The organism is Billgrantia tianxiuensis, assembly GCF_009834345.1.
In the GTDB taxonomy this organism is placed as follows: domain Bacteria; phylum Pseudomonadota; class Gammaproteobacteria; order Pseudomonadales; family Halomonadaceae; genus Halomonas; species Halomonas tianxiuensis.
This window is the reverse complement of record NZ_CP035042.1, coordinates 737,746-851,752: the sequence shown is the minus strand read 5'-3', so window position 1 is coordinate 851,752 and position 114,007 is coordinate 737,746. Positions and strand designations below refer to the sequence as shown.

100 protein-coding genes and 11 pseudogenes (1 of these 111 cut by a window edge) are annotated in these 114,007 nt (G+C 63.1%); 45 read left to right on the top strand and 66 right to left on the bottom strand.

Translation table 11 applies throughout. The features are described from left to right. From EKK97_RS03925 to EKK97_RS03910, 4 genes are all read right to left on the bottom strand, one after another. A protein-coding gene (locus EKK97_RS03925; protein WP_236551368.1) for a DUF4401 domain-containing protein crosses the window boundary here: on the bottom strand, window positions 1-65 show its start. Its footprint begins 1,237 nt before the window's first position; only the first 65 of its 1,302 coding nucleotides appear in the window; the start codon lies at window positions 63-65; its stop codon lies beyond the left edge, outside the window. After that, on the bottom strand, window positions 62-1,060 hold the full coding sequence (locus tag EKK97_RS03920; protein WP_159549309.1) for a DUF2157 domain-containing protein: 999 nt from the start codon (window positions 1,058-1,060) through the stop codon (window positions 62-64). The genes EKK97_RS03925 and EKK97_RS03920 overlap by 4 nt, the downstream gene beginning before the upstream one ends. 88 nt (window positions 1,061-1,148) lie before the next feature. Next, window positions 1,149-1,634, bottom strand: coding sequence for a 2-thiouracil desulfurase family protein (locus EKK97_RS03915; protein WP_159549306.1), 486 nt, complete (start codon window positions 1,632-1,634; stop codon window positions 1,149-1,151). A gap of 126 nt (window positions 1,635-1,760) precedes the next feature. Beyond that, window positions 1,761-2,372 (bottom strand): NAD(P)-dependent oxidoreductase, encoded by a 612-nt coding sequence (locus tag EKK97_RS03910; RefSeq protein WP_159549303.1) that lies wholly within the window; start codon window positions 2,370-2,372, stop codon window positions 1,761-1,763. A 147-nt stretch (window positions 2,373-2,519) separates the two neighbouring features. On the opposite strand from EKK97_RS03910, the gene EKK97_RS03905 reads away from it, so the two are divergent. Then, complete coding sequence (locus EKK97_RS03905; protein ID WP_159549300.1) at window positions 2,520-2,894, top strand: winged helix-turn-helix transcriptional regulator; 375 nt, start codon at window positions 2,520-2,522, stop codon at window positions 2,892-2,894. A gap of 35 nt (window positions 2,895-2,929) precedes the next feature. Here the strand turns inward: EKK97_RS03905 and luxS are convergent, their stop codons facing one another. Further along, on the bottom strand, window positions 2,930-3,454 hold the full coding sequence (gene luxS, locus EKK97_RS03900; protein ID WP_159555675.1) for an S-ribosylhomocysteine lyase: 525 nt from the start codon (window positions 3,452-3,454) through the stop codon (window positions 2,930-2,932). A 294-nt stretch (window positions 3,455-3,748) separates the two neighbouring features. Here luxS and EKK97_RS03895 point away from each other — a divergent pair, with 294 nt between their 5' ends. From EKK97_RS03895 to EKK97_RS03875, 5 genes are all read left to right on the top strand, one after another. Next, window positions 3,749-4,747 carry a GlxA family transcriptional regulator gene (locus tag EKK97_RS03895; RefSeq protein ID WP_234286585.1) on the top strand — a complete coding sequence of 333 codons (999 nt, stop codon included), beginning with the start codon at window positions 3,749-3,751 and terminating at the stop codon, window positions 4,745-4,747. A 152-nt stretch (window positions 4,748-4,899) separates the two neighbouring features. After that, on the top strand, window positions 4,900-5,883 hold the full coding sequence (locus EKK97_RS03890; RefSeq protein ID WP_159549297.1) for a TRAP transporter substrate-binding protein: 984 nt from the start codon (window positions 4,900-4,902) through the stop codon (window positions 5,881-5,883). 60 nt (window positions 5,884-5,943) lie between these two features. Beyond that, entirely contained in the window at window positions 5,944-6,354 is a 411-nt protein-coding gene (locus EKK97_RS03885) for a TRAP transporter small permease (RefSeq protein WP_236551367.1), read from the top strand. An 82-nt stretch (window positions 6,355-6,436) separates the two neighbouring features. Continuing rightward, window positions 6,437-7,717, top strand: a complete 1,281-nt coding sequence (locus EKK97_RS03880; protein ID WP_159549294.1) for a TRAP transporter large permease — start codon at window positions 6,437-6,439, stop codon at window positions 7,715-7,717. A 49-nt stretch (window positions 7,718-7,766) separates the two neighbouring features. Then, a complete protein-coding gene (locus EKK97_RS03875) occupies window positions 7,767-8,783 on the top strand; it encodes a proline racemase family protein (protein WP_159549292.1) in 1,017 nt (338 codons plus the stop codon). 78 nt (window positions 8,784-8,861) lie between these two features. Here EKK97_RS03875 and otnC read toward each other — a convergent pair whose 3' ends face one another. The 6 genes and pseudogenes from otnC to EKK97_RS03845 all read right to left on the bottom strand — a co-directional run bounded on the left by otnC (window position 8,862) and on the right by EKK97_RS03845 (window position 15,380). After that, window positions 8,862-9,506 carry a 3-oxo-tetronate 4-phosphate decarboxylase gene (otnC, locus tag EKK97_RS03870; RefSeq protein WP_159549290.1) on the bottom strand — a complete coding sequence of 215 codons (645 nt, stop codon included), beginning with the start codon at window positions 9,504-9,506 and terminating at the stop codon, window positions 8,862-8,864. Further along, window positions 9,503-10,782, bottom strand: a pseudogene (gene otnK / locus EKK97_RS03865) (3-oxo-tetronate kinase). The gene otnC and the pseudogene otnK overlap by 4 nt, the downstream one beginning before the upstream one ends. Beyond that, window positions 10,779-12,296, bottom strand: a complete 1,518-nt coding sequence (locus EKK97_RS03860) for a tripartite tricarboxylate transporter permease (RefSeq protein WP_159549288.1) — start codon at window positions 12,294-12,296, stop codon at window positions 10,779-10,781. Before EKK97_RS03860 ends, otnK begins: the two are co-directional and overlap by 4 nt. A 45-nt stretch (window positions 12,297-12,341) precedes the next feature. Continuing rightward, on the bottom strand, window positions 12,342-12,824 hold the full coding sequence (locus EKK97_RS03855) for a tripartite tricarboxylate transporter TctB family protein (RefSeq protein ID WP_159549286.1): 483 nt from the start codon (window positions 12,822-12,824) through the stop codon (window positions 12,342-12,344). A 104-nt stretch (window positions 12,825-12,928) separates the two neighbouring features. After that, window positions 12,929-13,897: a tripartite tricarboxylate transporter substrate binding protein gene (locus EKK97_RS03850; RefSeq protein WP_159549284.1), complete on the bottom strand. Its 969-nt coding sequence runs from the start codon at window positions 13,895-13,897 to the stop codon at window positions 12,929-12,931. Window positions 13,898-13,949: 52 nt separating this feature from the next. Beyond that, window positions 13,950-15,380, bottom strand: coding sequence for a flagellar biosynthesis protein FlgA (locus EKK97_RS03845; protein ID WP_159549282.1), 1,431 nt, complete (start codon window positions 15,378-15,380; stop codon window positions 13,950-13,952). A 320-nt stretch (window positions 15,381-15,700) separates the two neighbouring features. Here EKK97_RS03845 and EKK97_RS03840 point away from each other — a divergent pair, with 320 nt between their 5' ends. From EKK97_RS03840 to EKK97_RS03830, 3 genes are all read left to right on the top strand, one after another. Further along, window positions 15,701-16,363, top strand: coding sequence for a GntR family transcriptional regulator (locus tag EKK97_RS03840; RefSeq protein ID WP_159549280.1), 663 nt, complete (start codon window positions 15,701-15,703; stop codon window positions 16,361-16,363). A 92-nt stretch (window positions 16,364-16,455) separates the two neighbouring features. Then, on the top strand, window positions 16,456-17,676 hold the full coding sequence (locus tag EKK97_RS03835) for a helix-turn-helix domain-containing protein (RefSeq protein WP_159549278.1): 1,221 nt from the start codon (window positions 16,456-16,458) through the stop codon (window positions 17,674-17,676). Window positions 17,677-17,710: 34 nt separating this feature from the next. Continuing rightward, window positions 17,711-18,340, top strand: a complete 630-nt coding sequence (locus EKK97_RS03830; protein ID WP_159549276.1) for a Vgb family protein — start codon at window positions 17,711-17,713, stop codon at window positions 18,338-18,340. 84 nt (window positions 18,341-18,424) lie between these two features. Here the strand turns inward: EKK97_RS03830 and EKK97_RS03825 are convergent, their stop codons facing one another. Next, complete coding sequence (locus tag EKK97_RS03825; protein ID WP_159549274.1) at window positions 18,425-20,122, bottom strand: mechanosensitive ion channel domain-containing protein; 1,698 nt, start codon at window positions 20,120-20,122, stop codon at window positions 18,425-18,427. A gap of 299 nt (window positions 20,123-20,421) precedes the next feature. On the opposite strand from EKK97_RS03825, the gene EKK97_RS03820 reads away from it, so the two are divergent. Next, window positions 20,422-20,628, top strand: a complete 207-nt coding sequence (locus EKK97_RS03820) for a cold-shock protein (protein ID WP_159555673.1) — start codon at window positions 20,422-20,424, stop codon at window positions 20,626-20,628. 85 nt (window positions 20,629-20,713) lie between these two features. On the opposite strand, the gene EKK97_RS03815 is transcribed toward EKK97_RS03820, so the two are convergent. Continuing rightward, window positions 20,714-21,562: a GlxA family transcriptional regulator gene (locus EKK97_RS03815; RefSeq protein WP_201297003.1), complete on the bottom strand. Its 849-nt coding sequence runs from the start codon at window positions 21,560-21,562 to the stop codon at window positions 20,714-20,716. Then, entirely contained in the window at window positions 21,550-21,741 is a 192-nt protein-coding gene (locus EKK97_RS23575) for a type 1 glutamine amidotransferase family protein (protein ID WP_201297002.1), read from the bottom strand. Before EKK97_RS23575 ends, EKK97_RS03815 begins: the two co-directional genes overlap by 13 nt. A 146-nt stretch (window positions 21,742-21,887) precedes the next feature. Between EKK97_RS23575 and EKK97_RS03810 the strand changes: the two genes are divergently transcribed. Next, a complete protein-coding gene (locus EKK97_RS03810) occupies window positions 21,888-22,955 on the top strand; it encodes a class I SAM-dependent methyltransferase (RefSeq protein ID WP_159549271.1) in 1,068 nt (355 codons plus the stop codon). Between the two features lie 236 nt (window positions 22,956-23,191). On the opposite strand, the gene EKK97_RS03805 is transcribed toward EKK97_RS03810, so the two are convergent. The 9 genes and pseudogenes from EKK97_RS03805 to EKK97_RS03765 all read right to left on the bottom strand — a co-directional run bounded on the left by EKK97_RS03805 (window position 23,192) and on the right by EKK97_RS03765 (window position 33,634). Continuing rightward, complete coding sequence (locus tag EKK97_RS03805) at window positions 23,192-24,571, bottom strand: sensor histidine kinase (RefSeq protein WP_159549268.1); 1,380 nt, start codon at window positions 24,569-24,571, stop codon at window positions 23,192-23,194. A 58-nt stretch (window positions 24,572-24,629) separates the two neighbouring features. Continuing rightward, entirely contained in the window at window positions 24,630-25,784 is a 1,155-nt protein-coding gene (locus tag EKK97_RS03800) for an alpha/beta hydrolase (RefSeq protein WP_159549265.1), read from the bottom strand. A 68-nt stretch (window positions 25,785-25,852) separates the two neighbouring features. Further along, window positions 25,853-26,539 (bottom strand): response regulator transcription factor, encoded by a 687-nt coding sequence (locus EKK97_RS03795; RefSeq protein WP_159549262.1) that lies wholly within the window; start codon window positions 26,537-26,539, stop codon window positions 25,853-25,855. Continuing rightward, window positions 26,539-27,363, bottom strand: a complete 825-nt coding sequence (locus EKK97_RS03790) for a MipA/OmpV family protein (RefSeq protein WP_159549259.1) — start codon at window positions 27,361-27,363, stop codon at window positions 26,539-26,541. The genes EKK97_RS03795 and EKK97_RS03790 overlap by 1 nt, the downstream gene beginning before the upstream one ends. Window positions 27,364-27,548: 185 nt before the next feature. Further along, on the bottom strand, window positions 27,549-29,093 hold the full coding sequence (locus tag EKK97_RS03785; RefSeq protein ID WP_159549256.1) for an NTP transferase domain-containing protein: 1,545 nt from the start codon (window positions 29,091-29,093) through the stop codon (window positions 27,549-27,551). 33 nt (window positions 29,094-29,126) lie between these two features. Then, on the bottom strand, window positions 29,127-31,286 hold the full coding sequence (locus tag EKK97_RS03780; RefSeq protein ID WP_159549253.1) for a xanthine dehydrogenase family protein molybdopterin-binding subunit: 2,160 nt from the start codon (window positions 31,284-31,286) through the stop codon (window positions 29,127-29,129). 10 nt (window positions 31,287-31,296) lie between these two features. Next, entirely contained in the window at window positions 31,297-31,746 is a 450-nt protein-coding gene (locus EKK97_RS03775) for a (2Fe-2S)-binding protein (protein WP_159549250.1), read from the bottom strand. 42 nt (window positions 31,747-31,788) lie between these two features. Further along, entirely contained in the window at window positions 31,789-32,532 is a 744-nt protein-coding gene (locus tag EKK97_RS03770) for an SDR family oxidoreductase (RefSeq protein ID WP_159549247.1), read from the bottom strand. Window positions 32,533-32,744: 212 nt separating this feature from the next. Beyond that, a pseudogene (locus EKK97_RS03765) lies at window positions 32,745-33,634 on the bottom strand (LysR family transcriptional regulator). Window positions 33,635-33,711: 77 nt separating this feature from the next. Between EKK97_RS03765 and EKK97_RS03760 the strand changes: the two are divergent. After that, window positions 33,712-34,806 (top strand): MBL fold metallo-hydrolase, encoded by a 1,095-nt coding sequence (locus EKK97_RS03760; RefSeq protein ID WP_234286580.1) that lies wholly within the window; start codon window positions 33,712-33,714, stop codon window positions 34,804-34,806. Between the two features lie 72 nt (window positions 34,807-34,878). After that, a complete protein-coding gene (locus EKK97_RS03755) occupies window positions 34,879-35,844 on the top strand; it encodes an AraC family transcriptional regulator (protein ID WP_159549244.1) in 966 nt (321 codons plus the stop codon). 52 nt (window positions 35,845-35,896) lie between these two features. Here the strand turns inward: EKK97_RS03755 and EKK97_RS03750 are convergent, their stop codons facing one another. The 5 genes from EKK97_RS03750 to EKK97_RS03730 all read right to left on the bottom strand — a co-directional run bounded on the left by EKK97_RS03750 (window position 35,897) and on the right by EKK97_RS03730 (window position 41,420). Beyond that, on the bottom strand, window positions 35,897-36,589 hold the full coding sequence (locus tag EKK97_RS03750; RefSeq protein ID WP_159549241.1) for a type 1 glutamine amidotransferase domain-containing protein: 693 nt from the start codon (window positions 36,587-36,589) through the stop codon (window positions 35,897-35,899). Between the two features lie 105 nt (window positions 36,590-36,694). After that, on the bottom strand, window positions 36,695-37,297 hold the full coding sequence (locus tag EKK97_RS03745; protein ID WP_159549238.1) for a TetR/AcrR family transcriptional regulator: 603 nt from the start codon (window positions 37,295-37,297) through the stop codon (window positions 36,695-36,697). A 165-nt stretch (window positions 37,298-37,462) separates the two neighbouring features. Next, on the bottom strand, window positions 37,463-37,987 hold the full coding sequence (locus EKK97_RS03740) for a helix-turn-helix transcriptional regulator (protein WP_159549235.1): 525 nt from the start codon (window positions 37,985-37,987) through the stop codon (window positions 37,463-37,465). Further along, a complete protein-coding gene (locus tag EKK97_RS03735; RefSeq protein WP_159549232.1) occupies window positions 37,984-38,250 on the bottom strand; it encodes a hypothetical protein in 267 nt (88 codons plus the stop codon). Before EKK97_RS03735 ends, EKK97_RS03740 begins: the two co-directional genes overlap by 4 nt. Before the next feature lie 119 nt (window positions 38,251-38,369). Next, on the bottom strand, window positions 38,370-41,420 hold the full coding sequence (locus EKK97_RS03730; protein WP_159549229.1) for an AAA domain-containing protein: 3,051 nt from the start codon (window positions 41,418-41,420) through the stop codon (window positions 38,370-38,372). Between the two features lie 169 nt (window positions 41,421-41,589). Here EKK97_RS03730 and EKK97_RS25605 point away from each other — a divergent pair. Further along, a pseudogene (locus tag EKK97_RS25605) lies at window positions 41,590-41,910 on the top strand (tetratricopeptide repeat protein); the annotation flags it as partial. A 128-nt stretch (window positions 41,911-42,038) separates the two neighbouring features. On the opposite strand, the gene EKK97_RS03720 reads toward EKK97_RS25605, so the two are convergent. Further along, window positions 42,039-43,166, bottom strand: a complete 1,128-nt coding sequence (locus EKK97_RS03720) for a LysR family transcriptional regulator (RefSeq protein ID WP_340162919.1) — start codon at window positions 43,164-43,166, stop codon at window positions 42,039-42,041. 164 nt (window positions 43,167-43,330) lie between these two features. On the opposite strand from EKK97_RS03720, the gene EKK97_RS03715 reads away from it, so the two are divergent. The 4 genes from EKK97_RS03715 to EKK97_RS03700 all read left to right on the top strand — a co-directional run bounded on the left by EKK97_RS03715 (window position 43,331) and on the right by EKK97_RS03700 (window position 45,091). Next, window positions 43,331-43,945 (top strand): glutathione S-transferase family protein, encoded by a 615-nt coding sequence (locus EKK97_RS03715; protein ID WP_159549223.1) that lies wholly within the window; start codon window positions 43,331-43,333, stop codon window positions 43,943-43,945. Between the two features lie 29 nt (window positions 43,946-43,974). After that, window positions 43,975-44,385, top strand: coding sequence for a VOC family protein (locus EKK97_RS03710; protein ID WP_159549220.1), 411 nt, complete (start codon window positions 43,975-43,977; stop codon window positions 44,383-44,385). 169 nt (window positions 44,386-44,554) lie between these two features. Further along, complete coding sequence (locus tag EKK97_RS03705) at window positions 44,555-44,920, top strand: hypothetical protein (protein ID WP_103969449.1); 366 nt, start codon at window positions 44,555-44,557, stop codon at window positions 44,918-44,920. Next, entirely contained in the window at window positions 44,921-45,091 is a 171-nt protein-coding gene (locus EKK97_RS03700) for a DUF1289 domain-containing protein (RefSeq protein WP_159549217.1), read from the top strand. It begins immediately after the preceding gene. Window positions 45,092-45,181: 90 nt separating this feature from the next. Here EKK97_RS03700 and EKK97_RS03695 read toward each other — a convergent pair whose 3' ends face one another. Further along, window positions 45,182-45,733 carry a hypothetical protein gene (locus EKK97_RS03695; RefSeq protein ID WP_159549214.1) on the bottom strand — a complete coding sequence of 184 codons (552 nt, stop codon included), beginning with the start codon at window positions 45,731-45,733 and terminating at the stop codon, window positions 45,182-45,184. A 284-nt stretch (window positions 45,734-46,017) separates the two neighbouring features. Between EKK97_RS03695 and EKK97_RS03690 the strand changes: the two genes are divergently transcribed. Continuing rightward, complete coding sequence (locus EKK97_RS03690; RefSeq protein WP_234286578.1) at window positions 46,018-46,578, top strand: HD domain-containing protein; 561 nt, start codon at window positions 46,018-46,020, stop codon at window positions 46,576-46,578. Between the two features lie 455 nt (window positions 46,579-47,033). Further along, window positions 47,034-48,274, top strand: a pseudogene (locus EKK97_RS03685) (NAD(P)/FAD-dependent oxidoreductase). 186 nt (window positions 48,275-48,460) lie between these two features. Here the strand turns inward: EKK97_RS03685 and EKK97_RS03680 are convergent. After that, the gene (locus EKK97_RS03680; protein ID WP_159549211.1) at window positions 48,461-49,075 is read right to left on the bottom strand and encodes a LysE family translocator; all 615 of its coding nucleotides are present in this window, start codon (window positions 49,073-49,075) and stop codon (window positions 48,461-48,463) included. 242 nt (window positions 49,076-49,317) lie between these two features. On the opposite strand from EKK97_RS03680, the gene EKK97_RS03675 reads away from it, so the two are divergent. Further along, window positions 49,318-50,211, top strand: coding sequence for an arginase family protein (locus tag EKK97_RS03675; protein WP_159549208.1), 894 nt, complete (start codon window positions 49,318-49,320; stop codon window positions 50,209-50,211). A gap of 99 nt (window positions 50,212-50,310) precedes the next feature. After that, window positions 50,311-50,447: pseudogene (locus EKK97_RS03670) on the top strand (amino acid dehydrogenase); the annotation flags it as partial. 464 nt (window positions 50,448-50,911) lie between these two features. On the opposite strand, the gene EKK97_RS03665 reads toward EKK97_RS03670, so the two are convergent. The 7 genes from EKK97_RS03665 to guaB all read right to left on the bottom strand — a co-directional run bounded on the left by EKK97_RS03665 (window position 50,912) and on the right by guaB (window position 61,188). Further along, window positions 50,912-52,105, bottom strand: coding sequence for a DGQHR domain-containing protein (locus EKK97_RS03665; protein WP_159549205.1), 1,194 nt, complete (start codon window positions 52,103-52,105; stop codon window positions 50,912-50,914). After that, the gene (locus EKK97_RS03660) at window positions 52,092-52,631 is read right to left on the bottom strand and encodes a hypothetical protein (protein ID WP_159549202.1); all 540 of its coding nucleotides are present in this window, start codon (window positions 52,629-52,631) and stop codon (window positions 52,092-52,094) included. The genes EKK97_RS03665 and EKK97_RS03660 overlap by 14 nt, the downstream gene beginning before the upstream one ends. After that, complete coding sequence (locus EKK97_RS03655) at window positions 52,570-53,484, bottom strand: DNA adenine methylase (protein ID WP_236551366.1); 915 nt, start codon at window positions 53,482-53,484, stop codon at window positions 52,570-52,572. The genes EKK97_RS03660 and EKK97_RS03655 overlap by 62 nt, the downstream gene beginning before the upstream one ends. A gap of 301 nt (window positions 53,485-53,785) precedes the next feature. Beyond that, window positions 53,786-55,084 carry a hypothetical protein gene (locus EKK97_RS03650; RefSeq protein ID WP_159549199.1) on the bottom strand — a complete coding sequence of 433 codons (1,299 nt, stop codon included), beginning with the start codon at window positions 55,082-55,084 and terminating at the stop codon, window positions 53,786-53,788. Window positions 55,085-55,094: 10 nt separating this feature from the next. After that, complete coding sequence (locus EKK97_RS03645; RefSeq protein ID WP_159549196.1) at window positions 55,095-57,086, bottom strand: ATP-binding protein; 1,992 nt, start codon at window positions 57,084-57,086, stop codon at window positions 55,095-55,097. Between the two features lie 900 nt (window positions 57,087-57,986). Beyond that, window positions 57,987-59,561, bottom strand: a complete 1,575-nt coding sequence (gene guaA / locus EKK97_RS03640; protein ID WP_159549193.1) for a glutamine-hydrolyzing GMP synthase — start codon at window positions 59,559-59,561, stop codon at window positions 57,987-57,989. Window positions 59,562-59,718: 157 nt separating this feature from the next. Beyond that, the gene (gene guaB / locus EKK97_RS03635; RefSeq protein ID WP_159549190.1) at window positions 59,719-61,188 is read right to left on the bottom strand and encodes an IMP dehydrogenase; all 1,470 of its coding nucleotides are present in this window, start codon (window positions 61,186-61,188) and stop codon (window positions 59,719-59,721) included. Window positions 61,189-61,435: 247 nt separating this feature from the next. Here guaB and EKK97_RS03630 point away from each other — a divergent pair, with 247 nt between their 5' ends. The 3 genes from EKK97_RS03630 (at window position 61,436) to xseA (ending at window position 63,827) form a co-directional block, all read left to right on the top strand. After that, window positions 61,436-61,633 carry a CsbD family protein gene (locus tag EKK97_RS03630; RefSeq protein ID WP_159549187.1) on the top strand — a complete coding sequence of 66 codons (198 nt, stop codon included), beginning with the start codon at window positions 61,436-61,438 and terminating at the stop codon, window positions 61,631-61,633. A 58-nt stretch (window positions 61,634-61,691) separates the two neighbouring features. Next, window positions 61,692-62,315 (top strand): PRC-barrel domain-containing protein, encoded by a 624-nt coding sequence (locus tag EKK97_RS03625; protein ID WP_159549184.1) that lies wholly within the window; start codon window positions 61,692-61,694, stop codon window positions 62,313-62,315. A gap of 171 nt (window positions 62,316-62,486) precedes the next feature. Continuing rightward, complete coding sequence (xseA, locus tag EKK97_RS03620; protein WP_159549181.1) at window positions 62,487-63,827, top strand: exodeoxyribonuclease VII large subunit; 1,341 nt, start codon at window positions 62,487-62,489, stop codon at window positions 63,825-63,827. A 44-nt stretch (window positions 63,828-63,871) separates the two neighbouring features. Here the strand turns inward: xseA and glrR are convergent, their stop codons facing one another. From glrR to EKK97_RS03590, 6 genes are all read right to left on the bottom strand, one after another. Continuing rightward, window positions 63,872-65,152 carry a two-component system response regulator GlrR gene (gene glrR / locus EKK97_RS03615; RefSeq protein WP_234286654.1) on the bottom strand — a complete coding sequence of 427 codons (1,281 nt, stop codon included), beginning with the start codon at window positions 65,150-65,152 and terminating at the stop codon, window positions 63,872-63,874. A gap of 157 nt (window positions 65,153-65,309) precedes the next feature. Then, window positions 65,310-65,786 (bottom strand): hypothetical protein, encoded by a 477-nt coding sequence (locus EKK97_RS03610; protein WP_159549175.1) that lies wholly within the window; start codon window positions 65,784-65,786, stop codon window positions 65,310-65,312. A gap of 134 nt (window positions 65,787-65,920) precedes the next feature. Then, a complete protein-coding gene (locus EKK97_RS03605; RefSeq protein ID WP_159549172.1) occupies window positions 65,921-67,420 on the bottom strand; it encodes a sensor histidine kinase in 1,500 nt (499 codons plus the stop codon). 876 nt (window positions 67,421-68,296) lie between these two features. Further along, window positions 68,297-69,610 carry an amino-acid N-acetyltransferase gene (gene argA, locus EKK97_RS03600; protein ID WP_159549169.1) on the bottom strand — a complete coding sequence of 438 codons (1,314 nt, stop codon included), beginning with the start codon at window positions 69,608-69,610 and terminating at the stop codon, window positions 68,297-68,299. Between the two features lie 179 nt (window positions 69,611-69,789). Further along, window positions 69,790-71,055 (bottom strand): inorganic phosphate transporter, encoded by a 1,266-nt coding sequence (locus EKK97_RS03595; RefSeq protein WP_159549166.1) that lies wholly within the window; start codon window positions 71,053-71,055, stop codon window positions 69,790-69,792. Between the two features lie 67 nt (window positions 71,056-71,122). Further along, window positions 71,123-71,803 carry a TIGR00153 family protein gene (locus EKK97_RS03590; RefSeq protein ID WP_159549163.1) on the bottom strand — a complete coding sequence of 227 codons (681 nt, stop codon included), beginning with the start codon at window positions 71,801-71,803 and terminating at the stop codon, window positions 71,123-71,125. A 158-nt stretch (window positions 71,804-71,961) separates the two neighbouring features. Here EKK97_RS03590 and EKK97_RS03585 point away from each other — a divergent pair, with 158 nt between their 5' ends. Continuing rightward, complete coding sequence (locus EKK97_RS03585) at window positions 71,962-72,807, top strand: CYTH domain-containing protein (RefSeq protein WP_159549160.1); 846 nt, start codon at window positions 71,962-71,964, stop codon at window positions 72,805-72,807. A 63-nt stretch (window positions 72,808-72,870) separates the two neighbouring features. Then, complete coding sequence (locus tag EKK97_RS03580) at window positions 72,871-73,746, top strand: ion transporter (RefSeq protein ID WP_159549157.1); 876 nt, start codon at window positions 72,871-72,873, stop codon at window positions 73,744-73,746. Window positions 73,747-73,752: 6 nt separating this feature from the next. Here the strand turns inward: EKK97_RS03580 and EKK97_RS03575 are convergent, their stop codons facing one another. Together EKK97_RS03575 and EKK97_RS24235 are read right to left on the bottom strand one after the other, a co-directional pair. Then, window positions 73,753-74,376, bottom strand: a complete 624-nt coding sequence (locus EKK97_RS03575) for an L-threonylcarbamoyladenylate synthase (RefSeq protein WP_159549154.1) — start codon at window positions 74,374-74,376, stop codon at window positions 73,753-73,755. Window positions 74,377-74,473: 97 nt separating this feature from the next. Continuing rightward, a pseudogene (locus EKK97_RS24235) lies at window positions 74,474-75,289 on the bottom strand (PHP domain-containing protein); the annotation flags it as partial. A gap of 179 nt (window positions 75,290-75,468) precedes the next feature. On the opposite strand from EKK97_RS24235, the gene EKK97_RS03560 reads away from it, so the two are divergent. Both EKK97_RS03560 and mnmC read left to right on the top strand, forming a co-directional pair. Next, window positions 75,469-75,768 carry a YciI family protein gene (locus EKK97_RS03560; RefSeq protein ID WP_159549145.1) on the top strand — a complete coding sequence of 100 codons (300 nt, stop codon included), beginning with the start codon at window positions 75,469-75,471 and terminating at the stop codon, window positions 75,766-75,768. Window positions 75,769-76,102: 334 nt separating this feature from the next. Beyond that, on the top strand, window positions 76,103-78,118 hold the full coding sequence (gene mnmC / locus EKK97_RS03555) for a bifunctional tRNA (5-methylaminomethyl-2-thiouridine)(34)-methyltransferase MnmC2/FAD-dependent 5-carboxymethylaminomethyl-2-thiouridine(34) oxidoreductase MnmC1 (protein ID WP_234286574.1): 2,016 nt from the start codon (window positions 76,103-76,105) through the stop codon (window positions 78,116-78,118). A gap of 17 nt (window positions 78,119-78,135) precedes the next feature. Here mnmC and EKK97_RS03550 read toward each other — a convergent pair whose 3' ends face one another. The 15 genes and pseudogenes from EKK97_RS03550 to ccmA all read right to left on the bottom strand — a co-directional run bounded on the left by EKK97_RS03550 (window position 78,136) and on the right by ccmA (window position 96,022). Then, entirely contained in the window at window positions 78,136-80,754 is a 2,619-nt protein-coding gene (locus EKK97_RS03550) for a putative bifunctional diguanylate cyclase/phosphodiesterase (RefSeq protein ID WP_159549139.1), read from the bottom strand. Between the two features lie 166 nt (window positions 80,755-80,920). Then, complete coding sequence (locus EKK97_RS03545) at window positions 80,921-81,193, bottom strand: YheU family protein (protein ID WP_159549136.1); 273 nt, start codon at window positions 81,191-81,193, stop codon at window positions 80,921-80,923. Continuing rightward, a complete protein-coding gene (gene ligA, locus EKK97_RS03540; RefSeq protein WP_159549133.1) occupies window positions 81,190-83,253 on the bottom strand; it encodes an NAD-dependent DNA ligase LigA in 2,064 nt (687 codons plus the stop codon). The genes EKK97_RS03545 and ligA overlap by 4 nt, the downstream gene beginning before the upstream one ends. Window positions 83,254-83,400: 147 nt before the next feature. Then, a complete protein-coding gene (gene zipA / locus EKK97_RS03535) occupies window positions 83,401-84,903 on the bottom strand; it encodes a cell division protein ZipA (RefSeq protein WP_340162918.1) in 1,503 nt (500 codons plus the stop codon). Continuing rightward, complete coding sequence (locus tag EKK97_RS25600; protein ID WP_340162917.1) at window positions 84,888-85,187, bottom strand: hypothetical protein; 300 nt, start codon at window positions 85,185-85,187, stop codon at window positions 84,888-84,890. The genes zipA and EKK97_RS25600 overlap by 16 nt, the downstream gene beginning before the upstream one ends. Window positions 85,188-85,413: 226 nt before the next feature. Further along, window positions 85,414-88,907 (bottom strand): annotated as a pseudogene (gene smc / locus EKK97_RS03525) (chromosome segregation protein SMC). A gap of 4 nt (window positions 88,908-88,911) precedes the next feature. Further along, window positions 88,912-90,137 (bottom strand): annotated as a pseudogene (gene ccmI / locus EKK97_RS03520) (c-type cytochrome biogenesis protein CcmI). Then, complete coding sequence (locus EKK97_RS03515) at window positions 90,134-90,604, bottom strand: cytochrome c-type biogenesis protein (protein ID WP_159549130.1); 471 nt, start codon at window positions 90,602-90,604, stop codon at window positions 90,134-90,136. The pseudogene ccmI and the gene EKK97_RS03515 overlap by 4 nt, the downstream one beginning before the upstream one ends. Beyond that, entirely contained in the window at window positions 90,595-91,125 is a 531-nt protein-coding gene (locus EKK97_RS03510) for a DsbE family thiol:disulfide interchange protein (RefSeq protein WP_159549127.1), read from the bottom strand. Before EKK97_RS03510 ends, EKK97_RS03515 begins: the two co-directional genes overlap by 10 nt. Beyond that, entirely contained in the window at window positions 91,122-93,146 is a 2,025-nt protein-coding gene (locus tag EKK97_RS03505; protein ID WP_159549124.1) for a heme lyase CcmF/NrfE family subunit, read from the bottom strand. Before EKK97_RS03505 ends, EKK97_RS03510 begins: the two co-directional genes overlap by 4 nt. 12 nt (window positions 93,147-93,158) lie before the next feature. Beyond that, window positions 93,159-93,671, bottom strand: coding sequence for a cytochrome c maturation protein CcmE (gene ccmE, locus EKK97_RS03500; protein ID WP_159549121.1), 513 nt, complete (start codon window positions 93,669-93,671; stop codon window positions 93,159-93,161). After that, on the bottom strand, window positions 93,661-93,900 hold the full coding sequence (ccmD, locus tag EKK97_RS03495; protein WP_159549118.1) for a heme exporter protein CcmD: 240 nt from the start codon (window positions 93,898-93,900) through the stop codon (window positions 93,661-93,663). The genes ccmE and ccmD overlap by 11 nt, the downstream gene beginning before the upstream one ends. Beyond that, entirely contained in the window at window positions 93,900-94,640 is a 741-nt protein-coding gene (locus EKK97_RS03490) for a heme ABC transporter permease (protein ID WP_159549115.1), read from the bottom strand. Before EKK97_RS03490 ends, ccmD begins: the two co-directional genes overlap by 1 nt. Before the next feature lie 14 nt (window positions 94,641-94,654). Continuing rightward, window positions 94,655-95,391 (bottom strand): annotated as a pseudogene (ccmB, locus tag EKK97_RS03485) (heme exporter protein CcmB). After that, window positions 95,378-96,022 carry a cytochrome c biogenesis heme-transporting ATPase CcmA gene (gene ccmA / locus EKK97_RS03480; RefSeq protein ID WP_159549112.1) on the bottom strand — a complete coding sequence of 215 codons (645 nt, stop codon included), beginning with the start codon at window positions 96,020-96,022 and terminating at the stop codon, window positions 95,378-95,380. Before ccmA ends, ccmB begins: the two are co-directional and overlap by 14 nt. A 198-nt stretch (window positions 96,023-96,220) precedes the next feature. On the opposite strand from ccmA, the gene EKK97_RS03475 reads away from it, so the two are divergent. Both EKK97_RS03475 and EKK97_RS03470 read left to right on the top strand, forming a co-directional pair. Further along, window positions 96,221-96,706 carry a LexA family protein gene (locus EKK97_RS03475; RefSeq protein ID WP_159549109.1) on the top strand — a complete coding sequence of 162 codons (486 nt, stop codon included), beginning with the start codon at window positions 96,221-96,223 and terminating at the stop codon, window positions 96,704-96,706. Next, window positions 96,706-97,325, top strand: a pseudogene (locus EKK97_RS03470) (IMPACT family protein). The gene EKK97_RS03475 and the pseudogene EKK97_RS03470 overlap by 1 nt, the downstream one beginning before the upstream one ends. Here the strand turns inward: EKK97_RS03470 and EKK97_RS03465 are convergent. Continuing rightward, window positions 97,303-97,989, bottom strand: coding sequence for a GntR family transcriptional regulator (locus tag EKK97_RS03465; protein WP_159549106.1), 687 nt, complete (start codon window positions 97,987-97,989; stop codon window positions 97,303-97,305). The pseudogene EKK97_RS03470 and the gene EKK97_RS03465 overlap by 23 nt on opposite strands. Window positions 97,990-98,144: 155 nt before the next feature. Between EKK97_RS03465 and EKK97_RS03460 the strand changes: the two genes are divergently transcribed. From EKK97_RS03460 to nadX, 12 genes and pseudogenes are all read left to right on the top strand, one after another. Next, window positions 98,145-98,717, top strand: a complete 573-nt coding sequence (locus EKK97_RS03460; protein ID WP_159549103.1) for a chromate transporter — start codon at window positions 98,145-98,147, stop codon at window positions 98,715-98,717. Then, window positions 98,714-99,246: pseudogene (locus EKK97_RS03455) on the top strand (chromate transporter). Before EKK97_RS03460 ends, EKK97_RS03455 begins: the two are co-directional and overlap by 4 nt. A gap of 141 nt (window positions 99,247-99,387) precedes the next feature. After that, window positions 99,388-100,362: a Bug family tripartite tricarboxylate transporter substrate binding protein gene (locus EKK97_RS03450; protein WP_234286567.1), complete on the top strand. Its 975-nt coding sequence runs from the start codon at window positions 99,388-99,390 to the stop codon at window positions 100,360-100,362. 52 nt (window positions 100,363-100,414) lie between these two features. Continuing rightward, window positions 100,415-100,885 carry a tripartite tricarboxylate transporter TctB family protein gene (locus EKK97_RS03445; protein WP_159549100.1) on the top strand — a complete coding sequence of 157 codons (471 nt, stop codon included), beginning with the start codon at window positions 100,415-100,417 and terminating at the stop codon, window positions 100,883-100,885. Window positions 100,886-100,902: 17 nt separating this feature from the next. Then, window positions 100,903-102,444 carry a tripartite tricarboxylate transporter permease gene (locus EKK97_RS03440; protein WP_159549097.1) on the top strand — a complete coding sequence of 514 codons (1,542 nt, stop codon included), beginning with the start codon at window positions 100,903-100,905 and terminating at the stop codon, window positions 102,442-102,444. After that, window positions 102,434-104,041, top strand: a complete 1,608-nt coding sequence (locus EKK97_RS03435; protein ID WP_159549094.1) for a gamma-glutamyltransferase family protein — start codon at window positions 102,434-102,436, stop codon at window positions 104,039-104,041. Before EKK97_RS03440 ends, EKK97_RS03435 begins: the two co-directional genes overlap by 11 nt. A 492-nt stretch (window positions 104,042-104,533) precedes the next feature. Continuing rightward, the gene (locus EKK97_RS03430) at window positions 104,534-105,265 is read left to right on the top strand and encodes an iron-containing redox enzyme family protein (RefSeq protein ID WP_159549091.1); all 732 of its coding nucleotides are present in this window, start codon (window positions 104,534-104,536) and stop codon (window positions 105,263-105,265) included. A gap of 128 nt (window positions 105,266-105,393) precedes the next feature. Then, window positions 105,394-106,848 carry an aldehyde dehydrogenase family protein gene (locus EKK97_RS03425; protein WP_159549088.1) on the top strand — a complete coding sequence of 485 codons (1,455 nt, stop codon included), beginning with the start codon at window positions 105,394-105,396 and terminating at the stop codon, window positions 106,846-106,848. 38 nt (window positions 106,849-106,886) lie between these two features. Next, complete coding sequence (locus EKK97_RS03420; protein ID WP_159549085.1) at window positions 106,887-107,366, top strand: GlcG/HbpS family heme-binding protein; 480 nt, start codon at window positions 106,887-106,889, stop codon at window positions 107,364-107,366. 130 nt (window positions 107,367-107,496) lie between these two features. Beyond that, window positions 107,497-108,513, top strand: a complete 1,017-nt coding sequence (locus tag EKK97_RS03415) for a 2Fe-2S iron-sulfur cluster-binding protein (RefSeq protein ID WP_159549082.1) — start codon at window positions 107,497-107,499, stop codon at window positions 108,511-108,513. Window positions 108,514-108,543: 30 nt separating this feature from the next. Next, on the top strand, window positions 108,544-108,879 hold the full coding sequence (locus EKK97_RS03410) for a 2Fe-2S iron-sulfur cluster-binding protein (protein ID WP_159549079.1): 336 nt from the start codon (window positions 108,544-108,546) through the stop codon (window positions 108,877-108,879). Then, window positions 108,876-109,709, top strand: a complete 834-nt coding sequence (nadX, locus tag EKK97_RS03405; RefSeq protein WP_236551365.1) for an aspartate dehydrogenase — start codon at window positions 108,876-108,878, stop codon at window positions 109,707-109,709. The genes EKK97_RS03410 and nadX overlap by 4 nt, the downstream gene beginning before the upstream one ends. An 88-nt stretch (window positions 109,710-109,797) precedes the next feature. Here the strand turns inward: nadX and EKK97_RS03400 are convergent, their stop codons facing one another. From EKK97_RS03400 to EKK97_RS03385, 4 genes are all read right to left on the bottom strand, one after another. Beyond that, the gene (locus EKK97_RS03400; protein ID WP_159549076.1) at window positions 109,798-110,457 is read right to left on the bottom strand and encodes a GntR family transcriptional regulator; all 660 of its coding nucleotides are present in this window, start codon (window positions 110,455-110,457) and stop codon (window positions 109,798-109,800) included. Between the two features lie 162 nt (window positions 110,458-110,619). After that, the gene (locus EKK97_RS03395) at window positions 110,620-110,925 is read right to left on the bottom strand and encodes a ferredoxin (protein WP_159549073.1); all 306 of its coding nucleotides are present in this window, start codon (window positions 110,923-110,925) and stop codon (window positions 110,620-110,622) included. A 75-nt stretch (window positions 110,926-111,000) separates the two neighbouring features. Continuing rightward, window positions 111,001-111,819, bottom strand: a complete 819-nt coding sequence (locus EKK97_RS03390) for a creatininase family protein (protein WP_159549070.1) — start codon at window positions 111,817-111,819, stop codon at window positions 111,001-111,003. Window positions 111,820-112,012: 193 nt separating this feature from the next. Next, entirely contained in the window at window positions 112,013-112,675 is a 663-nt protein-coding gene (locus EKK97_RS03385; RefSeq protein ID WP_159549067.1) for a GntR family transcriptional regulator, read from the bottom strand. Window positions 112,676-112,851: 176 nt separating this feature from the next. On the opposite strand from EKK97_RS03385, the gene EKK97_RS03380 reads away from it, so the two are divergent. Together EKK97_RS03380 and EKK97_RS03375 are read left to right on the top strand one after the other, a co-directional pair. Next, a complete protein-coding gene (locus EKK97_RS03380) occupies window positions 112,852-113,424 on the top strand; it encodes a chromate transporter (protein WP_159549064.1) in 573 nt (190 codons plus the stop codon). Next, on the top strand, window positions 113,421-113,951 hold the full coding sequence (locus EKK97_RS03375; RefSeq protein WP_159549061.1) for a chromate transporter: 531 nt from the start codon (window positions 113,421-113,423) through the stop codon (window positions 113,949-113,951). Before EKK97_RS03380 ends, EKK97_RS03375 begins: the two co-directional genes overlap by 4 nt. Window positions 113,952-114,007: the final 56 nt, after the last annotated feature.

Here is a 114,007-nt window from a genome sequence, read left to right as displayed (position 1 = left end):
GCTGGCGAGCCTTCGCCTTGCGTAACGTCGATACCGGCCTGGGCGAGCCTGTCCCTGAGTGTCATGCCGACATCTCCACCTGAAGCCGCTTGAGCCAGACCACTGCCGCGGCCCCCAGCGCCAGTACCACCACGGCCAGCAGCAGGAAGCCGCCGGCTTCGGCCTGCCACAGCAGGTGCCGGGCCAGGAACAGGGTAACCACCGCAATCACCGACAGACAGCCGCCCGCCAGCATGAACAGATCCGGCCGCCAATGGCGATAGATCGCGTAGAGCGCCGCCAACCAGAATGGGTATATCAGCACGGCAGGCGAGAAGCCGGTCCGCTCATCGAAGATGAAGACAATCACCAACAGGGTCAGGGGAATGCCGCTGCCCAGCGCCAGCAGGCACGTGGCCCATCCGGCCGAGAGCCACTGCCAACGCCGGGCGCCCAACTCCCACAGCACCAGCGCCACGGTATTGAGCGCGAACAGCCCCCACAGGGCGGCAGTGTCGCTGGCGAACAACGCACCGAACGCACCACCCCAGGTGCGGAAATAAAGCACGAGGGAAAGATTGAACAACCCCAGCCACAGCACCCAGAGCGCATCGAAACGCGCCACCAGGGTCCAGGGCAGCATCAGCACGGCCCAGAAGAAGAACAGCTGCCAAGGATCGGCACCGGTCTGGTACACCTGGCCGAACAGAGCCAGCAGCACACCCAGCAGCAGCGAGGCTGACATGAGTGCCACCCGCGCCACTATGGCTGCTTTTACGCCGTCATCCGCTCCGCCGCGCCCGGCGGCCCACCAATGGACGCCGATGGCCGCCAACAGTGCCGCCTGCACCAGCCCGAAGCGCAGCCAGCGTCCCATCTCGGTCCAGTTGTAGGCGACGAGAAACAGCAGCCCACAGGTCAGCGCCAGCGTGCCCAGCCACAGCAGCAGCCGATCCAGGAATACGCTCCAGGCCCGCCCCGTGGGATGGAGTCCTGAAAGCGCAACCGCCCGCATCACTTGCTCGCGAGGTATGGCGTCCTGATCGATCAACCCCACCAGCTCACGGCGAATGGAGGCCATGTCGTTTCCTTGAGTGCCTTTCCGTAACGTGGCTTATAGCAGAATGCAGTTCACTTCGTGAGCCAGTTCGCTTTTCCTTACCTGCCTGCTAGAGCGTTTCCAAGAACCGCCATGCCTCGACGATGTCCTGCTGGCCAAAGACGTGCACCCCGTGTTGGCGAAGCAGCGCCGCGGTGACACCCGCACCTGCCCTTTTCTCTCCCGAGAAGCTGCCGTCGTAGATCTGCGTGCTGCCGCAGGAAGGGCTGTGCTCGGTCAGTACCGCCACCTTGATGGCATGCTCCCGGCATAGCTGGAGCGCCAGAGAGGCTCCCTGCCGAAACACCTCGGTGAGATCGGCACCGTCGCGATCGACGACCTGCGCCGAACCGGCGAGTACCCCACCCCCATCGCCGGCAATAATCTCGGCGGGCGCCCTGGGCGTGGGCAAGCCCGCATCGACCTCAGGGCATACCGCAACTATCCGGCCCTCGGCCTGCCACTTCGCGAGGATCTCCGAGGTCAGGCTCTTGGCTCCGCCATCGTAGCGCACCCGCCTGCCCAGCAGGCAGGCGCTAACCAGCACCCTCTCCATTATCCCTCCCGTTACGTGACGCCTCGTTGCCTTCCTGCCGTCTACTTTAGCGGATCCTGCATGGAAAAAACCCGCCTCCTGGGCGGGTCACGAGACTCTCATTAGCAGCCCCGGGCCGGCCTCGGCTCAATAGCCCACGGTAAAGCGCTGGCGCACGTGGGCAGGACGTTCGAGCTCATCGACCAGCGCGATGGCGTAGTCTTCGAACGAAATACTGGAACCGTTTTCATTACTCAGCAATGTATCCTTGCCAAGGCGGAAATTACCGGTCCGCTCCCCCGCCACGAACAGCGCCGAGGGCGAAAGGAAGGTCCAATCGAGATCATCGACGGTGCGCAGACGCTCCAGAAAAGTCGCACCTGCGCTCGCCTCCGCCTTGTACTCGGCCGGAAACTCCGGCTGGTCGATCAATCGCTGGCCCGGCGCGACTTCGAGGCTACCGGCGCCGCCTACCACCAGATAACGTTTCACGCCGGAGTCGCGTACCGCGCCAATCAGCTCATCGATATCGGTGGCCGTGAAATGCACTGAACTGATCACCGCATCGTGGCCGCTCAGCAGATCGGCCAGTCCCGCGCGGTCATGAACGTCCCCATGGCGGGCCATGACGCCCGGCAGTTTGTCGATTCGTTCGGGGTGCCTGGCGATGGCAGTCACCATATGACTGCGCTCGGAGAGTTCCACGAGAATACGAGAGCCGGCGTTGCCGGAAGCACCGATGAGAGCGACGTTTGCCATGACTAAGTTCTCCTAGGTTCAAAATAGAGACCTGGTCTACCAAATAGACCTAGACGGCAAACTATGGTACTTCTCCTCCTTCCGCAAGAAGTCACCGCGGTGCGACCCGGTCATACTGCGATGACCCATGAGCCAAGGGAACCCGCCATGCAGCAACAACCCGAGACCGTTGAACTCGACAACCCCTGCCCCATTCGCGACGTACTCGACCGCATCGGCGATCAATGGAGCGTGCTCGTACTGCTGACCCTTCAGCCCGGCACCAAGCGCTTCAACGAGCTGATGCGAGAGATCGGCGACATCTCCAAGCAGATGCTCTCGCGTACGCTGAAGCACCTGGAGCAGGACGGCTTCATCACCCGCACGGTTTATCCGGAAGTGCCTCCACGCGTGGAGTACGCCCTTACCGAACTCGGCCACTCCTTCCTCGAACCGATGCAAGCCCTGGTGGCCTGGGCAGACACCCACCATCGCACCATCGCCGCAGCGAGAGAGCGTTATCGAAGCGAAGGGTCCGTATGACCCAATCGTGCTGGGGTTACTCCATGAATCCAGGCCTAGGCGTCAGGATTGCCCAGCTCTTTGAGTCGTTCGGCGCTCAGCGCGATATCTTCGTTCTTGTTGACCCCGATACCGCGTTCGATGATGCCCCGCGCAATCTCCTGTGCTTCCTCCAGGGAGTGCATCACGAAGGTACCGCACTGAAACTCATTGAGTTCTGGGATGTCTTCCATCCGCTTGACGTTCAGGACGTCCTGCATCGCCGCAAGCCATGCTTCGCTGACACGCTCCTCGCTGGGGCTGCCGAGCAAGCTCATGTAGAACCCCGTGCGACAGCCCATCGGTGAGATGTCGATGATTTCGACGTCCTTGCCGTTCAGGTGATTGCGCATGAACCCTGCGAACAGGTGCTCCAGGGTATGGATGCCCTTCTCACCCATCATGTCTTCGTTCGGCTTGTTGAAGCGCAGATCGAACACCGTGATGGTGTCGCCGGAAGGGCTCTGCATGGTCTTGGCGACGCGCACGGCCGGGGCGGCCATGATTGTGTGGTCGACGGTAAAGCTATCAAGTAAAGGCATGTTCAATCCTTCTTGCCGGTCAGGTTCGCCGAAACGCCCATGGTAGCATGGGTTGCCCACCGGCCCGGAACCGACGCCGACCGCTTCGTCACACACCCTCTGTTGCGTCGCCCCAGTTCCTCTCGCTGCGCGCCACGGCGTCATGGGCATGCAGGCTTGCAGCGCGCAGCCGGAAGCCATCGATATCGGACTGCTCGCGCAGAGCGTGGTGAAGGCACCGAGAGGCTCGAAGATCGCCGGGCAGCGGAGCATACTGGTGGGCACGAATCGTCGCTCCATCGAGACGAGGCCTGAATGTCCCAGTCCCAACAACCGCCGCTGCGTGTCGGCTTCATCCTGCTTCCCCTGTTCACGCTGAATGCCTTCGCCGGCTTCATCGATTCGCTACGCCTGGCCGCCGACAAGGGCGGACGCAGCCGGCAGATTCACTGCAGTTGGCAGATCATGGGGCCCGGGCCGGTTACGTCCAGTTGCGGCCTGGAGGCGACGCCGCAGACCTCCTATCGCGATCCGAGCCACTTCACTCATATCGCCGTGTGCGGTGGCAACAACTACCTCGATCCGCATGAGGACAAGGCGCTCAGCGAGTATCTGAAGGAGGCCTGCAAGCAGGGCGTCAAGCTGGTCGGGGTCTGCACCGGCACCTTCGCCATCGCCCGTGCCGGACTGCTCAAGGGCCAGCGGGTGTGCGTTCATTGGAACGTGATCAACGACTTCCGCCGTCAATTTCCCCAGATCGACGCCACGCCCGACCGCCTGTTTCTCGAATCGGTGCGCGTCATAACCTGCGCCGGCTCATCGGGGGCCACCGACATGGCGCTGCACCTGATACGTCGAGAATGCGGGCCGGACAAGGCCCAGCAGGCCATTCGCCACATGATTCTCAACGGGATGCGCACCTCCAACTCGCCGCAAACCCACTTCTTCGAGGCTATCCAGGACATACGCGACGAGCGGGTCAGGGTCGCCGTGTTGACCATGGAGCAGTCACTCAACACACGCCTGGACAGCCAGGCCCTGGCCGAGCGCATCAACCTCAGTCCGCGCCAGCTCGACAGGTTGTTCCAGCAGGAAATGGGCACCACGCCCATGCGTTACTTCAAGACCATGCGCCTGCGCTACGCCGAATGGTTGCTGCAACATACCGACGGCTCGATCGCAGAGATCGCCGCCGAGTGCGGCTTTTCCGATGCGTCCCACCTGGCACGTGATTTTCAGTCCCACTATACCTACAGCCCCAGGCAGTCGCGCCGCAAGGGGCTACGCAGCCAGGCGAGCGCCGAGGCCTCCTGAGCACAGCGGCCCGAGCGGCGCATGTCCAATATCTCCTCTTTCTTGTCTGTTTTCTTCTATAAGCGGCCACCGCACGGCCCTACCCTAGAGTCACGTGTTCGTTCACCCAGTGACACGACTCCCCTCTAAACAACAACCCATGGAGCGTCACCATGAAGTGCAAACTCCCGCGTCTCCTGACCGCCGTGGCAGTGGGCCTCGGCATTGCCGGTTCCGCAACGGCCGCCGAGCTTGAGCTGCGCGCCGCCACGATCGGCAGCCAGCAGGGCATCCAAATGGCCGGCCTAAATGCGCTCGCCAGTCACGTGGCCGAAGCCACCGCAGAAGGCGTCGAAGTCCGGCTGTTCCACTCTGGCGCCCTGGGCGATCAGGTCAGCAACATCGAATCCCTGGACACCCGCACGCTCGATATCGCCACCATCGAAACGCCGATCACCACCGTTGACGAGGACATGGGCATTCTTTCGCTGCCCTACCTGTTCCGCGATCGCGACCATGTCGCCAGTGTGCTCGGTGGCGAGATCGGCGATGCCCTGAAGCAGCGGCTGCAGGAGCAGGGTTACCGGGTCATCGGCTTCTACGAGGGCGGCTTCCGGCACATCACCAACAACCGCCGCGCCATCGAAACGCCGGACGACCTGAGCGGCTTGCGCATCCGCACCCCGGGTAGCCGCCAGCGGGTGGAGATGTTCAACGCCTACGGCGCCAACGCTTCACCGCTGCCCTACCCGGAGCTCTACTCGGCGCTGCAGACCGGCGTCTTCGACGGCCAGGAGAACCCGCTGGTCGAGGTCGAGGCCAGCCGCTTCTACGAAGTGCAGGATTACCTATCGCTTTCGGGTCACGTCTATACCGTGGGCTTCCTGCTGATGAACGAAGCGCGCTTCCAGGATCTTCCCGACGAAGTGCAGCAGGCGTTGCTGGAAGGCGGACAGAAGGCCTTCGACGCCACCGCCGACTTCGGCGAGCGCGCCGACCAGAGTGTGATCGAACTGGTCGAGCAGAACGGCATGCAGGTCAACGAAGTCGATCTCGATGCCTTCATCGAAGCGTCCCAGCCGCTGTGGGAACGCTTTACCCAGGACATGTCGGACGAAGCGCGCGAGCTGGTACAACGCATCGCCGAGCATCCCTGAGCCTCACCGTGTCAGCCCGGCGGGCCGCCCCGGCCCGCCACTTCCCTGCAGGAGCCTCCCATGCTTGATCGTTTTTTCGAAGCGGTCGCGGCACTGCTGTTGTCTGCCATCACCCTGCTCGCCCTGGCGGCCGTGGTTGCGCGCTACATACTCAATGCCTCGCTGTCCTGGAGCGCCGAGGTGCTGGTGGGCCTGCTGGTCTACGTGACCTTCTTTTGCGGTTACCTGGCGCTGCGCAAAGGGGCACATCTGCGTATCGACGTGGTGGCCGCCTGCCTTCCCGCCCGCGGCCAATGGATTCTGTTCTTCCTCAACCAGGCGCTCATCGGCGTGGTCTGCGTGGTCATGGTGGTGTGGGGGCTGGAACAGACCCTGACCTTCTCCCACCGCACCACCCTGATGTTGGGCGCCCCCAGTGGCTGTTCTACGCCGCCGTGCCCATCTCCGGTGTGGGCATGTTGTTGGAACTGATTCGCCAGTGCATTGCCGCCGTCAAGGCCGAAGTACCTCCCTATGAAGCCGCCCGGCAAGCCGCGCTGGAGGAGAGTGCCTCATGATCCTGCTTGCCATTCTTCTCGCCCTGCTGGCCCTGATCGGCCTGGCCATGCCCATTGCCTTTGCACTGACCCTGGTCTCGATCGCCGTCCTGGCCTTCTCCGGTGTCGATATGTTGGTCCTGGTGCAGCGCCTCTATCGTGGCACCGAGTCATTTCCATTGCTGGCGGTCCCGCTGTTCATCCTGGCCGGACAGATCATGAATCACAGCGGTATCTCGGCGCGCCTGATCGATCTGGCCCGTGCCCTGGTCGGCGCCATTCGCGGCGGCCTGGCGGCGGTGAATATTCTGACCTCGATGTTCTTTGCCGGCATGAGCGGCACCTCGATGTCCGATACCGCGGCGGTAGGCGGTGTGATGATCCCGCAGATGATCAAGCGTGGCTATTCGGCCTCCTTTACCGCTGCGGTCACGGCCTCGTCCTCCACCATCGGCATCATCATTCCGCCCAGCGTGCCCATGGTTCTGCTCAGCGCCTACATGGGCCTCTCGACCGGTGCGCTGTTCGCCGCCGGTCTGATCGCCGGCGCGCTCACCGCTCTCGGCCTGATCCTGATGGCCTGGTGGATCTCGGTGAAGCGGGAGTATCCCATCGAGTCGGCCTTCTCATTGAGCGAGCTGGGCCGTACCTTCGTCGGCGCCCTGCCAGCCCTGATGATGCCGATCATCATCCTGGGCGGCATTCTGGGCGGCATCTTCACGCCAACCGAAGCCTCTGCAATAGCGGTCGCCTACGGCGTGCTGGCCGGCATGCTGCTCTACCGCTCGCTTTCGCTTCGCGCCCTCTATCTCGCGCTGGTGGAGAGCGCCGTGCTCACCGGGGCGGTGATGTTCGTGACCGCCGCGGCGCATACCCTGGGCTACACCTTCACCTACCAGAGCCTGGGCCAGTTGATTCTCGGCCCCATCGCGGCCCTCGACATGGGTCCGATCGGCTTCCTGCTGATCCTGAGCCTGGTACTGATCATTGCCGGCACCTTCCTCGATGGCATCGCCATGATGTTTATCGTGGTGCCGCTGTTCCTGCCCAGCGTGCAGCTGCTCGGCATCGATCCGCTGCAGTTCGCCATGGTGGTGATCCTGTGCTGGGGCATTGGCCAGCAGACACCACCCGTGGGCGCTGCGCTATTCATCACCAGCGTGATCTCCAAGGTCGATGTGATTCGCATCACCTACGCCAACTTGCCCTTCATCGCCGTGATGCTGTTCGTGCTGCTCGCCGTGATCGTCTGGCCGGAAGGCATCGTCATGAGCGTACCCCGCTGGCTCGGCCTCTAGCCGTGCACTGCGTACCCAACCCCCAACGCCATAGCCACAGGAAGTTCCAATGAACAACCAGCAGTTTCTCGACGTGATCTACACTCATACCGAAGGCGAGCCGACCTGCATCGTCCACGGCGGCATCCCCTATCCCTTCGGTGGCGACATCCTCGACAAGCGCCGTTATCTCCAGCAGCATCACGACCATGTGCGGACCAGCCTGATGCGCGAACCGCGCGGCCACCAGCACATGTTCGGCGTATTCCTCACCCCGCCTTCCGATGCCGATCACGACGCCGGTATGCTGTGGATCGATGGCGAGCAGTTCGTCGACATGTGCGGCCACGGCACCATCGCACTCTCCATGGCCATGGTCGCCCATCGCCTGGCGCCGCCCCCGCAGGAGAACGGCCTCACCCGCATCCGCTTCGAAACCACCGCCGGCACCGTGGTCTCCGAGGTGAAGGCCGACGCCGACAAGGTGCACTGGACCCGTTTCGAGAACGTGCCCGCCTTCGTCATGGAGCAGGACATCCCCGTCAACGTACCCGGCCTCGGCATCCTCAAGGCCGATCTGGTCTTTGGCGGCAACTTCTTCGCCATCATCCGGGTGCCCGCCGACAAGCAGCCCATCTGCCCCGACAACGGCAGCTACTTCTCCCACGCCGGCCAGGCCGTGAAGGCCGAGCTCAACGCCCGCATGGAGATTCGTCACCCGACCCATCCGCATATCAACGGCTTGAACTTCGTCACCTTCTGGCACGAGGGCTCACAGCCGGATTCGCTCTACCGCAACGTGCACGTGTTCTCCGATGGCAAGCTCGACCGCTCGCCCGGCGGCACCGGCACCAGTGCGATGATGGCCATGTTCCATGCCCGCAACGAGCTGGAAGTGGGCCGCCCCATCCACTCCGAGGGCCTGCTCGGCAGCGGCCGCTTCACCGGGGAGATCCTTGGCGAGACGGAAATCGGCGGCTACCGCGCCATCCGTCCCAGCGTACAGGGCACCGCCGAGCTGATCGGCTACGCCAAGTGGCTGATCGACGCACGTGACCCGGTCGGTCGCGGTTTCGTGATCCGCTGAACGAACGATTCACAACGACGAAAGACGCCGCCCCCGGCAGGCCAGGGGCGGCGTTGTCATGACGGGACGAGCCCGGACTCAGGCGGGAAAACGCCGCTGCAGCTCGGCTACCTGCTCTTCGGTAAGGGCACGCGGATTCTCCCCTCGCAGCAACAAAAACAGTTTTGCCGTCTCCTCCAGTTCCTCGGTGGCGTATACCGCTGCCTCCAGGTCCTTGCCTGCCACCACTGGTCCGTGATTGGCTAGCAGCACGGCGCTGTGCTTGCCTGCCAGGCCGCGCACGGCATCGCCCAACTTGGGGTCGCCCGGTACGTGATAGGGCACCAGCGGCAGCTTGCCGACCCGCATCACGTAGTAGGCAGTGAGCGGCGGAATGCAATCACAGGGATCGATACCCGGCAGGCACGAAACCGCCACCGAGTGAGTGGAGTGCAAGTGCACGATGGCGCCGGACTGGGGGCGCTCGGCGTACATCGCCATGTGCAGGAACTGCTCCTTGGTGGGCTTGTCGCCGTCGAGCCATTGGCCCTGGCCATCGAGCCGGGAAATGCATGCAGGATCGAGACGTCCCAGGCAAGCATTGGTCGGTGTCATCAGCCAACCGCCATCGTCCAGGCGCACGCTGATGTTGCCGCTGGAGCCCATGGTCAGGCCACGGTCGAACAGCGACCTGCCCAGGGTAGCGATCTGTTCGCGCAGAGTGTTCTCGTCATGAACGCTCATGGCAGCACCTCGAAGGCTCGGGTAAAGAAGTCCTCGCCACCGAAGTTACCCGACTTCAACGCCAGCGACAGAGGCGCTTTCCGCCCTTCCAGCTGCGCCTGGGTCCAGGGCACGCCAGGATCGATCTGCTCGCCGATGCGCAGGGTCTCGATGCCCAGCGCCGACACCACGGCCCCCGAGGTCTCGCCACCTGCCACCACCAGCCGGCCTACCCCTCATCGACCAGTGTCGCCGCCAGTTGGCCCAGCGCACGCTCGACGAGCTGCCCCGCCCGCTCGATACCGAGCCTGGCCTGGGCGACCTGTACCCGTTCCGGATCGGCCGAAGCGTAGACCAATACCGGTCCGCCGCTCTCCAAGGCGTTTCGTGCGAAATCGAGCGCCGCTTCCCACTGTGCATCGCTCTCGGCCAGGGCCAACGGATCGAGGGCAAAGCCGGGATGGTGCTTCAGAAAGTGTGCTACCTGCCCCAGCGTGGCCCGGGAGCAGCTGCCCGATAGCACCAGCGCACCACCGCTGGCCGGCTGTAACCGACCCGGCTCAGCGATCTCGGCCAGCCAGCCAAGCTGGCGATAGCGGACGGGCAGCGCCTGCCCCAGCCCCGAACCGCCAGTTACCAGCGGCATCGTCTCGCAGGCCTCCGCCAGCACCTCCAGGTCTCGCTCGTCGAGGGTGTCACAGATCACGTGTCGCACCCCCTGTTCGGCCAGCTCCGCCAAGTGCTGCCGGGTCGCCGCGGCGCCCTGGGCGAGTACCGCTCGTGCCGCCAGGCCAACCGGGTGGGGAGTCTGTCTGGCGAGTACCCGCACCAGATCGGCATCCGTCATGGGTGTGAGTGGATGATGCTGCATGCCACTGTCGTTGAGCAGCCGGTCACCGACGAAGAGGTGGCCCTGGTAGACGGTGCGGCCGTTCACCGGGAACGCCGGTACCATTACCGTCTGCGCCACACCCAGCCGCTCCATCAGCGCATCGGCCACCGGACCGATATTGCCACGCTCGGTGGAGTCGAAGGTGGAGCAGTACTTGAAGAAGAACTGGCGCGCCCCTTGCGCCTGCAGCCACGCCAGCGCGGCCAGCGAGTCGGCCACGGCCTCGTCGGCCGGGCAGGAGCGAGACTTCAGCGCCACCACCACGGCATCGACATCGTCCACCTCGAGCTCCGGTCCGGGCACGCCGATCACCTGCAGGCAGCGCATACCGCTGCGCACCAGATTGTTGGCGAGGTCCGTGGCGCCGGTGAAGTCATCGGCGATGGCACCCAATACGATGGTCATGGATTACTCCGCTGTTCGGACGACGAGGAAGAGGCAGGCCTGTTGCGCAGGCGCTTCACCAAGGGTGTGACGACGGCAACGGCGAGCAGCAGGAAGGCGACGGTCAGCAGGGTGGCGCTGATCGGCCGCGTGAAGAGGATCGACAGGTCGCCCTGGGACATGGAGAGCGTACGACGCAGTTCGCTCTCGGCGATCGGGCCAAGTACCAGGCCGAGGATGATCGACACCAACGGAAACTTCAGCTTCTCGAGCAGATAGCCAAGCACACCGAAGCCGAGCATCAACCACACATCGAACATCGAGTTGCGCACCGAGTAGGTCCCCACGATGCAGCACATGACGATCAGCGGGCCCAGCGCCGAATAGGGCACGTTGAGCAGCTTGGTGAACAGCGCAATGAACGGCTTGGAGAACAGCAGGATCATGAAGTTGACGATGAACAGGCCGGCGAATACGGCATAGATCAGATCGCTGCTGGTAATCATGAACATCGGGCCAGGTTGCAGCCCATGCATGATGAAGGCGCCGAGGATCACGGCGGTGGTACCGCTGCCCGGTATGCCAAGAGCGAACAGCGGTACCAGCGCCCCCATGGCCGCGGCATTGTTGGCCGACTCCGGGGCGGCTACGCCCTCCGGTGCGCCCTTGCCGAATTTCTCCGGATGCTTGGACCAGCGCACCGCCTCGCTATAGCTGACCATGGCCGCCGTGCTGGCGCCGATGCCGGGCAGAATGCCGGTGATCACGCCGATCAGTGAAGAGCGGGTCAGCGTACCGCCGATCTGGCGCAGGATCGGCAGGTCGAAGATCTTGATCTTGACCTTCTTCAGCGGCTGGTGGCTGTCCTGGTCGAGTGCGCGTTTCATTACCTCGGAGATGGCGAACAGTCCCACGATCATCGGGATCAGGCCAACGCCCTCGGCGAGATTGAGGTTGTCGAAGGTATAACGGCTGGTGCCGGTGAGCGGATCGATCCCCACCGTGGCGATCAGCAGACCGAGCGTCGCCCCGATAAGGCCGTAGATCAGGCGACCGCCCAACGAGGCCACCACCGTCAAGCCGAGGATGGCCAGGGCGAAGTATTCCGGCGACGAGAAGCGCAGCGCCATGGAAGCGAGAATCGGCGTGAACACTATCAGCGCCACGGTGCCGACGAGACCGCCGATGGCGGAACTCAGCACGCCGATGCCCAGCGCCTTGCCGGCCTGGCCCTGCTGAGTCATCGGGTAGCCGTCGAAGGCGGTCATCACCGCTTCGGGCGTGCCTGGCGCGCGGTACAGGATCGCCGTGATCAGGCCTGAAAATACCGTGGCCCCATAAATGGCCGTGAGCAGCATGAAGGCCGTGGTGGGCTCCATGCCGTAAGTGACCGGCAGCAGAATCACCACCAGGATCACACCGCTGATGCCCGGCAGCGCGCCACCGATGAAGCCGATGAAAACCGCAGAGGTCAGCAATAGCAGGTTGAGTGGCTGCAGCACCACGGCCAACCCGCCGAGAAAATGTTCCAGCATCGTCAACTCCCGGAGCAAGTCGATAAGAGTGTCATCGGGGCAGCCTCACGGAAGGGGGATGCCAAGCAGGATGACGAACACTCCCTGCATGAGGGCCACCGCCACCACCACGGTCACGACGATGGCCAGCCACGAACGCGCCCCCAGCAACAGCGTGCATATAAGCGTGAACATGACACTGGCGGCCAGGAAGCCGACGGCTTGCATCAGCACGGTGTAACCCACCGTGGCCGCCATCAGCCACCAGTGCCGCGTGTTGGCAAACGAGAGTTTCTGCGCCGGAGCCATGCCGCCTTCTTCCGGTTCGGAATCGCTCTTGTCATGGGCACTGCAACGTCGATCGCGCCAGGTCATCGCCAGCAGCGCGCAGCCAAGCAGAAAGAGCATGGCAATCAGGCTCAGCGGCCACACCCGGGGCCCGATGAAGGTGGAAACCTGCGCGGAACTGGGAAACTGCAGCGTGGGTACCAGGCTGACCAGGGCGAGCAGGATGATCGCCAGCGCAAAGAGAGAGATCCTGACTTGCATGTTGGCCCCCGAAGGGAACGTCGCATGACCGGCTGCGGACCGGTCCATGCGGTGGGTGTAGGTGGGAGCGGGCTACGCTCCCACCGGTGCTTGCTCGGGACGCGTCAGTTGCCGTTCTGCAACAGGCGCGAATAGAGCGTGTAGTTGTTCTCGAGCCGCTGGCGATACTCCTCGCTACCCATCCAGCCTTCGCGATAGGTCAGGTTCACGCGCTCGGCATAGCTCTGGTACTCCTCGGAGTCATAGACCTCCTTGAAGGCGTTCTCGAGACGCTGGACGATCGGCGAGGGCGTATCCGCATGGACGAAGATCGCCCGATCGTTGCCATCGGTCAGGTCCCAGCCGTGCTCCACGGTAGTGGGTACGTCGGGATAGTGATCGAGACGCTCCTCACTGAAGATCAGTATCGGCGCCATCTGGCCCGCCTCGATATAGCTCAACAGCGGGCTGAGCGAAGTCGTGGTGGCATCAATGTTGCCGCCCAGCACGTTGGCCGTGGCATTGCCGGTGCTGTCGTAGGGGATGAAGTTCATCTCCAGGCCAGAAGCATCACGCAGTGAAAGGAAGGCGACGTGATCCGGGCTGGCTGTGTGAGTGCCGCCCACCGTGACCTTACCCGGATTATCCCTGGCGTACTCCAGGAAGGACTCGAAGTCGGGATAGCGCTCCGGATTGACGAACAGTGCCATGACATCCGACTGCATGCGCGCAATCGGCGTCAACTGATCCAGGCCGATCGGATTCTGGCCGGCGGCCAGGGAAGTGACCAGCGTCGTGGAGGCAAAATCCAGGGTATGGCCGTCCGGCGCACCGTTCGCGGTACGCTGGTGCGCCAGCGCCCCAGAGGCCGAGGGCAGGTTGACCACGGTGATGCGCGCACCACCCACTGCCTCCTCGAACATCGGGCGAACCACACGAGCGAAATTGTCCGTGCCGCCGCCGGCACCCGCCGCCACCAGGAACTGGATCGGTTTGCTGGGATAATCGGCAGCCTCGTCGGCGTTAACGCCCATGACTACGCCGACCAGGGCCATGCCCAGAGTAGCGGCTTTCAGCGTTTTCTTGGTGAGCATGTCGTTCTCCTATCCTCATTGTTATGCGTGCCGTTCTGGCAGGGTGGGTGAGTCAGCCGATCGCATTGTCGGCGTTCTGGCGAAGCGATGATGGAGCGTCCTGCCCGTGGAACAACAGGTCCTGCTCCTGACGCAGCTGATGGAGTCGCGAATCGGGCAGCACGACATCCGCCAGCGTGATTGGCTGGTTGGGGGCAATGTCGCGAACGACCTCCGCCCCAGGAAGCAGATAGAAAGGCACCATGGCATCGGAAGAGAGTGGAGCGCCCGGGTGCACCTCGGGGCGCAGACCCTCGATATGGCGGTGATGGCCGCGCATCTCCAGCCGCTGCCCGGCGCGGATCGCCTGGGTGGCGCGGGCGGTCAGGTCGAATTTCGGTGCAGCTGCCCGGCCACCGCCGGAAGGCAGACCATTGAGCACGGCATCGAGCAACGAGATCGGAGCTTCCAGACCAAGCAAGTGGCGAGGCAGGTAGATCATCGCGCAGTTACCGCTGCGGCTGAGAATGTGGCCCTTGTCGCGCAACAATGACCACACATGCGGATCCTCGCAGCGTACGACGATGAACACCCCGCCGGCGAAGCTGATCTCATCCGGGCGGCGCAGGCAGTTGAACACCTCCAGGCGATCATTGCCCCGAAGCACGCCACCGTGCGTCTCGAGATCCAGCAAGGTCGGCACCTCACCGATCCGCAGCACCATGGCATGGAACTCGGGGCGGTCGGGACCGAGCCCGGTGGCATTGGCCACGTTGACCATCTCACACAGGTCGGGTACGGAAATTTGCGGAATGGCGGCGAGGGCCTTGCCGCGCGCCTCGACGGTCTCACGCTCCGCTCCCTTGGGCAGCTCCCACAGCTCGGCCAAACCGGGCGCCGGGAAGGAAACGCCGTTGCACTGCACGCTGCCCGCCGCCTCGTCCCAGATAAAGTCATATTCGCTGCTCTTGCCGGCCGCGATGATTTCGAACCCCAGTGTCCTGGCCCAGGTGACGAGGCCGATCAGCAGGCTGGGCTGATCGCCATCCAGCGGCGTGAACAGGCGACCCTGGCGATAGGCCAACTGGGTCAGGTACGGCCCTACCACGGATTCGGTCTCTTTCGTGGCAATGCCAACATGCTTACCCGCCTGCAGGGCAGCTTCGGCATAGCGAGCGCCCACCTCGGGGATACCGGTCGACTCCACCAGAATGTCGAAAGGCAGTTCCTGCACATCCTCGAAAGCGCCCGCAGCAACGTACGCCCCTGACTGCCAAGCCTTCTTCGCCTCATCGGGAGAATGGCATACCATTATTTCAGCATCGGGTACGCCGGCAAACCGCAGTGCCTCAGCGGCTCTCTCCGGCGTGACGTCGATGGCAACCCGCGCCGCCAGCCCTGGCATGCTACGAGCCTGGCGCAGAACACCCCGCCCGAAGTCACCGGCGCCAGCCACGCAGGCTTCGACAATTCTTTCATATTCAAAGTGTTGCAAGTAATTCATGAGTAATTTTCTTTCCCGTGCCGGTCATCTTTAGGAGCTGCACCTTCCTAGGGCTGGCCATTTCGTTGCATCTGTCCAAGGCCTACCTTGCCCGGTCGCGGACGGTGGTCAGGCGAAGCGTGATCTGAATGGAATGTAATGGTATGCCATTTTTAGGGTCAACAAACCCTAAGTACGACTTTAGTCTTTTATCTTTCCAATAAGTACATAACCCATTGAAAAATGGCATCATAAAAAGTCAGAAAAGCATAAGGTAACGGTTTGAAAGGTCGCCAATGGTATGCCATTCTTGGCGCTCGCACTCGGAGTGAAGCAAGCCAATGGAAGAAGTCGCTCAGTCAAGCCATGCAGGCCTCGTCGAGAAAGTGGCCAATTACCTGCGTGAACACATCGTGATGGATCACTTCCAGCCCGGTCAGCGCCTACCCGAGCGCACCCTGGCGGTGGAACTCCAGGTTTCGCGTACCCCGCTACGCGAGGCGCTCAAGATCCTGGCCACCGAGGGACTGGTCGTCATCTCTCCTCACCGCGGGGCGGTGGTCGCCGAGGTAAGCCCAGCCGACATCAAGGAGAAGTCCTACGTACTGAGCGTGCTGGAACAGGCCGCCGCCGAGCTCACCTGTATCAACGCCAGCGACGACGACATCGCAGAATTGCAAGCACTTCACTATGAGATGAAGGCCTGCTTTCTACGCCGCGATCGTCAGAACTACTTCCGCTTGAACCAGGAAATCCACAACCGCATCGTTGCCCTATCGGGCAACTCCACCTTGATCGACATGCACGCCAACCTGAGCCGTCAGCTCTATCGGGTGCGCTATTTGTCGAACCAGAAGAACGAGAAATGGGCGACCGCCATGGAAGAGCACGAAGCCATCATGGCGGCACTGGAGGCGAGAGACCCTGAACGCGTCGGACGCGAGCTACGCAATCACCTGGGCAAGACCTGGGTGAAATACGCCAATGGTGAGCCCGTCGAGTGAAGCCCCCCAGCCTGCCATACTCCTGACGTAGACATTTCGCCGCCACTTGCGGCTCGTCAGCATCGCCAGGCACCAAGCGTAACGGGGTTGAGATGGATGCGCTGATCACGGCCGCGGGCCGTGCACTTTCGGCGGGTGATCCCCTCGGGGCCTTGAATCGGGTCGCCCTGCGTGACGATGCGCCGGCTCTCGCATTGCGCGGAATCGCGATGGCCCAGCTTGGCGATTTCGTACGCGCCAGGCTGCTGTTGCAGCGTGCGACACGCGCCTTCGGTGCCAGGGAGGAAATGGCCCGTGCCCGGTGCGTGGTCGCCGAGGCCGAGATTGCCCTGGCTTCGCGAGACCTGAGCTGGCCCACGAAGAGACTCGACTCGGCACGGGCCACGCTCGAGGCGCACGGCGACCTGACGAATGCCGCCCACGCTCGGTCTCTCGAGGCTCGCCGCCTGCTATTGCTCGGGTGCCTGGGCCAGGCGGAACATGCTCTGGCTCAGCTCGAACCCTCTGTCCTTCCTCCTGCCTTGAACGCTGTCCACGCGCTGGTCGTGGCAGGCATTGCCCTGCGTCGGCTGCACACCGCGGCAGCGCGCACCGCACTCGAGCGTGCCGGGAAGAGCGCACGCCTCTCCGGTGTTCCTGCGCTGCGGGCGGAAGTCGAGAATGCCTGGCATGCCTTGAGCGCCCCCGCCGCGCGCCTGGTGGCGAATGGCCAGGAGCACCTCCTGCTGTTGCATGAGGTCGAGGCGCTACTGGCATCCAAGACGCTCGTCGTCGATGCCTGTCGCCATGTGATTCAAGACGGTCATACCACTATCTCGCTCTCCACCCGTCCGGTGCTATTCGCCCTGGCCCGCCTGCTGGGCGAGGCCTGGCCAGCAGACGTATCGCGGGATGCGCTCATCGCCGGGGCGTTTCGCACCCGCTTCGCCGACGACTCGCACCGTATCCGGTTGCGCGTCGAACTCGGTCGGCTGCGCACGGCCCTCGGCCCCCTGGCCGGAGTGCGCGCAACATCGCGGGGCTACATGCTGGAGCCACGCTCCGCACCGGAAATTGCAGTACTGGCCCGCCCCATCGAGGGCAAGCATGGCGAGGTACTGTCCCTGCTCAGCGACGGTGAGCCATGGTCGAGCTCGGCCCTGGCCATGGCTCTCGGCACCAGTCAGCGCAGCATACAGCGAGCGCTCGAAGCACTCGCCAGTACGGGCAGGGTCCAGTCCTTCGGGCGTGGAAGAGCGCAACGCTGGATTGCCCCACCGGTTCCGGGTTTCACGACAACCTTGTTACTCCCAGCTCCTCTGCCCGGCGAATAGGCTGAGAAGGTACCCACCAAACGAGGTCAGCAACATGAACCGTTCAGCAGCGGAAGTACTCAAGGAATTCGGCCCCTTCCCCGGCGTAGAGCATGTCCACGGTGTCACCTACGACGGCCGCCATGTGTGGCTCGCCACCGGCGGAACGCTTGGCGCCTTCGATCCCGAAACCGGCGAACCGCAGCGGTCGATCGAGGTCGAGGCAGATGCAGGAACGGCCTTCGATGGCCAACATCTGTTCCAGATCGCCGCGGACAGCATCCACAAGATCGAGCCCGCCAGCGGCCATATCCTCGCCACCATTCCCGCTCCGCCCGGTAGCAACTCGGGGCTGGCCTGGGCCGAAGGCTCGCTTTGGCTGGGACAGTACCGAGACCGGAAGATCCATCAGATCGACCCAAACAGCGGAGCGATTCTGCGCACCATTGAATCCAATCGCTTCGTCACCGGGGTCACCTGGGTCGATGGCGAACTCTGGCATGGAACTTGGGAGGATGACGGCAGCGACTTGAGGCAAATCGACCCTGACTCGGGGGAAGTGCTGCAGCAGCTCGAGATGCCCCAAGGAACGGGCGTCTCGGGGCTCGAGTCGGATGGCGCCGACCGCTTCTTTTGCGGAGGCGGAGCCAGTGGCAAGCTGAGGGTCGTGCGTCGTCCCAGGTAGGTGCCACTCAAGCAGGTAGTACGGCGTGGCGGCAGCCCTCGAGCGTGCCGTCACGCTGCGATGCTTTCTTTCTCCGCAGCGGCTTCACGATGACGGCGGGCGGGAGTCCTTCCGCTCGCCCTTGGCAATATCCGCCTGGCTCAGCACCACCACTTCGCGCGGCCACCACTCCGGGTGCTCGTCGCGGATGAAATTCATCAGCTTCTCGCGGATCTGCATCTCCGCGACCCAGCCGGCGAAGGGGTCGGAGGCCATGAGGTAGCAGCTGACGGTCTGGGCTCTTTCGGTCTGTCCCGTCACGTAGCAGCACAGCTTGTGGTGCTCGACCACGTTGTCCTCCTCCTTGGCGTATTCCAGGAATTTCTCCCTGATGATCTGGATGTCGGCGCTCAGATGGACGACCAGTTCCAACGTCCGGTACATCTTGGCGCTCTTGACCGAAAGATTCTCGAAGGGCTTGGAGACGAAATAGGTTACTGGCACGATCAGACGCCGCTCATCCCAGCTCCTCAACCGGATGAAGGTGTAGAAGATGCCTTCCACATAGCACCACTGCCCTTCGAACATCACCAGGTCGCCGATGCGTATGGGCTTGGCCAGCGACAGTTGGAAGGAAGAGAGGATATTGCCCAACACCGCCTGGCCCGCGATGCCCACCAGCACCGCCAGCACGCTGGCCGAGGCCAGCAGCGACATGCCCAGCGTCTCGAACAGTTGGATCTGGCTCAGCACGTAGACCGAAACCGCGGTCACCGTGATGAGTATGATGACCCGACGCACCGCGTAGAGCGTGGTGAGCAGCTTGCGCTCGTCCTTGGGCTTGGTGTCGTCGATCTCGCCGACGATGCGCCGCGTCACCTTGAGCAGGATAGTATCCACCAGGCGCAGCGCAATCGTGCCCGCCCCCCAGGCGATCAGGATCATCAGCAGCACACGAATGAAGGTGGTCGCCACGGCGGTGAAGGAGACCACGTAGTCGAGCAGGACCTGGGCCGTGAACGCCATGACCAGCAGAGCCATGGGCCCACCGATCCTGCCAGCGAAGATGCTCGGCCAGCCGGAGGGAAACCAGTGCGCCAGCAGCCCGACCAAGCCGTGTACGCCCCACCCCACCAGGCCGATGGCCAGCAGGAACAGCGGAATAGTGATCCACTCCCAGAGCTCGAGCCAACCGAGTGATGTCTTGAAGCGCTCGGGAATGTACTCCTCCAGCAGCGAGGGGCCGTAAGCCTCGTAGAGCATGGGGATGGTCGAAACGCTGTCCGGTGTCACCAGCCAGACCGGATCCTCGTCATCCACCCGATACCGGCCCAGGCGAATGTCGTAGGCCTCGCCATCGAGCGTGAGCGAGGCCAGCTCGATATCGCGGCGCGGCTGTCCAGTCTGCGGGTGCTGGCCCGACGGGTCTTCGATGGCGGCATCCTGGCGCCCCGAAAGATTGGACACGTTGAGCCATTCACCCCGCCGGAGCACCTCGGCCAGTTGCCTGGCCAACTCGGGGCCGCGCCACTCCTGCTCCGCCTCGTCGAACTCGGAAAGGTTGAGCATATGGGCAGCGGCGGTGAAGTTCTTCTCCTCCGCCAGCGCCAGGAAACTGCGGATCGCCTCGCGGGGCGTCTGCCGCTTGGCCTCCTCGGGAACCTCGCCCAGCCCGGCATTGAGTGAATCGACCGAAAACCACTGCTCCCTTTCCTCGTCCTCCTCCTCCTGCGCCATGCCCAGGCCGGAAAAAAGCAGTGCCGCGATCAGTACCGGCAGCAGCCACGCGCCGTTTACCTTCATACGCATCATCCTGTTCGTCCATCCCGCTGTCGCTTCCCTCCAACAGCTCCGTTCAGGCCCGACGGCGCCATACCGGCCAGCGGGCCGCTCTGCCCGGGGTTATCGCAGTACAGCTCAGCGTACGCCGCCTCGTCCAGCCGAGGGCAGCTCCAGGAACGGATACAGAAAACAAACGCGAAAGGTTTTGACCCACGGCATCCAGGCATGACACGGTGGAGGAGCTGGTAAGCCATTACCGGCTGCCCATCTGGGACAACTCCCAGGAATGCTGCAAGGCGCTACGGCGCGAAAGGAAAGTTATGACGACTGGTACAGTCAAGTGGTTCAACGATTCCAAAGGCTTCGGCTTCATTTCACCGGCCGATGGTGGTGATGACGTCTTCGCCCACTTCTCCGAAATTCAGGCGGAAGGCTTCAAATCCCTGCAGGAAGGTCAAACCGTCGAGTTCGACGTGACCCAGGGCAAGAAGGGCCTTCAGGCCTCCAACATCAAACAGCTCGCCTGACCCACTGTCACGCGAGAGAACCATACGGTTCGAAAATCGAGGCCCGCTCCGGCGGGCCTTGTTCGTGTTGATCAGTTCGTGCTGATCAGCGAGCGAAATCGGGAATGCGAAAGCGTCGACGATAGGCGCTCGGGGCGAGGCCGGTCGTGCGCTTGAACAGACGCCGGAAGAAGGCCGAATCCTCGTAGCCGACCCGCCAACTGATCTCCTCGACCGAGGCCTCGGTACGCTCGAGCCGGCGCTTGGCGTCCTCGATACGCAAGCGCTGTACGTAGGCAATCGGGGTCAGGCCGGTGGCGCTGACGAAGCGCCGCTTGAAGGTGCGCTCTGCCAGTGCCGAGCGCTCGATCATCGCCTCCACCGGGTGGGCCAGCGCAAAGTGCTCAACCAGCCACTGCTGCCCACGCTGGATCTCGCCATCGCCATGGTCCGTCTTGGCGGCGAACACCAGGTAAGGCGTAAGCCCATCCTGATGCCACTGCAGCGCGAACAGTCTCGCCACCTCCTGTGCCGTGGTTGCGCCGGCATAGCGCGCGATGAGATAGAGCGCCAGGTCGTGCCAGCTCATCGAAGCGCCCGAGCTCACCAGTTCCTCTTGCTGACCGGCAATCACCAGCACACGCTCAGGGTGCGTCGATACAGCCGGATAGCTGGTCATGAACGCCTCCGCATAGCCGAAGTGAACCGTGGCCTCCTTGCCGTCGAATAGCCCGGTTTCGGCCAGCAGGAACACACCCGAGCATGCCGAACATAACACGGCGCCGCGCGCATGTACGGCGCGCAGCCATTCGACCAGATGGGGATAGCGCCCCTTCTCCCAGCCCTGGGCCGGGAGCAGTACCGAGGGAACGATGACGATGTCGCTACTCTCGATGCTGTCAATGGAGCGCTGGACATCGATCGGCACGCCACTGGCCAGCTTCAGCGCTCCCACGGTCTCCCCACGATCTCGATATGAAACGGAGCCGGGGCATTTGGCGCTACCAAGCCCATCAACGCCACGCCGTTCATGACGTCGAAGAGACCGGCAAGCGTGGAGACCACGGCATCGGGCAGCGCCACGAGGCTGACGTGCCGTGGGCTCGCCTCGTCAGGGATGGCTGATCCGGTCATGACGCCATGCGCCTCTCGGGTAGGAAGATTCAGTGTGGCACAAACGAACCGATTGCGGGCGAATTAGGCTCTTCTGCGAGTAGCGCTGCGCGGCGAAGATGAGCAGGACGCTAGACCCCCACACAACAAGACAGGAACCGCACTGGATGAATGCTCCCGCAATCGATCAAAGCAAGCTTGAATCCTTCGTCGCTCAGGCCGTTGGCGACCTCTCCTCCGCCTATGGCGGCGTCATGGTCAGTCTGGGTAGCAAGCTCGGCCTGTACAAGGCCATGGCAGGCGCCGGGCCGATCGGCGCCAAGGAACTCGCCAGTCGCAGCGGCTGCGCCGAGCGCTACGTACACGAGTGGCTAAACGCCCAGGCTGCCGGCGGCTACGTGGGCTACCACGCCGCCAGCGACACCTACGAACTCTCCCCCGAGCAAGCCATGGTGCTCGCCGACGAGGAGAGTCCCGTCTTCATCCCCCATGCCTGGCAGGTGCCGGCCTCCATGTGGTTTGACGAGGAGCGCACCCTGGAGGCGTTTCGCACCGGCAAGGGTGTGGCCTGGGGCGACCACGATAGCCGCCTGCAGTGCGGCGTGGCGGCGTTCTACCGCAACGGCTATCGCGCCAGCCTGGTACCGGAGTGGCTGCCCGCCCTGGAGGGCGTGGTCGAACAGCTCGAAGCCGGCATTACCGTGGCCGACGTGGGCTGCGGCCACGGCCACTCGACCGTGCTGATGGCCAAGGCGTTCCCCAACTCGCATTTCCACGGCTTCGATGTTCACCCGGCCTCGATCGAGGCCGCCAGGCAGAACGCCGCCGCGGCGGGCGTTGCCGATCGTGTTAGCTTCGAACTCACCCAGGCGGTGACCTACCCCGACAAGCAGTACGGGCTCATCTGCTTCTTCGACTGCCTGCACGACATGGGCGACCCCATTGCCGCCGCCCGCCACGCCGAACAGGTGCTGGCCCCCAATGGCACGGTACTGCTGGTCGAGCCCTACGCCCAGGACAAGGTCGAGAACAATCTCTCCGTCGTCTCGCGCCTGTACTACGCCGCCTCCACCACCATCTGCTGCGCCCACGCCATCTCGGAAGGTGGTCATCTCGTGCTCGGCGCCCAGGCCGGCGAAGAACGCCTGGCCGATGTGTTCCGCCAAGCGGGCTTCACTCACTTCCGGCGCGCGGCCGAAACGCCGTTCAACCTGATTCTCGAAGCGAGGCGCTGAGTGCCACGGGCCCGCCTAGGCGGGCCCCATTCTCACTGCCCTACGAGTGGGCTCTACACCGACCAAAGTTCCGGATAAAGGCCGAGGCACACAGTTAATTGCTGCGCTGCATGGCGCACTTGTACCTGAAGGGTGCCACCAACGATACTCTGGCGTGCTACACGGGAACGCGCCACAGCCAGCGAAGCGAGCGATCGCCTAACTCCTCTTTCTGCCGCCCACCTGGTTGAGCGAACTTACAGGAAGGCCTTGCCCCCCTCCCCTTTCCACAATCGAAAACGCAGCCCCGGCTCGGCCTGCTCGGCCGTGAGGCGCCAGCCATGTGCCTGTGTGATCTCCTGGCAGATGGCCAGGCCGAGCCCTGCGCCATGGTCACGTCGATGCGGCGCACGCCAGAAACGCTCGAACAACATGGGCAGTTGTTCTGGCTCGACACCAGGGCCTTTGTCCCGCACGGTCAACATATCACCCTGGAGTTCCACACTGACGGAGGTGTGCGCGGGCGCATGCTGGATGGCGTTTTCCAGCAGGTTCTTCAACAAGGTGAAGCACGCCGCGCGATCGGCCTTCCACTTAATGTCACCGACGGCACGCACCGCCACGTGCACGTCGGCGGCTTCCGCCATGCGCTGTAAATAGTGGGCGGCCTCATGGGCGACCTCCGCCATACCAACGGTGGCAAAGCGGTAGTTGTGCGCCTCACTGGCTTCGGCCAGGAGCAGCAGTTGCTGCACCTGGCGCGTCATGTATTCGACGTCGCTCAGTAGCGAGTCGTGGTCGTTCTTGCCAGATTCCAACAGCTCGATCTGGGCACGGATCAGCGCCAGCGGCGTCTTCAACTCATGCGCTGTATGGCCGAGGAACTCCTGCTGCACACGATAGCCCCGCTCGAGGCGCGCCAGGGCTCGATTGAAGCTGTCGACAAGAGGCGCTATCTCAACGGGCACCGCCTCTGTCTTCAGCCTGGCATTGAGGGAGCGCGGCGAGATGGCGGCGGCGGATTCCGACACGTCGCGCAGCGGCTTGAGGGTGTAGCGTAAGGTGATGTAGGCACACAGGCCAAAGGCGACGAACAGGACGATGCTGAATGCCATGATGCCAACGACCATGCGCGGCAAGGCAACCTTATCGAGGATATCCATGAATCTCGCACTAGCGACGAACTGTAGATACCATCGGCGACCTTCATGCTGCAGAGGCTGTGTGGCACCGTAGAAGGTGTTTCCCTCGTGCTCGAAGGTGAAGCTTTTGCGCGACGGGCGAAGCAGGTCATCGCCGGCCGGCCAAAACGCTTCGCCGGCGCTCGAGAAGACCGCCACGTTTCCGCTCTCATCGAGGATCCGATAGGCCGCTTCGCGCTGCGGACCTTCGTATAGCCAGGCGCGGTCGTCCAGGCGAGAGTCGAAGCCGACGGGTCTGCCCTCAGTGTCGAATACGACGTTGTCCTTCAGCGCCTCCACGGCATTGACCAGATCCATCCGCGCCAGGAGATTGGTCTGGATCACTACCACTGCCGCGATCACCAGCAACACGATGCTGAGCGCCATCCCGGCCACGTAGGCCAGCAGTATCTTGAGGCTCAGGCTATTCAGCGGCATCGGCTTCACGAAGCGCATAGCAACCTCCAGCCCTTCGCAGTCAGCGACCCATTTTTTGCCCATCCGGGCAGGTCGGCTAACCATCACCCGATACCTCGCGGATGCTGTCGAGGAGCTCAAGAAAATAGGGATTCCAGGTCAGCCGAGCATGGTACCTTTCCGCTGCGACCTGGCCCCATGCCCCGAACCACAAGTCTTCGGAATTCTCGGGAAGAGGGAGGTCGACCTGGCCATTGTCGAAGATGACATGGCTGCCTTTTTCACCGTAGTAAGAGTTCTCGGGAGCGAATAACACATTCATGTGTGAAAAAGTGCTGATGCGCCGATCGGGTAGATGGCTGGCTAGGGCGGTGACGCGTGGATCGTCAAGGCCCTGCGGGGCATCACCATACCAGACGAAGCGCGACCGCTGGTTGGGAAAGCGGTCTTGAAAGGCATCGAGGGTCGCGTTGGGGTCAAGAACGCTGTCATGCTGACTCATGGTAATCAGGACGGGTTTCTCAAAGCGCATGGCTTCAAGGTTTTTTTGCACGGCACTGACCGAGCGGTAATAGAGGGCTGCTCCGCGTGTTGGAAGAGACTGGTAGGTGGCAATATTGTCCTCTTCATCGACATCCACCCAGTCCCACAAATAGGCAATGAAAGGGGCGAGAAACAGATAACCGTTATCGGGATAAAAGCCTGGAGAAAACAGCAGCAGTCCGGCAATGCTGTCGTCTCTTAGCGCATGTGAGGCGACCAGGTTTCCGCCGGTAGAGAAGCCACCCAACCAAAGTTCTTCGACCTCAGCTGCCAATAGGTTGGCATGATGGGCGACGGCGTTTTCCCAATCATCAAAGTCGGGCAGCATCAGGTCGGCGGGACGGCTGCCGTGCCCGGGGAGCAGGATGGAGCGAACAAGCCAGCCATCATTCGCCAAGGCGTCGGCAATGTCAGCGAAGTACCACGGGCTCGCACCCAGTCCGTGAACAAACAGAATGCCTCGTTTTGCCGGCTCATCGGGGCGTCGTTCGAAAGGCGTATTGAGTTCTATCTCAAGGTTGCGATCTTCATGGAGAAAGACGCGGTTATCGGCAATCCATGCGTGAGTATCGCTCACGTACTGTTCAAAGCTGTCCTGATCGTAGGATGGCAAGCTATCTGAAGGCTGGAAAAGAGGGGAATCCGGCGGCAACGCGCAGGATGCTAGCACCACAAGGGTAAATAGCAGTAGACAAAGACGGGTTAGCATTACCCCTCCATCAAAGTGTGTTTGCCATCTGACACAGTGCCATGTAGGCCAGCAGGATCTTGTGCAGGCTATTCAGCGGCATCGGCTTCACGAAGCGCATAGCCCAGCCCCCTGACGTTGACGATGCGCTGGCGCGAACCGATGGCGAGCAGCTTGCGGCGTAGACGATGCAGGGCCACGTCCAGGGCGTTCGGTGTCACCGCTTCGCTCAGTCCCCACGCCGCCGCCTCCAGCGCGCTACGCCGTACGACCTCTTTCGGCTTGTTCAAGAACAGTTGCATGATGTGCAGCTCCGCCTGGGAAAGCGTGACGCTTCCATCGCCGCTGCACAGCACGCCGCTCTCGGGCCGCAGGGCCAGGTCACCGTGGCAGGCATCGAGCGAGCGGAACGCCACGGGGCGGCGCAGCAGCGCCCGAACACGCGCCACCATCTCATCCATGGCGAACGGCTTGGGCAGGTAGTCATCGGCGCCGGCTTCGAGTCCCTCGACCCGATCGTGCAGCGCATCGCGGGCCGTCAACACGAGGCACGGCACGCCAAGACCGGCCTTGCGCAGTTTGTGCAGCAAGCTGAGGCCATCGCCGTCCGGCAACCCCCGATCGAGAACCAGGGCCTGGTAGGGGATCTGCTGAACCGCCGTCCAGGCGCTATCGATGCGGCCGGCCACGTCCACGGCAATGCCGGCGGCCTCCAGCCCCTGGCGCATTAGCCGGGCCAGGCGGTCATGGTCCTCGATCAGGAGTATGCGGCTCATCAGAAGCGGTACAGGTAGCCAAGGTAGAGACTATTGGTAGTCGAGCGGTCCACCAGCGGACTGTCCTTGATCTCATCCGCCAGGCCCGTCACCTCGACCCCCATGAGCACGGAGTGGTGCCGATCGAACATGTAGACGCCACGCACACCCGCCTCGATATTGACGGCGGACTCCCCAATATAGGCAGGACGGTCGAGACGAGCCTCGCTTTCGCGAACTCCGAAATAGTAGTCGACGTAGTTCTCGTCCTGCCAGCTCGCCCCCACGTGCGGGGTGAGCAGAACACGTTTGCCCAACTGCCACGTTCTCTCCAGGCCAAGACTGACGACCTGGCCATTGCTGTTGCCTGACGCGTCGGCCAGCCACTCGGCGCTGACATCGACGAAACTGCTGCTCCACTCCACCGCGGCCCCCGCCCAGAAGCCGCCCCTGCGCTTTGCCATGCCGTTGAGGATCGGGGCGTCGTCCTCCTCGTAGCCGCTGCCGTCGTACTGGCCGACGATGCCGAAGTTGAGCTGTTGGGAGTCGCCGATATCGAGACCCGGCAGCTTGAACTCGATCCGGGGGCCAAAAAGGTGGATGTACCGGTTCTCGAACTGAAGCAACGGTAGCGGCGTATTGTCCCGTCCGATCCCGGCATAAGGCTCCTGCTCGCTCATGACACCGAGGCCCAGCCCCCAGGTGGGGAAGGACGGCTCGCCATCGGCCGGCGCTTGGGCCTTCGCCGTTACCGCGGCACCCAGGCCAACGGCAAGCAACGCAACGACCGCCACACGCGAGGCGGAACCATGGGAGATCGAGACAAGCGGATACGATGAAGGCATATAGGTTTCTCGCATGATGTGAAAAGAGCGGTCATCTCTCTACTTTCGCAGCCGCCTTCTTACCGAAGACTTACCGGATGCCCTTGATCGCTCCGGGCCTGCTCGTCATCCCGGTGGTGTACAGCTGTGTGGACGATGGCGTGCAGTGGGTCACGAGATCCTTCGGAGTCAGGCGCCTGGGCTCATCAAACATCAACGAGAAAGGATGAGCTGCAACCCGCCTGTGCCTGCGCCAGATCTGCACGGGTGTCGATGTCGAGCGCCCACTCGGCGGGGATCGGAACGCTTGCGGTATGCGCCAGTGACTGGAACACCTGCCTGGCGCCAGCATCGCCCGCCAGGCCGGCCAACCTGCCGAAGACGGACCGATCGAAGATGGCGGGTGGCGAATGGGTCGCTCCCGCCACAGACATGACGGCGCTACGCTCCGGCGTCAGCGCATCACGAAGGTCGATGAGATGCGCATCGGGGACGTTCGGCATGTCGGCGAGCAGCACCAGGGCCGCATCGACGTCGTGAGACTGGCCAGCCTGGCGAATGCCTTCGGCCAGCGAGGTCGACAAGCCCTGCGCCGCCTCCGCATTGACCACGACGGTCCATCCCGCGGCGCGCAGCTCCGTCGCTCGCCCGGCCTGGTCGGGGCCGACCACCGCGATACGGGTGGCAACGTCATGCTCCTGGAGGGCTGCTGCGGCATGACGGATGACGCGCTGCCCCCGGAACTGCGCCAGGAGCTTGTCGTCTCCTTCGAAGCGGCGGGACTGCCCAGCGGCCAGCAGTACCAACGCCGTCGAGCGGAAGGGGAACTGCACCATGCGCTGATAGGCTTCGACGATCTCCGCGAGGACGGAAACGGCCAGCATCGAGGCATCACGCAGCGAAGGCACCAAGCCGACGGGACCGCGGATTCGTCGGACCTGACTCTCGGTAACGCCGGCCGCACGCAGCCTCTCGCAGCGCCTGTCGTGAGTCGCCCTGCTGCCAACGGCCCCGATATAGCAGGTGGGACCGTCAAGAACTTGGGTGAGAAGAGCGTTCTCCCAATCGACGTCATGGAAGGCAAGGAGAAAGGCCGTCCAAGGGTCGTCTTCGAGTTCCGGAAGTGTCGCGGGAAGCGTCAGCGTCGTGATCCTGTCGATTCCCAGCCGCCGGGCGGCCTGGACGTCGGCACCGTCGCGAAGCTGCAGCTCGGTTTCGATTCCACTCGCCGCCGCCAGCCGGGCAAGCGCCAGGCCGTCGGCACCGCGCCCGGCGATGCGCAGCCGGAGCTTGGGCGTGTAGCGGAAGGAGAGCACGTTCGCCCCTGTCGGCGGTCCCAGCCAGAGATCACCCGAGGGCGAAAGATTGAGCGTTACCGGCTGGCGCGAGGCGAGCCGATCACGGCACTCATGCAGCACACCGGCCTCTGCGTTGGGCAGGACACACACCTCGATCGCACCGCCGCAGGGTAGCGGCATGTCGATGAAAGGCGAGCCGTTGCCGTATCTCAGGCGCTCGACCCGACCCGAGCGCAGTGCCTGCCGGGCATGCGTCACGACATCCGCGTCGATGCACCCGCCGGAAATGTAGCCGCAGCTCTCACCCCTGGCGGACACGGCCATCAGGGCACCCGGCAGCCGCACGGCGCCGCCCTCCGTCGCCGTCACGACGACAAGCGCAACCTCGCCCGCCCGGCGCCAGGCAAGCCACTGTCCCAAGACATCCTGTGCATGTTCTAGATACTGATACATAGCGGGCCTCGATAAGTCTGACTTGGCCGGTGCTCAAGCATGATCGGAAAACGGCAGGTGGCGGATCCGCCGCTGCGTGGCGGCAAACAACGCGTTGGCCAGCGCCGGCGCAAGAGGTGGAACGCCCGGCTCACCGACACCGCCCAGCGGAGAGCCGATCTCGACGATGCCCACCGCCACCGACGGCGCCTCGCCGATGCGCAGCAGCGGGTAATCGTGAAAGTTCGACTGTTCCGCCTGGCCATCGCGGAGCGTGACCTTCTGCCTCAGCGCCGCACCGAGCGCATCGATGACGGAGCCCTGTATCTGCGCCTCCACCTGGTCCGGATTGATGGCGCGCCCGCAGTCGATGGCCGCATGGACCCGTTCGACCTGGATTCCCTCGCCGTTGGCCCGTGCCTCGACCACCTGCGCGACGAAGGAGCCGTAGCTCTCGACCACCGCCAGGCCGCGCGCGATGCCCTCCGCCGCCGGCTCGTTCCATCGCGACATCTCGGACACCCGGTCGAGAACGGCGAGCATCCTTGCCTGCCCTTCACAGTGGCTGCGGCGAAACTCCAGCGGGTCGCGCTCCGCTGCCGCCGCGCATTCGTCCATGAAGCTCTCGAAGAAAAAGCCGTTGAAGGAGTGGGCAATCGAGCGCCAGGGACAAAGCGGGATCGGCAGGTCGACCACGGCGTGCTCCACGACGAAGTTCGGAATGTCGTAGTACATGTCCGACAGCCCACCGAGCGAGAAGGGATCGAAGTTCGCCAGGTTGCCCGTTGCCTGCGCCCGCTGCTCCGGGTCGATACCGTATTCCCGTCCCATTTGCGGCCCGGCGACGCGGATACGCATGCCGGTGATGGCGCCGGCGTCGTCCAGGACCGCCCGGAAACGGCACCGCATCGTCTGGCGGTACTGGCCCTGCTGAATGTCGTTCTCCCGCGACCACAGCACCTTGACCGGCCGGCCCTCGACGGCGCGGCTGGCGAGCACGGCCTGCACGGCGATCTCGCCGTGGGTCTTGCGGCCGAAGCCGCCGCCCAGATAGGTCGTGTTGATGAAAAGCTGCTCGGCCGGCAGCTGCAGCGCGTTCTCGAGCGTCATGCGAACGACGTCGTGGCCCTGGGTACCTAGCCACAGCTCCGTCCGCTCCGCGGTGGATTCGGCCAGGCAGTTGATCGGCTCCATGCACGCATGGGCGAGCAGCGGCACCGAATATTCGGCCTCGACCACCCGGCCTTCGGTCGACAGCGTTGCCTCCGCCTCGCCACGCAGAGTGGAAACAGGAACGTCGGGACGATCCAGCGCCTCGCGGAGCAGCCCCTCTATCTCGTCCGTGGAAAGGTCGTCTGCCGGTGTCCGGGTGAAAGTGATGTCGAGCGCGTCGGCGGCCCGCCTGGCCTGCCACCACGACTCCGCCACCACCACCGCGCCGCGCGGCACGCGCACCACGGCGACCACGCCCGGCATGCCGGTGACACTGCTCTCGTCGAACGACTCGACCTCGGCGGAAAAGACCGGGGCCAGCCGGGCGGCGCCATACAGCATGCCTTCGCGCTCGACGTCCATCGCGTACACGGCCCTTCCCGTCACCTTTGCCAGCGTATCGAGACGTGGAATCGAACGCCCGGTCAGCGTTCGCTCGTCGTCGGGGCGCAGGGTCGGCTCCTCCGGCACCGGCAGTGCCATGGCGTCCTCAACCAGCTCGCCGAAGGGTATCCTCCGACCACTGCCGGCATGCACGATGAAGCCATCCTCGGCATGCAAGGTTCCAGGCGCGACCCCGAGGCGCTCGGCCGCCGCCTGCGTCAGCATCTCCCGGGCCTGGGCGGCGGCGTGGCGCAGCGGGTCATGCCAGACACGAATGCCGAACGAGCCTACGGAGCGCATCTGGCCGACGAACGGGACCCTGTAATCGGGCGCCGGCTGCTTCGGCATCTCGACGACGATGCTCGACCAGTCGGCACCCAGCTCCTCGGCGAGTATCTGGGCCTGCCCCGTATGGGTGCCCTGGCCCATCTCGCTGGTGGGCAGCACGAAGGTCACCTGGCCGTTGGTGTCGATACGGATGAAGGCCTGCGAGAGGCCCGCCGCCTCGCCCTGCCCCGCCCAGGCCGGCAGCCTAAGGGGCACGACGAGAGCGGCACCGGCCGCGACGGCACCGGCCAGGAAGGAGCGACGGGTAAGGGAGAAAGCTTGTGGTTTCATCGTTCTACCTTCAGGCCTCGGAGGCACGGTGAATGGCCGCCCGGATGCGCACGTAGGTGCCGCAGCGGCACAGATTGCCGCGCATCGCCTCATCGATCTCCGCATCGGAGGGGCTAGGATTTCGCGCCAGCAGAGCGGCCGCGCTCATGATCTGCCCCGACTGGCAGTAGCCGCACTGCGGCACCTCCAATTCCACCCAGGCCTGCTGGACGGGATGCGAGCCATCCTCGGACAGCCCCTCGATGGTCGTGACGGAACGGCCCTCGGCGCCGGATAGCGAAAAGACACAAGAGCGCACCGGCTCACCATCGACATGGACCGTGCACGCACCGCACTGCGCGACGCCGCAACCGAACTTGGTGCCGGTGAGCTTCAGCTGCTCCCGGAGCACCCAGAGCAGCGGCGTATCCGGCTCGGCGGCAACCTCTACCGCGCGCCCGTTGATCGTGAATGCTGTCATGAAGGTTTCTCCTCAGCTGGCTACTAGTTCATGGCGCTTGGCTCAGTGCGCGTTGAGCATCTCGACCGCCTGATCGAAGTGCCCATCGCGCTCCGCCCAGCGCAGGAAGTTGACCCGCTCCACCAGGATTTCCCTGGGTGTCGGCTGTTCGCCAAATAGCGCCATGGTCTCGTCGATGAAGTCATCGAGGGGCATGTAGCCTTCACGGGCCGACTGGCCAGGCGTGAGTTCTGTCTGCACCGCGGGAGGCGCGAGTTCGATGACCTCGACCTTGCCCCTGAGCTGTTCGCGCAGGGAGACCGTATAGGAGTGGATCGCCGCCTTGGTGGCGTTGTAGGTCGGCGTACCGCTCAGCGGCACGAAGGCGAGGCCGGACGAAACGTTCACGATCGCCGCGTCCGGTTGGCTTGTCAGGTGGTCGGTCAGCGCATCGGTCAGCCGGATCGGCCCGAGCAGATTGATGACGACGGTCTGCTCGGCATCGCGCAGATCGCGGGTCCTGGTCAGGTCCTCGCGGCGCATGATGCCGGCATTGTTGATCAGGACATTGAGCCTCGGATGCTCGGCGACGACACGCTCGGCAAAGGCCGCGAGGTCATCCGGGTCCTCGACGTCGACCACCATGGCGAGCATGTCGCCACGGCCGGCAACGGTTTCCTCCAGCGTCTCGAGGCGCCGCCCGGCGACGATGACGACGTTACCCAATTCGTTGAAGCGCCGGGCAAGCTCCCGGCCAATCCCGGAGCCACCCCCGGTGATGAGAATGGTGTTTCCTGAGGTTTTCACTGCATCTGTTCCTCTGGGTGATGATCGATGCAACGCAGAAATCACTAATCGGCTGTCTGCGGTGTCATTGAGTGTCCATCACCAGGTGGGAACAGGGCTTGCCAACGCCTGCGTAAAACTTGCCCGATCCTGTCGGATCGATGTTATCGCTTCGCACAACAGGCTAGGTTCGAACAGTCATCAAAAGGTAGGCATGAGTGGCTGAGAGGAGGTCATTCACGGTGGCGGATGTACTCGAGGAAGGCACGCATGGCCGCGCTGATATGCCGCCGGCTCGGATAATAGAGGTACCAACTCGGCAGTTGCTTTTTCCAATCGCTGAGCACTTCAACTACGCGGCCCTGTTCGAGTTCATCGCGGACATAATCCTCGAACAGATGCGCGATGCCCGCCCCGCGATCGCGGCCTGGAGCTCGTGATGCGCTGAACTCAACGTCAACCGGCCCTGGGGGCTGATTTCGACTTCCTCGCCGTCCTTCTCGAATGACCACGTTTCCATGGTTCCGCCGGGGAAACGGCGGCGAATACAGTCATGCTGCAGGAGATCGCTCGGTGAGCCGGGCCGACCGCGCTGTCTAATATAATCGGGAGAGGCCACGATGGCATATCGCAAGGCGGGGCCCAGGGGCATGGCGATCATGTCCTGGGCGAGTTGATTGCCAAAGCGCACGCCGGCATCGAACCCCTGCTCCACGATATCGATGATCGCCGCATCACTGACGATCTCGACGTTGACGTCGGGATAGATCTTCATGAAGTCAAAGGCCAGCGGACACAGCACGTGGTCGGCGGCTGGCCCCGGTGCATTGATCCGCACGGTGCCGGAGGGGCGCTCTCGAAGCTGATTGAGATCGTCGATCGCCGTTCTGATGTCGTGAAGGGCAGGACCCAGCCGCTCGAGCAGCCGCTCGCCCGCCTCCGTCGGCGCGACGCTACGTGTCGTCCGGTTCAGCAGCCGGATGCCCAGCGCTTCCTCGAGCGCACTGATCGATTGACTGATGGCCGACGACGACACGCCCCTGCCAAGCGCGGCGGCCCTGAAGCCGCCGCAGCGCACGACATCCTCGAAGATCTCCAAGCTGTCCAGGCGTAGCGGTCGCATTGCAAAGTCCTGCTTATCAAGCTGATCCGTTTTCGTTAGCTTATCCGCACGCTCATTCTGCGTCATCCTGAGAAAGCATGTCATCACTACCGATATCACCGGCCTTGGCCACCGCTATAGCCAACATGACTTCTTCAAACAACGATCAGGACGGGATGGCAAACATGAGCGGAATCACATTGAATCGCAGGAAGATCATTCTGACAGCGGCGTCGGCAGTGGCGGGGCTAATCTTGCCGCCCGGCGGCATGGCCCTTGCGCAGGCCGCTTCCACCGCTTCGCCCGCGACACAGGGCGGCGCAAGCGGGAATGTCGGCTACTACCGCTTTCGCGTCGGCGACATCGCCGCCACCGTGTTGAGCGACGGGCTGATCGGCGGCCCGCCGCAGATTTATGCCAGCACCGCGCCGGAGGCCGAGCTGGAGGAGGTTCTGAGGCAAGCCTTCCTGCCGACCGACCACCTGGCGCTGAATCTCAACACTCTTCTTATCGAAACGAATGGCCGGAGAATCCTGCTCGAAGCCGGCGCCGGGCAGACCATGGGGCCACAGGGCGGACGCCTCTTCGACAACCTTGCCGCCATTGGCTTACGCCCCGAGGACATCGACGTCGTCGTGGTCTCGCACACGCACCCGGACCATGTCGGCAACCTTCGAACGGCCGACGGTGGCCGGGCTTTTCCGCGGGCGACCGTCTTTGCGCCGCGTGCCGACTGGGACTTCTTCATTCGTAGCGACCCGGATCTCTCCTACATGCCGGTGCCGGAGGACTTCCGTCGCCATTTCGCCACGGCCATCCGGCAAAGCCTCGAGCCAGTCATGGGCGAGGTCGAACTGTACGAAGCCGGCACGGAGATCGTCCCCGGCCTAACCACGCTTCCGGCACTGGGCCACACTCCCGGCATGGCCAACTTCCTGGTCCACTCCGGGAACGATCAGCTACTGCTGACGGCCGATCTTGCCTATCACCCCATCGTCAATATCGATCACGCCTGGCTGCCCGGGCCCGATCGCGACAAGGAGACGGCGCTCGCCTCCCGCCGCCGCATCTTCGATATGGCGGCGGCAGACCGACTCCCCGTGCTCGGCTTTCATTTTCCCTTCCCAGGCCTTGGCTACATGCTCAAGACGGACAGCGGCTATGCTTGGGTTCCGGCCAACTGGCAGTTCTGATCCGGTGCCGTTCGCAAAACTGAACTGACGTTTCGCCATGCTACGCTCCAACGAAAATGCAGGAGGGAACCTATGGATGCGCTCAAACAGGCCGTTCGGGCTTATACCCGCCGCCACGCCAACAGCAGAGGCATGGCGTTAACCCCGGTGCCGGGCTTACGCATGATGTGTCTCGAAGCGCCCACCGGCGACCTGCACACGGTTTACAAGCCGCTGGTATGCCTGGTGCTGCAGGGCGCGAAGCGCTTGATCGTGGGAAAGGAGGAGCGTGTTCTCTCTGCCGGGCAATCTGCGATGGTAAGCGCCGACATGCCGGTCATCGGGAGGGTCGTGCAAGCGAGCCGCAGCGAGCCCTACCTGGCGATTGCGGTCGAGCTGGACATGGCGATCCTGCGTGAACTCACCGCCCACCTCGGTAGCCCCCGCCCGCAGCGCTCATCCGAGATGCCCACGCTGTTCGCCGTAGACACCGAAGCCGCGCTGCTCGACTGTGCATCACGACTGATGCAACTGTTGGACCGCCCCGAAGCGGCGCCGCTGCTGAGCCCGGGCATCATGCGGGAGCTGCACTACTGGCTGCTGTCGGGACCTCACAGCACCGTCTTGCGCACACTGGCGGATCCGGACAGCCACGCCGGCCGCCTTGCCGCCGCCATTGCGATCCTCAGGGCCGAGTACCGCTCGCGCATGTCCGTGGGACGACTGGCGGCGGAAGCCGGCATGAGCCTCACCTCGTTTCACAAGCACTTCAAGCACATGACCACGCTGACACCAGGGCAGTACCACAAGCGGCTGCGCCTGGTCGAAGCACGCCGGCTGATGCTCGACGAAGGTTTCTCGGCCAGCAATGCCGCCTTCGAGGTGGGCTACGAAAGCGTATCGCAGTTCACGCGGGAATACGGCCGCCTGTTCCAGGCACCGCCGAAGCGCGACGCGCTGCGCCTGCGGGGCAAGACGTCGATCCTCATCGAAGAGGATGCGAAGGCCAGACATCCAATGTCGCGTCCTTCGCGTGCGAGCGGGGCCAACCAGGCGTAGAGACTCCTCCACCGAGTCGGCCGCACGCCCGCGGTTGTCACCGCCTAGTCACTCAAGACGTTTTGCTCGCTCCCAACTGCTCGAGCGGCCGTTCCGCAGCCGGGGTCGAAGACGCCGGGTTCTGGCCGGTAATCAGCAGATCGTCGCTGACCACATACGCCGCCCAGTCATCGCCACGAGAGAAATTGCCGCCCTTGGCCTTGAGTTCGTCTTCGACCAGGAACGGCACCACCTCGGTGAGTTCGACAGCCGCTTCTTCGGTGTTGGTGAAGCCGGTGACTTTCTTGCCTTCCACCAGCGGGCGGCCATCGGGCTGCTTGACGTGACGCAATACGCCCGGCGCATGGCAGACCAGCGCCACCGGCTTGCGCGCGGCGAGGAAGGATTCGATCAGCGCGATCGAGTGCTTGTCCTCGGCCAGATCCCAGAGCGGGCCGTGGCCGCCCGGATAGAACACCGTATCGAAGTCGGCTTGATTCACGCTATCCAGGCGCACGGTCGCCGCCAGCTGCGCCATTGCCTGCGCGTCGGCTTCGAAGCGGCGGGTGTCGTCGGTCTGGAAATCCGGCTCGTTGCTCTTGGGATCGAGCGGCGGTTGGCCTCCCTTGGGCGAAGCCAATACGATCTCGGCACCGGCATCCTTGAAGACGTAGTAAGGAGCGGCCAACTCCTCGAGCCAGAAGCCGGTCTTGCGGCCGGTGTTGCCGAGCTGGTCGTGCGAGGTCAGAACCATCAGAACTTTCATACTGTTTCTCCAAGTCGAGAGCAAAAAAACCAATTAGACCGGTCGTCTAGAAAGTGAACATAAAAATGCACTTCCAGAGAAGTGCGGCTGCCTCTTCCCTTCCGGTCAGCGGGGAAGATGCAGTATCTGCCGAGTGGCGCGCATGGCCATCTCGAAAGGCTGGTCATTGCGGACGACTTTCACCATCACGCTAGCCCCTAGCCACAAATGGTAAAGGCTCTGTGCCGCGGCATCAGGCGTGTCATCGACGGACAACGAGCCTTCCGCCACGCCAGCTTCGATAGCACGTGCCAGGCGATCGATGATACCGGCCGTTCCACGCTTGAGCGCCAGGCGCATGGTTTCCGACAGGTCGGCAACTTCCGCGCCCAGCTTCACCGTCAGACACTTGCCCTGACAGTCCAGGGAGGACTGCGTCTCCTGCCAGTTTTGCCAGTAGCCCATCAGCCGCTGGGCCATATTCAGGCCCGGCGCGCTCAACGTGGCATCCAAGTCGGCCAGATAGTCCTCAAAGTAACTTTCGAGCAGAGCTTCCCCGAAGGCATCCTTCGAGCCGAAGTAGTGATAGAACGATCCCTTCGGGACACCTGAGGCGGTCAGGATTTCGTTGATACCAACAGCGGAAAACCCCTTGCCGGCCATGATTCGCTGGCCATTGGCAAGAATGCTCTCGCGGACATCGTTGGTTTCGGTAGTGGAAGTGGTCATGGGGCAACCATACCTCCAATTAGACCAGTCGTCTAGTCTCATTCTATATCGAAGCGCGACGCGCTGCGCATACGTGTCACTCGAGTGCGCGCAAGCCGGCCAAGGTCGCCGATGTCCCTGATAGCCCTGCCGTCGGCGTCGGCTCACCAGCGTGATAGCGCCCAGTCACGAGGCCAGCGCCTCGAAGCGCTGAATCTCCTCCGCAGGCAAACGACGGGTCTCGCAAGCGACGTTGGCCTGCATACTGACCCGGGCCACCTCGCGCAGGGTCTCATCGACAGTCTTGTGCTGGTGGATATGGAACCACTCCAGCACCTCGGCCAGGTGCCACAGTGCGGCGCGCCCCTCATGCAATGGCAACGGAAAGGTCGCCAGGTGAGACTGCAGCAGCTTGCGCATATTCTGGCGGCTAAACGCGAACAGCTCCGCGATATCCGTCACTCCTACCAGGTCGGGGCCGGCTTCGATCAGACGCGCCTCTGGTATGGCACGCTTCACATCCGCCATGGCGCTGGTGATCGCCTCATGGGCCGTGGCCGCTTCACGTGAAAACTCCAGAGCCAGACGGCCTTTCTGCCCCAGCCCGACCAGCGCATCGTCACAGCCCGCCTCAAAGAGACGGGTTTCCAACGCCTCCATATCGAGCACGTCAGGAATGGCGAACTTCAGAGTAAAATCATAGTGAGTCATGGTTTGTCGTCCTCCTTGGAGGATGGGCCACCCGTACAGTTGTCAACGACACGACGCAGCTGCCTGGCATGGCTGGCCGGATTCTTCGGCGTGCTCCACACGCTCACGATACAGAACTCGCCACAGCGGCAATCCGCGTCGTTATAGGGGCAGTACAGCCGCCCCCAGGCATGTCCAGTGGCCGGTTCAACCCGCCAGCCGTGAGCTTCGGCATACGTCAAGGCTGCCTCGACTTCCTTCTTGCTATGGCGTGAACGTGTCATCCAACCTCCTAACGGCAGCATAGGGGCACTCGCAAGGTTGTCAATTGACAACCTTGCGTCGTATCATTCTGAGAGAATTGAGGGGATGCCCTGACCAAACCATGCCCCCGGCAGCCTGATTACGAGACCATGGCTTCACCACTAATCAACCGACGCCGCAATAAGCCGGATGGCGACCCGGCGCTGTCCTTGCCAAAGACCTCGGGATGGCCGAAGACGACGAAGGCGTCCTTGGCACGGGAAACCGCTACGTTGAGCATGTTATGGCCACGATCGTAGAACTTGCCGACGGCACAGTCATTGAGCCCGTAGACGCTGGAGAACAACACCAGTCGACGCTCGTCGCCCTGCAAGCTATGCACCGTCCCCACTGTGAGCCCTTCAAGCCCAAAATGTTTGAGTTCATGGCGGATCAGCGTAGCTTGCTTGCTGAAAGGCGTAATGATACCAACGGTTTTCTGCAGCACCTCGGCATCCTTGCACATCAGCAACTTGTCGTCCTGGCGGCGTGCATAATCGAGAAGAGTCTGGCGCTCGACACTCAGCCACTCCGCGATCTGCCGCGCCTGACCCGGATTGCCCCGACTTCCTCCGTAGGACTGCGATGGCGTTGTGCTCGGCACCAGTGTCAGCATGCCCCAAGGCACTGTTTCTTGGGGTTGACCACGTAACGGCTCAAGCACGCCTTGGTAAACGAGCGCATTGCAGTAAGCGACGATGTCGTCGAAGCAGCGTCGGTGCTCTGTGAGATACAGCCCGCGCTGTAGCTGGGGAAACTGGTGGTAGAGGCACTGGCGCTGCGCGATTCGCATTAGGTTGCCATTGCTGGCAAGTAGGCCGCTTTCGAGCCAGAACTCGGCGTAATGCGCTTCATCCTCGAACAGGCCATAAAGGTGCAGATTAGCGCGGTCCACGCTGGCGGGCAGACTCCACACCGGCTCGATCTGATCGGTATCGCCCACCACCAGCGCCCGCTTGGCCAAGGCAAAACTCGCCGCCGACACATCGGGCAGCGCCTGCCCTGCCTCGTCGACGATCAGTAGATCGATCTCACCAAACAAGGGAATGTCCTGCCAAACGTCATCTTGATATTCCCCTGCCATAAAGGTCGACGGCGTCATATAGAACGTCGAAACGAAACAGGGTGTCAGCTTGGCGAAGCGCCGCAACTTGCGTATCGCTTTATAGGGAGACTTCTTGTCGCTGTCATTGCGACGCAAGAAGTCGTCCATTTCCAGCAGCCATCTCGCTTCCCAGTAGTGAGTCGCCAGCTTGAAGGCTTGGAAGCGCCATACCCGGTCATTGATCTCCTCGACCTGCGACACGGGCGATGTAGCGAACAACTTGTCGGGACGGTGCTGGTCGATCCAGCTCTCCAAGGCATTCAGGGTTTCGCGGTATCGGGTCTCCAAAGCTTGGTAATCGGCCAGCGTTTGCAAGCATTTCGCCAGCGATGCCCGATGTGCCTCGATGCGCTCGCGAAACCAGGACTCAACGGCCTCGTCGCTATGATCTTCGACGGTAAGTTCCCAGCGATTGAGCCGTCTTGCCGTCTTACGCTGTTCTTCTCGGCGCAATCTCGAGCCGATAAAAGGCATCAGCGAGCCCAGGCGTATCCAGAGCGAGCGCGCCTCCCATAGGGCATAAAGTTCATCAAGCCATTCCCGCCAGGTTGCGATTCGGGCTTCTTCCTCCGCCTGCCGCTGGATGAGCACCTCAATGGCGTTACACAGCGCCTCGATATCCCCATGCGTCTCGGCGACTTGACTGTCGACGGCCTGCCATCGCTCACGGCGTTCTATGCCCTCGGCGATTCGGCGCTGACAGCACTGCATCGCCTGGTGCAGCACCTGCTTGACCGCCTCGACATCATGGGCGGGCTTGCCCTGCCACGCACCGGCCAGGGTCAGGAAGTGTTCACGCGCCGTCTCGACGAACTCACGGCTCTGCCACTGCGACATGGGGCCTTCACCCCGCGGCCCCAGATAGCGATAGGCATTCTTGTCATTAGCCTTGCCGCTCGAACAACAGTAGAGGCCGTAACTATCGACCTCCGGCAGCCAGCGGCCCGCCAGCCGACTATCGAGGCCAGCCTCATCGATCCGGGCGAAACTCTCCAGAATGTTGGTGACGGCCTGATTATTGTTTGAGGACGCCACGATCAAGGGTGGCTCGGATTCTGCGAGCGCCGCCTGCGTCCACAGGTTGGCGACCACCGAACGCAACAGTGTGGTCTTGCCAGTGCCAGGAGGCCCATTGACGGCCAGTATCTCTCCCTCACCCTGCAGCAGCACATGGTGCAAGGCGTTGCGCTGCTTGGGCGAGAGCGGAAACTCCCCAGTCATCTGGGCCAAGTGACGCGATGCCAGCGTGGTGTCGCTTCCTCGTTCCTGGTTGGCCATCAGGGCTGGCGACGTCGCATTCACGTAGCGCCTGTAAAGCGCGGGTGGCGAATCCAGCTCTGCCAGTGAATCCAGTACCGTCAGCATTTTTTGCTTTGCCCCAACCACAGGCGGGTTTTCCACCTGCAGGAGGCTGAGGCTGGTGCAGGCATAGTCATCGTGAATATCAATGTCGAATAGCGATGTTTCCGTCTGGTCATCATCCAGCATTGCTTGATCGACGCCTGCCAGCCAGCACAGCAGCCGCGTGCAATAAGCGACCAACGCCTGCCACGTATCAACGCCCGCAAATGGAAACTGAGTCATGAACGCATCGACGGCGACCAGATCGGCGATGGGCGTCGCCGCTCCCTGATTCGGGCTCAGCCATTCGCGAGGAACCCAAGGCGCCTTATCCGCCGGCCGAAGGCTGCCGTCACGATGCAGGCGCACGAAGACCACCAGGGGAAGCAAGACGTTACGCTTACGATTATCCCTTGCGCCCCCCTCCGCACGGATTAAATCAACGCGCGGCAACAGCGTCAGCTCGACTTCGTTGAGCATCTTGCCAACTTTTCGCTGATGCCTCGCCACGATTCGTTCCGCCAGAGACGGCGAAATCTCGCCCAGTGCCCAGGTTTCACGCGGCAAGGCGACAAAGGCATCCTCCGGCTCGGCCGGCCGGTCCGGATTGGTGAAAGGCAGCACATCCTTGTCGGCTGGACACAGACGTTCCGTATCGATCAGCGACTGTCGGAAGTAGCGGGTAATACGTTGCAAGGCATCCATTGAAGCCGACGTTCCCTGATTTGATGAGGCAACGCTAAAATAACATAGCCCACCGTGGGCGACACCGAACCGATCGTATGGCCAGCCACATGATTCACGACAAAGGCCTCTCCCAATGTAAGAAATCGCCGAAATTCTTGTAAGCCATATCTCAACTCCCAACTCATCCATGACCCGCCGCTCTAGGCGAACAATAATGAACTTCAACATGGAGAATGACCGAGGGATTGGGATGAGCTCACCGAAGACTGGCAGGGTCGTATTCGTCACCCTGCTGCTTACCGCCTGTTCACCAGCCAGCGGCGAGCCGCCGGCGCACTATCTGGAGCGCGCCGGCGCCGCGCTGATGGAAGCCAGTGGCGATACGCAGCGGCTCGAAAACGCGTTGGCGATCTACGACGAGGGGCTGGAGCACTACCCCGATAACACCGAACTGCGCAGTCACCGCGCCAACCTGCTTGCCGGCCTGGGCCGCTACGAGGAAGCCAAGCGCGACCTGGATGAACTTCACGAAGGGGGGTTGCACAGGGGAGGCATGCTGCTGCGCTGCATGGTGCACGAGCGTCTGGAAGGAGCCACGGACGATGCCCTGGCGTGCTATGCGGAGGTGGAAGCCGCCTACGTGATGGCCGGCGAGCCGGATGACCGCCCGAAGGCCAACCACATCCTGGCAGCCCGTCTGGCCGGCTCACCCGAGGCCGAAGCGCTACTGCTGGCATGGCAGGCCAGCGACACCCCGGTGGAAGACCCGATACTGGCGGAAATTCTCGAGATGGAGCGGGAGGAGTTGATCAGGAAGCTGCTGCCCTGAGGCTTGCTGTTCGGCCAGCCCGTGATCCACGCGCATCGCCACCGCCCGCTACAGCGATACCCCTGCAAATGCTGCCTGGCGGCATCGATAAAGGCGCGCACGTTCGGGTGGTCCCGGCGGCCGCTCTGGAACAGCAGTGAAATGGGCAGCGCGGGGGCGGTATCGTCAGTCAGGAGAGTCTCGAGCCGCCCCGCCCCGACATCCTCGGCGATCTGATAAGAGAGCGTGCGCATCACGCCGAGCCCGGCGACCGCAGCGGCAATGGCGGCGTCCACGTGGTTGACCGACAGCCTGGCGGGACGCCCAGAACGGCGCACATCGTCGAGGCCCAGCCCACGATACGACACGGCCTCATCCTCAATCAGAATCAGATCATGCTCGCGCAGATCGGCCAGCGAGGCCGGCCTGCCCCGCGCAGCGAGATAGGCCGGGCTCGCGCTCAACACCCGCCGCACCTGGCCGATTCTCAACATGTGCAGCGAGCTGTCCGGCAGCTCGGCGATGCGCACGGCAACGTCGATGCCCTCCTCCACCAGGCGCACCACCCGATCCAGCAGCAGCAGCCGGACCTGCAGCTCGGGATACTGCCGCAGCAACTCGACCACCACCGGCAGCACGTGCAGCCGACCGAACATGACCGGTGCCGTTACCGTCAGGGTGCCACGCGGCGCAGAGTGATTGCCGCTCACGCTGTCGAACGCCCCATCGATCTCGGCCAGCCCCGCCCGGCACCGCTCCAGGAACAGCGCGCCCTCCTCGGTCAGCCGAACGCTGCGCGTGGTGCGCCTCAACAGCTGAACCCCAAGGCTTGCCTCCAGCGCCGCGATGGTCCGCGTCACGGTGGTGGGCGACAGGTTCAGCCGCCGTCCCGCCTCGGCAAAGCTCGACTGCTCCGCGACGCAGATGAAGGTTCTCAGCGTTCGCAGCCTGTCCATCGCGCCTCCTCGCCCTCGCCCTCGCCCTCGCCCTCGCCCTCGCCAGCCCGCCACCCAGCATTATCGTCAAAAACCGCAATGATGAAGTGCGATTTTGACGGATTCTCTCACTCATGAGCGAGAGACAGAATGCAAAAGACACAAGAACCCCGAGGACAATCCCCATGAAGCTCTACCATTTCCCACTCTCAGGCCACGCGCATCGCGCCGCGCTGTTCCTCTCCCTCGCCGGAGTCGAGCATGAGCTGATCGAGGTCGATCTCGCGGCCGGTGCCCACAAGCAGCCGGAATTCCTCGCCCTCAACGCCTTCGGTGAAGTGCCGGTGCTCGACGACGGCGGCACCGTCATTGCGGACTCGCTGGCGATTCTCGTCTATGTGGCCAGGAAAGTCGGCCCCTCCCACTGGCTGCCGACCGACCCCGCCGACGAGGCGCGGGTGCAGCGGTGGCTCTCGGTAGCGGCCGGCAAGATCGCCTATGGCGCCTGCGCCGCCCGGCTGATCACCGTATTCGGCGCGCCCTTTCGGGCCGAAGAGGTGATCGGGCGCGCCCACGCCACGCTCGCCGTCATGGAGAGGACGCTGGAAGGCCAGCGCTGGATTGCCGGTACGGCCCAGCCCACCATCGCCGACGTCGCGCTCTACAGCTACGTCGAACGCGCCCCCGAAGGCAACGTGGATCTCTCCGGCTACCCCAGCGTGCGGGCCTGGCTGCGCCAGATAGAAAGCCTGCCCGGCTTCGTTCCCTTCCAGCGCACCCGCGCCGGGCTCGAAGCCTGACCCATCCCTTTTCATCAGGAGCCATCGCCATGCGTTTCGACACCCTACGCCTCGACCATATCGGCATTCGCGTCACCGATCTCGCCATCGCCGAAGCCTTCTACGCCAAGCTGGGCTTCCTGCGCGACCCCGAAGAGTACGCCCCCGAGGCCAAGGCCTGCGGGCTCGTGCACCCCACCGGCCTGCGCATCCACCTGATCTACAACGGCGTGCCCGCCGAAGTGGGCAACGTACTGCTGGACGCCCCGATCAAACGGCCCGGCTACACCCACGCCGCCTTTATCGTCGAGAGCATGGACGAACTGGTGGCCTGGCTGGCACGCGAGGAGATCGAGATTACCGAAGGGCCGGTCACCATGGGCCACGGGCGCCGCAGCGTCTGCTTCATCCGCGACCCCGACCGCAACGTGCTGGAGTTCAACGAGATCCTGGCGCACTAGAAAACCAGCAAGCCATGATGTGCTCCATGGGCCACGGATGGCCCCGTATCTCCTGCCCAGCCTGAGCTATCGGGATGTTGGGCAGTGAACTAAGAGGCTGAGCCCGATAAAGTGAGCACCATAATCGCCAATAGGTCCTGGCTGGCCGGCCCAACGTTTTGGAGATGCAATGATTGCCAAGAAAGAACGCGGCAAGATGGAGCGACGGCTTAGCGCTGCACTGACCCACGCCTGTGAGCAGGCCAAGCCCCTGCTGCCCGGCTTCTGCTGGCTGACCCACGAGGTCGATTACCAGCGCTTTCCCGAAAGCCTGGTAGTGACCTGGGTGTTCGACACCCACCCCAACCTGGCGAATGCGCTCAAGGGCGATGCCCGGCGTTACATCGCCGACCTCACCGCCGAGGCACTGGCCGAGGCCGGTCTCGATGTCGGCGACGCCTCGCGGCACCTCGATTTCGACAGTGAAGAAGCCTGTGAACGAGAGCACGGCGGCGACTGGCAGCGCAGGCTACGCACCAAGCCAACGAGGCATTGAATGGCAAAGAAGATCGAAAGCCCGTGCGTCTCGATATGCCAACTGAGAGGCGATCTCTGCATCGGCTGCGGACGCACGATTGAAGAGATACGCCACTGGAAAGCCATGAAGCGGCCGGAGAAGATGAAAACGGTGAAGCGCGCCGATGAGCGCTTGAAGAAACTCCAGTAGCATCCAGCGCATCGACCCGCTCAGCCAGCATTGACTGCATTGATGCTAGAGAGTAAAGCACATCACACCGCGCCTGGCGGTACCGGCCACTCAGCGATTCTCAGCGTCATCCCGCTTGCCGTTCTTGAATGCCGATGAGGCCGACGACGTGACATTGTTGATCAGCTGCGGCACGAAACGCTCCGAGAAACCCGCCACGAATGACCAGAATAGCAACTTGGCCAGGTCCGGTCCGGATCTGAGGTATGTTTCCCGAAAGATGCTACGCATGAATTCGTCACCTGATTGCTTTGCCTCCTGAAGCGGGAAGCGAAACCGGGGAAAAAGATCGCCGGAGACGATGCCGGAGAGGAACACCAGGTAGAGCACCAGTGCGAAGACGCCGCCGAAGATCGGCACCAGCAGGATCTGAAACCATGAGGCATCCAGCAGCACGAGCTCTTCATCGGTGACATTGTTCAGACGCTGCTGAATACTGACGAAACCGCCAATGATACCGCACAGGAGAACCGCCCAAGCAATCATAAATCGGCGTTCACCGGAAAAGCTCAATGCAAAGATGCCGCCCAGCACGATAACCGCGATGGCAGTCATCGCGATCAGACGCTTGGTGATTGAATGGATATGCCGGATGCGCTCCATGATGTGGCCTCTGCCCCTGATCACCCGGCGGCCCCTACTCCACGGCAACCCCACGAGCATGATCTTCAACCTGCATGGCGGCCTCCATTCCTCATATTAACGATAGTCGATATCATCGCGCCCACCATCTAGGCGGCGTGCTCTCTCCCAACGGCCTTTCAACTTAGGTAATGTAGCCTTTCAAACGACAAGCATCGCATTAGCTGGAGCGCGACAATGCAGCGCCTATCAATGGGAGACGCCCAAGGCCAAGAGATATCTGGCATCCTGATGGGGAATGTTAAATGCAGGCCGTTACCCAAATGAACGACATGATCGAACGGGCGGCGCTGTTCAGCAGGGCCGCCCATCAGGCCGTGGGGCAGCGGCGCAAGTACACCGGCGAGCCCTACTGGCAGCATCCGGCGACTGTCGCAGAGATGGTGGCGGCCGTGGAGGCGGCGACAGTGGAGATGATCGCCGCCGCCCACCTGCACGACGTACTCGAAGATACCGCCGTGACGGCGCTGGACATCGAGGAGTGCTTCGGCCAGCGCGTCGCCACCCTGGTTCAGGAACTGACGGATCAATTCATCGACCCGGAAATCGGCAACCGCGCACACCGCAAGGCGCTGGAGCGCGACAGGCTGGCTCAGGTCTCCCCGGAGGCGCAGACCATCAAGTACGCCGACCTGATCGACAACACCATCAGCATCGTCGCGCGAGACCGCGGCTTCGCCCGGGTCTACCTGGCCGAGAAGCGCCGGCTGCTGGAAGTGATGACAGCAGGAGACCAGGCGCTGAGGCGTCAGGCATGGAGCGTATTGACGGAAGGCGAAGCGAAGATTCGCGGCATTGCGCGATGAACAACGCAGCCGCCCGGGCCCCATCGCTACCGTTCACGAAAGACTGGCAAGAGCGACCGTACAAAAGTTACAGAGCGGTAATTTTCCCGCGAACCGAGCCTTGATCACCATGGGAGATTACCGAGCGGTAATTTTCCCGTTGCGAGCCGCCGGAATCAGCACCCGTCCCACCCGCCTTGATCAGAGCCTAGCCAGATCATGCCAGACCATGGCGGCCCTCAGTGCAGCACCTACACTATCGGTAATGGCACAAGCAGGCCTAACAGCCAGCCACAAACAAAAATCCCATTCATCCCCATGACCACGGGCAAATATTCTGCCATTACATTCAAATATGGTGTCTTTATCTTAATTTTCAGCAGGTAGCCGATTTTCTGGGAAGTACTGATAAACTCCGCGCAATGACAGGCTCTGCCCCAGCGGAGCTTCCATATTCGATCGGCAGGGAGTCCTTCATGGCCCGCAAAATCATCGTCCTTGGTGCCGGCATGGTCGGCGTATCCGTAGCCTGGCATCTGGTGCGTCGCGGTCATGACGTCACGCTGGTGGACCGCCGCGAACCGGGCCTCGAGACCTCCTTCGGCAATGCCGGCATCATCCAGCGCGAGGCGGTGCGCCCCTACGCCTTCCCCCGCGATATCGCCACCCTGCTGCGGGTGGTGCCCAACCGCCAGGTGGACATCCGCTACCGCCCCACCGGCATGCTGAGCGCCGCGGGCCCGCTGCTGGACTACTGGCTGAACTCGAGCGGTAAGCGCTACGAGCGCATCGTGACCGAGTGGGCATCGCTGATCATGCGCTGCCAGGATGCCCACGCGCCGATGATCGAAGCCGCCGGCGCCGAGGCGCTGGTACGCAAGGGCGGCTGGCTGGAGCTTTACCGCACCCAAAAGGAGTTGGAGGAGCGCCAGAAAGAAGCCCAGGAAAACCACGAGCGCTTCGGGGTCGAGTATGAAGCGCTGGACGCCGAGGCGCTCTACGCCAAGGAGCCGCATCTGGCCAAGGGGCTGGTCGGGGCGATCCACTGGACGCAGCCCTGGATGGTCTCAGACCCGGGCGGCCTGGTGCAGGCCTACGCCCGCAGCTTTGCCGCACAGGGCGGCCACATAAAGCAGGCCAGCGTCGAGGACGTGCTCCAGGTCGAGGGCGGCTGGCGAGTCAATACCAGCGAAGGCCCCATGGAGGCAGAGCAGGTAGTAGTGGCGCTGGGCCCCTGGGCCGGAGAACTGCTGGGCAGGCTGGGCATAAAAGTGCCGCTGTTCGTGAAGCGCGGCTACCACATGCACTACTCCGCCGAAGGGGATGCCAAGCTCAACCACTGGGTGATGGATGCCGAGAAAGGCTTCCTGCTCGAACCGATGCGTGCCGGCATTCGCCTGACCACCGGCGCCGAGCTGGCCGACCTGGAATCGCCGCCCCAGTACAAGCAGCTGGCCGCCGCCGAGAAGGTGGCACGCAAGCTGTTCCCGCTGGGCAAGCGTCGTGACAGCCAGCCCTGGAAAGGCGCCCGCCCCTGCCTGCCCGACATGAAGCCGGTGATCGGCCCTGCCCCAACAAGGAAGGGCTGTGGCTCGCCTTCGGCCACGGCCATCAGGGCTTCACCCTGGGCCCTGCCACCGGCGAACTGCTCGCCCAGATGATGGATGGCGAAGAGCCCGCGGTGGATATGGCCCCGTTCCGGGTCGACCGCTTCTGAAGGTGAGGCCATAACGAAAGCGGGCGCCCTTGAGGCGCCCGTTTTGTGATGGCTTCCCACGTCTCCCCTGCCCCTTGGTCACTCCCATTCGCCACAGCGAAGAGTTAGGCCAGTTGGTACGCCAACTACGCGCCGAGCAAGGCCAGTTGCGCTCAAGTAGTCCCACAGCCGCGCATCCGGCGCCCCTCAAGGCCGCCGCATGGCGGCGACCAGGGCGCTTGCCCCGATCAGGCTGCAGGCACCGGTACGGTGCAAGATACGGCGCAGCCGTGCGCTCAACATTCGGCCACCGCTGGTCGCCAGGAAGGTGAAGGCAAGGTCGCTGAGTACGCCGATGATCAGGAAGGTCGAGAACAGGATCGCCAACTGCGGCAACAAGGGCTGGCTGGGTGCCACGAACTGAGGCATGAAGGCCATGAAAAAGGCCAGGCTCTTGGGGTTCAGCGCAGTGACGAGAAACGCCTTGGCAGTGCCGAGCCGAATATCCGTGCCCGTGGTCTGCAGATCGCCCAACTGGCCGGCTTCGCGCCACATCTTGATGCCCAGGTACAGCAAATAGGCCGCCCCGAGCCACTTCAATACCTGGAACAGCTCGGCGGAAGCCATCAAGAGCGCGCCGACCCCGGCGAACGATAGGGTCATGGCGAGCAGGTCACCCAGGAAGAAGCCGGGAAGCATGGCCAGGGCCGCCCGTCGCCCACGGTTGACCCCAGTGGCGACCAGCGGGGCCACGGCCGGGCCGGGGGATGCGATGATCAACAGCGAGGCCAGGCAGAAGGAGAGCCAGAGTTCCAGAGGCATAAGGTGTTCCTCGCATGAGGATAGCGATAACGTTCAGCACACTTAATAAAGCATCCATGCCGCCCACCTGAAAAGCAACACGGCCAGCCACCTCGATTTAGAGGAATCGGCGCCGCGAATGAGTTACCGAGCGCGAGCGCCCCAGAAGATTTGCGGTCCGATTGTTCGTTTGCCTGCAAGGAACTCTGGACGGCGATTAGCGGTCGCGAGTCTAGGACATGTTTCAAGTCCCGGAGGCACAGATGTCGGCCTATTCGTATGCAATCCTCGAAGCGCCTTCCACACTGGGTCTGGCGACCGAAGGAGTGGAGCGCTTACCCGAGCAGCTCCTCGAACTCGGACTCGCGGATCGGATTAATGCACGCCATGCCGGGCGGCTGGCGGTGCCACCCAGGCAACCGATACGCGATACGGAGACGGGAGTCCTCAATGCCGAGGCGATCGCAAGTTGGTCGCCCAAGCTTGCCGATGCGATGGAGACGCTGCTTGACGCGGGCGAGTTTCCCGTCGTCCTTGGCGGCGACTGCACAATCCTGCTGGGCTCGATGCTCGCCCTAAAACGGCGTGGCCGCTACGGTTTGCTCTTTATCGACGGCAACGCTGACTTTTTTCAGCCCGAGGCCGAACCCAATGGTGAGGGCGCTTCAATGGATCTTGCCTTCGCGACCGGGCATGGACCGACGCTCCTTACCGACATCGAAGGCCGCGGTCCACTGGTGCGATTGGAGGACGTCGTCGCGCTCGCGTACCGCGATCACAAGGATCAGGAAGAGTTCGGAAGCCAACCGCTGCCCAAAGAGCTTAAGGCGCTCGACCTTCCCGTCGTGCGCGAAATGGGAATCGAGGCCGCGACACGTGAAGCGGTCGACCACTTGCTGCGCCCGGAACTCGATGGCTTCTTCATCCACCTGGACGCCGACTGCCTTGACGACGCCATCATGCCAGCCGTTGATTTTCGTGTCCCCGGCGGGCTGTCGTGGGGCGAGTTGGAGATGGCGCTGCGGATCGCCATGGGAAGCGGCAAGGCGGTCGGTCTCGAGGTCACCATCTACAATCCACGTCTCGACGAGGATGGCAGCGCTGGGCACGGCCTCTCCGAAGTGCTGACCGCAGCGCTCGAACATGCAGCGCGATGACGCCCCTTCAGCAGCAGCTGAGCCATTGCCACAAGCTGCCTGGCTCACTCCCGCTCGACCCTCGCTGGCAGCTACCCTTTTCCAGCGGCTCAGCCAGCGGGTGTGCAGCCTTGCCTGCCCGATATGAAGCCGGTGATCGGCCCGCCCCCGACAAAGCGGGGCTGTGGCTCGCCCAGATGATGAAGGGTGAAGAGTCCGCGGTGGATATGGCACCGTTCCGCGTCGATCGCTTCTGATGAGACCTCTACGCCATTACGAAAACGGGCGCCCTTGTGGCGCCCGCGGGCACTAAAGCTGAGGTGTGACGGTATTTGCCTGATAGTCGGCTGCTGAAAGCAAAGCAGTCATAGTGCTACCCGGGGTTATAGAACGAGTGTCTGACGCTCGGTTGTAACATCATGGGGGAAACAACTATGACCATCGAAGAAAAGGTAGCACGTCGCAAGATAGCGTTGAGTCGCCGGAGATAAAAGCAAACAGCCATAATCACCAATCGACCCTGGAAGCTTGATAATTACATGGGCGGCCCTGACAGCAGCCGCAACATGAACAGCAAGACCCCTATACCGTCTTCAAGATAGGACTCCTTAGAGCGACGAATAAAGCAACTCTGAAAAGCGCTGATAAGCTGTTTAGCTATATGGAGCCCACAATGGCATGTGTCAGGCGAATACCAGACACTGTACACACATACAAATTATCATAATAGCTCCGCCTGCCTGCTCAGACTATTTTTTAACCCCTGCTGAACCAAATGTCTATACAGAAGCCCAGCACCAGAACTTCCGGGCAAATAAACTTCGCTGTTTAATTCTTCATCAGGAATATCAATTCTAGAAAAAATTTCTAAGAACTCGCTCTTTTCAACTACTCTTGGGCTATCGACCAATTCCAGATAAGCATCCTTCAGGAAGCGAATTAATGCGTTGTATCCAGTTGTTCTTGAAAGTATCATTCCTTGCTCTTCACTATTCCAAGCTACTGGCCATTTTTGCCGGACCGCTTCAAAATAATTAGATACAATAAGGAGTATAGAAAGAAAATCTTCTTCTCTATAAAAATTTACAAATATTCTATCTCGCCAACTCTCCCTCGGTTCACGACGCCCACCAAATCCAAGTATGCTTTTACTTCTTTCTTTTTCTTGGTTTTTTGGCAGATGCCTAAGCAATCCATTTACTACAGTTGCTTGCGCAAGCGTCTCTCCACTAACGCCAGGGGTACGTTTTCCGAGTCTTTTTATACGATGATAAAAAGGTCCATCAATTTTTTCTTCGCCACTTGTCTCCAAAACATCATTGTTTAATGCAACCACAATGTCATGAGCCACTTTGTATGGGCTTTTTTCTTTTGCATAATCCAACAAATCGTACATCAAAGACTTGTTGACTTTTGTTTGGGCAAGGTTCACACGCGAAAAAATTTCAGCTTGGTCCGCTATATCTGCACCGACAAAAATGGAAACATTTACCTCAAAAGGTCCCTTTTTATGATCTCTATCGATCAGCCCAGCCAATCTATGTTGGCCATCTATGACAAAAGCCGTCTCGCTCAAGGGGATAGGGAGACTGTCTTCATCCCCCTCATAGCCACTTATTTCCATATTAAAAAGACCATCACACCCTCCTATTCCTTTTACTTCAACACATCTTTCATCAATAGCTAGTATCACAGAAGTTGGAAAGGTTGCATAATCAAGATTAACGTATTCTTTAAGGGCACTTAATCGCCCAGGAGAAAGCTCTCTCTGAATACCATCTATCTCGCCTGGATTCCCTTCGGAAAACTCACGTATATCAACCGTAGCTATTTCCAGCAAGTCGCGACTATCTATTGCACCAATATAAAATTCGCCAATAGGTTGATCGACCTTAAGGACCTTAAGCACTTTCATTTCGACCACCTTCTTTTAACATTTCATGCTTTCTTTTCAATAAAACATTTGCACGCTCATCAGGGTTCGTTCTTTCAACACCACTATTTGCTTTCACCGAGAGAATCAACCATAAAAACAGCAACACTCCATATGCAATAAAACCGAACCAAACTACCTGCGGATATAAGCCCTGTGTAAATCCTTGACTTTTTGATAGCGCATAACCACAAGCACTCGCTAGCATCAGTGCGGATATCCAAGCCAGAAATATCAATCCCCGATTAAGAGCACGACTATTAACAACTGCTAAAGCAGCTATTGCTCCACAAAGCCCAAGAATAGGTAACGCCAACTCACCCGAAGTCCAATATGACCAAAAATTGTTGCCGACTGTGGATCGACTTAAGTCGCCATCTCCACCTGTCAGTGGAACTGAAAGAAGCGCGATAGGCCCGAAAGTAAAAACTACAGCAAAAAAAACTTCAGCGACAGACCGCCAAATCGCATGCTCTTGGATTTTCCTTATAAAACTCCTTCCCGACATCACCCCCCCTATTTCCAAAGTAAAATAAGGCCTCACTAGTATTCCTTCGAGAAGTCGCTTTTCCAGATATAACAGAAGCCCTACCTACTGATACACAGCTAGACATGTCAGAGTATAGCTGATGTACACTATCGTGATCAGCATTCGTTAATATAACTTTAGCTCCATTTTCCAATGCTTCAGCTATCGAGCATTTGAGCCTAAGCTGATCCTCCCAGCTAAATATATTCTGGTTATATTTCACAAAGCCATTAACATTATGCGCAGTTGTATAAGGAGGATCAACGAAAACAAGATCGCCTTCACGAGCCTTGGCGATAGTTTCTGAAAAATCACAAGACAGTATCTCAGCACCTTGCAAGATGCTGCTTATTTCTTTAAAGTCTTCATCTTCAAAAATCACCTTATCTTTTGTCCCTATGGGAACATTAAACTCACCTCTTAAATTCTCTCTGTACAACCCATTCCAACAGGTTCTATTTAGGTAAAGAAACTGCGCAGCCCTTTTATGAAGAGCCCTTCTCTTTCTAGATCGCTCTTGGTAATAATACTCTTTCGAGTGAAGCCTCTGCATACGCCGAAGCTCCCCCTCTACTTTCTTCCAGTCATCACGAATAGCCTGATAAGCCTCAATCAGACGAAAATTTATGTCGGACAATATTGCTGAATTAGGGCGGAGATGAAAAAAAATCGCACCACCTCCTAGAAAAGGCTCAATATACCTACCAGTAAAAGCTGGCATTTCAAAAACTGGGTTCGAGATCAACCACCTTTTCCCTCCAGCCCATTTAATAAATGGCTTCACTTTCCCTCCAAATATGCTGCAGTATTTTTCTTTTGCACTGTTACTCACAACGAACTTGCAGTATATGACAAAAAACTGGTGCGCATAAACAGTTTACGGGATTGAAAGCAAAAAAGGGCCTACCCTTTGATAGCCCCTTGATCCCGGTCAGCCTAGCGATATCATGCGTGCTGCCCAGGCGCGCTTCACTCCCCCTCCATCGTCGCGGGGGCTTGCTGCTGACGTGGCACGCACGTTACTCCCGCTGAGCAAGCGCCGCAACGGCCAGCCCTGGAAAGGCGCGCGGCCCCGTATGCCCGACATGAAGCCAGTGATCAGCCCGGCCCCAGCCGTTTTCTAAGCAAAAAATTTAAATCTCAGCAAATACTTTAAGAATAGCCGCTGAAGGGTAGCTTGATAAAGAAGCAACGCCGTTGGCAAGCTCTATCGGAACCAGAGCGCATTCATAACGATGGCTGAGTATCGGTGGCAAAGATGCAAGTATCTTGCTAAGACTTATAAACACTTCGGACGTATGGGTGTCAGTGTATTTTCCGGTAGGGACAGATAAAACAAGATGATGGTATTCATCGTACTTCACGAATATTTTATTTCCGTAATTTGTACGCGAACCATAGGGCTCTGACCGCTCTGGGCGATGCTGAATTTCCTTCCGAATATACTCATTGGAGGGAGCAAAAAATGTGTTGACTGGTGCGTTCCGGGCAATGATCTCGAGATGATCGAAAAAAGCTCCTGTCTTCTCCTGACCAACAACATGGACTGCGATATTTTTATGTTTTGCAAATTCAAAGAAGTTTCTTAACGGAATGACTAGCTTCGAATACTGGCCCTTGAGAAACAAAGGCCCATCTTTAATAAATAAGGCATTGCCAAGAACACTATATTTTTCTGCTTCCCAAAAAAATCTTATCCCAGTAAACAATAATAAGGTTTCATGGATGAGCATATACGCGGTAGCCACCGAGTCAGGAGCTGCGTCGTCACTCATTTCCAAGTGAAATCCGATCATGTCAGTAAGATACAAATGTCCGCCGCAGTGTTCACAAGCTCCTTCATCTTGGTCGAAGGGCAGACCACACACTTCCATTTCACAGTGTGGACAGCCGAAGCTTGGAGAAGACTTACTCTGACCGCTCCACTTTTCATATGCCAGCCACTTTAATGTTTTGTACGGCTCGGCGTTCAGTGACCGATCCTGCATTGAATCGAAGATAATCTTACGTACAGCATCATAATTGCTCAGCCCTTTAATATTTACCCCTTTAAGCGGCAGAACAGTAGCATGGTACATCCCGGAATCGGACATTATGTCTCGCAGCGCCATTGGGTGTGGCGCAAGCGGATCAAGTTTTTCAATGGCGTGCTGGTCTAGTCTTAGCAGTGCAGTCTTTATGAACGAGAGCTCTTTATATGGAGGAAAGTCAGAACGGATAGTCTGCTTTGATCCATCCACGGCAAAAATCAACCGCAGCGGAATTTCACCATCGGGGATAGCCTCCCAATTTGCTGGCGACTCAATCTTCGCTGGCTCCTGATCTTCAAATTTTTGGATCAGTTCATTAACAAGTTCACTATTTACAACATCTAAATGACCGAGCTTACTAGCCCTTTCCCCAGAAAGGCGCTTTCCCATTTGATATGGCATAACTTTACCTTTACCAGTTACTCTCTGCCAAAGATCCGGCAGCAGTCGCCTCGAACTTGTTAACCTGAACAGGAATGATAAATCGATGGGAGAATGTCAACATTCTCATATACCCTGGAGTTCTAGTCCTCAAAATATCCTGCTGCAAACCATCAAACTGAACTTGCAAGCGGGCTAGACTTTCAGCCTCACCTTGAGAAGACATGTGTGCAACGAAGAAATTTTCTGTCTGTGCGAGTAGCTCTTTATTAATGGTTGAAGGGGATTGAGTCGAATATACCATTCCAATATGGAACTTTGCCCCCTCTTTAGCAAAACGGGCATATACGCCTGTGAAATCTTTGTCGTCCTTTGGAAATAGGTTATGTGCCTCTTCAAAATACAGCTGAATAAAATGATTTGCCAAATTATTATTTGTGAATTTTTGTTCTTGATGAGAAAAAACTTCTCTGGACAAAAGGTCCGAGAAATATTGGCGAATATCATCCGAGGCATTACCTAGATCAAGTATTACCGTCTTACCGCCGTCCAAAGCTCCAAGTATTTTCTGAACGAAGTGCCCTGCTTGTGGATCGTGATACATCATAAATGGGCGAAGAATCCTAGCACCACCGCCAAGAGTTGGAGAAAAAAACTCAAGAAGGGCCTCGTCATCGGGATCAAACACACCCTGAATTGCTGAATGGGTCTTATTCTGCAGCCTGAAACTTTCCACTTTCTCAAGGTGAGTCTTCAATTCATCTAAAGTTCGTGGTGACTGGTACTGCTGTTGCCCGTATACTGCTTGAATCACTGCCTGATTAAAATGGGGGTCGAAATGCGATGGTGCATTTCGGGATCCGCCTGTAAGCCCTAGCGCTCTGAGACGCTTCTCGTCTGCATTGAATCCAGCTTTCTTCAGAATCGCCCAATAAATCTGTATTCGTCGCACCGCACGGGTTCTCAGGCTACCCGGCTTCATTGCATTGACATCACCAATACTTGGCAGTTGCACACTAGAAAAGCTTCGAACATATTGAGCTGTCTGATTAGCCTGTTCTAACAGACTTCTAATTATGGGAATGCACGAATCTGGCTGCTCGTAAAAATTTAGCTTTAATGGCATAGAGGGTGTATTTGGTCTAGGAGTCAGCGCGTAGACCTCACAACGTGCTGGGTAGGCGCTACGAAGCGATTTGTTTCCATCTTGCGGATTATCATTGGCATATTCGCCGTTAATGTCAAAGATCAACTGTCCAACGCTGTTATCATCCTTTGTAGTCTCCAAAATACTTTGAGCAATGATTTTTACAACGTTACTCTTACCCAGTCTGGTTTTGCCAAACATCGCCGTCCTAAAACCACGAAAGTCGCTGGTCGATACTCTGACATTAGTATCCGGTGGCGAACTATTCGCGAACGGTAACGAACATTCTGTGAGACGAAGTTTTCCGATAGGAAACTGGTTTTCCTGTCGAACGGTACCATTTACCACCAATTCTAGCAGCTCTTTGGTAGGCGAATAGACCTTATATCTGTGCGCACTTACAATATTGTTCACATCACCGGAAAAAATAATTTTTTCAGCATCGCTTTGGTCAGGAAAAAACATCCCCAGTACGTTCGCTGACAGTGCGCCCCATTGCAGCTCACCCTTTGTCCAAATATCTAGGGCCGGCATCGATTTCTTATGGAGTTCAAAATATGTTTGCTGCACGTCACGAGACAATGGCGTCGGCGCAGTGGCTTTTACCCTCAACAGAGTAAAATGGGGCGGCATTCCTTCCAGTGAATCAGGCGCCATGATTAAAAAAGACCCTCGTGGCACGCCACCCACAGCTTTCTTGAACGGGTCGGACGTAATTATTGTCGCATCATCGAAACCGAGATCCAGAACATAACCGATAAACTTCATATCATCATATCTTCCAGCCTTCTCGTTCCGGTCTTCTTGATCAAGAAAGTCGGTCAACGCCCGAAGTGGGCTATCTTGATGTTCAGCATCACTAAAAAAACTCTTCATTGATCTTCCCCACGCTCCGCTAATACACAAGTTCTTCAGATTTTTCCGTACCGATGCTTACGAACAGATCGTGCTATGTCGACTTTCATACATGAAACCGTTTCCATACAGATCTCGAACACTTTATTTGCCCTTAGAGCCAACGCACCGCGACTCTTCGCATCTTATTAGCACATGAAAATTTTATTCTGATAAAATCATGAAACTTTTCATTGCCTTTAATGCAATCTTATAGTTATTCCACACGGTATATGACTGGCCTACAAAGACTCGATCATCCTCATCAGCCACATCAATTAAACTCTGAAAATTGGCAATTACCAAGGTTGCACCTTTCAGTTTCTCAGTTACTTTATCATAGCGGCCATTCTTGAATAGAATTAATTGTCACGTTAAAGACATTTTTCTTGTTAACTCGACACAAATCATCCCAATAAGCACTTAAAAACCAACTGAGAAGTCCTGCTGAAGAAGATGCGGTTTTAAATATCGATACACGAGACGCTTGCTAGGCTGGATCGCTGAATATGGTATTGGTCAGGTTGGTATTTGCATCCCCTATAATTGCCGATACGAAGAAAGATAGAAGAAACCGCACCACTTCCAAGAAATAGCTCGATATATCGATCTGCCAGTGTTTATTTTCTGGCTTCACCTTCTAGGATTAGTGCTAGTTTAACCTACTGAAAACAAAAACACGCTACCGCCCGGGGATAACATCCTTTCCCTGCGACAGCCCTGTCTACTTTGTACCTTCCTGTTCTATCGGCAGTCGTCTCGGCGACCTTAACCTGAGTAAACAAAACCCTGTAACGAATTGCAAAGAAAAAAGGCCTACCCTTTGGTAGACCCTTGATTCCGGTCAGCTTAGCCGCGTCAGGCGTTCTGCCTAGATGCGCCTCACTCCCACTCGATCGTCGCGGGCGGCTTGCTGCTGACGTCATACGTCACGCGGGAGACGCCGCGGATCTCGTTGATGATGCGGTTGGAGACTTTCTCCAGCAGCTCATACGGCAGGTGGGCCCAGCGTGCGGTCATGAAGTCGATGGTTTCCACGGCGCGCAGGGCGATGACCCATTCGTAGCGGCGGCCGTCGCCGACCACGCCGACTGACTTGACCGGCAGGAACACGGCGAAGGCCTGGCTGGTCTTGTGGTACCAGTCGGCGTTGTGCAGTTCCTCGATGAAGATGGCGTCGGCTTCGCGCAGGATGTCGGCGTACTCCTTCTTCACTTCGCCGAGAATGCGCACGCCCAGGCCCGGCCCCGGGAAGGGGTGGCGGTACACCATGTCGTAGGGCAGGCCGAGTTCCAGGCCGAGCTTGCGCACTTCGTCCTTGAACAGTTCGCGCAGCGGTTCCACCAGCTGCAGCTTCATGGTCTCCGGCAGGCCGCCGACGTTGTGGTGCGACTTGATCACGTGGGCCTTGCCGGTCTTGCTGGCGGCGGATTCGATCACGTCGGGGTAGATGGTGCCCTGGGCCAGGAAGTCGACGCCTTCGATCTTGCTGGCCTCTTCATCGAACACGTCGATGAAGGTGTTGCCGATGATCTTGCGCTTGGCTTCCGGGTCGTTCTCCCCTTTGAGCTTGGAGAGGAACAGTTCCTCGGCGTCCACGCGGATCACCTTCACGCCCATGTGCTGGGCGAAGGTTTCCATTACCTGGTCGCCTTCGTTCTTGCGCAGCAGGCCGTTGTCCACGAATACGCAGGTGAGCTGGTCGCCGATGGCCTTGTGCAGCAGCGCCGCCACCACGGAGGAGTCCACGCCGCCGGAGAGGCCAAGCAGCACGTGGCGGTCGCCCACCTGGTCGCGCACGCGGGCGATCTGGTCTTCGATGATGCGCGCCGGGGTCCACAGCTTCTCGGCGCCACAGATGTCCACCACGAAGTGCTCGAGGATGCGCATGCCTTGCAGGGTGTGGGTCACCTCGGGATGGAACTGCACGGCGTAGAAGCGCTTCTCCGGCCAGGTCATGGCGGCGATGGGGCAGCTGGGGGTGGAGGCGGTGACGGTGAAAGGCTCGGGGGCGCGAGCCACCTTGTCGCCGTGGCTCATCCACACGTCGAGCAGCGCCTTGCCGTCGTGGTCCACGTGGTCCTTGATGTCGCGGAACAGGTCGTCGCTGCCGTCGATCTTGACCTGGGCGTAGCCGAACTCCTGCTTGTTGGAGCCCTCCACGGCGCCGCCGAGCTGTACCGCCATGGTCTGCATGCCGTAGCAGATGCCGAACACCGGCAGGCCCATCTCGAACACGCACTCGGGCGCGCGGGGCGAGCCGGCCGCCACGGTGGATTCCGGGCCGCCGGAGAGGATGATGCCGTTGGGAGCGTATTCGCGGATCTCTTCCTCGGTGATGTCGAAGGCGCGCACTTCGGAGTACACACCGATCTCGCGCACGCGGCGGGCGATCAGCTGGGTGTACTGGGAGCCGAAGTCGAGGATGAGGATCTTGTGGGCGTGAATGTCTTGCATGAAATGGCCACCGCCGTTGTGGACTCAAGCGCCGCGGCTTGGGTCAATGTCTCTTAGAATGAAGAGGGAAGAACGAAGAAGGAAGAGACGGCCCTATCCCGCCTCTTCGCCTCCTTTCTTCCCTCTTATCTCTTCTTTCTTCCCTCTTGAGCGGGCGTTAGCCCGCCCGGTAGTTCGGCGCTTCTTTTGTAATCTGCACATCGTGAACGTGCGATTCGGCGAAGCCGGCGCCGGTGATCTTCACGAACTCCGGCTTGGTGCGCATCTCCTGGATGTCGCGGCAGCCGGTGTAGCCCATGGAGGCGCGCAGGCCGCCCATCAGCTGGTGGACGATGGCGCTCATCACGCCCTTGTAGGGCACGCGGCCTTCGATGCCTTCCGGCACCAGCTTCTCGGCGCCGGCGTCCTTGTCCTGGAAGTAGCGGTCGGCGCTGCCCTGGCTCTGGGCCATGGCGCCCATGGAGCCCATGCCGCGGTAGGCCTTGTAGGTACGGCCCTGGAACAGTTCGACTTCGCCCGGGGCTTCCTCGGTGCCGGCCAGCAGGCCGCCCACCATGATCGCGCTGGCACCGGCGGCAATGGCCTTGGCCAGGTCGCCGGAGAAGCGTACGCCACCATCGGCGATCAGCGGGATGTCGTACTCCTTGAGCGCCTCGGCGACATTGGAAACGGCGGTGATCTGCGGCACGCCCACGCCTGCCACCACGCGGGTGGTGCAAATGGAGCCGGGGCCGATGCCCACCTTCACGCCATCGGCGCCGGCCTCAGCCAGGGCGCGGGCGGCGGCGGCGGTGGCGATATTGCCGCCGATCACTTGAATGCTGGGGAAGTGCTCCTTGACCCAGGCGACGCGGTCGATCACGCCCTTGGAGTGGCCGTGGGCGGTGTCGACGATGACCACGTCCACACCGGCCTCGGCCAGGGCGGCCACGCGGTCGGGGGTCTCCGGGCCGGTACCCACTGCGGCGCCCACCAGCAGACGGCCGTCGGCGTCCTTGGCGGCGTTGGGGAAGGTGCGTGCCTTCTCGATGTCCTGGAAGGTGACCAGGCCGCGCAGGTGGAAGGCGTCGTCCACCACCAGCATCTTCTCGACCCGGTGCTCCTGCATCTTGGCCTTGATCACGTCGAGCCCGGTGCCCTCGGGCACCGTCACCAGGCGCTCACGCGGGGTCATGATATCGGCCACGCGGTCGCCGTGGTTGGGCTGGAAGCGCATGTCGCGCTCGGTCACGATCCCCACCAGGGTTTCGCCCTCTACCACCGGGAAGCCGGAGAAGCCGTACTCCTGGGCCATGGTCAGCAGGTCTTCGAGCTTGGCCTTGGGCCCGACGGTGACCGGGTCCTTGACGATCACGCTCTCGTGCTTCTTGACCTTGCGAACTTCGGCGGCCTGAGCGGTAACGCTCATGTTCTTGTGGATGATGCCGATGCCGCCTTCCTGGGCCATGGCGATGGCCAGGCGGGCTTCGGTCACGGTATCCATGGCGGCGGAAACGAGGGGGATGTTGAGGTAGAGGTTGCGGGTCAGGCGGGTCCGTAGGCTGACGTCCTTGGGCAGGACCTCCGAGTAGCCGGGTACGAGTAATACGTCGTCGAACGTAAGAGCTTCTTGGGCCATACGTAACATAGTCGGCAACACCCAGTGCTGGTGGGGAAGTGGGGGAAAGTTAATCGACCATTATAGCGCCCGGCCCAATGCCCGGGCAATGCGAGTCCTCGCTCCCGGTTCCAGTTTGCGACGGGGTTGGACGGGCTTTCGCCCAATCCTAATTACCCTTCGAAACAGTCCGAAACCGACTTTGACTTACAGCGGCAGGAACGTGATCTAGCTTGATGAGTGCACGACGGGTCCACTCACGGACAGGAGTGACGACATGAACTGGGACCAGATCGAAGGCAAATGGAAGGAACTCAAGGGAAGAGCCCGTTCCAGCTGGGGCGAACTCAGCGACGACGAGCTGGACCGGATTGGTGGCAAGAAAGACGAGCTGATCGGTCGTATCCAGCAGCGCTATGGCCTGGAGCGCGAGGAAGCGGAACGCCAGGTCGACGATTGGGCGCGAAATCTGTAAACGGTTCCCTCAGGCGCAACGCCTAGGTCCAAGGAAGACAGTCTTAAGGAGAGAGAAAATGCAGAAGCGTGCACTTACTATCGCAATCACCGCCATCGCAGGCAGCCTCGCTCTTGGTACTCAAGCCGTTGCACAGGACGACCCGCAAGCGGCACAGGGCCTCTATTCCGCCGATGACATCATCGGTGCCGATGTCTACCACGCCAACGACCCCGACGAGGAAGTCGGCAACGTCGAGAACATCCTGCTGGATGACCAGGGCCAGGTGAGCGCCCTGATCGTCAATGCCGGTGGCCTGTGGGGCATGGGCGGCGACGAGGTAGTCGTCGGTATCGAGCATTTCACCATGGAAACCGACCGTGACGACGATGGTGTCTTCGGTCAGGACGACGTGACTCACCGTATCCTGGTCGATGCCAGCGAGGATGAGCTCGAGAACTTCCCCGAATACGACGAGCAGTGGTTCAACGATGAGCGCGAGCGTCGCGCCGCTGAGCAGGATCGCGAAGGTGTGTGGCAGACCACCGGTACCGCCGGCACCGGCGCCGTGGGTGACGACGGCGACACCGCCTTCCGCGACGGCGAAGCCGGTGGCGACGTGGTCGGCGACACCGACGGTGTGAACGACAACGGCGACGACGCCGAGTACACCGATGAGGACATCGAGGACGATTTCGACTGAATCATTTGATTGCCCCTCCCCATGACGCAACTTGCGCCGGGTCTCCCCGGCGCTTTTTTCGTCTGGCGCCGGGCCGCTCTCCCGACTGCGCACCCGGCCATGCCAGCCCTACCATGCTAGAGTGTGGCTTTCCGCCAGTTCGCTGGCATTCACAGGCCCAGGGATCGCCGCATGACCCACTCCACCGATACCGCGCTTTCCGTCAGCGAAGTGAACCGCCGCGCCCGGCTGCTGCTCGAGCAGGGCATCGGCGAGGTATGGGTCGAGGGCGAGCTTTCCGGGGTCTCGCGGCCGGCCTCGGGGCATGTCTACTTCACGCTCAAGGACAGCTCGGCGCAGCTGCGCTGTGCGCTGTTCCGCAACCGCGCGCGCTTCGTCGCGGCCCCCATGCGCGACGGCGACCGCGTGCGGGTGCGCGGGCGGGTATCGCTGTTCGAGCCGCGCGGCGACTACCAGCTGATCGCCGAGGCGGTGCAGCCGGCTGGCGAAGGCGAACTGCTGCTCGCACTCGAACGGCTCAAGCAGCGGCTCGCCGCCGAGGGCGTGTTCGCCAACTCGCGCCCCTTGCCCTGCCCGCCCCGCCACCTGCTGGTACTCACCTCGCCCAGCGGCGCGGCGATCCGCGACGTGCTGGCGGTGCTCGCCGCGCGCTGGCCGCTGGCCCGGGTCACGCTGATCGCCGTGCCCGTGCAGGGTCGCGAGGCGGCCCCGGCGCTGATCGCCGCGCTGGGGCTGCTCAACCGCCAGCAGGCGCTGGACCCAGCCCGCGACGTGATCCTGATCACCCGTGGCGGCGGCAGCCTGGAGGACCTGTGGGCGTTCAACGACGAGCACCTGGCGCGGGCGATCTTCCATTCGCGCCTGCCGGTGATGTCGGCGGTGGGTCACGAGGTCGATATCACCCTGTCGGACCTGGCCGCCGACGTGCGCGCCCCCACGCCCTCCGCCGCCGCCGAAATGCTGGTACCGGATCGCCGTGACCTGACACGCCGCCTGGTCGGGCTGGAGCGCCAGCTTTCGCGCTGTGCCCAGGCGCGACTCGAGCGCGAGGGCCAGCGGCTGGATCATCTGCGCGCACGGCTACGCCACCCCGGCGAGGTATTGACCCGCCAGCGCCAAACGCTGGGCGAACTGGAAGCCCGCCTGCAACGGGCCATGCACGCACGATTGATGGCGGAACGCCGGCAGTTGGGCCATCTGCAGCGGCGCATGGCGAGCTGCCATCCGGGGCGCGAAGTCGAGCGAGCGGCAAACCGTTTGACCAAGGCACGGACGCGCCTCGAGCAGGCCATGCAGCGCGACATGGCACGCCAGCGCGAACGCCTGGCCGGGCTGGCGCGGCAGCTACAGGCGGTCAGCCCGCTGGCGGTACTGGGGCGCGGCTACGCCATCCTGCAGGACGATTCGGGCAAGGTGATGCGGCGGGCCGCCGACACCCAGCCCGGCCAGGCACTGACGGCCCGGCTGGGGGAAGGGCGCCTGAGAGTGGAAGTGAAGCGTCGCCTGAAATGAAGAGAGCGCCTGCGGAGGCGCTCTCGAAGGCAGGTTGGCGGGCGTCACTCCGGCTTGAAGGTGCTCGGCTCCAGCTCGTGGCGGGCCAGCAGCTTGTAGAAGTCGGTGCGGTTGCGCCCGGCGATGCGTGCCGCCTGGGTCACGTTGCCCTCGGTGATCTTAAGCACCTTGACCAGATAGCTGCGCTCGAACCCGGCACGAGCGTCGTTGAAGGTCGGCAGCGCGCAGTCTTCCGCGGCCAGCGCCTGGGCCACCAGGGCCTCGGGGATCATTGGCGAACGGGTCAGCGCCACGCACTGCTCCACCACGTTGACCAGCTGGCGCACGTTGCCGGGCCAGGCGCTGGTGGCCAGCAGGTTGAGCGCCTCCGGCGAGAACCCTTTGACGAACGGCTTGTGCCTCTCCGCCGCCTGGGCCACCAGGTGACGCGCCAGCAGCGGCACGTCCTCGGCGCGATCCTTCAGCGCCGGCAGCTTCAGGTTGACCACGTTGAGGCGATAGAAGAAGTCCTCGCGGAACTCGCCCTGGTGCATCGCCTGGCTGAGGTCGCGGTGAGTGGCGGAGAGAATGCGCACGTTGACCGGGATCGACTGGGTCGAGCCCAGCGGACGAATCTGGCGCTCCTGCAGCGCACGCAGCAGCTTGACCTGCAGCGGCAGCGGCATGTCGCCGATCTCGTCGAGGAACAGGGTGCCGCCGTCGGCCGCCTGGAACAGGCCCTTGTGGTCGCTCACCGCGCCGGTGAAGGCACCCTTGGAGTGTCCGAAGAGTTCGCTTTCCAGCAGTTGCTCGGGCAGCGCGCCGCAGTTGATCGCCACGAACGGCTTGCTGGCCCGCGGGCTGGCGTCGTGAATGGCCCGCGCCAGCAGTTCCTTGCCGGAGCCGGAGGGGCCGGTGATCAGCACGCTGACGTCCGATGCGGCCACCATGCGTGCCTGCTCCAGCACCCGCTCCATTTCGGGGCTGCGGGTGATGATGCTGGCGCGCCAGGCGTCGCTCTCGGCGCTGCTGCCGGACGGCGTGTGGGTCAGCGCCTCGTCGATGGCGCTGAACAGTTCGTCGCGGTCCACCGGCTTGGTGAGGAAGCTGAATACACCCTGCTGGGTGGCGCTGACGGCGTCGGGGATGGAGCCATGGGCGGTCAGGATGATGACCGGCAGCCCCGGCACTTCGCGCTGGATCGCCTGGAACAGGGCGAGGCCGTCCATCTCGTCCATGCGCAGGTCGGAGAGCACGATGTCGGGGCGCTCGGCCTCTAGCCGGCGCAGCGCCTCGGCACCGCTTTCGGCGGTGGTCACCCGGTAGCCGCGACTCTCCAGGCGCATGCCCAGCAGACGCAACAGGCTGACGTCGTCGTCGACCAGCAAAACATGAGCATTGCCTGACTTCGCACCCGAGGTGCGAGCCGCGGACCTGCGCGTCTCATTCCTGCGTGTATCGGTCAATCGAGCCGCTTCCATCACGTCCATCTCCCTTCATCGCTCAGGGCGATTGCTGTCGCAGGTTCATGTTCTGCTCGATGGCGGTAAGCGCTTCGAGCTTTTCGGCAAGCTCGGCGTTCTCTTGTTGCAGTGAAGCCACCTGAGCACGTGCATTCGATCCCTGGCTTGACAGGGACCGCCGCCCCTCCAGTTCGTTGCGCCAGTAGCGCAGCAGCGGTTGCAGGTCGGCCGGCGCAGCATGCGTATACTCCTGGTAGAGTTCCGCGGCCTGCCGCCATTCACTCTCGTTGCCCCAGGCCAGTGTCACGGCGCGGGCCAGTTCCCGCTCGGCCTCGCTTCTGCCCGGCGCGGCATCGAGCTGCATCATGGCCTGGCTGCGCCACTCCCTGTCGCCGCGCTGCGAGGCCAGGCCAAAGGCTACCCAGTTGTGCAGCAGGCAGGCTTCGTCCTCGAACGTCGGCTCTCCGGCATGGCAGGCTACTGCTTCCGGCGTCTCCTCCGCTTCCGTCCCGAGCATGGCGTTCTCGGGTAGTAACTCGCAGCCGCCCAGAAGGACGGCTAGTCCACCAATCGTCAGGGCCCTTCTCGTACCGGTTCTTGCACGGGTTGCTGCACTGGTTCTGTTTCTTGTACCGAAGATCTCGGTCCCCTTCATCGTTTCTCGCTCCTTGCGTCAATGCCCAGTTCGACGGGCCCGATCTTATTATCATCTCTGGTCAAGGGCACCGCCTGACGCGGCAGCGTCAGGCGGAAGCACACGTCGAACTCCCTGTCTTCGATCAGTGTCAAGCCACCGCTCTGGATGCGCGCGCAGTCGGCGGCCACCGAAAGCCCGATGCCCGAGCCCTTGAGCGGCCCCTTGCGCCGCGAACGGCCCTGGTAGAAGGGCTCGAACAGCCGTGGGCGATCATGCTCGTCGATGGGTTCGCCGGTATTGGCGACATCGAGAATGAGGTTATCGCGTCCGGCATGGGCGCGGATCAACAGCTCGCCGCCGTCCTCGCCGTAGGCAATGGCGTTGGAAACCAGGTTATCGAGAATGCGGCCCACGGCGGTGCGATCCACCACCCACTCCAGCGGACCGTCAAAGGCGGTCACCCGCATGCCTTTGTTCTCCAGCGCCAGGCGGTGCTTGGCCAGTGTAGTCTTGACTAGCGTCGCCAGGTCCACCTGCGTGAGGGTGATGCGCTGGTTGTGCTGCAGTAGGTTGTAGTCGAGCAACTGTTCGATCAGCCGCTGTAGTTCGCGGCCGCTGGAGTCGATCAGTGACAGGATCTCGCGCTGGCGCGGCGTCATTTCGCCCGCCACACCGTCGGCCAGCAGCGCAGAACCTTCGCGCACGCTGGCCAGCGGCGTCTTGAGCTCATGAGACATGTGGCGCAGGAATTGCTGCTTCTGCGCCTCGAGATCGCTGAGCCGCGTCGAGAGCCAGTCGAGCCGGTCGCCGAGCTGAACCAGCTCGGCGGGTCCCTGGATGGTGTCGCGATCGTTGGTTTCCACGCCGCTGCCGATACTGAGGATACGGCGCTCCAGCTGGCGCACCGGGCGAATGATCAGCCAGCTGAACAGCAGCATGAGCAACAGGCTGGCCGACACCAGTGCCGTGGTCTGCAACCACAGCCGCGACTGTACGTCCTGCGCCCGGGCGCTGATCATTTCGATGGTGGCGTCGATCTGGCGATTGGTGGCCCGTCGCATCGATTCGGTGTGTTCGGCGAAGGGCACGAATAGCGCCAGCCAGACGTCGAGTTCCTCGGCATCCAGCTCCGGCAGCTGCGAAAGCAGCAGCAGCTGTTCCTCCAGGGCCAGAACGTCGGGATCGTTGGGCAGGAAGCGGCGCTGCTGCGCCAGCAGTTCCTGGAATTCGGAATGCCGCTCGGCATAGAGTTCGAGCAGGCTCTCCTGCTCTAGCACCGCATACTGGCGCGCGCTGCGCTCCATCTCGACGGCGAGGTTGCCCAGTACGCGGGCACGCCGGCTCTCTTCCACCGCCTGGCGTGCGCTGACGTCCGCCAGGCGCGAAAGCTCGGAAAGCGCCTGGCCGGCCTGATACATCAGGACTCCCAGCGGTAACATGACGACAAGAAATGCCAACAGTACGAGCTGCAGCAATGAGCGTGGACGCCAGCGGCGCGAGACCCGTTTGGTCATGACCAATGTTCTATTCAGGAGAGGGTAAGAAACCACCATGGCACGTACCTGAAGGATAACAGAGTTCCACGCTCAACTAACGTCCCGTTCTAGTTTCCTGGCGGAAAAAAAAGAGGCCGGCTGGTGCCGGCCCAAGTACGCAGGGAACTGAAGGGGTTGAAAATATGGGCATCGTTCGCCTGGTCGAGCCATGTCCCATACTTTCAGCGGGCCCGAAGGCCCCCGAAGCCCCGTTGCCGACCCTATGCCACCAGGAGCTGCCGGTACGGGTGAGCGGCAAGCCGCTCTGCTTCGTGCTCTGCTTGCCACCATCGCTGCGTGATACACGCCAGCGCTGGGGCCGAATTCGATCCCCCGAAGGGGATGAGGCATCCTTGCCAGGGCATCCTTGCCCATCTGGTACCTTTCCTTGCCTATCGGCGGTACCCGTCTCATCGCAACCTAAGTTACACATCGCGGAGCGAACGTCGATCGTCTCGATGCCCGGGTTGCACAGGGCATGGGGGGGTGGTGGTCCCCGAGCTTCTCGACGATCTGAAGTGATTCGAGCCGTTTGAATCACTTCATTCGTTGCTCACCTAGTATAGTGCCAGGAGCATGCCAAGAATCTTGGCATCTCATAAAATTCAAATAGTTATATCGAATCAAAAGTTGGCACATCGATACCGGACGGCAAAACAGGGATAAAAGCGCAAAACAACCCGACATTTCGTCATCGTTTGGCGACACCTTTTTCAAGGCTTTATTGCATGGCATGCAAAAACAACGAGTTATCGTGTTGCTTTTTTGAGACAAGATGGAAAGCAGCGTTGCTCCAAAGCGACAGCCGCCGTCCGAAGCCAGGCTTCGAACGGCGGCGGCAGGCTTGGCAGCGCCTCATGCGAGGGGTTTGACGAGGATCTTCGACTTGCGGGCGTGGTTGTAGGTGTCGCGCCGCAGCGGCGGCAGCGACTCGATATCCGCAGGGCGAAAGCCGTGCTCGACGAACCAGTGTGCGGTATGGGTGGTCAGCACGAACAACGAAGCAAGCCCAAGCCGGCGCGCCCGCCGCTCGATTCCCGAGAGCAACAGCGAGCCGCGCGCTCCGCCGCGGTAGTCGACATGGATGGCCAGGCAGGCCAGCTCGCCCATCTCGGCCTCGGCAAAGCGATGCAACGCCGCGCAGCCGATAACCATGCCATCCCGCTCGATGACCAGGTAGTCGTCGATCTCGTGCTCCAGGCGCTCGCGGGAGCGCGGCACCAGCATGCCGCGACGCTCCAGCGGTTCCAACAGCTCCAGCAGGCCGCCGATATCGCCGAGTTCGGCCGGGCGCAGCTGCTCATAGCGATGCCGGGTGATCATGGTGCCGACGCCGTCGCGGGTGAACAGCTCGCCCAGCAAGGCATCGTGGTCGTGCCATGAGAGCAGGTGCGTGCGAGCCACGCCGTTGCGCGCGGCGGCGCAGGCCGCGGCGATGTGGCGTGCCTGCTCGCTGCCCGGCTCGGCCTGGTTCAGCAGCGGTTCGGCCTCGTCGGGCGTGAGCTGGCGCTGCATGGCACCGTTCTCGTCGTAGAGCCCGGCCGCCTCGCCCAGCAGGATCAGCTTGTCGGCGGCCAGCGCCATGGCCGCGTGCTGGGCCACCTCGGCGGCGTCCAGGTCGAACACTTCACCGGTGCTGGAAAAGCCCAGCGGCGGCAGCAACACCAGCGAGCCGCGGTCGAGCAGCCCCTGCACCGCCGAGACCCGCACCCGGCGCACCTCGCCGCTATGGTCGTAGTCGACGCCTTCGCGTACGCCCAGCGGTTTGGCCATTACCAGGTTGCCGGAAACGGCGGTCAGCTCCACCCCATGCAGCGGGGTGTTGGGCAGCCCCAACGACAGCCGCGCCTCGAGCCACAGCCGCTGCTCGGCGGCCACCCGCTCGACACAGGTCATGATCGCCTCGTCCGCCACCCAGCGCCCATTGTGGCGCTGCGGCACGATCTTCGCCTCGGCGAGCGCCTGCTCCACCTGGGGGCGAATGCCGAATACCACCACCAGGCGTACCCCGAGGGTATGCAGCAGCGCCAGGTCCTGGATCAACTGCTCGCCTCGGCCTCGCGCCATGGCCTCGCCCTCGATCAGGATCACGAAGGTTCGGCCCCGATGCGCATTGATATAGGGCGAGGAATTGCGGAACCAGTCGACGAAGGGGAAACGAGTGTCCAAGGCCGCTCTCCGGCAGCAGGTGAAAAAGGAGGGTGTCTTATATTCGACTATATCAGAGCGACGAAAACGGCGGCACCACTGCCGTGGTACCGCCGATTCGGGCTTCGGGCTTCGGGCTTCGGGCTTCGGGCAGATTATGCTCCTTCCCTGGCTCGTGGCTCGTGGCTCGCGTCTTGCCCTTACCCGAAAATTCCCTTGAACATAAAGAAGAACATGATCGCCAGGCCCGCTCCGGCCGGCAGGGTGATCAGCCACGACATGACGATGGTGCCGATCACCCGCATGTTGAGCGCCGCCATGCCGCGCGCCAGCCCCACACCCAGCACCGCACCGACCAGGGTGTGAGTGGTGGAGATCGGCAGCCCGGTACCCGAGGCCAGCACCACGGTGGTAGCGGCAGCCAGGGTGGCGGCAAAGCCGCGGCTGGGAGTCAGCTCGGTGATGCCGGTACCCACGGTGGCGATCACCTTGTGGCCATAGGTAACCAGGCCGGCGACGATACCGCCACCGCCGAGAATCAGCACCCACCAGGGCACCAGCGCAGCGGAATCGATGACGCCGTCGCTGCGCACCACGCTGATCACCGCCGCCAGCGGGCCAACCGCGTTGGCCACGTCGTTGGAGCCATGGGCGAAGGCCATGGCGCAGGCGGTGAAGATCATCAGCACGCCGAAGACGCGCTCCACGCTGCCGTAGCCGAACTGGTCGCCGATACGCCGCTCGCCCTTGACGCGGTTCTCCATGATGATGCCGATGCCCATGATGCCGATGCCCAGCAGCACCGAGAGCATGAAGCTCTGGCCGAAGGTGAAGTCCAGCCCCACATGGGAGAGCCCCTTGGTCAGGGTTACCATGGAGACGATGAAGCCGACCAGGAAGATATAGAACGGCACGGTACGCTTGGCCGCGGCGAAGGGATCCTTGGCCTCGAAGATCAGGTACTGCACTGACTTGAACAGCAGGAAGGAGATGGTGCCGGCCAACAGCGGCGAGACCACCCAGCTCGAGGCGATGGTACCGACCCGGTTCCAGGCCACGGCCTCCATGCCCAGCCCTACCGCACCAAAGCCGACGATGGCGCCGACGATGGAGTGAGTGGTGGAAACCGGCCAGCCCTTGGCCGAGGCGATCAGCAACCATAGGGCGGCGGCGAGCAGGGCCGAGAGCATGCCATAGACGAGCAGCTCGGGGTTGGCCTGCAGTAACACTGGATCGACGATACCGCCGCGGATGGTGGCGGTGACCTCGCCGCCGGCCAGCCAGGCGCCGAGGAACTCGAAGACCACGGCGATGATGATCGCCTGCTTGATGGTGATGGCCTTGGAGCCCACCGAGGTGCCCATGGCGTTGGCGACGTCGTTGGCGCCCACGCCCCAGGCCATGAAGAAGCCGAAGAGGCAGGCCAGGATGATGAAGATTTCACCGTGCTGCGCAATGATCGACATAGGGGTTGGTTCCTATGTGGCTGTCGGGTTATGGGCACATCGCCCCGGGATCGCCGGTGGCGGTGTCCTACCGGGCAGTGAGTATCTGCAGGCGGCTGCCGACGCGTTCGGCACGGTCGGAGAGCTCCCCGACCCAATCGATAATCTTGTAGAGGAAGACCACATCCACCGGCTTGAGCCGATCCTCGAGATCGAAGAGCAGGCGGCGGATAGCGATCTGCTGTTGATCGGCCTGCTGCTCGAGAATGTGCAACTCACGGATCAGGTTGAGCATCACGTCGGAGGCGTGGCGACCGAAGCCCGACTCGAGCAGGTCCTGCAGCTCTTCCAGGGCCTGGCGCGCCTGGGCCACGCAGGCTACGGCAGTGTGCATGTAGTCGCGCATAGGCTGGGCCAGCTCGCTGGGAACCTGCATGCGGCGCCCGAGCATGATGCCGGTGATGTCACGCACCTTGTTGGCGATCTTGTCCTGTACGGTGATCAGGTCGAGAAGGTCGGTGCGGGAAACGGGCAGAAACAGCGTATTGGGCAGGTTGAGGCGAAGCTCGGTCTTGAGGCTGTCGGCCTCGTGCTCCAGCCGCGTGATGGTTTCGCGGATCTTGGCGGCTTCTTCCCAGTCGCCCGTGAGCGAAGCCTCGAAGAAAGGCAGCAGCTGGTCGGCACACTCGTTGGCCTTGGCGATATGGGCCAGCAGGGGCTGGAACGGCGAGCGGCCGAACATCGCCGAAAAGGGGTTGGGTTTGACCATGGCGTAGGATGCGCTTGTGAAATGGCGGCGCCAGTATAAAGAATGGCACCCTGTCACGTCATGGAAATATTCGCGTCATGCGTTTGGCCCGGCCGCGGGGGCCCAATCTAGGTAGTCCAACCCAGGTAGAAAGTAGGAAAAGGAAAGCAGGAAGAGACATGAGCCATGAGATCGAGATGAAGCTGGCCCTGGGCGAGACCGGCCCGGAACGGCTGCTGCAGCACCCCTTCCTGCGCAGCGGGGTGGACGAGGCCCAGCGCCTGGCCAATACCTACTTCGACACGCCCGCGGGCGAGTTGGAGACGGCGCGCATGGCACTGCGCTTGCGCCGCCGCAACGACGATTGGGTACAGACCCTCAAGACCAGCGGCGAAGGCAGCGGCGGCTACAGCCGTCGGCGCGAATGGGAATGGCCGGTGGCGGGCGGCAGCCTCGACCGCACCGGGCTCGCCGCCCTGCCCCCCATGGCCGCACTGGGCGAGGAGGTGCTGGCGCGCCTCGAACCGCGCTTCGCCACCGATTTCGAGCGCCGCGCCTGGCATCTGGAGCTGGCCGAGGCCACCATCGAGGTGGCGCTGGACCAGGGTGAGATTCGTGCCGCTGGCCGCCGCGTGCCGATCCATGAGCTGGAGCTGGAACTCAAGGACGGCGACCCACAGGCGCTGTGGAGCCTGGCGCTGGCCTTCGCCGAGACGGTGCCCCTGCGCCCCGCCGATGCCAGCAAGGCCGTTCGCGGCAGCGCCCTGCTCAGCGGCCAGTGGAAGCTGCCCGAGGGCACGGCGGAAAACGAGCGGCTGCATCGCGCCATCCTGGCCCTGGACGCCTTCACCGATACCGGCGACGATGCCTGGAAAGCCACGGCCAGGGAGGCGCTGGAGGTGCTGGCTGCGGAGGGCAACGCCGAGGCCAGCCAGCTTGCCGCCATGCTGGAGCGAGCCGACTGGCTCGATCTCGACTTCGGCCGCACGTCGCTGCGGCTGGCGCATCGCCTGGCGTCCTCATGAAGGCAGCGGGAGCCAAGGCAACGTGAGCGATAACAAGGGCTACGCCATGCAGGGGACAAGGGAATGACCGAACCGTTTCGACCAGCCGGCGAAGGGCTGCGCACGCGCCTGTTCCAGATCATCTTCGAATCCGACACACCGCTGGCCAAGGGCTTCGATATCGCCCTGATCGTGACGATCCTGGCCAGCGTGCTGGTGGTAATGCTCGACTCCGTCGATCATCTGAGCGCCGTCCATGGTGAGTGGTTCTACTGGCTGGAATGGGGGTTCACCATCGCCTTTACCATCGAACTCCTGGTTCGCATCTATATTCTCGACAAGCCACTGCGCTACCTGCGCAGCTTCTACGGCATGATCGATCTTGTGGCGATATTGCCCACCTGGCTGATGCTTATCCTGCCCGGCACCCAGACCCTGGTGATCGTGCGCCTGCTGCGCGTGCTGCGGATCTTCCGCGTGCTGCGCCTGATGCAGTTCGTCGGCGAAGGACGCCTGCTAGTGGAGGCGCTGAAGAATAGCGTGCGTCAAATCTTCCTGTTCCTGTTCACGGTGTTCCTGCTGGTAACCCTGTTCGCCGCACTGGTCTACATGATCGAGCCCGCCGAGGCCGGCTTCACCAGCATTCCCATGGCGATCTACTGGGCCATCGTCACCCTGACCACGGTGGGTTACGGAGATATCGTGCCTATCACGCCCCTCGGCCAGGCGATCTCCACCCTGGTCATGCTGATCGGCTATTCGATCATCGCCGTGCCCACCGGGGTGTTCTCCGCCGAGGTGATTCGCTCGATTCGCGCCGACCGCTACTCCGATCAGGCCTGCCCGGGCTGCGGCCACGACCGCCATGAAAAAAGAGCGCTCTACTGCCTCAAGTGCGGCACCTGGCTGGACGAAGAGACGCAAGACCCGAACAGGCCGCAGGAGGACGGCAAAAGGTAGCGCGAATCAGCTGCGGAACGGCGCCAGGTCGCCGCGTCCTTCGCGTACGATGGTCGGCGGCAGCTCGCGCAGGTCGATCACGCTGGTGGCCTCCAGGTGGCAGGCGCCACCGTCGATGATCAGATCCAGATGGGCGCCGAAGCGGTCGCGGATCTCTTCCGGGTCGGTCATCGGCAGCTCCTCGCCCACCGGGATCAGCGTTACGCTCATCAGCGGCTCGCCCAGCGCATCGAGCAGCGCACGGGTGATGCTGTGGTCGGGTACGCGCACGCCGATGGAGCGCCGCTTGGGGTGCAGCAGCAAACGAGGCACCTCGGAGGTGGCGTTGAGGATGAAGGTGTAGGCATCCGGGGTGTTGGCCTTGAGCAGGCGGAACACGCTGTTGTCGACTTTGGCGTAGGTGCCGATGTCGGAGAGATCCGAGCACACCAGGGTAAAGTTGTGCTTGTCGTCCAGCGAGCGCAGCCACTTGATCTTCTCGATCGCCTTCTTGTCGCCCAGATGGCAGCCCAGCGCATAACCGGAGTCGGTGGGATAGGCGACCACCCCACCCTGGCGCACGATCTGCACTGCCTGGTCGATCAGGCGCTTCTGCGGGTTCTCGGGATGGATCTGGAAGAACTGACTCATGATGGAATTCCCTGACGTTAGCGATTCTTGCGGCCCACTCTTGTTGCCCACTATAGCGCGCCGGGGTGGGCGCGTCGCAGCCCGCCGCGACGAAGCCGGCCAGCCGCGGGTGGGTCCATACCGGCGGCACGGCGGTGCGCGGCACCGGGCTCATGCTGCCCGGCGCCAGATGGCCGCCGGGAAAATGGAAGTCGCTGCCGAGAGAGGCATACAGCCCCCTTTCGTCGAGCTGCCGCGCCAGATCGCGGGTGACATCGGCATTCTGGAAGCCGCTGACCAGCTCGGCGGCCTGGCCGCCGGCAGCGGCAAAGTCGTCAAGCAGTTGGCCGCGCTTGCGCCGGGTCAGACCGTGGCGCAGGGGGTGGGCGAGCACCGCCACGCCGCCTGCCTCGACCACCCAGCCCACCACCTCGGCCAGCGCCGGCCAGTGCGCCTTGACGTCGCCCGCCTTGCCACTGCCCAGGTGCTTGCGAAACGCCGTGGCCATGTCGGGTACCAGTCCCGCCGCCACTAGTGCCCGGGCGAAGTCGGGACGGCCCAGCGGACGGTGGGAGCCAGCCTGCTCACGCGCCTTGGCCAGGGCGTCGTCGAGCCCCAGCTTCTCCATACGTTCGGCGATCACTTCGGCGCGGGCTTCACGGGCCCGGGCCTGGGCCTTCAGCCCCTCTTCCAGCGCCCCGCTGGCGCCCTGCGGCAGCAGCGCGACGACATGGATGCCCACGCCCTGCCAGCGGGTCGAGAGTTCGGCCGCCGGCAGCAGGCATACGCCCAGGCGGGCGGCGGTCTCGCCGGCCTCGTTCACACCGGCCATGGTGTCGTGGTCGGTCAACGCCATCAGCCGCACGCCGCGCGCGGCGCACAGGGAGGCCACCTCGGCGGGAGCCAGGGCGCCATCCGAGGCGGTGGAATGCATGTGAAGATCGATACCGAGGGGGCCAGGGTCACCGGCGAAACGCTCGGGCAGGGGGGCAATGGCATGACGCAAGCAAGCAACTTTGTCAAAATGATGGCCCATGGTGCGCGTCCGGCGACGGTCGGTCAACGCACGGTTGGAGTCTGCGGTGATACCGCGCTGCCCCGAGGAACGCTGCGATGCTGTATGCAATCATCAGTGAAGACGTGAAGAACAGCCTGGAGCGGCGTCTGGCCGCCCGTCCCGATCACCTGGCCCGCCTTGAGAAGCTGCGCGACGACGGCCGCCTGGTACTGGTCGGCCCCCATCCGGCGGTGGATGCCGAGGACCCCGGTGAAGCCGGCTTTACCGGCAGCCTGGTGGTGGCGGAGTTCGACAGCCTCGAGACCGCCCGCGCCTGGGCCGACGCCGACCCCTACGTGATCGCCGGAGTCTACGCCAAGGTGACGGTGAAACCGTTCAAGAAAGTGCTGCCCTGAAGACCGGCGTAAAAGAGCCCCGAAAACCGAGGAAGCTGACAAACGTTGCGAGCGATGGCTAGGCAAGGCGAAATCACTCGAAAAAGCGCAGTTTTACTTGGGTAAATGAGCATTTTGAGAATGATTTCAACGCCGCATGGGCGAGCGCAGTAGTTTGTCAGCATTCTCGAAAGCCCTCCCTGACGAGAACGTTTATCCACAGGGGTTTTGCTCACAGCTTCTGTGGATAACGCTGTTGAAACGCCGCGGATGGTCTCCGAGATGCACCATGCCACGCCGCCGCGGCGTCATCGATCATTTTTTGTACACTCTTGCCGGAGGCGCTGGAGAAGCCGTGTCATCGTCCCATGTTCCCCTTCCACCGCTGGCCGGCCTGGAGCCGGCGCACCTCGACTGGCAGCGCGACGACACTGGCGAGAGCGCTCCGCGCTCGACCCGGTTCGACGACGTCTACTTCTCGCGCCATGACGGCCGGGCGGAAACCGAGCACGTCTTCCTCCATGGCAATGCGTTGCCCCGACGTCTGGCCGCCTGGAGTGAACGGCGCCCCTTCACCATCGGCGAGACCGGCTTCGGCACCGGGCTCAACATGCTCTGCGCCTGGGCCTGCTTCGACGCCCATGCCCCGGCACAGGCGCGGCTGCACCTGGTTTCCACCGAACGCTACCCCTTGAGCCGCAACGACCTGGCCCGGGCTCTCGCCGCCTGGCCGAACCTGGCCCGGCGCGCCGAGCGGCTGGTAAGCCAGTGGCCCGAGCCGGTGGCCGGCGTGCATCGGCTGTGGCTCGACGAGCGAGTGACGCTGGACCTCCACTTTGGCGATGCCGCCGAGCGCCTGGCGCTGCTCGAAGGCCAGGTGGACGCCTGGTTCCTCGACGGCTTCGCCCCGGCCAAGAACCCCGAGATGTGGCACCCCGGACTGTTCGCCGCCATGGCCGCCCGTTCGCGGCCGGGCGCGACCTTCGCCACCTTTACCTGCGCCGGGGTGGTCAAGCGCGGGCTGGCCGCGGCGGGGTTTGCCTGGCGCAAGGTGCCGGGCTTCGGACGCAAGCGCGAAATGCTCTGCGGCGAGATCGCCGAGCCGCCTGCCGACACCCGTCGCCAGCGCACGCCCTGGTTTAGCCCGCCAGCGCCACGTCCGCCGCGCCACGTGGCGGTGATCGGCGCCGGTATCGCCGGTGCCAGCACCGCCGCCGCTCTGGCCCGGCGCGGCGTCGCGGTGACGCTGATCGACCGCTTCGACCGCGCCGAGCTGGGCACCACTCACCTGCAGGGGGCGCTCTACGTCAAGCTCGCGGTCGAGACCAACCTGCAGAGCCGCACCTATCTGGCCGGCCTGCTCCACAGCCGGCGCTGGCTGGCCCAGCTCGACCCGGAGCAGTCGTTGTGGCGGCCCAGCGGCGTGCTGCAGCTGGCGCTGGACGAGAAAGAGCATCAGCGCCAAGCGCGCTTCCTGGCCAACCATTCGCTGCCCCAGAGCGTGGTACGCGGCCTCGACGCCGAGACGGCCAGCCGCGTCGCGGGAATCCGACTCGAGGCGCCGGCACTGGATTACCCCGATGCCGCCTGGGTCAGGCCGCTGGAGCTGTGCGTGCGCCTTGCCCAAACACCTGGTGTCAGTTTCCGCCGTGGCGAAGTGACGGCGCTGCACGGCAATGAGACGGGCTGGACGTTGACCCTGGCCGATGGCGAGCGCATTGAAGCCGAACAAGTCGTCGTTGCCGCCGCCCGCGAGGCTGCCGGGTTCAGCCAACTCGCGGCGCTGCCGCTACAGCCGGTGCGCGGCCAGGTCAGCCAACTGGCATTGCCCCAAGGCGCCCCGGCGCTGGGGCGCGTGGTGTGCGCCGGCGGCTACGTGCCGCCGGCGGCGGAAGGGGTGCTCAACTTCGGCGCCACCTTCGCCCCCGGCGACACCGACCTGGCCGAGCGCGAGGCCGACCACGCCGCCAACCTGGCGGAACTCGAGCGCGGTCTGCCCCATTTCGTGGCGGCGCTGCGCGAGGCCGGTGCCGACCTCACGCCCACTCGGCTCACCGCGCGCACCGGCGTACGCGCGGCAAGCCCAGACAAGTCGCCCTACTGCGGGTCGGTGCCCGATGCCGAGGCCTGGCGCCGGGACTACGCCGCGCTGGCCAAGGATGCCAGCCGTGTGCCCGACGTGGCCGGAGGCCACCATCCGGGGCTGTGGATCAGCGCCGCCCATGGCTCCCGCGGCATGGCCAGCGCGCCGCTGTGCGCCGAACTGCTCGCCTCGCGCATGTGCGACGAGCCGCTGCCGCTGGAGTGGCCGCTGGTGGATCACCTGCACCCGGGGCGGCGGATCATCCGCGATCTGGTCCAAGGCAAGTAACTTCCAGGATCCAGCAACTAGGAATCCGTCATCAGCCGCCGCACCTGCCGGTGGCTGACGAAGCGCGGCCCTGGCCGGCCCAGGTGGTAGCCCTGGCCGAAATCGATGCCCAGCTCCTCGACGGCGGCGAGCACCTCCTCGTTCTCGATGAACTCGGCAATGGTGCTGACTCCGAGGCTCTGGGCCAGGGTGACGATGCTCTTGACGAAGGCCATGTAGGTCTCGTCGCCGAGCATGTTGCGGATGAATTCTCCCTCGATCTTGATCACGTCGATGGGGAACTGCTTGAGGTAGCGGAACGACGAGTAGCCCGAACCGAAGTCGTCGATGGCGAAGTTGAAGCCCTCCAGCTTGAGCTCGAGCACGAACTTCTCCAGCAGCTTGAGATTGCTTACCGTCTCGCGCTCGGTCAGCTCGAAGACGATACGCTCCGGCAGGATGTCGTAATCGATGGCCAGTTGATGGATGCGGCCGATGAACTCCCCCACGATCAGCGACTTGGGCGACAGGTTGATGAACAGCATGCCTTGGTAGCCTTGCTCGCGGATCTGGATGAAGGCCTTCTCGATCAGTTGGTAATCCATCTTGTGGATCACGCCGATGCTTTCGGCGATATCGATGAACTCACCGGCCGGCACCAGGCGGTCGTCGAGCTGGATGCGCATCAGCAGCTCGTGAATGTTGACCTCGCCGCTGCGCACGTCGGCGATGGGCTGGAAGTAGGGCACGATGCGCTGCTCCTCCAGCGCACTGAGTACCATCTGGTTCTTCTCGCCCACCTCGCGGAAGACTTCCGCCACCTCCTCCTGTTCCGGCAGGGCGACGCAGTTCTTACCCTTGCGCTTGGCCTTGTACATCATGTTGTCGGCCATCAGGAAGAGGTCATGGGGGTTGCCGGCGTGGTTGGGATAGCAGGCAATGCCGATCGAGGTGGTCGCTCGCACGGTCGTGCCGTCGGGTGCGGTGAGCGCCTGGCGGGTGAGGTTGTCGGCGATACGCAGCGCCACCGAGTAGGCCTGCTCCTCGCCGGTCTGGGGCAGGATCACGGTAAATTCGTCGCCGCCGTAGCGCGCCAGGAAGTCGCCGGGGCGTATCGAGTGCGTCAGGGTATCGGCCACGGCGTGCAGGAACTGATCGCCGAAGGCATGGCCATGACGGTCGTTGACGGCCTTGAAGTTGTCGAGATCCAGCATCAGCAGGCTGAAATGGTCCTGGTGACGCGTGGCACGCCCCACCTCGTAGGCCAGCATGTCCTTGAAGATGCGCTGGTTATACAGGCTGGTCAGGGGGTCGCGGGTGGCGTAGTACTCCAGATCCTTGGTGTACTTGTAGATCGCCTTGACCGAGCCCACCAGGTTGAGCAGCGTCGACAGGATGCCGTCGATCACGATATGGCGGATGGGATCCTGGGCCAGGTCCGACTGCACGCCGATGCCGACGATACCACCGATCTTGGGCGCCTCGAGCAACAGCGACTTGGTCTGCAGGCGGATATCCTCCGGCGTGAGGCTGGACAGCGCCTCGCCCTCGCTCGAGCTCAGGACCGTATGGTGGAATACCTTGAGCACGGTGCCGCCAGGCGGTCCTTCGTGCTTATGTTCCAGCAGTTGGGTCAACAGCTGCTCGAAGGTGGCCCGGGTCTCGGGTGCCACTTCGCGATACCAGAACACCTCCAGCTCGTAGCCCTCGTCTTCCACCTGGAAGATCGTCACCAGGGTATGCGCCTGGATGATAGTGTTGATGTCGGCCAGCAGCTCCTTGATAAACTCGCGCCAGTCGCGCACCACCTCCGAAGTGATAATGAACTTGCTCAGCAGGCGGATCTCGAACTCAAGGATGTCCTTGTCCACCGCCACGTTCCTGAGCCGGCCGACCAAGGCATTAACCTGCTGCAGCGCGTGATCGAGTTCGCGGAAGCGTACCCGGGTGTCGCTGACATCGAGCTTGCGAAAATCCGCTACCGAGTTGACCGCCTCCAGGCGCTCGCGAAACTGCTTGAGGGTAGCCTGGATCCTCTCCGCGAAGAGCTTCGAGATGGCCAGCGCCAGCAGCAGGATCGTCAGCGCGGCAACGATGAACATGGCGACGTAGTTGAGCCGCATCTGGCGGCTGATCGGCGCCAGGTCGTGCTGGATATCGATGACGCCCAGCACGTCGCCGGAGGCCGTGTTCTGGTGGCAGGCGAGGCACTCGGAGCGCGCCACCAGCGGCATGATGCGACGCACCTTGCCATTCTCGCGCCACACCCGCTCATTGCCCGAGGCCAGGGCGGCGCGAATCACGATGTCCATGGGTGGCTGGTCGATCGTTCCGTAGCGCTCCGAAACCCGCTCGCCGCGATAGAACTCGAAGCGATAGCCCGCCCCCTCATGGGCGCGCTTGGTCTCTTCGATGAAGGCTTCCATCTGCTCCCGGGTCCAGCCCTGGCGCATCACCTGCAACATGGCATTGAAGCTCTGCCGGGCCAACATCTCGGAGGTCTGCTCCGCCTGACGCGTCAGAACGTTCTCGTAGAGCAGCGAGGAGACCAGGGTGACGCCGAGGAAGATGATCAGCGAGACGGAGAGGATCGCCACCAGCACGAATCCCTGCAGGGATTTCAGGCAAGCGAGAAGAGCGCGGGCGTGGGTCAGCATCACGATTCCTATCGGAGACAGGCGGTGCCGAGCCTCAACCCTGAGTTACCGGCAGAAGGAAAATCGAGCGCTTATTCTCGGTACATTAGCCGTACCGGCATTTGATCCATGTCAAATCGCCGTTACATTCATGCTCCGTCACGCCTGGACCTTGGTCGTGATCTTGCTAGCCTTCTTCCTCGTCGTCGGCCAAGTCGCGTCCGAAGGCGCGCCACTGGGCCAGCGTCATCACCTCGGTGCTCTCGGTCTGCAGGTCGTGGGCGATGATCAGCTCGCCCCGTTCGAGCTGGCGCTTGAGCTGGCCGACCCAGCCGCGCATGCCCTCGCCGGTATCGGTGGTGTCGTAGCCCTGGCGGGTGACGAAGGCTTCCAGCAGGGCATCCAGGGTCTCGCCCGGCAGCATGCGGTAGGGCACCTCGATGAAGCGTCCGTCGCTCATGGTTCGGCCTCCTCGTCGCCGGGTACACTTTCACCGCGCTCCCAGGCCGCCAGGCGTTCGAGGAAGGCGGCCTCGTCGAGTACCTCGACGCCCAGCTCCTGGGCCTTGGCCAGCTTGCTGCCGGCAGCCTCGCCGGCGACTACCGCGGCGGTCTTCTTCGATACGCTGCCGGCCACCTTGGCGCCCAGCGCCTGGAGACGCTCCTTGCCTTCGTCGCGGGTCATGCTCTCCAGGGTGCCGGTGAGCACCCAGGTCTGGCCGGCCAGCGGCTGGGGACGTTCGCCAACGATCTCTTCGGCCCAGGTCACGCCCTGCTCGCGCAGCGCCTCGATGGTCTCGCGGTTGTGGTCCTGGCGAAAGAAGGTGTGCACGTGAGCGGCCACCACCGGGCCAACGTCCTCGACCGCTTCGAGATCGGCCAGCTCGGCAGCCATCAGCGCATCCAGGGTGCCGAAGTGGCGCGCCAGGTTGGCCGCCGTGGCCTCGCCCACCTCGCGGATGCCCAAGGCGAAGATGAAGCGCGGCAGGGTGGTCTGCCTGGCCTTCTCCAGCGCCGTCACCAGGTTCTCGGAGGACTTTTGCGCCATGCGCGGCAGGCTGGCCAAACGCTCGGCATCGAGCCGGAACAGGTCGGCGGGCGTCTTGACCCAATCGCGCTCGACCAGCGCCTCGATCAGCTTCTCGCCAAGGCCGTCGATGTCCATCGCCCGGCGCGAGGCGAAGTGCTTGAGTGCCTCCTTGCGCTGGGCGGCGCAGAACAGCCCGCCGGAGCAGCGCGCCACCGCCTCGCCCTCCAGACGTTCGATCTCGGAGTCGCAGACCGGACAGCGGCTGGGGAATACGATTTCCCGGGCGTCGGCCGGCCGCTGTTCCTCCAGCACCCGAACCACCTGGGGGATGACGTCGCCGGCACGCCGGATCGCCACGGTGTCGCCGATCATCACGCCGAGACGCGCGATCTCGTCGGCATTGTGCAAGGTGGCATTGGAGACGGTGACGCCGGCCACCGAGACCGGCTCGAGCCGTGCCACCGGCGTGATCGCCCCGGTGCGACCGACCTGGAATTCAACGTCTTTGAGGCGCGTGGTCTCTTCCTGGGCGGGAAACTTGAAGGCTGTGGCCCAGCGCGGCGCCCGGGCGACGAAGCCCAGCTCGCGCTGCAGACGCAGGTCGTCGACCTTGATCACCACACCGTCGATGTCATAGCCGAGGCTATCGCGCTGCTCGCCCAACCGGCGGCAGTAGTCGATGATGCCCCGGCTGCCTGTCACCACCTGAAGCTGGGCGCTGCTACGGAAGCCGAAAGCCTTGAGGTGCGCCATCAATTCGCTGTGGCTGGCGTCACCCGGGTCCGGTTCGATGCGTGCCACCTGGTAGGCGCTGAACTCCAGCGGCCGCGTGGCGGTGATTCCCGGATCGAGCTGGCGCAGGCTACCGGCCGCGGCGTTGCGCGGATTGGCGAATACCTTGCCACCCTCCTCCCGCGCCCGGTCATTGAGTCGCTCGAAGCCAGCGTGGCTCATGATCACCTCGCCACGCACTTCGAGCAGTTCAGGGGCGTCGCCACGCAGTTTGAGCGGAATCGAGCGCAGCGTGCGCAGGTTGGAGGTGATGCCCTCGCCGGTGCGGCCATCGCCGCGGGTCGCACCGCTGATAAGCACGCCCTGCTCGTAGACCAGCGATACGGCGGCGCCGTCGAGCTTGGGCTCGCAGCAGAAGCGGATCGTCTCACCATCGGTTTCCAGGCGCTCGCCCACTCGTTTGACGAAGGCTTCGATCTCCTCCTCGCTCAGGGCGTTGTCCAGCGACAGCATGGGGACTGCATGCTCGACCTCGGGGAAGCCGGCATCGGGCGGCGCCCCGACCCGCTGGGTCGGCGAGTCGGGGGTTACCAGCTCGGGGTAAGCCTGCTCCAGTTCCTGCAGGCGACGTAGCTTGCGGTCGTACTCGACATCGGTGAGCTGAGGCTCATCGAGTACGTAGTAGCGGTAGTTGGCATCGTCGAGTTCGGCGCGCAGCTTGGCGACTTCGTCGAGGGTGTTCTGTTCGGGCTGGCTCATTGCGTCAGGGTTCTCGTCCATGGCGAAGGCCTCGAAGCTCGAAGCCGGCATGACTGCCTAGCTTACCAAAGCAACAACCCCCGTGGGGCTACCTCACGGGGGTCGTCTTCCAGCTTCCAGCTTCCAGCTTTCAACTTACGGCTTTAGTTAGTTCACCTGGTAGCGGTTGAGGCGATTGCGGCGCTCGAACTCCTGCACGCGCTGGCGGGCAAACTCCACGGTCTGCGCGGTCATCACGCTGTGGTTCTCGTCCTTCAGCTCACCGCCCAAGTTGCGCACGATGACCATGGCGGTCTCGACCATCGCTTCGAAGGCGGCAGCGGTATCCAGCGCGCCAGGCAGCGGCATCAGCAGGGTGATGCCCGGGGTGCGGAACTCGTCCATGGCCTCGATCGGGAAGGTACCCGGCTTGAGCACGTTGACCATCGAGAATTGCAGTTCGCTCTCGGGGTCCTCGGTCTCGAAGCGGTGGAAGATACCCATGTCGCTGCTGTAGCGCAGGCCGCAGGCCAGCATCAGGTTGAGCAGCGCCTCGCCGGAGAAGCCCTCTTCGTCGCGCGACAGCACGCTGATGACGATGATCTCGTCGGCCTGGCTCAGGGTGTCGCGTGCGCGTTCGGCGTTGACGTTGTGACGCAGCGCCCGGGCCAGGGTTGGGTGGGCGCGTACCACGTCGTCGTCGGCAATGGCTTCGGCCTCCGGCGCTGCCGGCTCGACAGGCTCCGAATATTCGAGCCTCGAATAGTCGGGCTCCGCAGTTCTTTGACGCGGAGGTGCAAACAGGGGATCGTCGTCGTCGGCCAGTTCGATGGCTTCGGCTTCCAGGCGACGGCGCTCGGCCTCCTTGGCGGCCTGGGCCTCGGCAGCCTCGCGGCGGCGCTGGGCTTCACGTTCGGCTTTTTCGGCACGCAGCTGCTCGCGGCGCGCCTTCTCCTCGCGTTTCTGCTCACGTCGCTTGGCAAGGCGCTGCTGAATGGAGAGGCCAAAACGCTGCACCGACTCGCCCACGCGGCGCGAGCCGCTCTTGATCGAATCGCCCATGCCCTCGAGGTCGACCAGCCGATAGCGCTCGTCCTCGTCGTGGTGTGGATCGTGATCGTCGGGATCGGCGGCCAGCGGTGCCGTTTCGGCAACCGGCTCCACCTCATCGTCGAGTGCGGAAAGGGTCGGCTCGTGACGCTCCTCGGATACCTCCCGCTCCAACGAGGCCCGCTCGGCGGTTGTCTCGTGGGCATCGTTCAGGGAGCGCTCGATGCTGTCGTCGACCCGCTGTGCGGCGGCACTGGCCGGCGCCACATCCTGTTGCTCCACGGTGGCACGCTCGGGCGCGGCGGAGTCGACCACCTGCCGTTCACTATCGCGCAGGTCGACCTCAGGCTCGGTTTTCGCAGCCTGCGTTTCGGCCTGGGCGGCAGCGGCGTCGCGCTCCGTGCTGCGAGAGTGGGCCGTCTCGCTCGGCGTTCGACTCGTTGCTTGCTCTTCTTTACCTTTACCATCGCTTTCACCGCTCGCCTCTACCCGGGAAGGGGTAGGCGAGCCGGATTCCGGCATGGCGGAAGCCACCGGGCGTGAGGCCGCGGTGGCAGCGAAGCCGGCGCCAGGCGCCGCGGTTCTGGCGTCGACGGTGGCTTCCTTCAGGCCGGCCAGCACCCGGGAGGGTCCGGGTGGTCCTGACGTTGAAGCTTGGGCTTCGCCTGTACCTGGGTATAGCTGGCGGGCTTGACGACCCGAGCGCCACCGTTAGGCAACTCCCAGTTGTCTTCTTCGTCGGCCGCATCGGCCACCGCCTGGCCTTTACCCCGATGGTTGTCGTTATCCCCTGCCTGGTCCAGGCGGGGCACTCGGCGCTGACGCTTCAGGCGACGCACTCCATCGATTACGATGAGCGTCACCAGGGCCAGCCCCAGAATGATCAGCCATTCTCTAAGTTCCATGGGTCGTCTTGCCTATCACTAGGGCGCCATGCCGGATGGATGTTCGTCAACAGCATAGCGCGATTGCCGAAAAAAAGGCCACTTTTTTTGTTTGTCAAGCCCCGGCATTATCGCTCGAGAGTCAAATCGACCCTGCGCCTTTCCCTGTCAATTCGCTTTTTCAATCTGCAGTATGACCGTGATGTATCTTCTGATAACGCGTTTGGCGCTCGCTTTCAAGCCTTTTTCAGGCCTCGGCGAGAGCCGCGGCTTCCTCTACGCCGACCGCCACCAGGCGTGAGACTCCAGGTTCTTGCATGGTAACGCCCATTAACCTTTCGGCGGCCTCCATCGCAATCTTGTTATGCGTGATATAGATGAACTGCACCGACTCGGACATGTCTTTCACGAGTTTGGCATAGCGACCGACATTAGCATCATCAAGTGGTGCATCGACTTCGTCGAGCATACAGAAAGGCGCCGGATTGAGTTGGAAGATAGCAAATACCAACGACAGAGCCGTCAATGCCTTTTCGCCCCCCGAGAGAAGATGAATGGTACTGTTCTTCTTTCCGGGAGGACGCGCCATGATGGCCACGCCGGTGTCGAGCAAATCCTCGCCGGTCAGCGTCAACCATGCGGTTCCACCGCCGAAGACTCGCGGAAAAAGTGACTGCAGGCCCTGGTTGACTCGCTCGAAGGTGTCGCGGAAACGGGTACGGGTCTCCTGGTCGATGCGTCGGATCGCCCGTTCCAGGGTCTCCAGCGCCTCGTTCAGCTCGGCCTGCTGGGCTTCGAGATAGTCGCGCCGCTCGGCCTGCTGGTCGTACTCCTCAATGGCCGCCAGGTTGATCGCCCCCAGGCGGCGGATGCGCTCGCCGACCTCTTCCAATCGGGCCTGCCAGGCCGACTCGGTAGCGTTGGGTTCGAGGTTCGCCTCCAGCTCGGCGGCCTGGTGTCCCAGCTCGGCGAGCTGCTCATCCTGGGTCTCGGACTTGAGCGCCAGGGCCTGCACCTGCATGCGCGCTTCCTGCAGGCGCTCGCGAATGCCTTCGAGATTGCGCTCGTGATTCTGCCGCGCCAGTTCGTCCTCGCGCAGCCGTTCCACCAGCTCGGCGGCGCGCGCCTTGGTTTCGTTCAGTGCACGCTCGTCGCCTTCACGGCGGTGCAGCAGCTCGTCGAGCTTCTCGCGCTGTTCCTCGTCGGGTTCGCGCAACTGCTCGAGGGTCTCGGTCAGCTCCTCGCAGCGCGCCAGCAAACGCTCACGGGTATCGTCGCTGCGCCCTTGCTGCTCGGCCAGACCGGCGCGCTCGGTGGAGAGTCGCTGCCGCTCCAGCGCCAACTGCTGCACCCGCTCGTTGAGCGGACGCTGGCTCGCACGCAGCGCAGCCAGGCGATCGCGGGCTTCGCTGCGCGCCCGCTCCAGGCGCTCGCGCTGCTCGGCGCCCTCCTCTAGCCGCGCCATGGCCAGCTGCCAATTCTCGCGCGCTTCCTCGATCGCCAGCCGGGCCTTTTCGCGGGCCTCGTCCAGCCCCGCCAGCTCCTCGGCCAGCTCGCCGGCACGCCCCTGCAGATGCTCGAGGCGACTGGCCAGGCCGCTGTCCTGTACCGCCAGTTGCTGTTGCTCGCCGGCCAGACGCCGCTCCTCCTGGCGAATGGCCTCGAGTTCCCGCTCGGCCTGCTCGGCGCGTTCGCGCTCGGCCTCGATCGCCTGGTCGCGTGCCGCCAGGCGGGTCTCGATGGCGTCGAGCTCGGCCGCCGCCTCATCGAAGCGCCGCCGGCTGACCAGCAGCGCATCGGGGCCGGCGCCCTGGCCGCGATGGCGGACCCAGTCACGGCCCAGCCACAGCCCTTGCGGCGTGATCAGGCTCTCGCCCGCACCCAGGCCATCACGCTCGGCCCAGGCCTGTTCGTCGCTCTCGACACAGCGGATCGGCGCCAGCCAGGCCGCGGCGGCGCCGGCACCGCGCACGCGGGCAGCAAGGCTATCGGAAGCAAATTCGATCTCGGCCTGGGGCGCCAGGGCACCCAGCTCGGCGGGCGGCTGCGCGCTTGCCGTACGGAAGGCATCGGGAGCCGCCAGGCGTGCCTTGAGCCAGGGCGCCAGCACCCAGGAAACGCTGGCTTCCCAGCCCGGCTCGACCTCCAGCGACTCGCCCAGTCGCGGCAGCTCATCCAGCTCATGCGCGGCAAGATGCTCGGTCAGACTGTCGTCGGGGTCGGTGAGAGCGGCCTGGATCAGCGCCTCGAGGGAAGCCAGCTCGCCCTGCAGGCTGCTGCGTCGGCTGCGCTCGGCCTCGCGCTCGGCCTCCAGCGCGGCGGCCGTCTCGCGCGCCTTCTCGCGGCTGGCCTGCAGCCGCTCGCGGCGCGCCTCGACCTCTTCCTGGGCCAGACCGAACTCGGCCAGCCGCTCCTTCAATTCATCTCGTCTGGCGGTCAGCTCGGCCAGGTCGGGCAGTTCCTGCTGCTGCTGGCGGCGGCGCTGGGCATCGGCTTCGAGCCGCGCCAACCGGCTCTCGAGTTCGCGCAAACGGTCCTGGCTGCGTTCCGCGTCGCGGCTGGCTTCGCGCCAGCCTTCGCTGAACGTCTCGAAGGCTCGCTCGGCCTCCTCGGCGCCGGGCTCGGCCTCTTCCAGCATCGCCTCCAGCTCGGCCAGCCGCTCGGCGAGCTCCTCCTGCTCCGGCACCAGGGTCTCGAGGCGCTCGTCGAGCCGCACCAGCCGTTCGCGGTCGTGTTCGCCCAGGCGGTCCAGCTCGGCCAGCTCCTGGCGGGCACTCTCGAGGTCGCGGGCAAGCTGGCCTTCGCGGCTGCGCGCATGCTCCAGGTTCTGTTCCAGCCGGGCGATGGCACCGCTGGTCTCGAAGAAACGCGCCTGCCGCGCCTCCAGGGTCTCGGCCAGCTGATCGTGGTCGGCACGCGCCTCCTCGAGGCGGGTCTCGCACTGGCGCAGGCCGAGAATCTCGCGCTCGACCGCGGTTTCCAGGTCGCGCACGCGATGCTCTTCCTCGCGCTGGCGGGCCCGCAGCGCACGGCCGCGCAGCAGCGCCAGCTCGCCCTTGAGCCGATGCTCTTCCTCCTTGAGGGTCTGGTAGCGACGTGCGGCCTCGGCCTGGCGACGCAGGCGCTCGAGCTGCTTGTCGAGCTCCTCGCGGATGTCCTCCAGGCGCTCCAGGTTCTCGCGGGTCCGCCGCATGCGATTCTCGGTTTCGCGGCGGCGCTCCTTGTACTTGGAGATACCGGCGGCCTCTTCGAGGGTGGCGCGCAGCTCTTCGGGACGCGCCTCGATCAGGCGCGAGATCATGCCCTGGCCGATGATGGCGTAGGAGCGCGGGCCGAGACCGGTGCCGAGGAAGAGGTCGGCGATGTCGCGGCGGCGACACTTCTGGCCGTTGAAGAAGTAGCTCGACTGGCCGTCGCGGGTGACCAGGCGCTTGACCGCGATCTCAGCGTACTGGGCGTAGATTCCCCCATGGTGCCGTCGCTATTGTCGAAGCGCAGTTCGATGGAGGCCTGCCCCACCGGCTTGCGCGCGGTGGAGCCGTTGAAGATGACGTCGGTCATCGACTCGCCGCGCAGGGTCTTGGCCGAGGATTCGCCCATGACCCAGCGTACGGCGTCGATGATGTTCGACTTGCCGCAGCCGTTGGGGCCGACGATCGCGGTCATGTTGCCATCGAAGGGCACCGTGACCGGATCGACGAAGGATTTGAAACCGCTCAGGCGGATCGAGGTAAGTCGCATCCCGCTATTCTATGACACGGTCGATCACGACCTCCACGGGATCTCCTTCAACGTCGCCCACCGTCACGCCCTCCAGGTCGCCGAACATGTCGCCGGTCTCGGGGTGGCGCCGCCGCTCTTGGTCACGCGGACGATCAGGCGCACCTCGCTGGCCTGGGACAGGCTCGCCGCATCGGACATGGCGTGGCGGTCGTCGAGCACCAGGGTGGCCGGCAAGTCGCCGAGGGTCACGCGGGCCACCGCCAGCGGCGGCAGCTCGCCCTCCATGTCGCGGGCGACGATGAACACACGGGTATCGTCGTCGAGCAGCCCCTGGAGTTCCTCGGCCAGGCGGACGCTGACATGAACGCCGGGCCCCTGGGGCAGCGCTTCCTGCTCGTTGGGTGCCACCCCGAGGCGCTGCTGTGCCACCTGGATGCCTTCGCGCAGGGCCCGCGAGGAGCCGGACTCGGGCATGCCGGCGATGGCCCGCCGCCAGTGGTCGATGGCCTGCTCGTAGTCGCCCCGGTCGAAGGCGTGCACGCCCAGCATGCCGAAGATGGTGGGCTCGCGGGCGTCGCGCTCGAGGGTCTCGTCGATCAGCGCCTGCACCTCGTCGGTGAGGGTACGGTCGGCCATGAAGAACTTGAGCTGGGCCTTCTGCGCCAGCAGCGAGGGCACGCGCCCCTCGATGGCGATCAGCTGCTCCAGGGCGTTCAGTGCCGCCTCGCCCTGGCCCGAGTCGCGGTAGAGGGGAAACAGCGAAGCCCAGACGTTGGGGTTGCCCGGCTGGCTCTCGGCCTGCTGCTCGAGCCGCTGCATCAGGTCGGGCAGCGATTCGCTCTGCTGGTAGACGTCGAACAGGGCGAGATCGCCCTCGGCGCCCTGCTGCTGGTACCAAAGCACGGCACCGACCACCACCGCCAGGGCCACGATGGGCACCATGAGGCGACCGGCGGCTGGCGAATGCAGCGCATGGCGCTTGAGGCCCTCGGTATCCTCGAGCAGGCTGCGGTCGAGTTCGAGACGATCCTCGGCAAAACGCGCCTCGTCGATGTCGCCCCGCTCCAGCGCGGCCTCGAGCGACGCCAGGCGGCGCTGGTAGATCGCCACGTTCTGCTCAGTGGACTTGTCGTTGGTCTCGAAGTCGCGCTGGGCCTCGTGCACCAGGCGCGCCCGACGCAGCGGAGACACCAGCAGCCACAGGGCGGGAAGCAGCAGGATGGCGAAACCAAGCCATAACAGGATCATTCGGGCCTCCCGCGGTTGATCAGGGCGTCGAGTCGGGCACGCTCTTCGGCGCTCAGCTCACGGGCCGAGGCGTTGCGCCGTGCGCGTACCACCAGGGCGACCAGGATGCCGCCCGCCACCACTAGCCCGGCGGGCAGCCCCCAGAGCAGAAAGGTGCGACCTTCCAGGCGCGGGTTGTAGAGCACGTAGTCGCCGAAGCGCTGCACCATGTGGTCGCGGATCTCCATGTCGGAGCGGCCGTCCTGCAACAGCAGGTAGACCCGGTCGCGCATGTCGCCGGAGACCGGGGCATTGGAGTCGTTGATGGCCTGGTTCTCGCAGGTGGGGCAGCGCAGCGAGGCCGTCAGGCTGCGGTAACGCTGCTCCAGCACCGGGTCGTCGAATTCACGCACCTCGATGGCTGCCTGCACGGTAGCCGCCACCAGCAACATCAGGATGCCGACGAAGGCCAATCGGATCACTGCCATTTCTGCACCTCCGGCAGGATGTGTTCGCGTAGGTCACTGGCCGAGATATAGCCGGTGTGGTGATAGCGGATGATGCCCTCGCGATCGACCAGGAAGGTTTCCGGCGCACCGTAGACGCCCAGCTCGAAGGCCAGCTCGCCGTCCGGGTCGAAGATGTTGACCTCGAAGGGGTTGCCGAAGTCCTCCAGGAAGCCGAGCCCCTTCTCGCGGGTATCCTTGTAGCTGATGCCCACCAGGCGGATACCGCGGTCGGCCAGGTCGAGCAGTTGCGGCATCTCGCGCTTGCACTCCGGGCACCACTCGCCCCAGACGTTGACCAGGGTGACCTCGCCATTGATCAGCAGCGAGCGGTCGACGCGCCGCTCCGGGTCTTCCAGGGTGACCATGTCGAACTCGGGGAAGTTGCGCGCCATCAACGCCGAATCGCGATGGAAGGGATTCAGCGACAGCCCCTGGTAAAGGAAGAGCGACAGCCCCAGGAAGCCGATCAGCGGCAGCAGCAGGATCAGACGACGGGTCATGCCGTGGCCTCCCGCGGCTTGTCATCCGCCTTGCCATTCGCGGCGGCGGCCGCGTCTTCCGGGTCGGGCGCGGTGGCCAGGCGACGGTAGCGCTTGTCGGCCACGGCCAGCACGCCACCGGCGGCCATCAACAGGGCGCCAAGCCACAGCCAGCGCACGAAGGGCTTGTACTGCACGCGCATGGCCCAGCTGTCGTCGCCGAGGTCCTCGCCCATGGCCACGTAAAGGTCGCGGAACAGCCCCGGGCGCAGCGCCACCTGGGTCATGGGCATGCCGCGGGCGATGTACAGGCGCTTCTCCGGATTCATGGTGAAACTGCGCCGGCTACCGTCGCGCTGCACCTCGATCACTGCCCGGTCGGCGAGGAAGTTGGGGCCGCGGCGACTGGTCAGCTCCTGCATGGTGAAGGTGTAACCAGCCACACTGACGCTGTCGCCGACCGACATACGCACGTTGCGCTCGATGTTGTAGTTGGAGACCACGGCCACGCCGATGATGGTCACCGCCACGCCCAGGTGGCCCAGTTGCATGCCCCAGTAGGCCAGCGAGAGCTTCTTGAGCCCCGCGCCCACGGAACTGGCATGACGGGTCTTGTCGACGAGGTCGCGCAGCATCGGCAGCACGATCCACAGCGCGGCGATCAGACCCAGCGCCACCGGCGCGCTCCAGCGCTCGGCGAAGATCAGCGGCAGCGCCATGCCGAGCACCAGCGCGGCGACGGCGGCGAGCCACAGGCGCTGGATCAGCAGCCTGCTGCTGGTGTCCTTCCAGCGCGCCACCGGCCCCAGGCCCATGAAGATGCACATGACCAGGGTCAGCGGCACGAACAGGGCATTGAAGTAGGGCGGGCCCACGCTGATCTTGCCCAGGTCGAGGGCATCGAGCAGCAGCGGATAGACGGTGCCCATCAACACGGTGACGGTCATGATCACCAGCAGGATGTTATTGATCAGCAGCAGCGCGTCGCGCGACAGCCAGTTGAAGCTCACCTTGTGGCTGACGCGCGGTGCACGCAGGGCGAACACCAGCAGCGACAGGCCCACGGTGATGCCCAGCAGCATCAGGATGAAGAAGCCGCGCGAAGGGTCGTTGGCAAAGGCGTGCACCGAGGTCAGCACGCCGGAGCGCACCAGGAAGGTACCCAGCAGCGACAGCGAGAAGGTGGTAATCGCCAGCAGCAGGGTCCAGCTCTTGAACGAGCCGCGCTTCTCGGTCACCGCCAGCGAGTGCATCAGCGCGGTGCCGGTCAGCCACGGCAACAGCGAGGCATTCTCGACCGGATCCCAGAACCACCAGCCGCCCCAGCCCAGCTCGTAGTAGGCCCACCAGCTGCCCAGCGCGATGCCGACGGTCAGGAAAGCCCAGGCCAGGTTGGTCCAGGGCCGCGCCCAGCGTGCCCAGGCGGCATCCAGGCGGCCGCCGATCAGCGCGGCGATGGCGAAGGCGAAGACCACCGAGAAGCCGACGTAGCCCATGTAGAGCATCGGCGGGTGCAGGATCAGGCCAATGTCCTGCAGCAGCGGATTGAGGTCGGCACCGTCCTGCGGCACGTTGGGCAGGATGCGCTCGAAGGGGTTCGAGGTAGCCAGGATGAACAGCAGGAAGCCGACGCTCACCATGCCCAGTACGCTCATGACTCGTGAGACCATGTCGCGCGGCAACTCGCGGGAGTAGCGCACGGCGAAGTAGCCCCAGCCGGCCAGCATCAGGCTCCACAACAGCACCGAGCCTTCATGGTTGCCCCATACGGCGCTGAGCCGGTAGTACCAGGGCAGCATCGAGTTGGAGTTGTTGGCCACGTTGACCACGCTGAAGTCGTTCAGCATGTAGCTGGCCGTCAGTGCCGCATAGGCGATCATGACGAACAGGAACTGGCCGGCCGCCATGGGCCGGGCATAGGCCATCCACAACGGCCGGCGCAGGGTGGCACCGGCCAGCGGCACCACCGCCTGCACCGCAGCGAACAGCAGCGCTATGACGAGGGCGAAGTGGCCGATTTCGGGAATCATCTGGATCTGCATGGAAGCTCCGGCTCAGTACTGGCTCGCGCCTTCTTGGTCCTCGCGCGCTTCGATACGCTCGACCACCTCGGCCGCCTTGGCCTGGTAGTCCGCCGCTGAGTAGCCGGCCGCCTCCAGCGCCTCGGCCACCTCGGGCGGCATGTAGTTTTCGTCGTGACGGGCCAGCACCTGGTCGGCCTTGATCCAGCCGTCGCGCTGCAGCTGGCCGACCACCACCACGCCCTGCCCTTCGCGGAACAGGTCGGGCAGGATACCGCTGTAGTGAACTCGCACGTCCTCTACATAGTCGGTCACGGTGAATTCGACGTCGAGGCTGTCGGGGTTGCGCACCACGCTGCCCTCCTTGACCATGCCGCCGGCGCGCAGTTGGCGCTCGAAGGGCGCATCGCCGGCAACGATCTGGATCGGGCTGAAGAACAGGTTGATGTTGGCTCGCAGCGCATAGAGCGTCAGCCCCACGGCGATCGCCGCGAGTGACACCAGGCCGAGGGCCATGAACAGCTTCTGTTTACGTTTAGGCGTCATTGGTGCTTCCACCCCTGCTAGTTTGAATCGGTTGCGCCTCGGCGCTGCGCCCGGCCTGGCGGGCTTCACGGCGCACGCGGCGCTGCAACTGGCGCAGCAACTGGCGGCGCTCGGCGCGGGCGTGGAGCACGCTGCCCAGCAGCAGCGCCAGGGTCAGGCCCCAGGCCGCCCAGACATAGGGGGCGTGCCCGCCCATGGCAATGAAATCCTGGAAGGTATCGAAAGCCATCAGGTCGCCTCCTCGGCCAGCTCACGCACCCAGCGCTTGTTGGATTCACGGCGCAGGATCTCGCTGCGCGTGCGCATCAGGGTCAAGGCGATGAAGAAGCTGTAGAAACCGAGCACCATGATCAACAGCGGCAGCCACATTTCCGCCGGCATGGCGGCACGCCCGGTGATGGTGAAGGTGGCGGGCTGGTGCAACGTGTACCACCAATCCACCGAGTACTTGATGATCGGAATGTTGATCACGCCGACCATGGCCAACACCGAGGCGGCGCGGGAGGCGCTGTCACGGCTGGCGAAGGCGCCGCGCAGGGCGATCACGCCGAGATAAAGGAACAGCAGGATCAGCATCGAGGTGAGGCGGGCATCCCACATCCACCAGGTACCCCAGGTGGGCACGCCCCACACCGCGCCGGAGAACAGTGCGATGAAGGTCATGGCAGCGCCCAGCGGGGCCATCACGGTGGCGGCCATGTCGGCGATCTTGATCTTCCAGACCATGAACACCAGCCCCGTTACCGCCAGGGAGACGAAGATCGACTGAGCCAGGAAAGCCGCCGGCACGTGTACGTAGATGATGCGAAAACTGTTGCCCTGCTGGTAGTCGGCCGGCGCAAAGGCCAGCCCCCATACGGTCCCGGTCACGATCAGGATCAGCGCCGCCGCCCAGAACCAGGGCTGCAGGCGGGCGCTGATGGCGTAGAACCATTTGGGGGAACGCAACTTGTTAATGAAGGCCCACATGCCTCGTCAACCTCTCAACCGTTGATACTGATGCGCAGCGATGCCGCGATTGCCAGCGGCGCAAGGATCAACGCCAACGCCAGCAGCGCGCCGAGGATCGCCAGATGCGCCAGCACGCCATCACCGAAGATGGCCGCCTGGACGGCCCGGCGCCGAAGATCAGCACCGGGATGTAAAGGGGAAGCACCAGCAGCGACAGCAGCACGCCGCCACGCGAGAGCCCCACCGTCAGCGCCGCTCCGATGGCACCAATCAGGCTGAGACTGGCACTGCCCAGTGCCAGTGAGACGGCCAACACCAGGTAGCTGCCTGCCGGCAGCGCCAGCATGATCCCGAGCACGGGCGCCATCAGCGCCAGGGGCAGGCCGGTCAGCAGCCAGTGCACGGCCACCTTGGCCAGGGCCAGCATCGCCAGCGGCTGGGGTGTCAGCAGTAATTGTTCCAGCGAGCCGTCGTCGTAATCGGCTCGAAACAGGCTATCCAACGACAGCAGGGCGGCGAGCAGAGCCGCCACCCACAGCAGGCCGGGCGCGATGGCCGCCAGCAGCGCCGGGTCGGGGGAAATGCCGATCGGGAACAGGGTAATGACGATAGCGAAGAACACCAGGGGGTTCAGCACTTCGCTGCGCCGCCGCAGCAGCAATACCAGGTCCCGCTTCAGCGTTGCCCATACTGCGACAGCGAGGCCGCCGCGAGGTTCCTCGTGAACCACCGCCTCCTCCTTCGGCAAGGCCCCTTCAGATGCCGCCATCGTGCGCTCCTCCACCCAGACGGATACGGCGCAGCTCGGCGCACGGCGTCAGCTCGTGGTGGGTGGTGACCAGCACGCAGCCGCCTGCGCGGGCATGCCCGACCAGGCGCCGCTCCAGCGCCGCGACACCGTCGCGATCGATGGCGGTGAAAGGCTCATCGAGCACCCACAGCGGCCGCGGCGTGAGCGCCAGCCTCGCCAGTGCCACGCGGCGCTGCTGGCCGGCGGAGAGCTGTGCCGCCGGCACGTCCTCGAAACCGACCAGCCCAACCTCTTCCAGCGCCGCGAAGCGTGCCGCTTCGCCTCCCGCCTGACCGGCCAATGCCTGGTACCAGGCCAGGTTTTCCAGCGGCGTGAGAGCCGCCTTGACGCCCGGCGAGTGTCCCAGGTAGAGCAGGTTCGCAAGGAAAGACTCTCGTGCCTCGCGCATCGGCCGCTCGCCCCAGAACAGCTCGCCCTCGTAGTCGGCCAACTGCCCGGAGAGGATCTTCAGCAGAGTGGTCTTGCCACTGCCGTTGGGCCCTTCCACACGAATGATCTCGCCCGCGCGGATATCCAGGTCCAGGCCCCGGAACAGCCAGCGGTCGTCACGTTCGCAGGCCAGGCTTCGCGCTTGCAGACGCAGGCTCAACGGCACTCTCCAGGAAAGGGAAATTCGCCGGAAATGCTACACGGAATGGCGTTTAGCCGCTAGCAACCCAGGTGCGGCACGGCGCCGCCCTTGCCTCAGATCAAGGCAGCGATGCATCAGCAAAACTTGCCACTCGCCGAACGCTTGGTATGATGCAAGATACCTGTACATTTCAACAGGGTCGAACAGAGGGGGGAAATGCCAATGCCAACGCCTTCCATACAGTATCTGTACCGACGCCCCAACCTTCCCATCGCCACCTCCTGGGACAGCGTCGAGGCCACCGATCTCACCGAGATCCCCTTGCTCGGGGACGTCTCGGCGGGCTTGCCGATCGAAGCCTGCCCCAGCGGCGGGACCATCCGCGCTCCCGCCTGCATGGTGCGACGCAACACCTACGCCCTGCGCGTGCGCGGCGACTCGATGATCGACTGCAACATCTTCGATGGCGACGTGATCATCATCGAGCGCCAGGAAAGCGCCGAGAACGGCGAGACCGCCGTGGTGCTGATCAATCAGCAGGAGGTCACGTTGAAGAAGCTCTATATCGAGAAGAACGGCGTGCGCCTGCAGCCGGCCAACGAGAACATGGCGCCGATCTACCTCAAGAACAGCGACATCCAGGTGCTCGGCATGGTCATGGGCGTGGTGCGTCAGCAGGAACGTCCCGAGCTGACCCACTGATGCGCTATCCGGTCCCCGACCTGCCGCCGGGCACCTGGCGCGAGAGCGTGACGGAAGTGGAGAAGAGCCGCTTCATCGCCTGGCTCTGCCACACCCCGATGCGGCGGCCTTCGACGCCCTACTGGCCGAGGCCCGTCGCGCTCACCCCAACGCCAGCCACCACTGCAGTGCCTACATTGCCGGCCCACCCGGCGAACAGAATGCCATCGGCTTTTCCGACGACGGCGAACCCGGCGGCACGGCGGGCCGCCCCATGTTCCAGATGCTCGAGGGCGCCGGACTGGGGCAGGTCGGCTGCGTGGTGACACGCTACTTCGGCGGTACCAAGCTGGGCACCGGCGGTTTGGCCCGCGCCTACGCCCAGGCCGTGGCCAAGGCACTCGACGACCTGCCTCGACGGGAAGTGATCGAGCGCAGCACCCTCAGGCTCAAGGTCGGCTTCGCGGGCGAAGCCGAAGCACGCGCCTGGCTCGAAAGCCGCGGTGCTCCGATCGAAGCCGTCGACTACGTCAGCGACGGCGTCCTGCTCAGCGTGGGCTGGCCCAGCGACACCGAGGTCGATTTCAGCTCGCTGGAAGCTCGCCTGCGCGGCAATCTCAGCCTGGTCGAGGCGGACTGACCCCCACCGTCACACCCCGCAGCGCCACCTCGTAGGAGCGCTGGATATGGTCGTCCATCAAGGCTCGTGCGGCCTTGATGTCACGCTCCAGCGCCAGCTGCACCAGCTCGCCGTGCTGGGCATCCAGCACGCGGCGAACCTCCGGGGCCTCGGGCGCCATGCGTCGATAACGATCGAACTGATCGTGCAACTGCTCAATGAAGCGCAGCAGCCAGACCGAGCCGCAGGGGGCCACCAGGGTACGGTGGAAACGGGTGTGGAACTGCTCCCACTCATCGACCTTTTCCGGCGCCATGTCGGCTCGCTTCAGTCGATGCGCCGCGGCCAGCAACTCGGACTCCCACTCGGCGTCGCCGAAACGAATGGCTCTCTCCAGCGCCATGCCCTCGAGCTCTCGTCGCATCTCAGCGATGTCGTCGAGTTCGCCTCGCTCCAAGCTGGGCACGCGGAAACCCCGCTGGTTCTCCTGAATCAGCAGACCGTAGGCCGCCAGGCGATTCAATGCCTCGCGCAGCGGGCTCAACCCTACTTCGTAGCGCTCCTTGAGCGCACTGATGGCGACCTTTTCCCCAGCGGCAAAACGGCCATTCACCAGGTCCTGTCGCAGGATGTCGTAGATGCGGCTGGACGCCGTCGGCTGCTCCTTGCGTCTGGGTATCCCCATGCCCCCTCCTCAGCTCGTTTTGGCAACGAAGGTTGACGCTGCTTTCAGGGTCAACCTATATTCTAGACACAATAATCGATTTTTTCTCTCACAAGACGACAAATGAACCATAAATCAATAATCGTCCATATTACCGATGCAACCGAGGTGCCGGCATGACGGCTTCCGGCAAGGCACCCCTTGGCGCTCTGTTCTGGACCTTTACCCGCATCGGCCTGCTCGGCTTCGGCGGCGGTCCTGCCATGATACCCCTGGTGCAGCAGGAGGTGGTCAAGCGCCATGCCTGGCTCAGCGACGAGGAGTTCGCCGACATCCTGGCCATCGGCAACACCCTGCCCGGCCCCATCGCCACCAAGATGCCCGGCTATATCGGCTACCGGGTCGCCGGCACGCTCGGTTGCCTGGTCGCCGTGACCGCCGTCATCCTGCCCATGATCTTGGCCATGATCGCCTTGCTCACCGTGTTCAGCCGCTACCGCGACGTGGCCTGGATTCGCGGCATGGGTCAGGCAGTGGTGCCGGTGGTCATGGTGATGATGGGCCAGCTGACATTGGATTTCTGGCACAAGTCGAGGCTCGCCCTGGGCTGGATCGCCAGCCTGGCCCTGGCGGCGACATCGGGCGTGCTGATCTATTTCGTCGGCATCCATCCCGGCCTGATCATCGGCGCACTGCTGGTCGCCGCCCTACTGCGTCCTGCGCTCCGGCGCAAGGAGGCGACCCAGTGATCTACTGGCACCTCTTTCTCGCCTTCTTCATCCCCAACATCATCGGTTATGGCGGCGGCCCAGCCATCATTCCGTTGATCGAAGCCGAAGTGGTAGGCCGCTACGGCTGGATGAACGCCCAGCAGTTCGCCGAAACCCTTGCCCTCGGCAACGCCCTGCCGAGCCCCATCGCCACCAAGATGGCCGGCTACGTGGGCTATGACGTGGCCGGCTTCGGCGGCGCCCTGGTGGCGGTGTTGGCCACGGTGGCGCCATCGCTGCTGCTGATGCTCGCTGCCCTCGGGCTGCTCTACCGTCACCGCGACTCGCCCGCGTCCAGCGCATGAGCCAGTGGGTACGCCCCGTCATCGCCATGATGATGGCCTGGCTGACCTGGAGTTTCCTCAGCGAGGGGGTGGCAGGCGCCGGCCTGATCCACACGCTGGTCATCGCTTCGGCTGCCGCCATTGCCCTGCTGCGCTTTCGCACTCATCCGGCCTTCGTGGTGCTGGGGGCACTCGTCTACGGAGGGCTCTTTCTCGGCGGATGAGACGCACAACCCAGCCGGTTGCTCAACACGACAGCGACATCACAACGACAATAACGCCCCAAGCGGGAGTAGGCGCTCACACCGTGCCGCCATGACGAGCGGCACATCACCACACCACCCACAAAAGCAAAGGTGTTCGACATGACGCGCACACGACTGACCCACACCCTCGCCGCCATCGGCCTTGCCACCGGCATGGCACTATCCGGCACAGCCCAGGCCGACTATCCCGAGCAGGACATACGCCTGATCATCCCCTACGGCCCGGGCGGCGCCACCGATATCATCTTCCGCCTGATCTCCCAGGAGGCGGAGCAGCACCTGGGCGAATCGATCGTTCCGGTCAACATGGCAGGAGCCGGCGCCACGCTGGGCTCACGCAACGTCAAGGATGCCCGCCCTGACGGCTACACTCTGCTCGGCAGCCACGACACCATCGCGCTGTCCAAGCTGGCCGGCACGGTGGACTACTCCTTTGACGCCTTCGAACCGATCGCCCTGCTGACCCAGACCATCAACATACCTGCCGCTCACGCCAACCACCCGGTGCAGAGTGCCGCGGAGATCGCCGACTACGTGCGTGAGAATCCCGGTCAGGTGCGCTTCAGCATGATTCCCAGTTCGACCGACCACTTCTTCTGGGCCCAGTTCTTCGACGCGGCCGGCATCGACATGGCCGACGTTCGCCTGGTCGGCTATCCGGATACCGGCGAACAAGTCTCCGCCTTGATGGCCGAAGAGATCGACTTCGCCATGTTCAACCTGCCCTCGGGCGGCGCCTTCTTCGAGGATGGCACCTTCCGACCGCTGGGCGTGGCGCACCCCGAGCGGCTCGACAGCCTGCCCGACGTGGCCACACTCCGCGAGCAGGGCATCGAGATGGACCACTCCACCAGTCGCGGCATCTTCGCGCCCAAGGGCACCCCACAGGAGGTTCAGGACACCATCGCCGAAGCCTATGGAAAGGCCCTGGAAGACGAGCAGGTACGCAGCCGCATAGAGAACGAATTCGGCTCAGTGATCCGCTTCCTGGCAGGTGATGACTACCAAGCCTTCCTGGACGACAACGAGGCGGCCCTGACCGCGGCGGCCGAGAACATCGACTTCCAGAACTGAGCCCTATGGCACTGCCGGCCGCCAGTGGCCGGCAGTGCCGGAGAGATACGACATGTTGACGCTAACCAAGGACCGCGCTCTCGCGCTCGCCATGCTGGTTCTGGTCGGTATCCTGCTGGTCGAGACCGGCAACATCCGCCCCCCCACCAGTTGGCAGCCCTACGGCTCGGCGCTCTTTCCGCGCATCCTGCTGGGCGTGATCGCGGTACTCGCCACGCTCATCCTGATCCGCTCGCTGCTGGCCGGCGCTCCACGACGCACCACCCCTCGCCGCACCTTCGGCGAGTGGCTCGCGCTCAACCGTACCGTGCTGGCCCTGTTCGCCCTGTTCGGCCTGTATGCCCTGCTGTTGCCGCTGATCGGTTACCTGGCGGCCACCCTGGGCTTCCTGGTGGCTTCGCTGGCACTGCTGCTGGGGATCGACAGCTGGCGCAAGTGGGCCATCAACCTCGCGGTGAGCTTCACCCTGGCGCCGCTGGTCTACGCAATCTTCCGCTTCGGCCTCAAGGTCTGGCTGCCCTGATAGCTACGGAGTGACCCATGGCTGATTTCTTTCTACAGGCTCTCGCCCAGGTCAGCAGCCCTGCCGTGCTGCTGCTGATCGTAGTAGGCGTGTTGTTCGGTATCGTCGGCGGCAGTATCCCCGGCTTCACCGTGACCATGGCAATTCTGGTGGTCTTTCCCTTCACCTTCGCCATGGATCCGGTCAGCGGCGTATCGCTGATGGTGGGCGTGTTCGTCGGCGGCTATTCGGGCGGCATCGTCTCGGGCGTGATGCTCGGCATTCCCGGCACACCCTCCTCGATCACCACCGTCTACGATGGCTATCCCATGGCGCAACAAGGCCAGCCCGGCCGGGCGCTGGGAATCGGCGTGGCGGCATCGTTCCTCGGCACATTGATCAGCGTGGCGGTGCTGGTCTTCTTCGGCCCGCTGATCGCAAGCTTCAGCATGAACTTCCGCCCGTGGGAGATCACCGCGCTGATCGTCTTTGCCCTGACGCTGGTTGCCGGACTCTCCAACGGCGCCCTGCTCAAGGGATTGCTGGCAGCGGCACTGGGACTGCTGATCACCACGGTTGGCTACGATCGCAACAGCAACCTGCGCTTCGACTTCGGCTTGCCGGCGCTCGGCTCCGGTTTCGAGATTCTGCCGGTGATGATCGGTATCTTCGCTTTTTCACAACTGATGGGAAACATCGAGAAGCTGCGCGACGAAAAGCACTCGAGCAAGAGAATCGACACCAACGTCTCCATTCCTTATGCCAGCATCCTGCGCGACATGGCGGGGCAGAAGCTCAATACCGTGCGCTCCTCGCTGATCGGCAGCCTGGTCGGCGCCCTGCCCGGCACCGGCGGCACCGTGGCCAACTTCATCAGCTACGATCAGGCCAAGAAGTTCTCACGCCATCCAGAGCGCTTCGGCACCGGCACGCCGGACGGGATCGTCGCCTCGGAGGCTTCCAACAGTGCCGTGGCCGGCGGCGCCTTCGTGCCGACCCTGGCGCTGGGCATTCCCGGTGACCTGCCCATGGCGATCATGATGGGCGTGCTGATACTTCACGGCATCACCCCGGGGCCGCTGATGTTCGAGCAGAATCCGGTGCTGGTCGGCGCGATCTACGCCAGCCTGTTGATCGGGGCCGTGATCATGGTGCTGTGTCAGCTGATGCTGGTGCGCTGGTTCGCCAAGATCTCGCTGATTCCCCAACAGATCCTGGTGCCGGTGGTGTTGATGCTCTGCGCAATCGGCTCCTATGCCCTGAACAACAACCTGTTCGACATCTGGGTGCTGTTCGCCTTCGGCATCCTCGGCTACCTGCTGTGGAAGGCCGAGGTTCCCCTGACCCCGCTCATCCTCGGCGTGGTGCTGGGCAACAACCTGGAGCGCCAGCTGTTTCGCGCGCTCGAGCTCGACAGCAGCTGGCTGACCTTCCTGACCCGGCCGCTCTCGGCGCTGTTCCTGGCGCTGGCAGTGGCCTCGGTGATCTTCTCGCTGTACCAGAATCGCAAGATTCAACGCCATCAGCGCCAGGCCGAGGACCTGGCCAAACCCTCCAAGGAGCCTCCCCATGCAGCATGATGCCCACTACTACCCCAGCCCCTCGCGACGCATGGCAGCGTTCGGCAGCCGGGGCATGGTCGCTACCTCGCAGGCCCTCGGGGCGCAGGCCGGCATGCAGATCCTGCAGCAGGGCGGCAACGCCGTGGATGCGGCGATCGCCACCGCCGCCGCGCTCACCGTGGTGGAGCCCACGTCCAACGGGCTGGGCAGCGACGCCTTCGCCATCGTCTGGGTCAACGGCGAGCTGCACGGCTTGAACGCCAGCGGCCCGGCGCCGAAGGCAGCGACCATCGAGGCGGTCAAGGCGCTGGGCCACGAGCGCATCCCCGACCATGGCCTGCTGCCGGTCACCGTGCCGGGAGCGCCCGCCGCCTGGGCAGCGCTCTCCGAACGCTTCGGCAAGCTGCCCTTCGCCGAGCTGCTGGCACCGGCCATCGCCCTGGCGGAAGAGGGCTTCCCGGTATCGCCCATCGTCAACCAGATGTGGGAAGAGGCTTACGAGAGCTATTCCCGGTATGACGATGCCGTCTTCCAGCCGTGGTTCGACACCTTCGCTCCCGATGACCGTGCGCCGCGGCCCGGCGAGCGCTGGACGGCACCCGACCACGCCCGCACGCTGCGCGCCATCGCCGACACCCACGGCCGGGCGTTCTACGAGGGCGAGCTGGCCGAGCGCATCGACGCTTTCTTCCGCGAGCATGGCGGCCTGTTGCGCCGCGAGGACCTCGCGGCCTTCCAGCCCGAGTGGGTCGAGCCGATCGGCACGCGTTACCGCGGCCACGACATCTGGGAGATCCCGCCCAACGGCAGCGGGCTGATCGCGCTGCAGGCGCTGGGCATTCTTGAGCGCCTGGGCGAGGAGGGACGCGATCCGGTGGAGACCCTGCACCGGCGTATCGAGGCCACCAAGCTGGGCTACGTCGACGGCCGGCGCTACATCACCGAGCGCGACGCCATGGGGCCGAGCGTGGAGCAGCTACTGGCCGACGACTATCTCACGGCCCGTGCCGAACTGATCGGCGAACGGGCGCTCGATCCCCAGCACGGCAACCCGATCCGCGGCGGTACCGTGTACCTGGCGACCGCCGATGGCGACGGCAACATGGTGTCGTTCATCCAGAGCAACTATAAAGGCTTCGGCTCGGGCATCGTGGTGCCGGGCACCGGCATCAGCCTGCAGAACCGCGGCTGGTCCTTCTCGCTCGACCCCGGCCACGCCAACGCCTTGGCCCCGGGCAAGCGCCCCTACCACACCATCATTCCCGGCTTCATCACCCGCAATGGTGAAGCGGTGGGCCCCTTCGGGGTGATGGGCGGCTACATGCAGCCACAAGGCCATGTGCAGGTGGTCGCCGCCATGCTCGACGATCGCCTCAACCCCCAGGCGGCGCTGGACCTGCCACGCTGGAAGTGGACCCAGGGGCGGACCGTGGAAGTGGAACCGCACTTCCCCGATCACTTGGCCCAGGCGCTGGCGCGACGGGGTCATCATATCGTCAAGGTGGCCGACCCGATCAGCTTCGGCCGTGGCCAGATCATCCTGCGCGACAGCGCGACCGGAGTGCTCTGCGGCGGCACCGAGCCGCGCACCGACGGCGCAGTCTTGCCCTGGTAGCTGCTCTGTTCGCAAGGGGCCCAAGGCGCCATGCCCGGCATGGCGCCCGTTCTTCCCCTCTCTTGCAGGTTCCCCTGCAGGTCCGTGCCTCTCGCCCACGGTCGTTGTCACCAAGACTCTCCTGCCAGCATGGTATACCGAGCACCTTTGCTCGAGACTGCTTCCCTGCCTAGCCTCCGCACATCTTCCTTTCTTCATGAAACAATGACCAACCCCTCCACTGTGGGCTTCTTTCGCCTTTCTCACTGCTTTGATCAGTGCGCCTCCGACAAAATCTGATCCAGGTCGGAAAAAGCCTTGACAGGCCAAGCGAGGGGAATTTACGCTGCCTACATGGCTTTTGGTATACCATGAGCCATCACGAAGACACCGGCCTACCAGGCCCATGACGCAAACCATCATGCTCGAACAACCTTCTTGAACAACATTTTTGAACAACAAGGGCGCTGACTCGCGACAGCCAGCGCACGGCACAATCAGGAGTCCCTCCCCATGGCACAGTTGATGAACCGCGATGAATTCCGTACCGCCCTGGAAGAAGCCATCAAGGGCAAGAGCGCCAACAAGGCCCCGTTCAGCGTGGCCTGGGCCAGCGGCAAGCTGTCTCGCGATCACCTCGCCCGCTGGGCCGAGAACCACTACCACTACGTGGGCCCGTTCGCCGACTACCTGGCGTACATTTACGCCAACACGCCGGACACCTACACCGAAGCCAAGGATTTCCTGCTGCAGAACATGTACGAGGAAGAACTTGGCGGCGACCGGCATACCGACCTGCTGATCCGCTTCGCCGAGGCCTGCGGCACCACCCGTGAGCGCGTCGAGAACCCCGACAACATGTCCCCGACCACCCGCGGCCTGCAGAGCTGGTGCTATGCCGTGGCCATGCGCGAGCACCCGGTGGTCGCCGTGGCAGCACTGGTGGTCGGCCTGGAATCCCAGGTGCCGTCGATCTACCGCAAGCAGACCCCGACCCTGCGCGAGAAGTACGGCTTCACCGATGAAGAGGTCGAGTTCTTCGACCTGCACATCGTCTCCGACGAGATCCACGGCGAGCGTGGCTATCAGATCGTGCTGGAGCACGCCGACACCGTCGAGCTGCAGCAGCGCTGCCTGAAGATCTGCGAGATCGGCGCCCAGATGCGCCTGCTCTACACCACCGCGCTGTACTACGACTACGTTGCCGGCGACCTGCCCCTCGCCGAGCTCGACATGGCGGCCTGAGCGAGGCCCTGCCTCACCCGCCCCGCGCTTTCGCGTCTGCCGGCCCGGCGCCGGCAGATGCCCACCGCGCGACACGGGGCCATGAAGAAGCCAGCGACGACAGCCAGTGACGACAAGAGGTAAGCGTCTTGGATAACGCAACCCAGTTTCTCAACTACATCGACGGCCAGTGGGTCGCCAGCGGCTCGGGGAACACCTTCGAGAACCGTAACCCCGCCGACCAGGACGATCTGCTCGGCCTGTTCCAGGCCAGCACCGCGGAGGACGCGCGCCGGGCCATCGCAGCGGCCGACCGTGCCTTCACCGAGTGGCGGGCCACGCCGATCTCGCAGCGCGCCAGGATCCTCAATCGCGCCGCCGACTACCTGATGGAGAACCTCGAGCAGTTCGCCCAGGAGCTGACCCGCGAGGAAGGCAAGCTGCTGGCCAACAGCCGCGACGAGATAGCTCGCTCCGCCCAGACCCTGCGCTTCTACGCGGTGGAAGGCCAAACCATCACCGGCGAGACCTTCCCCCAGGACGACGCCAGGATGACGGTCTATACCCAGCGCGAACCGCTCGGCGTGGCGACCGTCATCACGCCGTGGAACTTCCCCATCTCGATTCCGGCGCGCAAGATCGCCCCGGCGCTGATCACTGGTAACAGCGTGGTGTTCAAGCCCTCGTCGGATGCGCCGCTGATCGGCTATCGCCTGGCCGAAGCCCTGCATCACGCCGGCGTGCCGGCAGGCGTGTTCAACTTCATCACCGGCGCCGCCTCGGCGATCGGCGAGGAGATCACCGCCAACCCGGTGGTCAAGGCGATCTCCTTCACCGGCTCCACCGCCGCCGGCGAGCGCATCCACCGCGCCGCGGCCATGGCCACCCGCACCCAGATGGAGCTCGGCGGCAAGAACCCGCTGATCGTGCTGGAGGATGCCGACATCGACACCGCAGTCGACCTGACCGTGAAGGGCGGCTTCTCGCTCACCGGGCAGGCCTGCACCGGCACCAGTCGCGTGCTGATCGCGCGCTCGTGCAAGGAGGCGTATCTCACTCGCCTGGTAGAGAAGGTCAAGACGCTGAAGATCGGCAACGGCATGACCGAGGGCACCCAGATCGGCCCGCTGGCCACCCGTCAGCAGCTCGATACCGTGCTCGGCTACATCGAGACGGGCAGGCAGGAAGCGACCCACGTGCACGGCGGCGAACACCTCACCGAGGGCGATTACGCCAAGGGCTTCTACGTCACCCCGGCGATCTTCAGCGATGTGACCCAGGAAATGCGCATCGCCCGCGAGGAGATCTTCGGCCCGGTCGTGGCGGTGATCGAGATCGACGGCTACGAAGACGCCATCACCAAGGCCAACGATACGCCCTATGGGCTCTCCGCCGCTTTGGTGACGAAGAACTTCGATTACATCCAGCGCTTCCCGCTCGATATCCAGGCCGGCACGGTGAAGATCAACCGCACCACCACCGGCAACCTGGTCAACGCCCCCTTCGGCGGACTGAAGCAGTCGAGCACCTCGACCTTCCGTGAATCGGGACGCGCCGGACTCGACTTCTTCACCCAGACCAAGACCGTCTATCTCGGCTGCTGAGCCCCCCTACAACGACAACCCGACGACAAGGTGACCCGATGAAACAGGTATTTCGACTGGAATTGGAAGAAGCCAAGCTGATGGTGGAAGCCGCCAAGCAGCGCTCCGAGGAGATCGGCGTGCTGGAAACCATCTGCGTGGTGGACGACGGCGGCTACCCGTTGGCCATGGAGCGCATGAATGGCGCTCGCGTCACCGGCCCGCAGATCGCCTGGAACAAGGCCTTCACCGCCGCCGGCCACAAGCGCTCCACCCACCTCTTCAACACCGCTCCCAACGGTCCCGCCCTGCCGGGCAACGAGGCCTTCGGCATCCAGTGGAGCTTCGAGGGCAAGTTCGCCGTCTTCGTCGGCGGCTTCCCCATCGTGGTCGATGGCGAGGTGATCGGCGGCGTGGGCCTGAGCGGCGGCAACGGCGAGCAGGACACCCAGGCCGGCCTCGCCGCGCTGAAGGCCCTACAGGACCATCTGCGCGAGTCGGGCCATGAGGTGATGGTCGAGGCCGACATCAAGAAGTGAGCCCTACGGCTCCGACGATAGTGTCGGCAAGCGGCCACGCCTCTTGCCGACCCCTGACGAACGGCCAAGCGCCGACACCCGGCAGACAACGACAAGACTGCCTGACACGGGTGCGCTCGAGGAGGCTGCCATGAGCTACCGTATTACTCTCTCCGAATCCTCCGACTCCTTCGACGCCCAGCCGGGAGAGCCACTGCTCGAGGCCGCCGAGCGCGCGGGCTTTCCGCTGGTGCACGACTGCCGCTTCGGCGGTTGCGGCGCCTGCCGCGTCAAGCTGCTGGAAGGACGCGTCGACTACGAGGAGTTTCCCTTCGGGCTGACCGAGGAGGAAGCCGGGGAAGGCTACGCCCTGGCCTGTCAGGCCCGGGCCTGCAGCGACCTGACCATCAGCGCCAGCCTGCTGCCGGAAGGGCACGTGCCCGCCGACTTCCATGTCGCCACCATCGAGCGGCTGGACAAGCTCAGCCACGACGTGACCCACCTGGTGCTGCGTATCCCCACGGCGAGCGACGTGCGGTTCCATCCGGGCCAGTACCTCAACGTGATGCTCGACGACGGCAGCCCACGCAGCTTCTCGATGGCCTCGCCGCCCAACGGTGAGCTGTTCGACTTCCATATCCGCCGCGTTCCGGGCGGCTATTTCACCGGCCGCCTCGAGACCCACTACCAGCCCGGCGACACCCTGGACGTGGAGCTGCCGCTGGGCGCCTTCCGCCACGACGCCACGAGCCCCCGCGAGCTGCTGATGGTGGCCGGCGGCACCGGCCTGGCGCCGATCAAGAGCATCATCGAATCGCTCAAGGACGACCCGCTACGCCCCGGCATCGCCCTCTACTGGGGCGTGCGTCGCGCCGAGGATCTCTACCTCGACGAGCAGCTGCGCCACTGGGCACGCACGCTGCCCGACTTCCGTTACGTACCGGTGCTCTCTGAGCCCGACCCGCAGTGGGGCGGACGCCGTGGCTTCGTTCACCAAGCCGTATGCGAGGATCACGACGACCTTGCGGCCTTCGACGCCTACCTGTGCGGCCCCCCACCGATGATCGCCGCCGCCAAGACGAGCTTTTCCCAGCGCGGCCTCGAGGTCGAACGGATCTTCGCCGACAGCTTCAACTTCACCCATGAGCTCGACGGCAGCGTGGCCTGAGGCATCACCCGATCTAGCGAGGTAATCGACATGCCGGATATCACTTTCATTACCAACGACGGCAAGGTCGTCAGCGCCCCCCAGGACTCCAACCTGTTGCGCGTATCGCTGCGCGAGAAGGGCGGTATCCCGTTCAAGTGCGGTGGCGGCCTGTGCGGTACCTGCAAGTGCCTCATCGAGGAGGGCCGCGAAAACACCGACGCGGTGAAGAAGAAGGAAGAGAAGCTGCTCTCCGCCGAGGAACTCGAGCAGGGCTACCGACTGGCCTGCCAGACCTTCCTCAAGGGTGACGTCAAGGTCTCCTGGGAAGAGGCGCCCAAGGGCGGCACCAGCGCACGGCAGGTTCAGCCCAAGGCGGAGGCATGAGCAGCGCCATGACCAACAGCGAGAAGACGACACGGGTCGGCCTCATCGGCTATGGCACCGCCGGCAAGGACGTCGCCGAGGCCATCATCGGCGGCCAGGCGGGCAACAGCCGCCTGGTCGCCGTGCTGGTGCGCGACGTGGCCAAGTATGCCGACGTTGCCCTGGAAGGCTGTCACTTCACCGACAGCGAGGAGGCCTTCTTCGCCTGCACTCCTGACGTGGTAGTGGAGACGGCGGGCCACGCGGCCGTGGTCCGCTATGCCGAGACCTCGCTTGCCCACGGCTGCGATTTCATGGTGGTCTCCGTCGGCGCTTTCTGCGACCAGGCGCTGCATGACCGGGTGATGGAGAGCGCCAGCCGGCATGGCAGGCGCGTGCTGGTGCCCTCGGCAGCGATCGCCGGACTCGACCGCATCGCTGCCGCCGCCCAGGGGCCGCTGGAGCGGGTCACGCTGACCACTCGCAAGCCGGTGAAAGCCTGGCGCGGCACCTTTGCCGAGGAGGTGGTCGATCTCGACACGGTGACGCAGCCAACGGTGATCTTCGAGGGCAACGCCCGCGAGTCGTCCCGAGTGTTCCCCGAGAGCGTCAACGTGTCGGCGGCACTGAGCCTGGCCGGCGTGGGCTTCGAGGCCACCGAGGTGCGCGTACTGGTCGACCCGACCATCGACAAGAACGTGCATGAGGTGTCCGCCAAGGGCCTGTTCGGCGAGGTCCGCATCGAGGTGCAGAACACACCGTCGCCGAACAATCCCAAGACCGGCTACATCGTCGCAATGAGCGTTGCCCGGGCGCTGAGGAATCTTTCCTCGCCGCTGGTGATCGGCTAGCAGCCTGTCGGCCGATGACGGTCACAACGAGGCCGGGCGCTCGCAATGCGGCGCCCGGCTCGTTTCGTCCTGCCTGTCTTCTTTCCCGTCAGACCTGCGAGCGGCTCATGTAGGCCTTGCGCGACTTCTCCAGGTGGATGCGGGTAAAGCTCTCGGCCAGGTCCTCCTCGCCGCCACGGATGGCACCGAGGATGTCCTGGTGCTCGCGCAGCGCTTCCTTGGTACGCCCCGGCAGGGCGGCGCTGAGATTGGAGAAGGCACGCACGTAGTCCTTCAGGTCGACCAGCATCTCGTGCAGCTTGGGATTGCCGGAGGCCCGGCCGATCAGGTCGTTGTACTTGACGTTGAGCTCGACCGCATCGCCGCCGCCGTCGTTCAGGGCCTCGTCCATCTCGGCCATGAGCCGGTCGATCTCGGCGGCGATTTCATCGTTGATCTTCTGCGCTGCCAGGCGCGCGGCGAGCGACTCCAGCGAGGCCAGGATCATGAACACCTCGAGGATCTCCGCCTGGGTGATCTCGTTGACCACCACTCCCTTGCGCGGCACCGTGCGCACGAAGCGCTGGGTCTCGAGACGGAACAGCGCCTCGCGGATCGGCGTGCGGCTGATGTTGAGCTTCTCGGCCAGCACTCGCTCGACCAGGCGATCGCCTGCCTTGTACTCGCCGCGCAGGATGGCGTCCTTGAGATAGGCGTATACCTTGTCACGGATCGGAGAGAGGTCTTCCTGGGTCCAGGTCTCGGCCATTCGGGCTACCTTCGGCTGTCTCGCGGCTATGGGCGCTATGGAAAGGAAACCCGCATTTTAGCATAGCGAAGCACCGCAGCGGTATCTGGTACACGAAGGGCCAGACAATTCGCCCCGTACCGACGCACAGGGGCGGGAAGAGTCGGGGGAGCGCGCCGTCACTCAGTGCAGCGGTGCCCTCTCCAGGCGTGCGTCGATGGAGCCGAAGGTGACCAGTTGCTCCAGCTCGGCGCGGGCCGCCTCCAGCGTGTCGAAGTGCTCGAAGAACTTCAGCGGTACGCTGTTGGTTTGGCCACCCTCGCCGGTCTCGACGATGCTGACCCTGCCCTGGTCAGCAGTGACTTCGGCAATGGTGAAATCGGCCTTCTTGCGGCCGTAGAAGAAGTACTCGTAGCACTCGACCGGGGCGATGCCCTGCCCCGGCCTGGCATCGTATTCGCCCAGCTTGCTGGTCAGAATGATGTACATCTCGCTGCCCTCTTGTTGGATTCGTGCTCGTTGTCATCGTGACGCCGGCTGCGTGACGCCTCGTTGCGGCAGGTCTCAAACGGCGAGTTCGCCTTCGCCGTGCGTAGCGCGGGCCTGTGCGGGCTCGGCCAATACCGTACGCACCGCCCGCGACAGCTCTTCCAGCGCCTCTTCGACGATCGCCTTGCCGATCTCGAGGCTCGCCCGGGTGGCATCGCCGATGCAGCCGTTGCGCGTCATTTCCTCATAGCGGTAGAAGCCCTGCAGCGGCTTGCCCGGGCGCATTCCCTCCCAGCGCCCGCCGTGAACGATATCGCCCTTCTCCAGCCGCTCGGGACGTACCAGGTGGGGCGCGAGATAATAGGCCTCGGAGACCTCGCGCTCGCAGCTATGGCCGTACAGAGGCGAGGAGATATGTTTCTGCATGGCCTGCTTGGCCGAGGCCGTGGTCTTGGCGTAATAGCAGTCGACCCCCAGCTCCTGGGCGAAGCTGGCACAGGCCAGGCCCAGGGTGCCTTGGTTGCCGCCATGGCTGTTGAGGAACAGCACCTTGTCGATCCCATGGCGCTTCAGCGAGACGACCATGTCGCGCAGCACGGCCAGCAAGGTCTCCGGACGCAGGCTGATGGTGCCGGGAAAGTTGAGGTGATGCGGCGACACGCCCATGTTCACCGTCGGTGTCACCAGAACGAGCGGATGCAGCCTGGCCGCCAGCCGCTTGGCCATCTCCGTGGCCAGCACCGCATCGCAGCTCTCGCTCATGTGCGGCCCGTGCTGCTCATGGGCGCCGACAGGGACGATGGCCATCTTGACGCTCTTGAGCGCTTCCTCGACCTCGGGCCAGGTCATCTCGGTCAGAAGGTAGCTTGCCCTCCCGCTTTCTTTCCCGCTCATCATCCCGCTCTCCTCTTTCCCGCTCTCGTTCGCTGCCTGCGCGCTTTCACCGCCTGCGCGACAAGGCTCGTCGGCAGGCGGCGTGCCGTTGGGCTCAAGCACAGCACGCCATTTGGTATACCATAAGCCAAAACTAGCCGAACTCAACGCGTCCTGTAAAGAGGTTCCCCTCAGAAGTCTCCGCAATGGATCGTCAGGCCGGGCGACAGCTGCGCTTGGCCACCTCGCTGGAGAGTGTGATGTGCTCCTCGATCAATGCCCGGGCGCGGCGGGCATCACGAGCCAGGGCCAGATCGACCAGCTCCTGATGCTGGGCGTCGAGACGATGGCGTAGCTCCTGGGCACGCGGCGCCACGCGCCGATAGCGGTCGAACTGGTCGTGCAACTGGGAGATGAAGCGCAGCAGCCAGGTCGAACCGCAAGGGGCCACCAGGGCGTTGTGAAAGCGCGTATGCAGCTGCTCCCATTCGCCCACCGGCGTGCCTTCACCCGCGCGCCCCAGGCGGTGATTGGCCGCCAACAGCTGGGACTCCCACTCATCGTCGCCATGCTGGATCGCCAGCTCCAGAGCCATGCCCTCGAGCTGACGGCGCATCTCGGTAATGTCGGCGAGCTCCGCTCGTGTCAGCTCCAGCACGCGAAAGCCGCGCTGATTCTCCTGGCGCAATAGCCCATAGGCCGCCAGGCGGTTGAGCGCCTCGCGCAACGGGCTCAGCCCCACCTGGTAGGTTTCGCGAAGCCGCGTGATCGACAGCCGTTCACCGGCGCCGAAACGCCCGTTGAGCAGGTCCTGGCGCAGCGCTTCGTAGATCCGACTTGCCGTAGTAGCGCTCCCAGGACGGGTAGCTTGGGTCATGGCGTGACTCCATTCGATTTTTGGAATTTGGTATACCTATCTTGACGACTCGTCTCGCGTGATCATACTCTAGGTCAAATAATCGATTATTTCTATGAAAAAACCACCAAGGAATTATAGAACTCATTGTTTTACAGGTGATTTTTCTTGGAATACAGCAAAGGATACCCTCTGACATGGCGGCATCTCAACAGGGCAAGCTGTTCTTCTCCTTCCTTCGAATTGGCCTTCTCGGGTTCGGCGGCGGGCCTTCGATGATCCCTTTGGTACACCAAGAGGTGGTCAAAAGGCACGCTTGGCTGGAAGATGAAGAGTTCGCCGATGTCCTGGCCATCGCCAATACCTTGCCGGGCCCCATTGCCACCAAGATGCCTGGCTACATCGGCTATCGGGTCGGCGGTGCGCTGGGCTGCCTCAATGCCGTGCTGGCGGTGATTCTGCCGATGATCGTGGCGATGATCCTGCTGCTCGGCCTGTTCAGCCGCTACCGCGACGTGGCCTGGATCCACGGCATGAGCCAAGGCATGGTGCCGGTGGTGATGGTGATGATGGCCCAGCTCGCCTGGGACTTCCTGAACAAGTCGCGACTGGCGCTGGGATGGATCGTCAGCCTGCTCATGGCAGGCGTGGCGGGCGGGCTGATCTACTGGCTTGGTGTTCATCCCGGCCTGGTGATCGGCGCGCTGCTGGTGGCTGCCTTGCTGCCACCCCTGACCAAGAACAAAGCCGTCGAGGGGACAGCGCAATGATCTATGTCCAGCTCTTCCTGGCCTTCTTCATTCCCAACATCATCGGCTACGGCGGTGGCCCGGCGATCATTCCACTGATCGAAGCCGAAGTGGTGGGGCGCTATGGCTGGATGAATGCGCAGGAGTTCGCCGAAATCCTGGGCCTGGGCAATGCACTGCCGAGTCCGATCGCCACCAAGATGGCCGGTTACGTCGGCTACGAGGTGGCCGGGGCCGGCGGTGCCATCGTGGCCGTCTTCGCCACCGTGGTGCCCACGCTGCTGTTGATGCTGGGCGCCCTGGGGTTGCTCTACCGCTATCGCGAGTCGCCCCGGGTCAAGCGCATGAGCCAGTGGGTTCGCCCTGTGATCGCCATCATGATGGCCGGCCTGGTGGTGAGCTTCTTCGCGGAAGGCCTGGCCGGCGCCGGGCTCGTCCATACCCTGATCATTGCGGCGGCAGCAGCGCTTGCCCTGCTCCGCTTCAAGGCGCACCCCGCCCTCGTGGTGGTCGGCGCACTGGCCTACGGCGGCTTGCTGCTGGGCTAGAGGACAACGACCGATTCCTCATGGAAAGCTACCCATCGAGACAGGAGAACCCAATG

Bases quoted from the DNA above. Each gene is read 5' to 3' on its own strand.
- EKK97_RS23575 (WP_201297002.1), bottom strand. From the start codon at position 21,741: ATGACCGGATCAGCCATCCCTGACGAGGCGAGCCCACGGCACGTCAGC.
- EKK97_RS03915 (WP_159549306.1), bottom strand. From the start codon at position 1,634: ATGGAGAGGGTGCTGGTTAGCGCCTGCCTGCTGGGCAGGCGGGTGCGC.
- EKK97_RS03850 (WP_159549284.1), bottom strand. From the start codon at position 13,897: ATGCTCACCAAGAAAACGCTGAAAGCCGCTACTCTGGGCATGGCCCTG.
- EKK97_RS25600 (WP_340162917.1), bottom strand. From the start codon at position 85,187: ATGGAACTTAGAGAATGGCTGATCATTCTGGGGCTGGCCCTGGTGACG.
- EKK97_RS03675 (WP_159549208.1), top strand. From the start codon at position 49,318: ATGTCGGCCTATTCGTATGCAATCCTCGAAGCGCCTTCCACACTGGGT.
- ccmE (WP_159549121.1), bottom strand. From the start codon at position 93,671: ATGACGCCTAAACGTAAACAGAAGCTGTTCATGGCCCTCGGCCTGGTG.
- EKK97_RS03750 (WP_159549241.1), bottom strand. From the start codon at position 36,589: ATGAAAGTTCTGATGGTTCTGACCTCGCACGACCAGCTCGGCAACACC.
- ccmD (WP_159549118.1), bottom strand. From the start codon at position 93,900: ATGGCTTTCGATACCTTCCAGGATTTCATTGCCATGGGCGGGCACGCC.
- EKK97_RS03410 (WP_159549079.1), top strand. From the start codon at position 108,544: ATGCCGGATATCACTTTCATTACCAACGACGGCAAGGTCGTCAGCGCC.
- EKK97_RS03595 (WP_159549166.1), bottom strand. From the start codon at position 71,055: ATGTCGATCATTGCGCAGCACGGTGAAATCTTCATCATCCTGGCCTGC.
- EKK97_RS03400 (WP_159549076.1), bottom strand. From the start codon at position 110,457: ATGGCCGAGACCTGGACCCAGGAAGACCTCTCTCCGATCCGTGACAAG.
- EKK97_RS03665 (WP_159549205.1), bottom strand. From the start codon at position 52,105: ATGAAAGTGCTTAAGGTCCTTAAGGTCGATCAACCTATTGGCGAATTT.
- EKK97_RS03875 (WP_159549292.1), top strand. From the start codon at position 7,767: ATGAACAACCAGCAGTTTCTCGACGTGATCTACACTCATACCGAAGGC.
- EKK97_RS03605 (WP_159549172.1), bottom strand. From the start codon at position 67,420: ATGACCAAACGGGTCTCGCGCCGCTGGCGTCCACGCTCATTGCTGCAG.
- EKK97_RS03645 (WP_159549196.1), bottom strand. From the start codon at position 57,086: ATGAAGAGTTTTTTTAGTGATGCTGAACATCAAGATAGCCCACTTCGG.
- EKK97_RS03490 (WP_159549115.1), bottom strand. From the start codon at position 94,640: ATGTGGGCCTTCATTAACAAGTTGCGTTCCCCCAAATGGTTCTACGCC.
- EKK97_RS03445 (WP_159549100.1), top strand. From the start codon at position 100,415: ATGTTGACGCTAACCAAGGACCGCGCTCTCGCGCTCGCCATGCTGGTT.
- EKK97_RS03920 (WP_159549309.1), bottom strand. From the start codon at position 1,060: ATGGCCTCCATTCGCCGTGAGCTGGTGGGGTTGATCGATCAGGACGCC.
- nadX (WP_236551365.1), top strand. From the start codon at position 108,876: ATGAGCAGCGCCATGACCAACAGCGAGAAGACGACACGGGTCGGCCTC.
- EKK97_RS03705 (WP_103969449.1), top strand. From the start codon at position 44,555: ATGATTGCCAAGAAAGAACGCGGCAAGATGGAGCGACGGCTTAGCGCT.
- EKK97_RS03440 (WP_159549097.1), top strand. From the start codon at position 100,903: ATGGCTGATTTCTTTCTACAGGCTCTCGCCCAGGTCAGCAGCCCTGCC.
- glrR (WP_234286654.1), bottom strand. From the start codon at position 65,152: ATGCGCCTGGAGAGTCGCGGCTACCGGGTGACCACCGCCGAAAGCGGT.
- EKK97_RS03715 (WP_159549223.1), top strand. From the start codon at position 43,331: ATGAAGCTCTACCATTTCCCACTCTCAGGCCACGCGCATCGCGCCGCG.
- EKK97_RS03460 (WP_159549103.1), top strand. From the start codon at position 98,145: ATGACGGCTTCCGGCAAGGCACCCCTTGGCGCTCTGTTCTGGACCTTT.
- EKK97_RS03625 (WP_159549184.1), top strand. From the start codon at position 61,692: ATGCAGAAGCGTGCACTTACTATCGCAATCACCGCCATCGCAGGCAGC.
- EKK97_RS03510 (WP_159549127.1), bottom strand. From the start codon at position 91,125: ATGACCCGTCGTCTGATCCTGCTGCTGCCGCTGATCGGCTTCCTGGGG.
- EKK97_RS03420 (WP_159549085.1), top strand. From the start codon at position 106,887: ATGAAACAGGTATTTCGACTGGAATTGGAAGAAGCCAAGCTGATGGTG.
- EKK97_RS03475 (WP_159549109.1), top strand. From the start codon at position 96,221: ATGCCAATGCCAACGCCTTCCATACAGTATCTGTACCGACGCCCCAAC.
- EKK97_RS03545 (WP_159549136.1), bottom strand. From the start codon at position 81,193: ATGAGCGACGGACGCTTCATCGAGGTGCCCTACCGCATGCTGCCGGGC.
- EKK97_RS03465 (WP_159549106.1), bottom strand. From the start codon at position 97,989: ATGGGGATACCCAGACGCAAGGAGCAGCCGACGGCGTCCAGCCGCATC.
- EKK97_RS03880 (WP_159549294.1), top strand. From the start codon at position 6,437: ATGATCCTGCTTGCCATTCTTCTCGCCCTGCTGGCCCTGATCGGCCTG.
- EKK97_RS03585 (WP_159549160.1), top strand. From the start codon at position 71,962: ATGAGCCATGAGATCGAGATGAAGCTGGCCCTGGGCGAGACCGGCCCG.
- EKK97_RS03390 (WP_159549070.1), bottom strand. From the start codon at position 111,819: ATGAGCGGGAAAGAAAGCGGGAGGGCAAGCTACCTTCTGACCGAGATG.
- EKK97_RS03885 (WP_236551367.1), top strand. From the start codon at position 5,944: ATGCTTGATCGTTTTTTCGAAGCGGTCGCGGCACTGCTGTTGTCTGCC.
- EKK97_RS03505 (WP_159549124.1), bottom strand. From the start codon at position 93,146: ATGCAGATCCAGATGATTCCCGAAATCGGCCACTTCGCCCTCGTCATA.
- EKK97_RS03450 (WP_234286567.1), top strand. From the start codon at position 99,388: ATGACGCGCACACGACTGACCCACACCCTCGCCGCCATCGGCCTTGCC.
- EKK97_RS03780 (WP_159549253.1), bottom strand. From the start codon at position 31,286: ATGAAACCACAAGCTTTCTCCCTTACCCGTCGCTCCTTCCTGGCCGGT.
- EKK97_RS03610 (WP_159549175.1), bottom strand. From the start codon at position 65,786: ATGCTCGGGACGGAAGCGGAGGAGACGCCGGAAGCAGTAGCCTGCCAT.
- EKK97_RS03845 (WP_159549282.1), bottom strand. From the start codon at position 15,380: ATGAATTACTTGCAACACTTTGAATATGAAAGAATTGTCGAAGCCTGC.
- EKK97_RS03785 (WP_159549256.1), bottom strand. From the start codon at position 29,093: ATGTATCAGTATCTAGAACATGCACAGGATGTCTTGGGACAGTGGCTT.
- EKK97_RS03680 (WP_159549211.1), bottom strand. From the start codon at position 49,075: ATGCCTCTGGAACTCTGGCTCTCCTTCTGCCTGGCCTCGCTGTTGATC.
- EKK97_RS03890 (WP_159549297.1), top strand. From the start codon at position 4,900: ATGAAGTGCAAACTCCCGCGTCTCCTGACCGCCGTGGCAGTGGGCCTC.
- EKK97_RS03825 (WP_159549274.1), bottom strand. From the start codon at position 20,122: ATGAAGGTAAACGGCGCGTGGCTGCTGCCGGTACTGATCGCGGCACTG.
- EKK97_RS03385 (WP_159549067.1), bottom strand. From the start codon at position 112,675: ATGACCCAAGCTACCCGTCCTGGGAGCGCTACTACGGCAAGTCGGATC.
- luxS (WP_159555675.1), bottom strand. From the start codon at position 3,454: ATGCCTTTACTTGATAGCTTTACCGTCGACCACACAATCATGGCCGCC.
- EKK97_RS03895 (WP_234286585.1), top strand. From the start codon at position 3,749: ATGTCCCAGTCCCAACAACCGCCGCTGCGTGTCGGCTTCATCCTGCTT.
- EKK97_RS03910 (WP_159549303.1), bottom strand. From the start codon at position 2,372: ATGGCAAACGTCGCTCTCATCGGTGCTTCCGGCAACGCCGGCTCTCGT.
- EKK97_RS03855 (WP_159549286.1), bottom strand. From the start codon at position 12,824: ATGCAAGTCAGGATCTCTCTCTTTGCGCTGGCGATCATCCTGCTCGCC.
- EKK97_RS03760 (WP_234286580.1), top strand. From the start codon at position 33,712: ATGTCATCACTACCGATATCACCGGCCTTGGCCACCGCTATAGCCAAC.
- EKK97_RS03580 (WP_159549157.1), top strand. From the start codon at position 72,871: ATGACCGAACCGTTTCGACCAGCCGGCGAAGGGCTGCGCACGCGCCTG.
- EKK97_RS03840 (WP_159549280.1), top strand. From the start codon at position 15,701: ATGGAAGAAGTCGCTCAGTCAAGCCATGCAGGCCTCGTCGAGAAAGTG.
- guaB (WP_159549190.1), bottom strand. From the start codon at position 61,188: ATGTTACGTATGGCCCAAGAAGCTCTTACGTTCGACGACGTATTACTC.
- EKK97_RS03835 (WP_159549278.1), top strand. From the start codon at position 16,456: ATGGATGCGCTGATCACGGCCGCGGGCCGTGCACTTTCGGCGGGTGAT.
- EKK97_RS03830 (WP_159549276.1), top strand. From the start codon at position 17,711: ATGAACCGTTCAGCAGCGGAAGTACTCAAGGAATTCGGCCCCTTCCCC.
- EKK97_RS03710 (WP_159549220.1), top strand. From the start codon at position 43,975: ATGCGTTTCGACACCCTACGCCTCGACCATATCGGCATTCGCGTCACC.
- xseA (WP_159549181.1), top strand. From the start codon at position 62,487: ATGACCCACTCCACCGATACCGCGCTTTCCGTCAGCGAAGTGAACCGC.
- EKK97_RS03515 (WP_159549130.1), bottom strand. From the start codon at position 90,604: ATGGCAGTGATCCGATTGGCCTTCGTCGGCATCCTGATGTTGCTGGTG.
- EKK97_RS03695 (WP_159549214.1), bottom strand. From the start codon at position 45,733: ATGGAGCGCATCCGGCATATCCATTCAATCACCAAGCGTCTGATCGCG.
- EKK97_RS03395 (WP_159549073.1), bottom strand. From the start codon at position 110,925: ATGTACATCATTCTGACCAGCAAGCTGGGCGAATACGATGCCAGGCCG.
- EKK97_RS03735 (WP_159549232.1), bottom strand. From the start codon at position 38,250: ATGACACGTTCACGCCATAGCAAGAAGGAAGTCGAGGCAGCCTTGACG.
- EKK97_RS03795 (WP_159549262.1), bottom strand. From the start codon at position 26,539: ATGAGCCGCATACTCCTGATCGAGGACCATGACCGCCTGGCCCGGCTA.
- EKK97_RS03720 (WP_340162919.1), bottom strand. From the start codon at position 43,166: ATGGACAGGCTGCGAACGCTGAGAACCTTCATCTGCGTCGCGGAGCAG.
- EKK97_RS03690 (WP_234286578.1), top strand. From the start codon at position 46,018: ATGCAGGCCGTTACCCAAATGAACGACATGATCGAACGGGCGGCGCTG.
- EKK97_RS03810 (WP_159549271.1), top strand. From the start codon at position 21,888: ATGAATGCTCCCGCAATCGATCAAAGCAAGCTTGAATCCTTCGTCGCT.
- EKK97_RS03660 (WP_159549202.1), bottom strand. From the start codon at position 52,631: ATGTCGGGAAGGAGTTTTATAAGGAAAATCCAAGAGCATGCGATTTGG.
- EKK97_RS03745 (WP_159549238.1), bottom strand. From the start codon at position 37,297: ATGACCACTTCCACTACCGAAACCAACGATGTCCGCGAGAGCATTCTT.
- guaA (WP_159549193.1), bottom strand. From the start codon at position 59,561: ATGCAAGACATTCACGCCCACAAGATCCTCATCCTCGACTTCGGCTCC.
- EKK97_RS03820 (WP_159555673.1), top strand. From the start codon at position 20,422: ATGACGACTGGTACAGTCAAGTGGTTCAACGATTCCAAAGGCTTCGGC.
- EKK97_RS03435 (WP_159549094.1), top strand. From the start codon at position 102,434: ATGCAGCATGATGCCCACTACTACCCCAGCCCCTCGCGACGCATGGCA.
- EKK97_RS03430 (WP_159549091.1), top strand. From the start codon at position 104,534: ATGGCACAGTTGATGAACCGCGATGAATTCCGTACCGCCCTGGAAGAA.
- EKK97_RS03375 (WP_159549061.1), top strand. From the start codon at position 113,421: ATGATCTATGTCCAGCTCTTCCTGGCCTTCTTCATTCCCAACATCATC.
- EKK97_RS03550 (WP_159549139.1), bottom strand. From the start codon at position 80,754: ATGCTGACCCACGCCCGCGCTCTTCTCGCTTGCCTGAAATCCCTGCAG.
- ligA (WP_159549133.1), bottom strand. From the start codon at position 83,253: ATGAGCCAGCCCGAACAGAACACCCTCGACGAAGTCGCCAAGCTGCGC.
- EKK97_RS03800 (WP_159549265.1), bottom strand. From the start codon at position 25,784: ATGCTAACCCGTCTTTGTCTACTGCTATTTACCCTTGTGGTGCTAGCA.
- EKK97_RS03575 (WP_159549154.1), bottom strand. From the start codon at position 74,376: ATGAGTCAGTTCTTCCAGATCCATCCCGAGAACCCGCAGAAGCGCCTG.
- EKK97_RS03590 (WP_159549163.1), bottom strand. From the start codon at position 71,803: ATGGTCAAACCCAACCCCTTTTCGGCGATGTTCGGCCGCTCGCCGTTC.
- EKK97_RS03905 (WP_159549300.1), top strand. From the start codon at position 2,520: ATGCAGCAACAACCCGAGACCGTTGAACTCGACAACCCCTGCCCCATT.
- EKK97_RS03650 (WP_159549199.1), bottom strand. From the start codon at position 55,084: ATGCCATATCAAATGGGAAAGCGCCTTTCTGGGGAAAGGGCTAGTAAG.
- EKK97_RS03415 (WP_159549082.1), top strand. From the start codon at position 107,497: ATGAGCTACCGTATTACTCTCTCCGAATCCTCCGACTCCTTCGACGCC.
- EKK97_RS03860 (WP_159549288.1), bottom strand. From the start codon at position 12,296: ATGCTGGAACATTTTCTCGGCGGGTTGGCCGTGGTGCTGCAGCCACTC.
- EKK97_RS03730 (WP_159549229.1), bottom strand. From the start codon at position 41,420: ATGGATGCCTTGCAACGTATTACCCGCTACTTCCGACAGTCGCTGATC.
- EKK97_RS03740 (WP_159549235.1), bottom strand. From the start codon at position 37,987: ATGACTCACTATGATTTTACTCTGAAGTTCGCCATTCCTGACGTGCTC.
- EKK97_RS03805 (WP_159549268.1), bottom strand. From the start codon at position 24,571: ATGCGCTTCGTGAAGCCGATGCCGCTGAATAGCCTGAGCCTCAAGATA.
- EKK97_RS03630 (WP_159549187.1), top strand. From the start codon at position 61,436: ATGAACTGGGACCAGATCGAAGGCAAATGGAAGGAACTCAAGGGAAGA.
- EKK97_RS03560 (WP_159549145.1), top strand. From the start codon at position 75,469: ATGCTGTATGCAATCATCAGTGAAGACGTGAAGAACAGCCTGGAGCGG.
- EKK97_RS03380 (WP_159549064.1), top strand. From the start codon at position 112,852: ATGGCGGCATCTCAACAGGGCAAGCTGTTCTTCTCCTTCCTTCGAATT.
- EKK97_RS03755 (WP_159549244.1), top strand. From the start codon at position 34,879: ATGGATGCGCTCAAACAGGCCGTTCGGGCTTATACCCGCCGCCACGCC.
- EKK97_RS03700 (WP_159549217.1), top strand. From the start codon at position 44,921: ATGGCAAAGAAGATCGAAAGCCCGTGCGTCTCGATATGCCAACTGAGA.
- EKK97_RS03775 (WP_159549250.1), bottom strand. From the start codon at position 31,746: ATGACAGCATTCACGATCAACGGGCGCGCGGTAGAGGTTGCCGCCGAG.
- otnC (WP_159549290.1), bottom strand. From the start codon at position 9,506: ATGAGCGTTCATGACGAGAACACTCTGCGCGAACAGATCGCTACCCTG.
- EKK97_RS03790 (WP_159549259.1), bottom strand. From the start codon at position 27,363: ATGCCTTCATCGTATCCGCTTGTCTCGATCTCCCATGGTTCCGCCTCG.